This is a genomic window from Luteimonas salinilitoris (assembly GCF_041300785.1).
GTDB lineage: Bacteria > Pseudomonadota > Gammaproteobacteria > Xanthomonadales > Xanthomonadaceae > Luteimonas > Luteimonas salinilitoris.
This window is the reverse complement of record NZ_JBFWIB010000002.1, coordinates 1-115343: the sequence shown is the minus strand read 5'-3', so window position 1 is coordinate 115343 and position 115343 is coordinate 1. Positions and strand designations below refer to the sequence as shown.

General features: G+C 68.5%; 93 protein-coding genes, 1 tRNA gene and 1 pseudogene (1 of these 95 running past the window's edge). 39 read left to right on the top strand and 56 right to left on the bottom strand.

From position 1 onward, the window contains the following. Positions 1-488, bottom strand: partial view of a peptide-N4-asparagine amidase gene (locus AB5T46_RS03865; RefSeq protein WP_370562545.1) — the start only. The gene continues 1168 nt to the left of window position 1, outside the view; 488 of the gene's 1656 nt are visible here — the first part of the coding sequence; its start codon is at positions 486-488; its stop codon lies off the left edge, out of view. 473 nt (positions 489-961) lie between these two features. Between AB5T46_RS03865 and AB5T46_RS03860 the strand changes: the two genes are divergently transcribed. Continuing rightward, positions 962-2311, top strand: a complete 1350-nt coding sequence (locus AB5T46_RS03860) for a dihydrolipoyl dehydrogenase family protein (RefSeq protein WP_370562544.1) — start codon at positions 962-964, stop codon at positions 2309-2311. A 107-nt stretch (positions 2312-2418) separates the two neighbouring features. On the opposite strand, the gene AB5T46_RS03855 is transcribed toward AB5T46_RS03860, so the two are convergent. The 3 genes from AB5T46_RS03855 to AB5T46_RS03845 form a co-directional block, all read right to left on the bottom strand. Further along, complete coding sequence (locus AB5T46_RS03855; RefSeq protein ID WP_370562543.1) at positions 2419-3399, bottom strand: DJ-1/PfpI family protein; 981 nt, start codon at positions 3397-3399, stop codon at positions 2419-2421. Between the two features lie 95 nt (positions 3400-3494). Next, positions 3495-4457, bottom strand: a complete 963-nt coding sequence (locus tag AB5T46_RS03850; RefSeq protein ID WP_370562542.1) for a GlxA family transcriptional regulator — start codon at positions 4455-4457, stop codon at positions 3495-3497. 120 nt (positions 4458-4577) lie between these two features. Beyond that, entirely contained in the window at positions 4578-5894 is a 1317-nt protein-coding gene (locus AB5T46_RS03845) for an alpha/beta hydrolase-fold protein (protein WP_370562541.1), read from the bottom strand. A gap of 20 nt (positions 5895-5914) precedes the next feature. Between AB5T46_RS03845 and AB5T46_RS03840 the strand changes: the two genes are divergently transcribed. Further along, positions 5915-6142, top strand: coding sequence for a hypothetical protein (locus AB5T46_RS03840; RefSeq protein ID WP_370562540.1), 228 nt, complete (start codon positions 5915-5917; stop codon positions 6140-6142). A 158-nt stretch (positions 6143-6300) separates the two neighbouring features. Here AB5T46_RS03840 and AB5T46_RS03835 read toward each other — a convergent pair whose 3' ends face one another. Further along, positions 6301-6732, bottom strand: a complete 432-nt coding sequence (locus tag AB5T46_RS03835; RefSeq protein WP_370562539.1) for an Lrp/AsnC family transcriptional regulator — start codon at positions 6730-6732, stop codon at positions 6301-6303. A 95-nt stretch (positions 6733-6827) separates the two neighbouring features. On the opposite strand from AB5T46_RS03835, the gene AB5T46_RS03830 reads away from it, so the two are divergent. Continuing rightward, positions 6828-7208 (top strand): antibiotic biosynthesis monooxygenase family protein, encoded by a 381-nt coding sequence (locus AB5T46_RS03830; RefSeq protein WP_370562538.1) that lies wholly within the window; start codon positions 6828-6830, stop codon positions 7206-7208. Next, positions 7205-7786: a cysteine hydrolase family protein gene (locus AB5T46_RS03825; protein WP_370562537.1), complete on the top strand. Its 582-nt coding sequence runs from the start codon at positions 7205-7207 to the stop codon at positions 7784-7786. Before AB5T46_RS03830 ends, AB5T46_RS03825 begins: the two co-directional genes overlap by 4 nt. A 36-nt stretch (positions 7787-7822) precedes the next feature. Here AB5T46_RS03825 and asnB read toward each other — a convergent pair whose 3' ends face one another. Next, positions 7823-9523, bottom strand: coding sequence for an asparagine synthase B (asnB, locus tag AB5T46_RS03820; RefSeq protein WP_370562536.1), 1701 nt, complete (start codon positions 9521-9523; stop codon positions 7823-7825). A 594-nt stretch (positions 9524-10117) separates the two neighbouring features. Between asnB and AB5T46_RS03815 the strand changes: the two genes are divergently transcribed. The 3 genes from AB5T46_RS03815 (at position 10118) to AB5T46_RS03805 (ending at position 11460) form a co-directional block, all read left to right on the top strand. Next, a complete protein-coding gene (locus AB5T46_RS03815; protein ID WP_370562535.1) occupies positions 10118-10711 on the top strand; it encodes a cysteine dioxygenase family protein in 594 nt (197 codons plus the stop codon). A gap of 158 nt (positions 10712-10869) precedes the next feature. Beyond that, on the top strand, positions 10870-11322 hold the full coding sequence (locus AB5T46_RS03810) for a DUF2214 family protein (protein ID WP_370562534.1): 453 nt from the start codon (positions 10870-10872) through the stop codon (positions 11320-11322). Positions 11323-11373: 51 nt separating this feature from the next. Further along, a tRNA-Leu gene (locus AB5T46_RS03805) sits at positions 11374-11460 on the top strand. 317 nt (positions 11461-11777) lie between these two features. Here AB5T46_RS03805 and AB5T46_RS03800 read toward each other — a convergent pair. The 11 genes from AB5T46_RS03800 to AB5T46_RS03750 all read right to left on the bottom strand — a co-directional run bounded on the left by AB5T46_RS03800 (position 11778) and on the right by AB5T46_RS03750 (position 27109). After that, entirely contained in the window at positions 11778-16052 is a 4275-nt protein-coding gene (locus tag AB5T46_RS03800; RefSeq protein ID WP_370562533.1) for an autotransporter domain-containing protein, read from the bottom strand. Between the two features lie 259 nt (positions 16053-16311). Continuing rightward, a complete protein-coding gene (gene yiaA / locus AB5T46_RS03795) occupies positions 16312-16773 on the bottom strand; it encodes an inner membrane protein YiaA (RefSeq protein ID WP_370562532.1) in 462 nt (153 codons plus the stop codon). Positions 16774-16880: 107 nt separating this feature from the next. Further along, positions 16881-18650, bottom strand: a complete 1770-nt coding sequence (locus tag AB5T46_RS03790; RefSeq protein ID WP_370562531.1) for a hypothetical protein — start codon at positions 18648-18650, stop codon at positions 16881-16883. Positions 18651-18723: 73 nt separating this feature from the next. Beyond that, on the bottom strand, positions 18724-18993 hold the full coding sequence (locus tag AB5T46_RS03785) for a hypothetical protein (protein ID WP_370562530.1): 270 nt from the start codon (positions 18991-18993) through the stop codon (positions 18724-18726). Between the two features lie 10 nt (positions 18994-19003). Further along, the gene (locus tag AB5T46_RS03780; protein WP_370562529.1) at positions 19004-20098 is read right to left on the bottom strand and encodes a T6SS immunity protein Tli4 family protein; all 1095 of its coding nucleotides are present in this window, start codon (positions 20096-20098) and stop codon (positions 19004-19006) included. After that, positions 20095-20244, bottom strand: coding sequence for a hypothetical protein (locus AB5T46_RS03775; protein ID WP_370562528.1), 150 nt, complete (start codon positions 20242-20244; stop codon positions 20095-20097). Before AB5T46_RS03775 ends, AB5T46_RS03780 begins: the two co-directional genes overlap by 4 nt. Positions 20245-20558: 314 nt before the next feature. Continuing rightward, complete coding sequence (locus AB5T46_RS03770; protein WP_370562527.1) at positions 20559-20828, bottom strand: hypothetical protein; 270 nt, start codon at positions 20826-20828, stop codon at positions 20559-20561. 31 nt (positions 20829-20859) lie between these two features. Then, a complete protein-coding gene (locus tag AB5T46_RS03765; protein ID WP_370562526.1) occupies positions 20860-21015 on the bottom strand; it encodes a hypothetical protein in 156 nt (51 codons plus the stop codon). Between the two features lie 416 nt (positions 21016-21431). Further along, positions 21432-22418: a T6SS immunity protein Tli4 family protein gene (locus AB5T46_RS03760; RefSeq protein ID WP_370562525.1), complete on the bottom strand. Its 987-nt coding sequence runs from the start codon at positions 22416-22418 to the stop codon at positions 21432-21434. A gap of 93 nt (positions 22419-22511) precedes the next feature. Further along, complete coding sequence (locus AB5T46_RS03755) at positions 22512-23996, bottom strand: lipase family alpha/beta hydrolase (RefSeq protein ID WP_370562524.1); 1485 nt, start codon at positions 23994-23996, stop codon at positions 22512-22514. A 116-nt stretch (positions 23997-24112) separates the two neighbouring features. Then, on the bottom strand, positions 24113-27109 hold the full coding sequence (locus AB5T46_RS03750) for a type VI secretion system Vgr family protein (protein WP_370562523.1): 2997 nt from the start codon (positions 27107-27109) through the stop codon (positions 24113-24115). A gap of 171 nt (positions 27110-27280) precedes the next feature. Here AB5T46_RS03750 and tssA (AB5T46_RS03745) point away from each other — a divergent pair, with 171 nt between their 5' ends. Further along, complete coding sequence (gene tssA, locus AB5T46_RS03745) at positions 27281-28336, top strand: type VI secretion system protein TssA (protein WP_370562522.1); 1056 nt, start codon at positions 27281-27283, stop codon at positions 28334-28336. 192 nt (positions 28337-28528) lie between these two features. Here tssA (AB5T46_RS03745) and AB5T46_RS03740 read toward each other — a convergent pair whose 3' ends face one another. The 6 genes from AB5T46_RS03740 to AB5T46_RS03715 all read right to left on the bottom strand — a co-directional run bounded on the left by AB5T46_RS03740 (position 28529) and on the right by AB5T46_RS03715 (position 36779). Then, complete coding sequence (locus AB5T46_RS03740) at positions 28529-29284, bottom strand: OmpA family protein (protein ID WP_459558935.1); 756 nt, start codon at positions 29282-29284, stop codon at positions 28529-28531. Positions 29285-29286: 2 nt separating this feature from the next. Further along, positions 29287-30270, bottom strand: a complete 984-nt coding sequence (gene tagF / locus AB5T46_RS03735; RefSeq protein ID WP_370562520.1) for a type VI secretion system-associated protein TagF — start codon at positions 30268-30270, stop codon at positions 29287-29289. Then, positions 30267-33995, bottom strand: coding sequence for a type VI secretion system membrane subunit TssM (tssM, locus tag AB5T46_RS03730; RefSeq protein ID WP_370562519.1), 3729 nt, complete (start codon positions 33993-33995; stop codon positions 30267-30269). Before tssM ends, tagF begins: the two co-directional genes overlap by 4 nt. A gap of 17 nt (positions 33996-34012) precedes the next feature. After that, positions 34013-35437: a hypothetical protein gene (locus AB5T46_RS03725; protein WP_370562518.1), complete on the bottom strand. Its 1425-nt coding sequence runs from the start codon at positions 35435-35437 to the stop codon at positions 34013-34015. Between the two features lie 116 nt (positions 35438-35553). Next, positions 35554-35814, bottom strand: a complete 261-nt coding sequence (locus AB5T46_RS03720) for a PAAR domain-containing protein (protein ID WP_370562517.1) — start codon at positions 35812-35814, stop codon at positions 35554-35556. Positions 35815-35915: 101 nt separating this feature from the next. Then, the gene (locus tag AB5T46_RS03715; protein WP_370562516.1) at positions 35916-36779 is read right to left on the bottom strand and encodes a M15 family metallopeptidase; all 864 of its coding nucleotides are present in this window, start codon (positions 36777-36779) and stop codon (positions 35916-35918) included. Positions 36780-36884: 105 nt separating this feature from the next. On the opposite strand from AB5T46_RS03715, the gene AB5T46_RS03710 reads away from it, so the two are divergent. Both AB5T46_RS03710 and AB5T46_RS03705 read left to right on the top strand, forming a co-directional pair. After that, the gene (locus tag AB5T46_RS03710; protein ID WP_370562514.1) at positions 36885-37745 is read left to right on the top strand and encodes a hypothetical protein; all 861 of its coding nucleotides are present in this window, start codon (positions 36885-36887) and stop codon (positions 37743-37745) included. 135 nt (positions 37746-37880) lie between these two features. Continuing rightward, the gene (locus AB5T46_RS03705) at positions 37881-38582 is read left to right on the top strand and encodes an esterase/lipase family protein (protein ID WP_370562513.1); all 702 of its coding nucleotides are present in this window, start codon (positions 37881-37883) and stop codon (positions 38580-38582) included. A gap of 31 nt (positions 38583-38613) precedes the next feature. Here AB5T46_RS03705 and AB5T46_RS03700 read toward each other — a convergent pair whose 3' ends face one another. Next, complete coding sequence (locus tag AB5T46_RS03700) at positions 38614-39420, bottom strand: spermine/spermidine synthase domain-containing protein (protein ID WP_370562512.1); 807 nt, start codon at positions 39418-39420, stop codon at positions 38614-38616. Between the two features lie 245 nt (positions 39421-39665). Here AB5T46_RS03700 and AB5T46_RS03695 point away from each other — a divergent pair, with 245 nt between their 5' ends. Continuing rightward, positions 39666-40742, top strand: coding sequence for a tetratricopeptide repeat protein (locus tag AB5T46_RS03695; RefSeq protein ID WP_370562511.1), 1077 nt, complete (start codon positions 39666-39668; stop codon positions 40740-40742). Continuing rightward, on the top strand, positions 40739-41011 hold the full coding sequence (locus AB5T46_RS03690) for an ATP-grasp domain-containing protein (protein WP_370563088.1): 273 nt from the start codon (positions 40739-40741) through the stop codon (positions 41009-41011). Before AB5T46_RS03695 ends, AB5T46_RS03690 begins: the two co-directional genes overlap by 4 nt. Before the next feature lie 35 nt (positions 41012-41046). On the opposite strand, the gene AB5T46_RS03685 is transcribed toward AB5T46_RS03690, so the two are convergent. The 4 genes from AB5T46_RS03685 to AB5T46_RS03670 form a co-directional block, all read right to left on the bottom strand. Further along, positions 41047-44007 (bottom strand): bifunctional diguanylate cyclase/phosphodiesterase, encoded by a 2961-nt coding sequence (locus AB5T46_RS03685; protein ID WP_370562510.1) that lies wholly within the window; start codon positions 44005-44007, stop codon positions 41047-41049. Between the two features lie 270 nt (positions 44008-44277). Further along, entirely contained in the window at positions 44278-45183 is a 906-nt protein-coding gene (locus tag AB5T46_RS03680) for a DUF4097 family beta strand repeat-containing protein (protein WP_370562509.1), read from the bottom strand. A 14-nt stretch (positions 45184-45197) separates the two neighbouring features. Further along, on the bottom strand, positions 45198-45743 hold the full coding sequence (locus AB5T46_RS03675) for a hypothetical protein (protein ID WP_370562508.1): 546 nt from the start codon (positions 45741-45743) through the stop codon (positions 45198-45200). Further along, positions 45740-46327, bottom strand: a complete 588-nt coding sequence (locus tag AB5T46_RS03670) for an RNA polymerase sigma factor (protein WP_370562507.1) — start codon at positions 46325-46327, stop codon at positions 45740-45742. The genes AB5T46_RS03675 and AB5T46_RS03670 overlap by 4 nt, the downstream gene beginning before the upstream one ends. 362 nt (positions 46328-46689) lie before the next feature. Between AB5T46_RS03670 and AB5T46_RS03665 the strand changes: the two genes are divergently transcribed. The 7 genes from AB5T46_RS03665 (at position 46690) to AB5T46_RS03635 (ending at position 55369) form a co-directional block, all read left to right on the top strand. Next, positions 46690-48786 (top strand): type VI secretion system Vgr family protein, encoded by a 2097-nt coding sequence (locus AB5T46_RS03665; RefSeq protein ID WP_370562506.1) that lies wholly within the window; start codon positions 46690-46692, stop codon positions 48784-48786. An 11-nt stretch (positions 48787-48797) separates the two neighbouring features. After that, complete coding sequence (locus tag AB5T46_RS03660; RefSeq protein ID WP_370562504.1) at positions 48798-49349, top strand: DUF4123 domain-containing protein; 552 nt, start codon at positions 48798-48800, stop codon at positions 49347-49349. Positions 49350-49396: 47 nt separating this feature from the next. After that, a complete protein-coding gene (locus tag AB5T46_RS03655) occupies positions 49397-50173 on the top strand; it encodes a hypothetical protein (protein WP_370562502.1) in 777 nt (258 codons plus the stop codon). A gap of 3 nt (positions 50174-50176) precedes the next feature. Further along, on the top strand, positions 50177-51838 hold the full coding sequence (locus AB5T46_RS03650) for a hypothetical protein (RefSeq protein WP_370562501.1): 1662 nt from the start codon (positions 50177-50179) through the stop codon (positions 51836-51838). A gap of 152 nt (positions 51839-51990) precedes the next feature. Further along, positions 51991-52881 (top strand): hypothetical protein, encoded by an 891-nt coding sequence (locus tag AB5T46_RS03645; protein ID WP_370562500.1) that lies wholly within the window; start codon positions 51991-51993, stop codon positions 52879-52881. A gap of 111 nt (positions 52882-52992) precedes the next feature. Beyond that, positions 52993-54375: an N-acetylmuramoyl-L-alanine amidase gene (locus AB5T46_RS03640; protein WP_370562499.1), complete on the top strand. Its 1383-nt coding sequence runs from the start codon at positions 52993-52995 to the stop codon at positions 54373-54375. Further along, a complete protein-coding gene (locus tag AB5T46_RS03635; protein ID WP_370562498.1) occupies positions 54353-55369 on the top strand; it encodes a hypothetical protein in 1017 nt (338 codons plus the stop codon). The genes AB5T46_RS03640 and AB5T46_RS03635 overlap by 23 nt, the downstream gene beginning before the upstream one ends. 353 nt (positions 55370-55722) lie before the next feature. Here the strand turns inward: AB5T46_RS03635 and AB5T46_RS03630 are convergent. After that, positions 55723-56007, bottom strand: a pseudogene (locus tag AB5T46_RS03630) (PAAR domain-containing protein); the annotation flags it as partial. A gap of 282 nt (positions 56008-56289) precedes the next feature. On the opposite strand from AB5T46_RS03630, the gene AB5T46_RS03625 reads away from it, so the two are divergent. The 3 genes from AB5T46_RS03625 to AB5T46_RS03615 all read left to right on the top strand — a co-directional run bounded on the left by AB5T46_RS03625 (position 56290) and on the right by AB5T46_RS03615 (position 60107). Next, positions 56290-57633, top strand: a complete 1344-nt coding sequence (locus tag AB5T46_RS03625) for a sensor histidine kinase (protein ID WP_370562497.1) — start codon at positions 56290-56292, stop codon at positions 57631-57633. A 143-nt stretch (positions 57634-57776) separates the two neighbouring features. Then, entirely contained in the window at positions 57777-58340 is a 564-nt protein-coding gene (locus tag AB5T46_RS03620; RefSeq protein ID WP_370562496.1) for an OmpA family protein, read from the top strand. 6 nt (positions 58341-58346) lie between these two features. Then, entirely contained in the window at positions 58347-60107 is a 1761-nt protein-coding gene (locus AB5T46_RS03615) for an MltA domain-containing protein (protein WP_370562495.1), read from the top strand. Positions 60108-60150: 43 nt separating this feature from the next. Here AB5T46_RS03615 and AB5T46_RS03610 read toward each other — a convergent pair whose 3' ends face one another. The 5 genes from AB5T46_RS03610 to AB5T46_RS03590 form a co-directional block, all read right to left on the bottom strand. Beyond that, positions 60151-60975 carry a glycosyltransferase family 2 protein gene (locus AB5T46_RS03610; protein WP_370562494.1) on the bottom strand — a complete coding sequence of 275 codons (825 nt, stop codon included), beginning with the start codon at positions 60973-60975 and terminating at the stop codon, positions 60151-60153. 29 nt (positions 60976-61004) lie between these two features. Then, positions 61005-65540, bottom strand: coding sequence for a beta strand repeat-containing protein (locus AB5T46_RS03605; RefSeq protein ID WP_370562493.1), 4536 nt, complete (start codon positions 65538-65540; stop codon positions 61005-61007). A gap of 12 nt (positions 65541-65552) precedes the next feature. After that, positions 65553-67196: a ShlB/FhaC/HecB family hemolysin secretion/activation protein gene (locus tag AB5T46_RS03600; RefSeq protein WP_370562492.1), complete on the bottom strand. Its 1644-nt coding sequence runs from the start codon at positions 67194-67196 to the stop codon at positions 65553-65555. Between the two features lies 1 nt (position 67197). Then, positions 67198-69384, bottom strand: a complete 2187-nt coding sequence (locus AB5T46_RS03595) for a CHAT domain-containing protein (protein WP_370562491.1) — start codon at positions 69382-69384, stop codon at positions 67198-67200. A 192-nt stretch (positions 69385-69576) separates the two neighbouring features. After that, positions 69577-70344 (bottom strand): DUF4123 domain-containing protein, encoded by a 768-nt coding sequence (locus AB5T46_RS03590; protein WP_370562490.1) that lies wholly within the window; start codon positions 70342-70344, stop codon positions 69577-69579. Positions 70345-70652: 308 nt separating this feature from the next. On the opposite strand from AB5T46_RS03590, the gene AB5T46_RS03585 reads away from it, so the two are divergent. Then, the gene (locus AB5T46_RS03585) at positions 70653-72563 is read left to right on the top strand and encodes an ATP-binding response regulator (RefSeq protein WP_370562489.1); all 1911 of its coding nucleotides are present in this window, start codon (positions 70653-70655) and stop codon (positions 72561-72563) included. 51 nt (positions 72564-72614) lie between these two features. Here the strand turns inward: AB5T46_RS03585 and tssE are convergent, their stop codons facing one another. From tssE to AB5T46_RS03530, 11 genes are all read right to left on the bottom strand, one after another. Further along, a complete protein-coding gene (gene tssE, locus AB5T46_RS03580; protein WP_370562488.1) occupies positions 72615-73055 on the bottom strand; it encodes a type VI secretion system baseplate subunit TssE in 441 nt (146 codons plus the stop codon). A 12-nt stretch (positions 73056-73067) separates the two neighbouring features. Next, positions 73068-73505 (bottom strand): peptidoglycan-binding domain-containing protein, encoded by a 438-nt coding sequence (locus AB5T46_RS03575; RefSeq protein WP_370562487.1) that lies wholly within the window; start codon positions 73503-73505, stop codon positions 73068-73070. Positions 73506-73533: 28 nt separating this feature from the next. Further along, positions 73534-74130 (bottom strand): hypothetical protein, encoded by a 597-nt coding sequence (locus tag AB5T46_RS03570; RefSeq protein ID WP_370562486.1) that lies wholly within the window; start codon positions 74128-74130, stop codon positions 73534-73536. A 79-nt stretch (positions 74131-74209) separates the two neighbouring features. Beyond that, on the bottom strand, positions 74210-74701 hold the full coding sequence (locus AB5T46_RS03565; RefSeq protein ID WP_370562485.1) for an Hcp family type VI secretion system effector: 492 nt from the start codon (positions 74699-74701) through the stop codon (positions 74210-74212). A gap of 73 nt (positions 74702-74774) precedes the next feature. Continuing rightward, complete coding sequence (gene tssC / locus AB5T46_RS03560) at positions 74775-76259, bottom strand: type VI secretion system contractile sheath large subunit (protein WP_370562484.1); 1485 nt, start codon at positions 76257-76259, stop codon at positions 74775-74777. 55 nt (positions 76260-76314) lie between these two features. Next, the gene (gene tssB / locus AB5T46_RS03555) at positions 76315-76824 is read right to left on the bottom strand and encodes a type VI secretion system contractile sheath small subunit (protein ID WP_370562483.1); all 510 of its coding nucleotides are present in this window, start codon (positions 76822-76824) and stop codon (positions 76315-76317) included. Between the two features lie 245 nt (positions 76825-77069). Beyond that, complete coding sequence (gene tssA / locus AB5T46_RS03550; RefSeq protein ID WP_370562482.1) at positions 77070-78149, bottom strand: type VI secretion system protein TssA; 1080 nt, start codon at positions 78147-78149, stop codon at positions 77070-77072. Between the two features lie 52 nt (positions 78150-78201). Next, a complete protein-coding gene (locus AB5T46_RS03545; protein WP_370562481.1) occupies positions 78202-81831 on the bottom strand; it encodes a type VI secretion system protein in 3630 nt (1209 codons plus the stop codon). Continuing rightward, the gene (locus tag AB5T46_RS03540; protein ID WP_370562480.1) at positions 81828-83171 is read right to left on the bottom strand and encodes a DotU family type IV/VI secretion system protein; all 1344 of its coding nucleotides are present in this window, start codon (positions 83169-83171) and stop codon (positions 81828-81830) included. Before AB5T46_RS03540 ends, AB5T46_RS03545 begins: the two co-directional genes overlap by 4 nt. A 10-nt stretch (positions 83172-83181) precedes the next feature. Beyond that, the gene (gene tssK / locus AB5T46_RS03535) at positions 83182-84591 is read right to left on the bottom strand and encodes a type VI secretion system baseplate subunit TssK (protein ID WP_370562479.1); all 1410 of its coding nucleotides are present in this window, start codon (positions 84589-84591) and stop codon (positions 83182-83184) included. 328 nt (positions 84592-84919) lie between these two features. Beyond that, positions 84920-85963 carry a TraB/GumN family protein gene (locus AB5T46_RS03530; protein ID WP_370562478.1) on the bottom strand — a complete coding sequence of 348 codons (1044 nt, stop codon included), beginning with the start codon at positions 85961-85963 and terminating at the stop codon, positions 84920-84922. A gap of 82 nt (positions 85964-86045) precedes the next feature. On the opposite strand from AB5T46_RS03530, the gene AB5T46_RS03525 reads away from it, so the two are divergent. From AB5T46_RS03525 to AB5T46_RS03490, 8 genes are all read left to right on the top strand, one after another. Then, positions 86046-86789, top strand: coding sequence for a response regulator (locus AB5T46_RS03525; protein ID WP_370562476.1), 744 nt, complete (start codon positions 86046-86048; stop codon positions 86787-86789). Positions 86790-87017: 228 nt separating this feature from the next. Then, positions 87018-88055, top strand: coding sequence for a phosphate/phosphite/phosphonate ABC transporter substrate-binding protein (gene phnD / locus AB5T46_RS03520; protein WP_370562475.1), 1038 nt, complete (start codon positions 87018-87020; stop codon positions 88053-88055). 424 nt (positions 88056-88479) lie between these two features. Further along, positions 88480-90315, top strand: coding sequence for a type VI secretion system baseplate subunit TssF (gene tssF, locus AB5T46_RS03515; protein ID WP_370562474.1), 1836 nt, complete (start codon positions 88480-88482; stop codon positions 90313-90315). Positions 90316-90317: 2 nt separating this feature from the next. Continuing rightward, positions 90318-91556 carry a type VI secretion system baseplate subunit TssG gene (gene tssG / locus AB5T46_RS03510; RefSeq protein WP_370562473.1) on the top strand — a complete coding sequence of 413 codons (1239 nt, stop codon included), beginning with the start codon at positions 90318-90320 and terminating at the stop codon, positions 91554-91556. Between the two features lie 189 nt (positions 91557-91745). Further along, positions 91746-94397, top strand: coding sequence for a type VI secretion system ATPase TssH (tssH, locus tag AB5T46_RS03505; protein WP_370562472.1), 2652 nt, complete (start codon positions 91746-91748; stop codon positions 94395-94397). Between the two features lie 576 nt (positions 94398-94973). After that, a complete protein-coding gene (locus AB5T46_RS03500) occupies positions 94974-95714 on the top strand; it encodes a creatininase family protein (RefSeq protein ID WP_370562471.1) in 741 nt (246 codons plus the stop codon). Positions 95715-95764: 50 nt separating this feature from the next. Then, positions 95765-96370 carry a Crp/Fnr family transcriptional regulator gene (locus tag AB5T46_RS03495; RefSeq protein WP_370562470.1) on the top strand — a complete coding sequence of 202 codons (606 nt, stop codon included), beginning with the start codon at positions 95765-95767 and terminating at the stop codon, positions 96368-96370. Between the two features lie 69 nt (positions 96371-96439). After that, the gene (locus AB5T46_RS03490) at positions 96440-97051 is read left to right on the top strand and encodes a dioxygenase family protein (RefSeq protein WP_370562469.1); all 612 of its coding nucleotides are present in this window, start codon (positions 96440-96442) and stop codon (positions 97049-97051) included. Positions 97052-97146: 95 nt separating this feature from the next. Here AB5T46_RS03490 and AB5T46_RS03485 read toward each other — a convergent pair whose 3' ends face one another. The 4 genes from AB5T46_RS03485 to AB5T46_RS03470 all read right to left on the bottom strand — a co-directional run bounded on the left by AB5T46_RS03485 (position 97147) and on the right by AB5T46_RS03470 (position 98782). Continuing rightward, positions 97147-97413 (bottom strand): DksA/TraR family C4-type zinc finger protein, encoded by a 267-nt coding sequence (locus AB5T46_RS03485; protein ID WP_370562468.1) that lies wholly within the window; start codon positions 97411-97413, stop codon positions 97147-97149. Between the two features lie 135 nt (positions 97414-97548). Next, complete coding sequence (locus tag AB5T46_RS03480; RefSeq protein ID WP_370562467.1) at positions 97549-97743, bottom strand: hypothetical protein; 195 nt, start codon at positions 97741-97743, stop codon at positions 97549-97551. A 17-nt stretch (positions 97744-97760) separates the two neighbouring features. After that, positions 97761-98105 (bottom strand): YkgJ family cysteine cluster protein, encoded by a 345-nt coding sequence (locus AB5T46_RS03475; protein WP_370562466.1) that lies wholly within the window; start codon positions 98103-98105, stop codon positions 97761-97763. Further along, positions 98102-98782: a class I SAM-dependent methyltransferase gene (locus AB5T46_RS03470; protein WP_370562465.1), complete on the bottom strand. Its 681-nt coding sequence runs from the start codon at positions 98780-98782 to the stop codon at positions 98102-98104. The genes AB5T46_RS03475 and AB5T46_RS03470 overlap by 4 nt, the downstream gene beginning before the upstream one ends. A 355-nt stretch (positions 98783-99137) precedes the next feature. On the opposite strand from AB5T46_RS03470, the gene AB5T46_RS03465 reads away from it, so the two are divergent. Together AB5T46_RS03465 and AB5T46_RS03460 are read left to right on the top strand one after the other, a co-directional pair. After that, on the top strand, positions 99138-99440 hold the full coding sequence (locus AB5T46_RS03465) for a DUF2388 domain-containing protein (RefSeq protein WP_370562464.1): 303 nt from the start codon (positions 99138-99140) through the stop codon (positions 99438-99440). Further along, positions 99437-101272, top strand: a complete 1836-nt coding sequence (locus tag AB5T46_RS03460; protein WP_370562463.1) for a DUF7844 domain-containing protein — start codon at positions 99437-99439, stop codon at positions 101270-101272. Before AB5T46_RS03465 ends, AB5T46_RS03460 begins: the two co-directional genes overlap by 4 nt. A 45-nt stretch (positions 101273-101317) precedes the next feature. On the opposite strand, the gene AB5T46_RS03455 is transcribed toward AB5T46_RS03460, so the two are convergent. Beyond that, complete coding sequence (locus AB5T46_RS03455) at positions 101318-101986, bottom strand: nitroreductase family protein (protein ID WP_370562462.1); 669 nt, start codon at positions 101984-101986, stop codon at positions 101318-101320. A 108-nt stretch (positions 101987-102094) separates the two neighbouring features. After that, the gene (locus tag AB5T46_RS03450) at positions 102095-102982 is read right to left on the bottom strand and encodes a pseudouridine synthase (RefSeq protein ID WP_370562461.1); all 888 of its coding nucleotides are present in this window, start codon (positions 102980-102982) and stop codon (positions 102095-102097) included. 337 nt (positions 102983-103319) lie between these two features. On the opposite strand from AB5T46_RS03450, the gene proB reads away from it, so the two are divergent. Further along, the gene (gene proB / locus AB5T46_RS03445) at positions 103320-104462 is read left to right on the top strand and encodes a glutamate 5-kinase (RefSeq protein ID WP_370562459.1); all 1143 of its coding nucleotides are present in this window, start codon (positions 103320-103322) and stop codon (positions 104460-104462) included. Between the two features lie 20 nt (positions 104463-104482). Further along, complete coding sequence (locus AB5T46_RS03440; protein WP_370562458.1) at positions 104483-105757, top strand: glutamate-5-semialdehyde dehydrogenase; 1275 nt, start codon at positions 104483-104485, stop codon at positions 105755-105757. Between the two features lie 21 nt (positions 105758-105778). On the opposite strand, the gene AB5T46_RS03435 is transcribed toward AB5T46_RS03440, so the two are convergent. Both AB5T46_RS03435 and AB5T46_RS03430 read right to left on the bottom strand, forming a co-directional pair. Next, complete coding sequence (locus AB5T46_RS03435) at positions 105779-106636, bottom strand: PA4780 family RIO1-like protein kinase (RefSeq protein WP_370562457.1); 858 nt, start codon at positions 106634-106636, stop codon at positions 105779-105781. A gap of 299 nt (positions 106637-106935) precedes the next feature. Next, positions 106936-107862: an alpha/beta hydrolase family protein gene (locus AB5T46_RS03430; protein ID WP_370562456.1), complete on the bottom strand. Its 927-nt coding sequence runs from the start codon at positions 107860-107862 to the stop codon at positions 106936-106938. A 188-nt stretch (positions 107863-108050) separates the two neighbouring features. Between AB5T46_RS03430 and AB5T46_RS03425 the strand changes: the two genes are divergently transcribed. The 3 genes from AB5T46_RS03425 (at position 108051) to AB5T46_RS03415 (ending at position 109751) form a co-directional block, all read left to right on the top strand. Next, positions 108051-108710 (top strand): glutathione S-transferase family protein, encoded by a 660-nt coding sequence (locus AB5T46_RS03425; RefSeq protein ID WP_370562455.1) that lies wholly within the window; start codon positions 108051-108053, stop codon positions 108708-108710. A 30-nt stretch (positions 108711-108740) separates the two neighbouring features. Continuing rightward, positions 108741-109451 (top strand): DUF899 family protein, encoded by a 711-nt coding sequence (locus AB5T46_RS03420; RefSeq protein ID WP_370562454.1) that lies wholly within the window; start codon positions 108741-108743, stop codon positions 109449-109451. 147 nt (positions 109452-109598) lie between these two features. Continuing rightward, a complete protein-coding gene (locus tag AB5T46_RS03415) occupies positions 109599-109751 on the top strand; it encodes a hypothetical protein (protein ID WP_370562453.1) in 153 nt (50 codons plus the stop codon). Positions 109752-109810: 59 nt separating this feature from the next. Here AB5T46_RS03415 and AB5T46_RS03410 read toward each other — a convergent pair whose 3' ends face one another. Continuing rightward, on the bottom strand, positions 109811-110263 hold the full coding sequence (locus AB5T46_RS03410) for an anthrone oxygenase family protein (protein ID WP_370562452.1): 453 nt from the start codon (positions 110261-110263) through the stop codon (positions 109811-109813). 272 nt (positions 110264-110535) lie between these two features. Here AB5T46_RS03410 and AB5T46_RS03405 point away from each other — a divergent pair, with 272 nt between their 5' ends. Beyond that, positions 110536-113682, top strand: coding sequence for a diguanylate cyclase (locus AB5T46_RS03405; protein ID WP_370562451.1), 3147 nt, complete (start codon positions 110536-110538; stop codon positions 113680-113682). 193 nt (positions 113683-113875) lie between these two features. Here AB5T46_RS03405 and AB5T46_RS03400 read toward each other — a convergent pair whose 3' ends face one another. Together AB5T46_RS03400 and AB5T46_RS03395 are read right to left on the bottom strand one after the other, a co-directional pair. Then, positions 113876-114592: an SOS response-associated peptidase gene (locus AB5T46_RS03400; protein WP_370562450.1), complete on the bottom strand. Its 717-nt coding sequence runs from the start codon at positions 114590-114592 to the stop codon at positions 113876-113878. A gap of 125 nt (positions 114593-114717) precedes the next feature. Further along, positions 114718-115065, bottom strand: coding sequence for a cupin domain-containing protein (locus tag AB5T46_RS03395; protein WP_370562449.1), 348 nt, complete (start codon positions 115063-115065; stop codon positions 114718-114720). Positions 115066-115343: the final 278 nt, after the last annotated feature.

The following is a 115343-nucleotide window of genomic DNA, read 5'->3' as shown; positions in this document are numbered from 1 at the left end:
CGCGGGTGCGCCATCACGTCCAGGTAGGCGCGCTCGACATTGCGCGGGAGCGTGAACGACGTGTCGATACGCTCGTCCGGCGTGCGCACATCCTGCCAGCCAGCCGTGGTGAGCGGATAGACCGCGTCGGGCACGCGGCGCGCGCGATTTTCGGCATTGGCCGGGTAGAACAGCAGCGTCGCGGATGCGTAGTAAGGCGAGTTGAACCTCGGGAGGTAGCGCGGCGATCCCTTGATCTCCAGCACGCCGGTGCCCGCCGCGCGCAGGATCGCGCTGTAGTCGGTGACGTCGCGCTCGACGCGCCAATGGGTCGGCACGTCATTGTCCTGGCCGCCGCCGCTGTAGAGCGGCACGCCATCGATGGAAATGTACGCGAACGTGATGCCGTCGAGATAGCTATGAGGATCGGCGTTGTAGAACGCCACCTTCAGGATCACCTTGGCCCAGGGGCCGGAGCAGCCCACCGGCGGCACATAAGGAAACGACATTTCTTCACCGAACCAGGGACGACCGGTGCTGTCCAATTCGATGTCCCGGAACAACTCGAGCACGCACGGCGTGCCCGAGGGCCGCGGAACCTTCGGCCCTGCGAGCACGGTGTCTCGCGAGCCGATGGGCGGGTTCGCGTTCGCGGCTGCCGAAGGGCCGCTATCGGCGGCGTGGACGCCTAGCGCGATCGTTGCCAGCAACCCAATTGTCGCGAGACTGCGCTGCGCATGCGACGTGATCTTCATGATCTGCCCCTCGGCCATGCTGCGCGGTGCACCCTAGCAGCACGCACGTGTAGGACTGGATCACCTTGCCGAATAGGCGAAGACGCGGACGCGATCTTTGCGAGTCCACGCTCGCCTGCGCACCGAGGCGGCAACGCGGAGCCAGAATCGGCCCACGCCGATCACTGCGCCCTGCACAGCCACAGTGATAGCGTATCGCGGCATCCGGCTCGATCAGGGAGAAGAGGATGGCACAGCACTACAGGCTCGTCGTCATCGGCACGGGCACCGCCGCCAGGGTGGTCGCCACGCGCGTCCGGGCCGCCGGCTGGAGCGTTGCCGTCATCGACTTCCGCCCCTTCGGCGGCACCTGCACCCTGCGCGGGTGCGACCCCAAGAAAGTGCTGGTAGGCGGCGCCAGCGCGATCGACCACGTGCGGCGCATGCGCGACAAGGGCGTCACCGGGGACGTGGGGATCGACTGGCCGGGCCTCATGGCGTTCAAGCGCGGCTTTACCGACCCCGTTCCCGCCCAGCACGAGGCCCATTACGCCGACAAGGACATCGATGTCTTTCGCGGGAAGGCCAGGTTCACCGGCCCGAACACGATCGATGTCGATGGCGAAACGCTCGAGGCCGGGCACATCCTGATCGCGGCAGGCGCCGAGGCCCGCAAGCTGGGCATTCCGGGCGAGGAGTACCTGGTCACCAACGAAGGCTTCCTCGAGCTCGACGACCTGCCCGGACGGATCGTGCTCGTGGGTGGCGGCTACATCGCCGCCGAGTTCTCCCATCTCGCTGCACGGGCCGGCTCCGGGGTCACGATCCTGCAGCACGGCGAAAGGATCCTCACCCGCTTCGAGCCCGAACTCGTCGACTGGCTGATGGAGAAGTTCGGGGAACTCGGCATCGAGGTCCGCACCGGGATGACGGTCGAGGCGGTCGAGAAAACCGCAACCGGGTTTCGCGTCAGCGCATCGGGGGCGGCAGGCAAGGCGACGTTCGACGCCAATCTGGTGGTCCATGCCGCGGGCCGCACGCCGGCGCTCGAAGCGCTCGACCTGGAAACCGCCGGGGTGAAGCACGACAGGGGACGGCTCGAGCTGAACGAGCATCTGCAGAGCGTCTCCAACCCCGCGGTCTATGCCGCCGGCGACTCCGCCCGGGTGGGACCGCCACTGACGCCGGTATCCGGCCACGACGCCAAGGTGGTGGCCGCGAACCTGTTGCAGGGCAATCACGCCAGGCCCGACTACACGGGCGTGCCCAGCGTGGCGTTCACGGTTCCGCCCATTGCCGCGGTCGGATTGACCGAGGCCGAGGCCGGGCGGCAGGGGCTCGCGTTCCGGGTCAACCGCCGGAACGCCTCCGGTTGGTTCACCTCGAGGCAGGCCGCCGAACCGGTGTACGGCCACAAGGTGCTGATCGAAGAGGACAGCGGACGCGTGCTCGGCGCGCACCTCGTCGGCCCGCATGCCGATGAGGTGATCAACGTATTCGCGCTCGCCATTCGCCACGGGATCACCGCAAGCCAACTGGCGGCGACGATGTTTGCCTACCCGACGGGCGCATCGGACATCGCGTACATGGTCGAATGACGGCTCGACGGGTCGCCGCCGGCGCCGACCATCTTGCGGCTGGCGTCCATGCGCATGGCCACGTCCAGGAACTCGCGGTTCAGGAACGGGCAGCACGATGGATCGGATCAATCTTCCTCTGCGTGCACGCGCAGTTCCAGCTGATAGTCCTGCGCGCTGGTTCCCGGCGTCGTCTCCAGCAAGAGCGCCACGCGACGCCCTTCCTGGTGACTGGTCCAGCGATTCGCACGAGGCTCTCGCGACCAATCTGGCGCGCGATCCATTCCCGCGGCGATGCGCTGCAGCAGGTCGTCGGCCGGCGTGGCGGAGGTGACATCGAAGCGCATGCGCCACTGCTGCTCGTCGCCGACGGAGATGTCCTTGTGCATGACGAGGTCCTCGGGCCAGTCGACCGCCGCTTCCAGCGACCGGGGCACATAGCGGTCGACCATGCGCGAGCGGACGAAGCCTCCGTCCGGTTTCCAGTCGTACTCGAGGTGCATGGCAACGGACCGCGCCCGCTCCGTCCCTTGCGCCCGGGCGACGATGTGCAGCGCCGCATCCAGCCCCGATGACAGGCCGGCCGAGGTGACGATGCGGCCGCTGTCGGCCCAGCGGACATCCTTGATCACGTCGACCGACGGATAGCGGCTGGCGAACTCGTCGATGCGCGGGGTGAACGTAGTGGCCTCGAGGCCGTCGAGCAGGCCTGCTCCGGCCAGGACGAAGGCGCCGGTGCAGACGGAAAGGACATGTCGGCTGCTGGGCGCGCGCGCGCGGATGAATGAAAGCACCTGCGGATCGCGTTCCGCCTCGTGGACATCGCCGCCGGGGACCAGCAGTACGTCGAAGGGCGGGGCGTCGGCGAAACCGGCATCCGGCGTCACCGTCAGCCCCATCGCCGTGGTGACGGGATTGCCGTCGTGGGAGAGGGTCACCACACCAAAGCCGGCGGCGCCGAAGACCTCGTAGGGCCCGGCGAAGTCGATGATCTGCACGCCATCGAACAGGACGATGCCCACGCGCACTTCCGGCTGCGTATGCGGCGCATGCGCGGCCAGCGCAGGACAGGACAATAGGCCAAGCAGGACGTACGTGAGTTTGATCATTACCTGGCGCATATGCATTCCCCCCGGGTCAGGCGGGAAAAGGTAGCCGAGACCAGCGCACGGATGCGGACATCGGGCGCGCCGATCAGGACATCTCACGCCGCGCCGAAGCGAGCCCGGTAGTCGCTGGGAGAGACGCCCAGCCGGCGTGCGAACGCTCGCCGCATGGCCTCGGCGGAGCCAAAACCGCATTCGGTGGCGATTCGCCGGATATCCTTGCGGGAGCTTTCCAGCAGCGGCTTGGCCGCCTCGATGCGCAGCTGCTCCACGTACTTCTGCGGCGTCGCGGAGAACACGGCGCTGAACCTGCGGGTGAACTGCCGCGGGCTCATGTGCAGGCGCTGGGCCAGTTGCTCCACATCCAGGCGCAGGCGCAGGTTTTCGCGGATCCACGCCTCCAGCTGGGCGAACTGGTCGCGCAGGTCCAATGCCTGCAGCTGATCGCTGAACTGGCTTTGTCCTCCGGACCGCTTGCTCGCCATGACCATCCGCTTGGCCACCTTCAGCGCCAGGGCCTGGCCATGGTCCGCGGCGACCATGGCCAAGGCCAGGTCCATGCCTGCGGTGATCCCGGCCGAGGTCCAGATACCTCCATCGCGGGTGTAGATGGCGTCCGCCTGCACCCGCACCCGGGGATAGCGCTGGCGGAGTTCATGTACGTCGCTCCAGTGCGTCGTCGCCTGGCGATCGTCGAGGACGCCGGCCTCGGCCAGCAACAGGGCGCCGCTGCAGACCGAGGCGACCCTCCGCACCTGCCCCGCCGCCGCTCGCAACCACTGCACCAGCTTGCGATCGGACCGTACGATGTCCAGCGAATCGCCCATGCCTCCGCACACCAGCAGGGTATCGGTGCCTTTCGGCATGTCGGCATACGCGGTGTCGGGCAGCAGGCGCAGGCCCGATGCCAGGACCGCCGGCTGAGTGTCCACGGACAGGAGATGCAAGCGATAGAGCGGCTCAATGCCGGGCGCGTCTTCCTGCGCCTGGCGGCTTGCCAGGGCGAAAACCTCGAGCGGGCCGCTGATGTCCAGCGATTGCGCGCCCGCATAGACCAGCATGCAGATGGTGCGGGGGGGAGGAATGTGCATGGCGGCGCCAGTCACTTGAATAGAGGGCACAAGGCGCGAGGTTTCGCTCGGGCGCGCCGACCTTATCCTTGAGGCTCTTCGTGCATCAGATCACTTCACCGCCGCCGCGAGTTTCGCTTTCATGCTCTCGTTGTCCGGCGCGAGCTCGACGGCCTTTGCATAGCTCGCGATTGCGACAGCCCGATCGCCCTTGCGGAGATAGGCGTCGCCGAGATCGCTGTGCGCCCGCGCATTGGTTGGGAAATTGCTGACGTTGATTCGAGAGGTTTCGATTGCGTCGTCGATCATTCCCTGGCGCAGGAAGCTGCCGGCCCAGCCACTGACCAGGCCGAACGGCGGCTGGACGTCGTATCCCAGGCGATCGGACAGAGCGGCATAGTGGCTCCTGATCGACGCTGCCGAGCGATTTTCCTCCGGGACGTTCCACTGCGGATAGAGAAAGCGGAGCCCATCGTAGTACGCCTTTGCAGCAACGCTTCCATGGGTCTCGTTCGAGTAGAACATGTGCGCCCACTGGAAGCTTGGGGACGTTTTCGCCTCGAGAGCGTCGAGAAAGCTCTTCATGTACATCGAAAAGTGCCCCGTCTCGGGAGAGTCCGCGATGAACAGGAATTCCTTGTCCGGCCCCGATGTGGGCAGGTGCTGGGCCGCCGATCGCAGGTAAGCACCTTTGTCCCACCAGAGCGAGGGACTGACGGCCAGGTAGGCGTTGAACATGTCGGGATGCGCGGTGAGCGCATGGATCGTTGCCAGCCCACCGACAGAATGGCCGGCGATGATCTTGAACGGGGCGGTCCGATATTTCCGTTCGACGAAGGGCATGACCTCCTCCTTGACGAACCGCAGGAACTTCTCGGCGCCGCCGCTGGGCCGCAACCAAGAGTCCGGATCGGCGTCGAGGTTGCCGTGATTGTCGTACAGCGAGTGGGTCGGGGTCAGATCCCTGATGCGTTGCCCACCGCCGTCGATGCCGACGACCAGCATCGCGGGAAGCTGTTCGTTGTACGAAGACAGGTATTTGACCGTGCCAGCGACCATCGGCATGTCGTTCTCTTCAAGCAGGTAGAGAACGGGATACGCCGGAAGCACATTTCCGCCGACATGGTCGGGATTGTAGATGAAGATCCGGCGATCCTCGTCGAGGACGTTCGAATGAATCACGAACACGTCCGCGACGATATAGGGTGACGGTTCGCCGCTCTCCGCATGTGCGGCCGAGCTACCGAAGACCCAAAGCAACGCGACGCAGAACAAGCAGCCGTATCTCATCAGAACCTCCTTTATCGATGGGGCAGTCGAGTGATCTCCGGCACGCAGGGCGACGGATTGCGAGGGGCGCCCGATTTTCGCCCAACGCGGCCGTTTGACATCGAGTCTCGCCTTGTCGCCATAGGGCAGCACCATCATGCCAGCATCGCCGCCGGCCGATGGCCGCGGGCGAGCAGATGGGACTCGCGCTGCGGCAGAACGAAATCCACTTCTATGCCGTGGGCCTGGTAAACGGAGAGCGCGGAACGGCGGTTGCCCTGTATCGGCGTGCCGGGAAAGCGGATGCGCCTGCCGGCGATCTGCTGGCCAGCATCGACCTTCCGGATTCCGAGCGGCCCGTCTCGCTCCGTTTCCGAATGGTGCGGCTCCGCCTCGACGTTTTCTAGTCGTCGGACGCAGGCGACCGGCAGCCGCTGACGACCGGACTGGATGCCAGCCTGCTCAGCCCGGATACCGTCGGGGAATTCGCCGGCGCGACATTCGGCCCCTACGCGTATCGGCCCTGAACGGAGACGACGTCCCGGGCCGCTGCGAACGCCGATGCTCAGCGCCGATCGAGCACGGTGCGCAGCACCGGTACCGTGGTCACGTCGTCCACGCCCTTGAAGGCCGCGATGCGTTCGCGCAGGTCGGACAGCTCGCCGGAGCCGGCGGCCTCGACCAGCACCATCAGATCGGTTTCGCCGGCCACGCTCTGGCACAGGCGCACCTGCGGCAGCGACTGCAGCAGCGGCATCACGTCGTCGCAACTGAAGCCCTCGGCATGGCGCAGCAGCAGCCAGGCCTGCAGCGGATCGCCCTTGCCCAGGCGCAGCGTGTACTGGGCGATCACGCCGGAGCGCTCCAGCCGCTGGATCCGCTCCTGCACCGCGCTGCGCGACAGACCGACGGCCTTGGCCAGCGCCACCGTCGGCAGGCGCGCGTTGTCCTGCAGCAGCGCGATCAGCCTGCGGTCGGTCGCATCGGGGGTCTTCATCGGCGGGCGGCGGGCGGCGGAACCGGCATTGTGCCGGGTTGAGACCGGCGGGGGCGAGCGGCACAGTGCGGTCCTCTCCACTGCCGCTTCCCGCCATGTCGCACGACCCCGGTTTCGCCCGCCTGCCCGCGCCGCCGTACTACGCAGTGATCTTCTCGTCCCAACGCAACGGCCTTGATCCCGCCGGCTACGACGCCGCCGCGGCGCGGCTGTTCGATCTGGTACAGGAGCAGCCCGGCTTCCTCGGCGCCGAGTCCGCCCGGGATGCCGGAGGCTTCGGCATCACCGTGGCTTACTTCACCGACGAGGCCGCGATCGCCGCCTGGCGCGAGCATGCCGAGCACCGCGCCGTGCGCGAGTACGGCCGCGAGCACTGGTATGCGCAGTACCAGTTGCGCATCGCCCGGGTCGAGCGTGCCTATGGCGGGCGTCCGGCCGGTGCGGCGCCTGTCGCGACCGTGGAGGAAGACGCATGAACCTCGATGCGCGAACGGCGCTGATCCCGATCGATGTCCAGCTCGGCTTCGACGATCCGCCGTGGCCGCGCCGCAACAATCCTGCGATGGAGGCCAACGGCCTGCGCCTGCTCGCAGCCTGGCGCGAGCGCAGTCTGCCGTTGATCCACGTGCGCCACGATTCGGTCCAGCCCGGTTCGTCGCTGGCGCCGGGCCACCCCGGCAACGGCTTCCGCGCGGGCTTCGCGCCGCAGCCGGCCGAGGCGCTGGTGACCAAATCGGTCAACGCCGCCTTCATCGGCACCGATCTCGACCTGCGCCTGCGCCGTCTCGGGATCGAATGCATCGTGCTGTTCGGCATCAGCACCGACATGTGCGTGTCGACCACCGCACGGGTCGGCGCCAACCTCGGCTACCGCGTGACCGTGGTCGGCGATGCCTGCTGCTGCTTCGACCTGGCCGATGGCGTCGGCGGCACGATCGCGGCCGATGACGTCCAGCGCGCGCATCTGGCGACGCTGCGCGCCGAATTCGCCGAGGTCATCGATACCGAGGCGGTCATCGCCGCATTGCCGCACAGCGCGAGCAGCGTCGCGTAGTATTTTGGCAAGCCAACGAGCCGGCGGCGAGACGGTTCAGTAGGCGGTGGCGTGCACCCCCGCCACCGCTCGCCCCGACGGGTCGGCCGCATCGGCGAACGCCGCGTCCCAGGCGATCGCCGCCGGCGACGAGCAGGCGATCGACTTGCCGCCGGGCACGCTCTGCGCGGCGGCGGGCGTGGGGAAGCACTGTTCGAACAGGCTGCGGTAGTGGTACGCCTCCTTGGTCTGCGGCGGGTTGACGGGAAAGCGGCGCGCGGCGGCGGCGAGCGCGCGGTCACTCACCTGGCTTTCGGCGTGGGCCTTGAGTCCGTCGATCCAGCCGTAGCCGACGCCGTCGCTGAACTGCTCCTTCTGCCGCCACAGGATCGACTCGGGCAGGTAGCCCTCGAACGCCTCGCGCAGCACCGCCTTCTCGATGCGGCGGCCGTCGCCGCCGGCGCCGACCATCTTGCGGCTGGCGTCCATGCGCATGGCCACGTCGAGGAACTCGCGGTCCAGGAACGGCACGCGCGGCTCCACGCCCCAGGCCATCATCGACTTGTTGGCGCGCAGGCAGTCGTAGTTGTGCAGCGCGTCCAGCTTGCGCACCAGTTCCTCGTGGAACTGGCGCGCGTCGGGCGCCTTGTGGAAGTACAGATAGCCGCCGAAGATCTCGTCGCTGCCCTCGCCCGAGAGCACCATCTTCACGCCCATGGCCTTGATGCGCCGCGCCAGCAGGTACATCGGCGTGGAGGCGCGGATGGTGGTGACGTCGTAGCTTTCGATGTGGCGGATCACCTCGGGCAGCGCGTCCAGGCCTTCGTCGAAGCTGTACTCGAAACCGTGGTGCACGGTGCCGATGGCCTCGGCGGCGATCTCGGCGGCGGCCAGGTCCGGCGAGCCCTGCAGGCCGATGGCGAACGAGTGCAGGCGCGGCCACCAGGCCTCGCTGCGGTCGTCGTCCTCCACGCGCCGGCGCGCGTAGCGCGCGGCGACCGCGGCGACCAGCGAGGAGTCCAGTCCGCCGGAAAGCAGCACGCCGTAGGGCACGTCGCTCATCAGCTGGCGGTGCACGGCACGCTCGAACGCCTCGCGCAGTTCGTCCGGCGAGACCGCCACGCCTTCCACGGCGTCGTAGTCGCGCCAGCCCGGGGCGTAGTAGCGCACCAGCGCATCGGCAGCACTGTCGTAGTAGTGGCCGGGCGGAAACTGGGCCACGTCGGCGCAGCTGTCGGCCAGCGACTTCATCTCCGAGGCCACGCGCAGCCGGCCTTCGCGGTCGTGGCCCCAGTACAGCGGGCACACGCCGATCGGGTCGCGTGCGATCAGCGCCCTACCCCGCGCGCGGTCCCACAGGGCGAAGGCGAAGATGCCGTTGAGGCGCTCGAGGAAACCGGCCGGATCGTCCCCGGCCGAGGCGCTCTCGCGGTAGAGGGCGCTGATCACCTCGCAGTCGGAACCGGTCTGGAAGTCCCAGGGCGTCCGCAGCGCCGCCTGCAGTTCGGCGTGGTTGTAGATCTCGCCGTTGACCGCGAGCACCAGCTGGCCGTCGGCCGAGCGGATCGGCTGCGCACCGCCGGCCGGATCGACGATCGCCAGGCGTTCGTGGACCAGGATGGCGCCGTCGTCGAGGTGCACCCCGCTCCAGTCGGGGCCGCGGTGGCGCTGGCGCTGCGACAGTTCCAGCGCCTGCCGGCGCAGCGCGGCGGCATCGTCGCCGGCCTGCAGGCCGAAGATTCCGAGGATCGAGCACATGGGGTTTTTCTCCGTGTCGTGGTTCGGGAACGCGATCCGCGTCCGGGCGAGGACGCGGGCCGGATGCACCACGCAAAAAACCCGCGCGGTGCGCGGGTTTCGGATATCAGGACTTGCCGCTTCTGCTGCCTATGCCTGTTCGCCGACCCGCCTTTCGGGCGCACGATTATTCGAACGCGGATTGTTCGCGTTGCGCAGGTCGCGGGCGATGGCGGTCGGGAGCGGCATGGAACCGAAGCTAACCCGAGACCGGACTGCGTGCAAGCGGCCGATCCCGGAGGGGGCCTGCCATCTCCCGTAGGAGCGCGCCATGCGCGCGAAACCGACATCGCCGGCCCGGCCCGCACGGCTTCGGCACGGCAACGTGTCCGAAGCAATCCCCCCGTCACACGGTGCGGGCTTCGCGCGCATGGCGCGCTCCTACGGCGGGGCGGCGGCCGGAGGAGCGTGGGCGTGGGCCCACGATCGGGAGAAGAGCCACAAAAAAGGGCCGTTTCACGGGCGGCGGATGCCAGACCGCCCGGTATCCGGCGGAATTCCACCGCGATATGGCGGGCTTGGGCAGCGCCGGCGCATCGGGATTAGAATGCCCGCATGACAGGTTCCGCCCAGCCCGACGTGCTCTTCGACGGCCATGACAAGTTCATCGCCGCGGTGGACGCCGCCGTGGCCAGCGGCGACGAGCACGCCATCACCGCCGCGCTGCGCAACACCCTGTGCGAGATGATCCGCGATCCCGAGGTGCGCCTGCCCGGCTGCGTGTACGAGCCGATCGCCGACCACTACGCCCGCCGCGAGATCTATCGCAGCCCCGGGCACGGCTACAGCATCGTCGCCATGACCTGGGGCCCGGGCCAGGGCACCCCGGTGCACGACCATTGCGGGCTGTGGTGCGTGGAAGGCGTCTGGGACGGCGAACTGGAGATCACCCAGTTCGAGCTCCTGGAGCGGGACGGCGACCGCTTCCGTTTCCGCGCCGCAGGCGGCCTGCAGGCCGGTGCCGGCAGTGCCGGTAGCCTGATCCCGCCGCACGAATACCACACCATCGGCAACGTCAGCGGACGCAGCGTCGCGGTGTCGGTGCACATCTACAAGGCGCCGATGGACCACTGCGCCAAGTTCGTGCACGAGCAGGGCGAGTGGTACCGGCGCACCGAATCCTGCCTGAGCGTCGACCGCGCCGCCTGAGGGCACGTTTCCCGGCCTTCCGCTCGCGGGCTGCAGTGGGCGAACCCTTGCGGAACCGGACGAATCGCCCGGCTGCGCGCCAGAAGTGCCTTCCGACACCTGCCGCTTGCCCGAGCGCCTGTCTAGACTGAAGCACAGGCTTCCACGGTCCCGCCGCCATGCTCCTAGATCTCTTCCTCGCCGCCGCCCATCACCTGCTGATCTTCGGCCTGGTCGCCATGCTGGTCTTGGAATCGGCCATCCTGCGCGGCGCCATCGACGCTGCGGCCGTCCGCCGCCTCGCCGGCATCGACGCCGGCTACGGCATGAGCGCGGTGCTGCTGCTGATCGTCGGCGGGCTGCGCCTGCTCTACGGGATCAAGGGCTGGCAGTATTACCTGCACAACCCCTGGTTCCACGCCAAGTTCGGCGCCTTCCTGCTGGTCGCCGCGCTGTCCGTGGTCCCGACTCTGCGCTTCCTGCGCTGGCGCAAGGCGTTGCGGGCCGATCCCGGCTTCCTCCCCGCCGCGGCGGAGTTGGCCCGGATGCGCGGCTTCGTTCGCCTGCAGCTGGCGCTGATCGCGGCGATCTTCGTCCTCGCCGCCGCCATGGCCCGTTATGGCGGATTCTGAAGCCGGACCGGGTCAACCGGCGCGCCGGCCTCGGCTATACTCTGCGCCCGCGCCGAAGTGGCGGAATCGGTAGACGCAGCGGACTCAAAATCCGCCGCCGTAAAAAGCGTGTGGGTTCGAGTCCCACCTTCGGCACCAGAACGCATGCAGGCCCAACCGGCCCGGAATCAGGACGCCGCCAGGGCCGGCTCGCCCGGCGCCTTGTCCGGCGTGCGCGTGCGCAGCAGCAACCCGCCTGCGATGCCCGCCACCGCGGCGAAGCACGCACCCGCCAGGAAGGCGGTGCCAATGCGCGCCTCACAGGAATATCGTCGCTCAACGCCTGCTCGACTGCCGGGTGCGCCTTGCCGGCCAGGGCGAATCGGGTCGCGATGCCCGGCGCCTGCCACGCAGGGCCTGTCCGTACGGATCGGCGGGGCGCACTTGCACGCCCCGCCTCCCGCGGTCCGCTGCCATCAGGGTTGCAGCGGCAGGCCGGTCTGCGGGTCGATCGCGCGGAAGGGATCGATCCCGGGCGTGACGTATCCCGCACCACCGTGCGTCGCCATGGACGCACCCGATGCCTGCCCGTAGGAGACCCGCAGGCCGAAGCTGCTGGCGGAGCCGATCCCCGAGGATTGTTCGCGCCGCAGTAGGAACGACAGGTTCCATCCCGAGTCCAGGTCGACGTCCAATCCGGCGCCGAGGGCCAGGGTGTCGTCGTTGTAGCTGCGCATGCCCAGCAGGTAATCCTGCGTCACCGGCTGCACCACGTAGTTCAACCGCGCATCGCCGCGGTTCTCCAGCGCCTGCCTGTACTCGAGCGACCAGTACGGGCGCAGCGACACCGTGGTCGCCTTGAGCTGGTAGCTGCCCTCCACGCCCAGCGCCAGCGTGCTGTTGTCGATGGTCTGCCGGCCGTAGGAGAGATCGTAGATGCCCAGTCCGCTTTCGCGGTAGGCGTCGAGCGTGGTGTGGCTCGCGTCGTAGCGTCCGTACCCGGCCAGGCGGCTGCGTTCACCGGCGTGTTCGTAGCCGACGGTCAGGCCGCCGAACAGCTGGTCGCCCTCGCGCCCTGCCTGCGCGGTGACATCGGCCAGTTCGCTCCAACGCCACAGATCGAAGTCCAGCCGCCCCAGTCCCAGCTGGCCGTCGACGAACAGCGGACCATCGCCCCGCCACAGGCCGTACAGCGCCATGCTGCGCTGTCGCGCGTCCTGCTGCGAGGGCGAATCATCGAAGTCGGTGTCGTTCCAGCCCAGGCCGCCGGCGACGCCCAGGACCAGGTTCCGGCCGAACAGACGGTCCACGCCAAGGGTGACGCCATTGCTGCGGAAGTCGAAACCGCTGGACCCGCTGCGGTGATCGCGCTCGCCCAGCGAGATCGTGCCGGCCACCCACAGGCCCCAGCCATGCGCCAGGGCCGGCATGGCGCCGGCCAGCCGTTCCGCACCGAGCGACAATCCCGGACCGCTGCCCGCGCTCGCGCTGAACGTCAGGTTGTTGGCCGACGGATTGCCGCGCCCGTCGCGCAGCTGGCGCAGGCGATCGCGGATGTTGTCCTGCTGGGCGTTGGCGAAGCGCACGCTGGCGTCCACCTGCGCCTGCAGGCCGCCCACCACTTCCGGGTCGAGTGTCGGATCCGGGCGCGTCGCCACGGTCAGCGTCAGGCTCACCGTGGCCGCGGTGTAGTTGCCCGCCGCCGCCTGCGTGGCCACCAGTGTCGTCGTACCGGTGCCGACGATGGTCACCGTGGACCCGCTCACCGTCGCCACCCCCGCGTTGCTGCTCGCGATGCTGAAGGCGCCGGTGCTGTCGCTGTCGGGGTCGGGCAGGTCGAAGGCGGGCTCGCCGAGGATCTTCTGCAGGTCCTCGATCCAGGTCAGCGTCGGGGTGGCCGCGGCGATCGCCACCTCGACCATGGCCTGCGGCGCCGCGGCGTAGTCGTCGTTGCCGGCCTGGTCGGCGGTGAGCGCGCAGGCCCCCGCCGACAGCATCGTCACCGTGGCGCCCTCGATGGTGCAGACCCCGGGCGAAGTGCTGGCGAAGACCACCGGGTTGCCGGAATCGCCGCCGGTGGCCGAGACCGTGAACGTGCCGCCCGCCGCGTAGGTCGGCGCGTCCGGATTGGCGACGAACTGCGAAATCGCCTGCGCGGCCTTGCCGATCGCGATGGACTGGGTCACGGTCGCGGCGGCCGCGTAGTCGTCGTTGCCCGCCTGGTCGGCGGCGATGGTGCAGGTGCCCGCCGATTGCATCGTCACCGTGGTGCCGCTGATGGTGCACACGCCGGCGGTCTGCGTCCGGTAGCTCACCGGCAGCCCGCTGCTGGCGGTCGCCACCGGGTCCAATGCGAACGTGCCGCCGGCGACGAACGTCCGCGCCGTCTGCGCGCCGAAGGTGATCGCCTGGCTGCCGGCGCCGATGACGACATCCAGCCTCGCCTGTAGCGCCGCACTGTAGTTGCCGTTGCCGGCCTGGTCGGCGGTCACCGTGCAGGTGCCGGCCGACTGCATCATCACCGTGCTGCCGCTGACGGTGCAGACGGTCGGCGTCGCGGTACCGAACAGCACCGGGTTGCCCGACGCGCCGCCGGTCGCCGACACCGTGAACGTGCCGTCGGGCACGAACGCCGGCGCCGCCGGATCGGCGGCGAACGCGGTGATCGCCTGCGCCGCCTGGCCGATCGCGATGTCCTGCGTCACCGTCGGCGCAGCCGCGTAGTCGTCGTTGCCCGCCTGGTCGGCGGCGATGGTGCAGGTGTCGGCCGACTGCATCGTCACCGTGGTGCCGCTGATCGTGCAGACGTCGGCGGTCCGGGTGCCGTAGCTCACCGGCAAACCGCTGCTGGCCGTCGCCACCGGGTCCAGCGCGAACGTGCCACCCGGCACAAATGCCTGCGGCGCCTGCGCGCCGAAGGTGATCGCCTGGCTGCCGGCGCCGATGGCGACATCCAGCCTCGCCTGTGGCGCCGCACTGTAGTCGTCGTTGCCGGCCTGGTCGGCGGTCACCGTGCAGGTGCCGGCCGACTGCATCGTCACCGTGCTGCCGCTGACGGTGCAGACGGTCGGCGTCGCGGTACCGAACAGCACCGGGTTGCCCGACGCGCCGCCGGTCGCCGACACCGTGAACGTGCCGTCGGGCACGAACGCCGGCGCCGCCGGATCGGCGGCGAACGCGGTGATCGCCTGCGCCGCCTGGCCGATCGCGATGTCCTGCGTCACCGTCGGCGCAGCCGCGTAGTCGTCGTTGCCCGCCTGGTCGGCGGCGATGGTGCAGGTGCCGGCCGACTGCATCGTCACCGTGGTGCCGCTGATCGTGCAGACGTCGGCGGTCCGGGTGCCGTAGCTCACCGGCAAACCGCTGCTGGCCGTCGCCACCGGGTCCAGCGCGAACGTGCCGCCCGGTGCGAACACCTGCGCCGCCTGCGCGCCGAAGGTGATGGTCTGCTCGCCTGTCCCCACCAGCACGCCGCTCGTGTTGCCCACGGCGTTGAGCGCGGGGGTGGTGTCGTTCCCCGTCGCATCGCGCAAGGTCCCGCCGTTGGCGACGATGGTCGTGCCCAGCATCACACCGTCGTAGTCGCGGTCGCCGGCCTGCACGATGTAGCTGAAGGCAAGCGCATCGGTGCCGGAGCCCGACACATAGCTCACCTGCCTCGACGTGGAACCCACCGTCAGTTCCAGGTACGGGGTGCCACCGGCGGTGTCGACGATGACCGCCTCGCTCAGGTGAACGGTGAAGTCGAGTGCGTCACCCGCGAGATAGCGGCCGTCGGCCGGCACGCTCACCGACGTGACCACCGGGTCGATCCGGTCGACGGTATATGCCTCACCACCGGTGAAGCCGGCCGCGGGGTTGCCGGCGGCATCGATGATGCCGGTGCCGCTGCCGTTGAGGTCCAGGCGCAGGGTGCCATCGCCGCCGATGCCGTTGACGGTGACGGTATAGAGGATGGAATCGGTGGTCGCGACCGAAGCGACGGCGCCGGTCGCCGTTCCCGTGGCGGTCACCGAGAAGTCGGCGGCGTCGACGCCGGTGACGGCCTCGGAGAAGGACACGGCGTAGCGCACGCTGTCGGCGTTGGTGGGGGAGGCGTCGATGCGGTCGATCGCGGTCACCGCGGGCGGCTCGGTGTCGGTCGCCAGGACGGTGAACGCGTCGGGCAGCGTGGAGGCACCGGCCTCGGTGGTGACGGTCACGTCGTGGCTGCCGATGGCAAGACCGTCGGGCACGGTCGCGGTGATCGAGGGGCCGGTGTTGTTGGTGATGGTGGCCGCGACGCCGCCGATGGTGACTGCCACCTCGTCCGCCAAACCGTACAGCGCCTGCCCGCCCAGCGTCACGGTGGTACCCGCACCGCCGCTGCCGGGGGTCACGCTGGCCAGCACCGGCCGCGCGGATTCGCAGCTGATGGTGTAGTCGAACCCGCCTTCCTGGGAGTTGATGTAGATGGTGCCGCCACCGCCCCTGTAATAGTCCGAAGACGTCCCTTCGAACACGCCTGGCTCAAAGAAGGAAATGTGCAAGCCGCCGCCGGTGAACGTTCCCCTCGTTTGAGGTCCGGTGGGATTGGAGATCTCCACCGTGACCTTGTCGCCGGCATTGTTCGCCCACGAGTTGGGGCCGTTGATGTTGACGTTTTGGTTGGGCTCCACGCTACCGGTGCGCGGCGTGCCGTCGGGACTGTTGATCAGCTGGCAAAACGAGGACGCCGCCGCCTGCGGCGCCCAGCAGGCGAATCCCAGCAAGCCCAGGAGCAGTGCACAACGGAGCCGTCCGGCCAGATCTCGATACATCGCGTTCCCCTTCCCCAGTGGTCCCTTCACCATGGAGGCGACGCCGCCCCTGAGGCCGCGACGCCATCCGCGGTGCAGACGCAGGTGCCGGCGGCGATATCACCCTTTCCCGCGTCCTTTCCCGCGTCGCGCCTCTCCCCGAGTCAGGTGACGCGGAAGCCGGCAATGTAGCACTGATTCGCCCCCGGTGATCGTGCCTCGGGCGCTGCGTTTAGGCGTCCGCATCCGGCTCCCGGCGGCGGAACAGGCCGGCTGCCTGCCCCTGCGGATCGGCCCGCAGGCTGTCGCGGGTGTTCTTCTGCACCGCGATCGCCGCGAACAGGCTCAACGCGTATGACATTCCGTAGAAGCCCTTTTCGCTCAACGCCAACTCCGCGTTCCACAATCCGACGAACAGCAGCAGCAGCGCCGAGATCACCGCGAACCACGACAGGCCGTAGTAGATGTTGGTCACCGGAATGCCCTCCATCCGGTCGCGCACGCTCTTCTGCACCGACACTGCGGCGAACAGCCCGTACAGCAGCAGGGTGAAGTAGTAGCCCTTCTCGTTGAGCAGCATCTCGGCGTTCCACAGCCCGACCAAGTAGGCAGTCATGCCGAGACCAAGCGCGACCCAGGAGGCGCCGATGAAGGCGGGGGAAGGTTTGTTGGCAGTACCGGCCACTCCGTTCATCCGTGTATTCTCCATGCTGGAAAGTGCGAAACGCTCCGAACAACCGCCTCTTGGCGGCTGGCCGACCGGCAGCCTGCCAGGGCCTGTCAACGCAGACGGCACAGACCCTAGAACAGCCTCATCTTGAAATCACCGGGCGGGATCGACTTGACGATACCGTACTTGCCTTCCGGCAGCACCGCCTGCTGCAGATAGGCGATCACCTGCGCCCGCAAGCGCTCAAGTTCGGCTTCGCTCCGCTGCTCAGCCTCCGACGTCGACTGCAAGTCGCCGAAGTAGACCGCGATCCCGAGAAACAGGCCGGCGTCTTCGAGTCCGGCGATGTCGTCCTCGGTCAGGACGACGTCCATCGAAGCCCGGCCGCTGCCGCAACCCCTTGCCTCGACCCGGTATTCGCCCGGCTCGATCGTACCGTGTGCTAGCAACGCATCGATTGCCTGCCGCGTGCCGAGCCACGCCTCGCTGTCGATGTCCGGGCCTTCTTCGTCTCCCAGCAGGAAGAATGCAAAGCCGTCTTCGGCCGGCCTGACACAAACGTGTCTTGCCGACTCGATCTGGTCCTCGTCCAGCCACATCATTCCCTGCGGCAGCTCCGGCATCAATGCGTGATAGAGGGAGAGCGGATCGTACTTCTCCCCATCCACGTCCGCCGGCGAATCGGTCGCGATGAGGTAGTTGGCCTGCGAAAGCAGACGCCGGCTGAGCCGGGTTTCACCCCTGTGCCTGGCGGCCAGCGCTCCGAACGCATGGATGCGGGCGCGGTCGCGACTGTCGCGGGATTGGCCTCGGCCGAGCTCGGCGGAGTTGAACAGCCTGATCGCGGCTTCCGTGTGGCCGTCGGCAAGCAGACGCTCGCACAAACCCAGCACTTCGACACGCAGCGGGCCGATGCCTTCTTCCGGCAGTTGCGGCGCCAGTTCCGCCGCGAGTTCGACCCATGCGGTGACGAATCCCGCGGGCACCTGGCCGCCATTGCCGCCGTTGTCGCCGACGATGTCGAGCAGTGCGAGTATCGCGGCGAGCCGGTCGCGCTCGTCTTCCATCCGTCCAGCCTCCCGCGCAGCATGGTGGGCCTTGCGGACAACGTAGTCGTCGGCGACGCGCTCGAGCGTGTCCGCGTCGGCATCCAGTGCCAGCTGCACCATCCGATCGAGCAGCCAGCCGGTGGCGACGGTCCTCCCGCCGTCCGCTCCGCGCCGCTCGCGCAGGCGCAGAAGTTCCTGGTAAACCGCCAGCGCCTGCACCGCGTCGCCGGCCGCCAGGCTGCGGTTGAGGATGGCCGCCTCCTCGTGCCAATCCGCTGACTCGGGTTCCAGGTGAAGGAATTGCAGTTCCACCTGCATCTCCCGGGGCCTATGCACCTCCGCGGTGTCGCCGCGCGCATCGGTGATGCCGAGGAACGCGGCCCCGTCCTCGAATGCCAGCAGATAGCCGCGATGCGCAGAGGGCTCTCCGTTCGGATATGAGATCCGGCTCTGCGCCTTCGACGTTCCCTTGCCGATGATCGGACGCGCCGAGAAATCAGCCTCGTCGGCGGGCCGCTCCGTCCGCACCGTGGCCGTCCGGCCACCGGCATCGGTGTCTCCTTCGATGTCCAACACCGCCTCTCCATCGCGGTAGACCAGCAGGCGGTAGCGCTTTTCCGACCAGGGTTCCTGGGTGACGGGATCCGCGATCACCGGCCGCAGCACATGCGGCCCCGTACCGACGATCGCATCCGGCATCACCGGCTCCTGAGCGCAGGCCGCGCCGGCGATGAAACAGCCTGCCGCCAACAGTGCCAAGGCCGCTGCACGCCCCGATTTCGCATCGCCATCCAGCCGCTCCGCCCGCTTGACGCGCCCAAGGATTGCGATATCCCGCCACCGCCATTCCATGTCTTCATTCTCCTGCCCTCGTCGTATGACCTCACGACGGCGACATTTCCTTCGACGGCCTTCTTATCGACTTTCAAGCAGTCGCATTCTCGTATGCATTGCCATCTGACAGCGCTATCAGATAGCACATCAGCTGCAGCACGTTGTTGCCTTCGTAGCTTCCCTGATGGTCGTTCCCTTGCGTTCGGAACACGCCCCGCACCCCCGGCTTTTCTTTCGGTGCGCTCCCGGATTGATGAGAAACAGTGCCGTCGCCTGCCACATCGGGACCAGTGGACTGATAGCGCAAACGGCGTTCGACAGACTGATTGTTGTAACCCAGGCGCAACACCAGCTCTGTCACGCCCGTCACATCACGACTTCACCGCATTCGGCCTGGGCCGCACCGATTTCACGATCCGGTCCCACACGCCGACCGCTTCATCGTCCGTGAGCGATGAACCGACCTCCTCGATCTGGCCAGCACCCGGGGCTCGCGAGGGGCGCCCGTACGGCGGCAGCCCAGTGGTCGGCTGATTCGGAACAGCGCCTCCGGTCATGAGTTGTAGCTGCAGAACCGGGGAAGCCAACGCCGGGGACGCCGGGTAGGATTCGATACTGAAAGAGTGCTCGATTCGTCCATCACTTTCATGGCTTCCGAGCCACTCTTCCGCGGGCATTCCTGCAAACTCCGCCCGCTCTTTGCGCAAGGTCTTTGGGCTAAACCCCAGCCCGGAAAAGTTCGTCTCCACTCGCCGGATCAACCGCGGCTCGCTCACGTCCTGTTTGAAGGTGTTCAGTTCGACATCCAAGCTGACATCACGATGCGCGCGGCTTTCATCACGAAAACGGAACGCCGCCAGCTCATAGTCGTTGTTCGCATCGATCACGACGGGGCCAAGGCAGAATCCAGCGCCCGCGCTCTTCGGATCGGGGACAGCTTGCACACTGGCTGCAAGCTTCTTCAATCTATTCTCAACCGGCTCGATTACCCCATTGTAGGACTCCGCCTTCATGAAGACCTGCACCCCTGAAACGAGAAGATGGAGTTCATGGATATGGGAGCGGTTGGATATATCGCTTTTGTGATAGCGAATCAGGACTCCATTCTCACCAACACCCTCTTCCAGCAACAGCATAGAATCTTGCGTTTTTTCATTAATCTCTCCGGAAATTTCAGCGCGACGTTGCTTCATACTGCTCGCGAACTGCTCAGGCTCCACATCATCATTGACGACCTGAGCCTCGACCGTCTCGAAATCCGCATCATGCCCGAAATACAGCGTCACCGAACTACTTCGGTAATTCTGCCGAAAGGTTTCCGGCAAACCGATGAGATGTCTGCCGATGCATATCGTGCGCATGGATTTCGTCAATTCCGCCACCGTCTTCTGCTCCATCCCCATGGGTTTGCACCCGGCCAACGCAAGCGCGGCAGCTATCGCCGCACATAGCCATGTTCCCTTCACGTCATCACCTTCGCCTCGGCCGCGACCTTCTGAATCGAAAACAACGTCGCAAGCCGTGCCGTGTCGTTCTTGTAAGACGGCTCGTGCTCGAATCCTGCGAGCCTGAACTGCTGACGGATATGCGCTTGGTTCTTTGCTGTCAGCATGGGCGAGCGCCCCGAACTGGTTGGCACGGTCCCGTCGCCACCGCCGTCTTGCAACGCGCAAACCAAGTGCCAATGGATCCTTGGTTGCGGTGGATAAGGGCCGTTTCGCCGCTCAGGAGGGATCTGTTCCCGCACACCGGGAGCTGGTAGCCGGGCGCGGTGGCGCGCGGGTTGAGGCGCGCGCCGGTGCCGTCGGCCAGTACCGGGCGCCACGGACGTTCGCGGTCCAGCGCCTCGAAGCGGTTGGGCGTAGCCGACCGCCTCGGCGCGCGCCTGCGTGCTGCTTTTGGCTAGCCCGCGGGTTCGTGCGTCAGTCAGAACAAGGATGCCTGCTTGCACACGCGCTCCCGGTATCTCTCATGACGATAGCCGCGGGCCTGCATGCATGCCTGCTTGCTCCCGTGCGTACGCTCCTGCGCGCACTGCAGCAACGCCTCGTCCGCTGATACGGCCTGTGCCTGCGCGGTTTCCGGCACCCAGCGGCTGCGCGGCGTCTGGGTGGGTCCATGCATGCAGCAGCCGGAGAGCAGCGCGGCGAACACCAGCACGCAGCAGGAAACGATGTACTGGAGCGTCGGATTCATTCGTGCGATCCCTCCTTCGCGGCCACCGTTTTCAGTATGCGCCGGGTCGCTGGCGCAACGACGCAAGCATACTGTCCCAGAGCGCGAACAGCGCTTCGCCATCCGGCGATGCCGCCCCGGGTTCGTGCTTATCGCCGACGTCGATCCCGAGCTCGGCGTTCCACAGCCCGACCAGGTAGGCAGTCATGCTGAGACCAAGCGCAACGCAGGAGGCACCGATGAAGGCGGGAGAAGGTGTGCCGCGACAGCAACTGGTTCCATGTGTGGAGAGCCTGGACTACGTTCCTCAAAAGTACGAGAAAGATTTACATTGACGCGTGCCGGTGTACTTTTCCTTGGCAAACCCCTTATCCCGCATACAATTATCGACGCGTAAATCCACACAGTCACATTCTTGTCGACACTGCAAGTGTGCTTGCGAAGGCAAAACGGTCGCGCCCCCTTCTACGCCGGGCACCCAGCGTTCATGGACCCCTCCGCCCGTAGACCCATACATACAGCAGCTCGACATAGGTAACACCAATAGAAGCGCCAAAGTCCGGCGGATACTGGTTTGGGCGCTAAGCCACTTCATGACTGACTCCAAGCACAATCAGCAATCCATCACATCGATCCTGGCCGCAGACGCAAACTCCCCATAAGCTCTTGCCACAGCACCTTCGCTTGCTCATCTGTCAGTGGTGAGGGCCCTGTTTCACCTGTCATCAGCTGTACTTCCATGAACGGATGACGTGCATCCCTGGGGATTCCTTCTGCGCCGAAGAAAAACTTTTGCATCCGAGTACCGTCCATGCCCTCACTTGGCGCACTGATGGCGATCTCATAGCCGTCTTGGCCGGCGTAGAGAACCTTCCCTCGCTGAAGCGTTTTCACCTGTGATGAGAAGCGCGCCAGCATTCCCAAGTCGCCCGAAATTCGACCTTCTAGTGATGGCTCCTCCGATGGCTGCATCAGCCCCGCCACATCCACGCTGAAGGTGACATTGGGGTGCTGTGAAAAATGAACAATCAAAGTGGCGTCACCGCCAACATCCTGTGGCCCGTCCTCCTGGAACACACCGTCGCCAACACAGAAACCTGGTTGCGTCGGGATTTCATTCGGCCGGAGCGGCGTATAGCGATCGACTGTTCGGGCGAGACTCTCTCGGATGGCAGAATATTTATCTGCACCGCCCCCCTGTACGGAGAACGCATACTTCGCACCTGCAAGTAGTCGCGTCAAAACAACTTCGATTGCGGCACTACCGTTGGCCACATGCCGCCCCACGACCGTCTGTTGCCTGGAAGGATCTACGTCGACCCCAACCAGTCGCGTCGCCGAGAATGTTGTTGTTGGATCGATACCAAAGCCTCGATCGAAATCATCATCGTCCGGATTTCGTTCAGTTTTTTGGCCTTCCAGGCTGGCCGCCTTCCGGCGCGCTTCAGTTTCGATTTCCTCAAAATCATCCGTTGACCCGAGCTTTTCGACAGTCACTGCGCGATAGCTACCTGTTGCTCGCACCGACGCATCCTTCGGCACATCCAGCAGAAAATGTCCAACGCACACTGTTCTGGCCTGCTCACCTGCCATCACGACCTCCGTGCTCATCATTGTGCTCAATGTGCACGCACCAATCAGCCCGAGCACTAGCGTTCGCAAGGGAACGCCATCGAACGCGTGTCTCATCGAACCCTCCAGTTCTCATGCCAGTCGCCCCAGCAGCTTACCAATTGCATACAAGGTACTTTGTTGCACGGCGTCATCCTCATAGGAAGATCCGTGCTTGATGCCTGTCAGCTTGAAGCTCTGCTTGACCGCCGCGCTTCCGCTTTCACCGGGACCGGCGCCCGACCATTTCGACACCGTCTCGTCGCCCGGTTCAGATGCCTTCGGTATCTTGAACTTCGGCCTTTCCGGCATATCGAGCGTGACCGGATCACTCTTGCGCCCGTGAACCGCCGCTTCCCGCAACGCTTCTTCACCGAGCGTTACCTGATCCGCTGTCTCCCATCCGAGCGTCTGGTATGTCTTGATCTCTTCATCCGCTCCATAGTGGATATAGGAAGGATCGAAATACCAATCTCCAAGTTCGTCATGAAAATTCTTCGTCTCTCTAAGGTTGTCGCGGTAGACATTGCTCCAAGGGTCAAGAGGAACTTCGGCCTTTCCATGAATTTTGGCTGGATCGATCAGTTCTTTGTCGACTAACCGGTACCACTTGTTTTCCTGGTTATAGATTTCCGTGTACGGATTGGCAGCCGGAAGTCTCATCATGACGCCATCGTCCGGCCCCGTACCCTTGTCCTTGGCACGCAACCAACCCTTCGGGTAGTTCTTGTTCGGCAACAACTCCAACGCCCCCGGCGCATTCGCAAACACCGCTGTGATCTGCGCCGCGTTGGATCCCAGCACGAGTCCTGTCGGGAAATCGTAGCCTGTGCGCACATGGTGATAGGCCGCCGGCGCGCCCAGTGCCGGCATCACTCCGTGGACGATGCCCAGCACCTTGTTCGTGATCTCCGCGTCTTCTTCCAGGCCATAGGCCTCATGTAACGCCGCGCGCGAGACCAACCCGCCCATCGAGTGCGTCACCAGAATGACCTTCTCACACCGATATCGAGTCCGCTTGCCCTCGCCGCCGTTTTGCCAGTGCTCGATGATCTCGTTGATCTTTCCGACTAGGTACTTGCCAGATTCGCCGTTGCTCTGGAGCCAGTTGTAGCCCACGCAATGAACCGGACAGAACACCGTGCCCGCCGTCTCCGAATCTGTGCTGGTCAGCAGATCAACTGCCTTCTCAGGTGCCCAGGCATCAAGAATGTCCGCCTTGTCCTCCATCGATTCCCACGGAGAGGTGGACTCATCCTTGTTGAGGGTGTCGTCCAACCACGGGATGAACTTGCCGTAACCGAACTTGGCCGCCGTTCCCCAACCGCGCTTCTTGGCCGTGTCCCCGTCCGGTACCGTGGCCGACTCGCCGAAGAAGGCGCCCCCATCGTCGACTTCCGTCGTCTTCGGGTTGAGCTTGCGCTGGCGCGTGGCCGACCCCCGGAAAACCCATTGCCATGCGAGGCGGAAGATCGAATTCGGAGTCCAGACCGCCTCTCCCGTCTCTTTGTTTCGCAGGTTGCTGCCCATGATGCCGGGCACGAAGACGATCGGCACCGCCTCGTCCTTGACCTCCATTTCGACGCGCTGCGTGTCCGCAGCGGGAGTGAGTTGTATCGTTGAATAGGCGACACCACTTGCGTCGTAGTGCTTCGAGAGTCTGATGTTATTCCCATTCCCTTGATTGCCCCCACTCACGATGCAGCCCCTCCGTTGGTCTTGACCGGCCCGAGCAATCGGAATGCCGCCTGCTCCAGGCCCAACCCCTTCTGCACGGGCGTCCAGCCTTCGCCATCCGTGACGCCACGGATAACGGCACCATCCGCACGTACGAGTTCGTATTCGTAGTTCTTAACGGGTTCACCGTTGCGCTTCACCAGCTGCAGGCGCTGATCGAACTTCGTCTCCGGCCAGCTGTTCATTTCCCGACTGAGCTGCGCCGGCCCGAGGAAGCTCTTCTTGCCCGCATGCACCTTGATCGTGCCCGGGCAGGCGATGACGATGTTGCCGTCCTCGATGGTCAGGCTGGCGCCGCCGGCGGTGGCCAGGTGCAGGGTCTTGCCGGCGGCCATTTCCAGTTCTGCGTTGGCGCTGACCAGCTTCAGCTGTTCCTTTGCCTGCAGCTTGACCTGGTCGTTCTGGGCCTGGAGGTCCAGTTCGCCCTCGCCGGCGACCAGACTCAGGCTCGTCTCCTCGGCCTGCCCCTCGGTCGCCGCGGCGAGCACGCCGATCGCCTGGCCGGTGTGCAGGCGCAGGTTGCCGGCGACGGCGAGGTGGCTGGCCTGGCCGCTGGCCAGGGTGAGGGTCTCGCCGACCGCCCAGGTCAGGCTCTGCCCCGCGACCAGGCCGATACCGGCCGGTGCGGCGAGCCCGAGCAGGGCGTCGCCGGTGTGGGGAACGCGGCCTTCCGCGGCATCGGGCTTGCGCGCGGCGGCTTCGCCGCGCGCGGCGTCGAACTGCTCACCGGGCACGGTGGTCCTGGCGCTGGTCAGCAGCGCCTGCAGCGGAGCCTGGTCGGGCACCAGGCGCGAGGCGCTGGCAGCATGCGCGCCCTCGTGGTCGGCGAGCTTCACCGTCTGATGCGTGGCCGCGGCACCGGAGAACGTCTCGCCCAGGGTCCGCAGTTGCGTGAGCAGCGCGTTCGGGCCGACGGCATCGCCGGCCGGCGTGTCGCCGGACTTGGCGTAGGCGCTCAGCCACAGGCCGGATTCGGCGCGCACGACGCCCCAGGCGTCGGTGCGCAGTTCGAAGCCTTCGCCGCGGAAGCTGCCGCGGTAATTGTCGGCCTGGTGGATCAGGTGGCCGAGGTTGAGCTGGCTGACGGCCTGGGTGGTCGCCAGCTGCAGACGCAGCTGGCCGTCGCTGTCGTCGAACACCAGCCGGTTGTGGCCGTCGCCGCCCCACTCCTTCGATTGCACACCCCACAGGGCGGTGGCGTTGCGGTGGGCGTCGTCGCCCGCGCCCAGGCCGTGCCACGGTGGCGCGTGGCCGCCGGCGAGATTGGCCTGGGCGCTGGGGCTGTGGTCGGCGGCCTGCGCGTAGGCGCTGGCGTCCGATTCGGCGGCGCGGCCGCCGGGCGTGGGCGCCACGCCGCCCTCGCCCTGGCCGTTGTACAGCGTCCCCATCACCACCGGCCGGTCGATGTCGCCTTCCAGGAAGGCCACCAGCACTTCCTGCCCGATCCGCGGCAGGAACTGGCTGCCGACACCGGGGCCGGCGTAGCGCTGGGCCACGCGCAGCCAGCAGGAGCTCGCCGTTGTGCCCGGCGCCGCGTCGGCGCCCATCCAGTGGAACTTCACCCGGATCCGCCCGAGCTTGTCGCAGTACAGCTCCTGTGCGCCGGAGGCGGTCGCCTGCCCGTCCGCGCCGACCACGAGCGCGGTCTGGTAGCCGGGCGCGGTGGGGCGCGGGTTGAGGCGGGCGCCGGTGCCGTCGTCGAGCACGGGGCGCCACGGGCGTTCGCGATCGACCGCCTCGAAGCGGTTGGCATAGCCGACCGCCTCGGCGCGCTGCTGCATGCTGCGCTCGGCAAGCCGGTCGTCCTCGTTTTGCGGCCAGGCCGGCGCGGGACCGAGCTGCGCGGCCACGGTCTCGCGCAGGTCGAGCGGCAGGTTGTTGATGCCGGCGTGGTGGACGCAGGTGAGCAGGATCTCCGCGGGGGGCGCCTCCCCCTGCACGGGGGCCTGGGTGAGCCGGAACCAGGTGCCGGCGCGGAACGTGCGCGCGGTGCCCTGCCCGAACCAGGCATCGCGCCGCGCTTCGCGCGCCTGCGCCATCAGCCTGGCGGTGCGTTCGGCCTCGCCGGCATTGGCGAAAGCATAGGCGCCGGACGGGTCGTAGGCCTCCAGCGGCGCCTCGCGTTCTGCGCCGGACTGCAATGGCAGCTGCGCGCTGCTGGCCTGCCGGGTCTTGTAGTCGTCGCCGAGCACGGTCAGGCGGTCGGCACCGATGCGGCGGCGTTGGCCGAACGCCTGGATGCTGTCGTGCGCCTCGGTGGCGTCGCTGCGGTGGAAGCGGATGCCGCCGTCCTGCTCGGAGCCGGCATCCTGTGGCTGCGCGGCGCTCTCGGCGAACAGCACCAGCCGGTGTCCGCAGGATGCATCCTCGCTCTCCTCCAGGCGCCAGCCCAGGCCCTCCTCGGCCAGCAGCCGGCCGATGAAATCGAAATCGCTTTCGCGATACTGCACGCAGTAGCTGCGCGGTCGTGCCTGGGCGAGGAACGGGCCGACATCGTCGCCCAGCTGCCACGATGCCAGCGGCGCGTAGCCGGCGAAGACCGTCTCCACGATCTCCGTCACGCTGCGTTCCTGGAACACACGGCTGTGCCGGCCCTGGGTCAGCAGCCAGGTCCACGGCACCAGGCACAGGCGGTAGCGGGCCAGGCCGCCGTCGGTGCCGACGCAGGCCGCCTCGCGCACCAGACCGGTGCGCACGGCTTCACCACCGTGGGCCAGGCGGGTCAGCAGCCGGGCGGGTTTGCCGAGCCAGGCGTCGAGCGGCAGGTCGGCATCGGGCGAGAGCACGTCGACCCACCACTCGAAACCTTGCGACAGCGCCTCGCGGCCGCGCCAGCGCTCCACCAGCAATCCGGCGGGCGCGTCGGGCAGTTCCAGGCGATAGAGACGGGTCGCATCGTCGATGCGAGCGAGCGAGGCCAGTGCATCCCGCACACGATCCAATGAGTGCATCATGAGAACTCCGTGGCTTGACGGGACCCCTGCGGATCGCGCGCTTGTCGCACGGCGCGGACGCAGAGGCCGACTTCCTGTCCCGCAAGTTAGCAAAATTCGCGGACCGACAGTATAGGGAAACTCCGACAACTCTGTAGAATCGGCCCCACAACCCATCAACCGAGCACCGCCATGCTGGAATTGGAAGACCTGCTGGCCCCGATCTCCGACGATAGCCCCACCGGCGAAGATCTCTCCTTCTCGTCCGAGTTCGACGCGATCCAGGACGCCCGACGCGCCGACGACCCCACCCTGGACCAGGGCGAATGGGTCACCGACATCAAGTACGCCGACTGGACCGCGGCCGCGCGGATGTGCGAGGCCCTGTTGCGGCAGCGGACCAAGGACCTGCGCCTGGGCGCGTGGTTCGCCGAGGCCGGCGCCCAGGTCCACGGCTTCGCCGGACTGGCGACCGGTTTCCGGCTGGTCGCGCGCCTGTGCGACCGCTACTGGGACGAGGTGCACCCTCTGGCGATCGACGGCGACTACGAGGAGCGCATCGGCAATCTCAGCTGGCTGCTGACCAACACGCTGCAATGGCTGCGCACGCTGCCGATCACGCAGGCGCCGCAGGGCCGCTTCGGGCTCGGCGATTTCGAGGCCGCGCACGCCCGCAGCGGCAGCGGCGAGGCCGCGGGCGCGGACGGCCAGCCGGACCTGGAGCTGATGGAAGCGGCGCGGCGCGACACGCCGCACGAGTTCTATCGGCCGTTGATCGAATCGGTCGCCGATTGCGCGGCTGCGCTGCAGGAGCTGCAGCTTTCGGTGGACGCGCGCCTGGGTGCCGACGGCCCCAGCTTCACGCCGGTACGCGACCAGCTGGAGCATCTGCAGAAGACGGTGCTGCGCTTCGCCCGCGACGCCGGCGTGCTGCTGGACGGCGATGCCGCCGACATCGGCGAGGACGGCACCAGCGATATCGGGCACGGGAGCGAGGCGGCGGTTGCGGGCCACGGCGGTCCGATCTCGTCGCGCCGGCAGGCGCTGGCACAGCTGCGCCAGGTGGCGGAATTCTTCCGCCGCACCGAACCGCACAGCCCGGTCGCCTACCTCGCCGACAAGGCCGCGCGCTGGGGCGAAATGCCGCTGCACGTCTGGCTCAAGCGGGTGATCAAGGACGACAGCACGCTGTCGCAGGTGGAGGAGTTGCTGGATGTCGACAGCAGCCAGGAGTCGTTCGGGTCCTGAAAAGCGCACCGCGCCAGGCAGTCCTGTCCGCCGCAGTGAGAATTGGGCCGTCGCCACGGGTTTCGTCAATGAATAGCCCGAGCTTCAAGCCTTGATGTTTTAACCCATTGCGAAGCACCCGGCTGTTCATTTGCACCGCCCATGGCGACGGGTCTGATCCCACCGCAGCGGAAACGGCTGCCTGGCGCGCCCTCAGAGCACGCGGAACTGGATGCGGCGGTTGCGGGCGCGGCCGTCCTCGGTGGCGTTGTCGGCGATGGGCTCGTCCGGGCCGCGGCCGAGCACGTCGAGGTTCCCGGGCGGAATGCCCTGCCCGACCAGGTAGCCGCGCACCGCCTCGGCGCGCGCCTGGCTGAGGGCGAGATTGCCCTGGCGCTGGCCGACGTCGTCGGTATGGCCGATGATCTGCACCCGCGCGTCGCCGATTTCCCGCAGTTTTTCCGCCATCTCGTCGAGGATGTAGCGGCCGAGGTCGGTGAGGCGGGCGCTGCCGCTTTCGAACTCGATGATGCGGTCGCCCAGGGTGGCATCGAGCAGGCCCTGGCCGGAACCGCCGGTGCCCAGGCTGTTGGTGACGGTATAGGTGCTGTTGCTGGCCAGGCTGAGCTCGCTGGCGACCTGCTGGCGCTGCGCCTCGTTGACCACCTCGCCGGTGATGCGGACGCTCTGGCCGTTGACCTCCAGCTTGCCCGCCGACACCCGCTGCAGCCCCGGCGTGAGCATGTTGGCCACGTAGCTGCCCCAGTTGGGCGGGGTCGGGATCGACTCCACCTGGATCCGGTCGACCACGCGCTCGTCGCCGTACAGCGTGCGCAGCTTGTCGAGGATCTGCGCCTTGGTCGCCTGGTCCGGGACCACGCCCTCGGCCACCACCGGCTCCGCGGCCGGCTGCGCCTGCGCTGCGACCGATGCCAGCAGCAGCGTGAAGAGAAGGATGACGCGACGCATGTTCATGCTCCCAGGAAGGTTTCGCCGAAGATCCGGCGCGCGGCTTTCAGCGACAGGTCATGGCGGTCGACGTAGCTGGCCAGCTTGTTGAGGCCGTAGTCGGTCGGCAGGTGTTCGTCCACCCATTCCGCGTCGTGGATGCGGATCAGGTGCTCGCCCGCCGCCTGCGGATCGAGCACCGCACGCAGTGTCTGGTGGTCGGCGCCGTTGAAGCCGACGATCATCCGCGGCGCGTCCTCGTCGCGCACCAGCACCGCCAGCTCGAAGTCGCCGCGGGCGATGAAGCCGGCGATGACGTCGAGCCAGAATGCGCCGACCAGCGGCCGGTACAGCGGATCGCGCGGCAGCGGCAGTTCCAGGCCCTTGTCGATCGTCACCCCGCTGCCCGACAGCACCGGTTGCAGCAGCAGCCCGAGTGCCGGCAGCATGCGCCGCAGCACGACATCGTCGTGGCCGGAGTCGCGCAACAGCCGCTCCAGCGAGCCGATCGTCTGCAATTCGAGGAAATCGCCGAAGGACGCCGCGTATGCGCCCGGGTCGGTGCTGAGGTCGTAGCGCGTCTCGGCCAGCTGCTGCAGCGGGATCGCCGCCTCCTCGGCATCGACGGCGCTGCGCGCCTGGCGCGCCAGTCCGCTCCAGACGCGGGTCAGCGCCAGCGGGCTGCGGGCGATGAAGCCGAGCGGGTTTCCGACTTCGACCCGGACCGCCGACAGCAGCGGGAAGCGCCGCTGCGAGGCATCGCGGCTGGGCAGGAAGTGCCCGCATACCACCAGCTTGCTGCGCGAGCCCATGAACGCGTAGTGCACGTCGGGCGCACCGTCGTACAGCCGCTTCCAGTCGGGGTTCTGGCTCAGCAGCTCGATGCTGCTGCCGGCCCAGCGGTCCAGCAGCCCCATCAGCTGATGGTTGTCCGCGGTGCGCACGAAATCCCCGCGCGAGGGCACCTTGCCGAAGTAACTGACCGCCGCCGAGACCGTGTGCGTCATGCGCCCTCCTCCCTGTCTTCCGACTCCATTCCGTCCGCCAGTGGCGCGGCCGCCGGTGCGCCGCCGGCGACCGTGGCCGGCAGTTGCAGCCCACGCTGCCAGTCGCCGCCGTTGCTGCCGGCACCCGGGCGCCGGGTGATCTTCATCACCATCGACACCGAGACGCCGTCCCGTACCCAGGTCAGGGTGCTGCTGTCGGAGCGATGCTCGGCGGTCGCGAGCTCCATCATCCGCGCCAGGCCGTTGCCGCCGGGCGCATTGACCAGTTCCACCGTGCGCCCGTCGCTGGTGACTGCGCTCAACTTGACGCCGGGAATCCCGCCCGGGTTCGGCCACTGGAAGGTCTGCCAGGCCGGCGGGGTGTTGCGGTAGCGCAGCGTCTGTCCATCGATGTCGAGGGTGAACTCGACCGCGCCGGTGGCCGGCTGCGGCTGGATCTCGAAGATCGTCGTGTCCTGTCCGGCGGCCCCGCCGGCCGAACCGCTGACCCAGTCGCCGTAGCCGCTGACCAGTTCCGGCAGCAGGGTGATGCCGAGACCGGCCCAGCGCCGTGCCTCCAGCAGGTTGCCGCGCTGGATCACCAGCACGCCGAGCGCCTCCTTGTTGAACGCGGCGATCGCGCCGGACGCGCCGAAGATGGCGGCGACGTCGGTCGGTGCGGCATCGACGTCGGCCGCCGGATCGAACGGGAACTGGCGGCCGATGCGCGTCTGGAAGGGTTCGTACACCTGCGCCGCCCACACCCGGTTGATCTCGGCCTCGGTCGGCGGCACCAGCGCCGCGAAGGTCTCGGTCAACGGGCGCAGCAGCAGCGGCCGCAGCGCCTTGCGCTGCGATTCGTCCAGGCCGGTGAGCATCTGCTCGTCGACCAGGGTGAGCGCGGCGTTGAGCTCGGAGCCTTCGTTGCTCAGGGTGTCCTGCATCAGCCGGCGCGCGCCGGGGCCGGGCTCGCCCTCGGTGCGGATCGCGTTGAGCCGCGTGCGCAGCTTGCCGAGCGTCTGGAAATAGTCGTCGATCAGCGCGCTGCCGTCGCGCTTGGCGACCAGCCGCGCGAAGCCCTCGAACGCCTTGCCGATCGGCCCCATCGGCGCCTGCGTCGGGCGCCCGGTGTCGGGATTGATCTGGACCGGCACCGACGACGGCGTGCGCCGCAGGATCACGCGCTGGAACCATGCCACGAAGCCGCCCTTCGCCTTGTCCTGGAGCGCGTTGACGGCCGACGGGTTGTCCCAGATGGTCTGTTCGTTGATCGCCTCGAGCAGCGCACGCAACGGCGACTGCTGCGGGTCGCCGATGCTGTTCATGCGCGTGACCGTGTCGTCGAAACTGCCGAAGCGGGCGACGCTCACGCCCTGCAGGAACTTCTGCCATTCCTGTGCGTATTCCTGCTTGTAGAGCATCGCCAGTTCGCGCGCGATGTGCTCCGGGCTGCCCGCCAGCGACAGGTCGCTCTGCTCGGTGGTATCGAGCACCCAGTCGGTGGTGCTGAGCTCGGTGTTCGCCGCCTCGTCGACCGCGCCCTTGACGTAGTCCTCCCACGCCCGGCGCGAGAACGCCCCGGAAATCGCGTAGCTGCCGGTGATGGTGTCGTTGTTGCGCTCGTCGCCGACCAGGCTGTTGACGGTGACCGTGGGAAAGCGCGTCGCCGCGCGCGCCTTGATCTGCGCGAACACGCGGTTGATCGCCGGCTCCCCGCGCGTGGCCTGGGTCAGCGCCGCGCGGCTGTCGGAGATCAGCGACACCTTGGTCTCGACCTGCGGCCAGCGCGGATCTTCGGCGCGCGCCACGTAGAAGCTCATCAGCTTCTCGGCCGCGCGCGCCATGTCCTCGCGCGACATCTGGCCGCGGTTGCCGTCGAGCCAGCCGCGCCAGAAACGGGTCAACTGGTGCGCCAGGTGCGCCTGCTCCACGCGTCCGCGGTTGCCCAGCATCAGGTAGGTCTTGAGCGCGTTGTAGGCGTCGTTGGTGTCGGTCGGCGAAGCTTCCTGGTACAGCCGCTCCTGCGCTTGCTCGTCCTGGCTGGCGCTCTCGGTGAGCTGCCCGCCCCGCGCCACCACCTCGGCGAGGAAGGCCTCGATGCGGGCGTTGGTCGGCGCCAGCATCACCTGGCGCATGCCGTCGAAATACTCCTGCAGCAGCTTGGCCTCGATGCGATCGCCCTGGTACAGGCCCAGGTGGGTGGTGATGCTGCGCTGCTGCCGATAGCGGGCGAGCTGCTCGAGGCGATCCTGCAGCAGCAGCAATGCATCGATGCGCGATTTGAGGTCGACGCGATCCTCCTGCAGCCGCACCGCCTGCTCCAGGTCCTTGCCGGCATTGGCCACCAGCTGCCGGTTGCTGGTGTACGACCAGGTCCACAGCCCCAGCACCAGCGCCAACGCCGCCACCGCGCCCAGGAACACCGCGTAGCGCAGCCGTGTCTGGTGCGGGCTCGAGTACTGCTGCACCAGCTGCCGGTCGGCGAACACGACCTTGCGGAACAGGTCCTTGAGGAAGTGCGCGGTGTGCCCGGACGGCTCGCCGGCCTCGGCCTGCGCACGCGGCCGCAGCGCGAACTCGCGACCGACGCGCTCGGAGGCGTAGTGCACCGAATGCCCTTCCTGCAGCGCGCTGGTGAAATAGAAGCCTCGGAACACGGGCTTGTACTGGTACGGATTGTCCTCGAACAGCGTGGCGACGAAGGTACGCAGCGCCGGCTTGATGCCGACGAACTCCAGCGGCAGCGTCAACAGCCCGGGCGAGACCTCGCGCCCGCGCTGCATCGCCATCTGCGACAGGCTCATCTCCTTCAGGCCTTCGGCCAGCTCGTCGAAGTAGGTGTCGAAGCTGCCGAGCGCATCGTTGTCCGACTTCGGATCGAATGGCAGCGTCGCGCCCCACACGTTCTCGCGTTCCGACGGGTCGAGCCCATGGAAGAATTCGGTGAAGCCGGCGATCAGGTCGGCCTTGGTGAACACCACGTAGACCGGCGCGAACACCTCCAGCCGCTCGGTGATCTCCTGGACCCGTTGGCGCAGGTTCTTGGCCAGCTCGATCGCGAACTCCGGCTTGCTGCCGGACAGCTCGGCGATGCTGGCGGCGATGATGATGCCGTTGACCGGCGCGCGCGGACGGTGCTTCTTCAGCAGATCGAGGAAGGTCAGCCATTCCAGGCGGTCCTCGACGCTGACCGAGTAGCGACCGGCGGTGTCGAGCACAATGCCTTCGGTGGTGAAGTACCAGTCGCAGTTGCGGGTGCCGCCGATGCCCTGGATGACGTTGCTGCGGTTGTCCTCGAACGGGAACTTGAGCCCGGAGTTGAGGATCGCGGAACTCTTGCCGGCCGCCGGATTGCCGATGATCACGTACCAGGGCAGTTCGTAGAGCGCGGCCTTGCCCTTGAGCACGCCGATGCGCGAGGACTTGATCGCCTTGACCGCCTCGAGCATGCGCTCGCGCAGCGCCTCGGTATCGGCGCGGGCGGCGGGCTGGGCGTTGGCGACGGCTCGCTCGGTTTCGCCCTCGACCATCTCGTCGAGCCCCTTGGCGGCGCGGCGCGCGCGGATCCTGCGCACGATCCACACCAGCAGCCACACCAGCAGCGCGACGACGAGCAAGACCAGCGCCCACACGCCGACCTGCTTCAGGCCGTCGGCGCCGAAATACATCAGTGCCGCGGCGGAGGCGATGCCGATCACGGCGAGAACGCGATAGTCGGTGAGGTAGTACCTGAGTCTGTAGAACATCGGGCGGGTCGATCCGGTTAGGCGGCGAGATCCGGCGGCTCGCCGGCATTGTCTGGAGATGAGGCGGACGCGGGAGCCATCGGCGCGAACGCCACGGCCGCGCGCTCGCACTCGGCGGCGACGGCGAGCGCCAGCACCGGTTGCTGCGATACCCGCACCTGCGCCGCGGCCAGCACCAGCAGCGCCAGCGGCGCGACGTGGCCGATGTCGCCGCAGGCCACGCCGAGCGCGCCGCACTGTGTGGCGGTATCGAGTTCGGGACAGGCCGAGGCGGCCGCGGCGCTCGCCTCGACGGCGCGACTGGGACGCTGGTCGGCGTCACTCACCACCATCGCGACGGCATCGGGCTCGATCGCGGCATGCTGCAGCGCGCGCGTGATCAGTTCCGCTGTGGCGCGGGCGGCGGCACGCGGCGGCGGCGTGGACTGCAGCGCGGCCAACCGCACGCGGTGCATCGCCACGGCGGCTTCGGAAGACATCGGTTCGGGCGCGCCCGGCGGCCGCAACAGCACGCCCGCCGCGGCTTCGCCGGGCACCAGGCCCTCGGCGCGGCGGCTGTCCATCAGACGTCCGCTGGACATCAGCGCCTGCACGCCGCGCTCGCCGATCGCCGAGTCGCAGGCGAGCAGCAGCTGCCAGCTCTGCTCGTCTGCGGCCGTAGTGCCGAGCCGATCGAGCAGCCGCCACGTATCCTCCGGCCCCTGCATCGCGAGCAACTCGAGCGCGATGCGGCGGGCGTCAAGCCCCGCGGCCAGCGCCGCTTCCAGCAACCAGTCGCCGCAGGCCTGGCGCAGCGGCTGCGGCCAGGCGGACGGCAGCAGCACGCGGATGCGGACGGCCTCGCGCACGTCGTGCTGCTCGCGCCGGCGCAGTCCGGCGACGACGCGCTCCTCCGACGCCGGCAGGGGCGGCAGCTGCAGCGCCACCTCGTCGAACAATTCCTCGGCCACCGGCTGCAGCAGCGCCAACGCCCGCAACCGCTCCTCCTCCGGGGCACGGCTGCCTTCCGCCGGGGACAGTCGCGCCATGGCATCGGCGACCGCCTCGGTATCCAGCCCGTCGACATGGGCGGCGAACACCGGCAGGCCGTCACGGTCGCGGAAGCGCGGGTGCAGCCCCGGACGTGGCGGTGCCTGCAACGCCGCCAGCACCGCACCGGGGGCATCGCCGCAGGGCAGGCGCAGTGCGCCGGCCAGGCAGTCGAGCGGCGGATGCACCTGCCCGGCATCGGTCTCGAGCGCGTCGTCGTCCGCCACGGTATCGGTTGCTTCGGGTTGGCGGCGGTGCGCTGCGCGCTTGCGGCGAATCAGCCACAGCCCCGCCAGCAGGCCCAGCGGCAGCACGCCGAGCACCAGCAGCATCTGGCCGCCGCCGGGCGCACCACCGCTGCTTCGCCAATACAGGATCGCGCACAGCCAGACCACGGCGAACACCACCGCCATGACCAGACCCGCACGCCAAATCCCCGACCACTTCACATCCTCACTCCCTGAGCCTGCCTGACGGCAGCGCCAATGCGCCCCGTTTCCGGGGTCATTCCCCGGATCGCTCCCCCGGATCACTCCGTCGTCGTGGTGACCTGCGTCGAGATCAGCGTCGCGCCGCAAGCGGTCTTGTCACCCTGGCGCGCCACCGGCTGGCCGTCGACGATCATCGTCGGATCGCCGGCAGCGATGGTGGTAGGTCCGTGCCGCTGGCACGTCACACGGTCGCCGATGCGGGCGACGGGCTTGCCCTGGATGTCGGTCGCGGTCGAACCGCTGACGACCGTTCCCCCGTGATCGATCTGATCGCCCACCACGATAATCGGACGCGACATATCGGTTCTGCTCCCTATTCGCTGCGCTCTGTCCCTGGGCCCCCGCGGGGCCGGCCCGCGCCGGGCCGAGCGGGAAAGATAGCAGGACTGGCGACCGTTTATCACCCGCCCTGCCGCTGTCGTGCCTGCCTGGCCCGGCGGCACTCCGCACCCATCTCCACGTGCACGTAGTCGCGCATGCGCCAGTTGCCGCCCCAGACCAGCCCGGCCTGTTGCGCCAGCTCGCCGTAAAGGAAATAGGCCTGCTTGGTCCACGCATCGCCCATGTCCCACTGCAGCTTGCCCGCGCGCATCGGGGCACTGTCCAGCGCCAGCCCGTACTGGTGGCAGCTCGACCAGGCGCCGGCATTGGTGGCGCGGCCGTCGCGCTTGAGCTCGGCCTGGCGCTCGGGGCTGCGGTAGCCTTCCACCAGCACCATCTCGATGCCGTATTGCGCGCGCATGACCCGGTAGATCGCCAGCACCCGCTGCTGCAGGTCGGGATTGATGCGGTCCCATTTTCTGTCGGCGGTCACGATTTCGGGCTTGATCCGCCGCACCTCGGCGGTGGTGAACACCGCCGGCGGCGGCGGCGGCGGCGGCACCAGGCGTTCGCCGCGCAGCAGCTCGGCGATCATCGTCCGCGACTCCGACAGGTCTTCCGCGCTGAATCCCTCCAGCACCACATGCTGCCGGAAGGCCAGGATCAGCAGCGGCGGCAGACACAGCAGGGCGATCGCGACAGCCAGCACCCAGCGATGCCGCAACAGCGCCGTGACCGTGTTCGCGCCCGCCTCGCGCACCGTCCGCCCGGTGCCGTCGACGCGCCCGGCCAGTCGCCGGCCATCCCGCGCGGCGCGGCCGCCCAGTGCGCGCACCACGTGCCGCAGTCCCGCGGCGATGCGTTCGCGCGCCTCGGGAAACGCCAGCAACCAGGTCGAAACGCAGACGACCAGGAAAACCAGCGTGATCCAGAGCACGATCACCGCCACGCCCCGGTAGGCGGCACACCCATTGACGGTCGACGGTCAGTCGCTAGAATGCCTGAAAGGACTGATTCCGGCCTGCGCCGGACAAGAGCGGGATTGCACTTGAATACTGGCGAATCGAATCGTCCGAGCCTGGTCGCAGGAACCGACCGCAGCCCAGCGGGCACACGGCCGCGCGCCAGCATCCTTGCCGACATGGAGAACCGCAAGCCGGAAAAGCCGGCGGTGGCCGCGCGGCGCAGGCCGCTGCTTTGGCTCCTCATGCTGGCCTGCGCCGTCCTTGTCATCCTTGCCTTCCTGCAGTTGTCCGCGCGCATGTTCGCACCGGGCGCGGAGGGTCGAGATACCCCGACCGGGCGCGAGACTTTCGGTCAAACCGCACCCGCGACGCAAGCACCGGCGATGGATCCCTCCGGCACCGTCGAACGCGGGGGGGCGATGATCGTCGACGATCCGGCCGCGGAAGAAACCCGCGCCGCGCTCGCCGCCATCGCTTCGGCCTCGGCCGAAAGCGACACCGCCCCCCCTGCCGCTGCGCCGGCAAACGCGTCGTCGGGCGCCGCCGGCACGCGTCGGCAGGCGCCGACCGCATCGCGCGCGCAGGCAAAGCGCGCATCGCGCACGGCGACGACACCGCAGCCTGCAACCGGCACCACCGACCTGATCTCCACCCTGCTGCGCATCATCAAGCAGGACGGTACGGCCAGTGCCCAGCAGCACGAGTCGATGGATGCACTGATCGCGCAGGTGCAGGCCGAGGACGACCGCACCCGCAGCCAGAACAGTGCTGCGCTCGCCTCACTCGGCGGCCCCGGGGACACGGGCGCACAACCCGCGCGCTCGCCGGTCGTACAGGAAAAACTGCGCGCCTGCCCCAAGGCCAATACCGTGGCCGGCATCGAGTGCCGCAGCCAGGTGTGCGCGCAGCATGCCGGCGAAGACGCCGCCTGTCCGCAGCAGTAGCGATGGCGCGGGCCGGCGCCACCCGGCTTCCCTTTCGTACAGGTCCTTTTCGCCACCGCCCGCGTTACGGTCGGCCAGCCGCGACCGGTTCCGGCATTCCGCCGGCCGGTGCCGCGGCAACGGGAGGGAACCACCATGTTCGCTACCACCACCATCCGGGCGGGCCTGGCTGCGCTGCTTGCGCTCGCCACGGCCCCGGCCTGGTCCGCCTGCCGCGATGCCGTCGTGCTGGTGCATGGCAATGCCGGCAGCCCCTCGCATTTCGACGCCACCCGCCAGGCACTGCTCGCGCGCGGTTACGGCGCCGCCGACATCCATCGCCCCGACTGGGGCAGCAAGACCTGCGCCGCCTGCAACGATCACGACGGCAGCGAGGAAACACCGGTACTCGATGCGATGATCGACGCGATCGCAGCATCATGTACCGGCCGCATCGACGTGATCGGCCACTCCATGGGCGCCACCCTGGCCGCGCACCAGATCGCCGAGCACGGCCTGCGTCCGTATGTCGACGCGTTCGTCGGCGTCGCGGGCGCGTTCCGTGGCCTGTGGTCCTGCGGCACCTATCCATTCAACGTCGCCACCAGCGCCTGCGGCACCTGGGGGCTGTCGGTGTCGAGCCCCTTCCTCGACGCGCTGTACGGCAGTCGCTTCGGCGACCGGGTGTACTCGATCAAGTCGTACTACGACGCGGTGGTCTGCTACGGCGCGATCTGCACGGTCGACGGCATCCACAGTTCGTCGATCTGGGGCGAGAACGCCAGCTACACCTACGCCTACGGTCATTTCGGCCTGCTGGGCTACACCGCGTCGCGGCAAGCCAACCTGATCGAATAGCGGCACCAGCAGCCATCGGTGCGCGCCGTCGTCATGGCGCCGCGCGTGCTTGGATGGCCTGCGCCACCCGTTCGAACACCGGCGCCAGCTGGCGCCGGGCTTCGGCCGGCAGCGGTTCCAATGCGTGCTGCGGGTCCGCGATCGCCGCCGCGGATTCGCCTGCCCAGGCGAAGGCGACGCGATTGCTCATCTTCGCCTCGCCGACCATCAGTGCGCGGTCGGCGCCGAACGCATGCCGCAGCGGCTCGAAGTGTCGTTCGGCGTCGGCGCAGAACAGATTGACCGCCACGACGCCGGCCGGCGCGAGCGCGCCGCGGCAATCGTCGTAGAACTGCTGGGTGGACAGCGCCGCCGGGATCCCGGTCTCGTCGTAGCCGTCCACCAGCAGCAGGTCGAAGCGGCCGCGCCGCGCGCGCAGGAAACGCGCGCCGTCGTCGAGCACCACCTGCAGCCGCCCATCGTCGTCGGGAATGCCGAACTCGCGCCGCAGCGCGATCACGTGCGGATTGTTCTCCACCACCTCGATCCGCGCCTGCGGCAGGTGGCGATGGCAGAACTTGACCTGCGAGCCGCCGCCGAGCCCGATCAGGCCGATCGCGCGCGGCCGCGGCTGCCACAACAGCGCACCCATCATGGTCCTGGTGTAGTCGATCAGCAGCACGTCCGGCTCGGCGCTGAGCATGCGACTCTGGGTCTGCCTGCGGGTGAACTGCAGTGAGGTGTAGCGCCCGTAGCGGTGCACGAACGGTTTGCGCAGGCGCCGGCCGGACGCATCGCGCGCCACCGGCCGGCTGAGGCGCGACAGCAGCGCGTCAAGCCAGGCGCGCCACCCGCTCATGTCGTTCTCCATCGCTACCCGGGGCCTGCCGATTGCACTGGCCGGCAAGACTAGCGCACGCCTCGGGCGCCGTCATCGCGGCCGGCGGCGCGGCCGCACCGACTCCCGTGAGGTGGCTGCGACAGGCAGGAAAAGGCGTTCCGACAGACGGTCGCCGCGATCGGCGATGGCTTGCGTTCCCCGGCAAAAAAAGGACTAGACTGCAGGCAGGTGACGTTCCTCGCCCGCAACGCGGAGGGTGTCCCATGCTGAACTGGATCCTCGCGGCGCTCCTGGTCCCATCGGTGGCCGCTCCTGATACCGGCGCTCCCGATACCTACCTGCCGGATCGCACCCAGGTCATGCGCGTACCGCCGGAACTTCGCGCGCAACTGCACGAACACGTCGTCAGTCGCAGCCGCTCCGAAGAGCACCGCCTTCGCCTGCTGGCCGAATTCGTCTTCGCCGAGGAAGGGCTAGCGCTCGAATACGAGAACGGCAACACCCGCACCGTCGAGCAGGCGTGGCGCAGCGGCAAGGTGAACTGCCTGTCGTTCTCGTTGCTGTTCACGGCGCTCGCGCGCGAGGCCGGCCTGGAGGCGTACGTGCAGGAAATCGACAAGGTGCTGGCCTGGTACCAGGAGGAAGGCATCGTCTACAACTCCAGCCACGTCAACGTCGGCGTGCGCACCGGCAGCCAGCGCAGCACCGTCGACGTCAGCGGCGGCGCGATCATTGCGCGCCACCGGCCGGTCGCGATCTCCGAAGATCGCGCCCTCGCGCACTTCTATGGCAACCGCGGCGCCGAACTGATGGCCGCCGGCGCGCTGGAGCCGGCCCGGATCCACATGGTGGCGGCGATCACGCTCGATCCCGACTACGCCACCAACTGGAGCAACTTCGGCGTGCTCCATCTGCGCGGCGGCGACATCGCCGCCGCCGAGCGCGCCTACATCCGGGCGCTGGAGCTCGACCCTATGCACGCCGCGGCGCTGTTCAACATCGTGGGGCTGTATCGCCGCAACGGGGATGCCAAGCGCACGGCCGAGTTCCAGGCGCGACTGGAGAAGGCGCAGCTTGCAGATCCGTTCCATCAGTTCCTGCTGGCGAACGAATACGAAAGCCGCGGCGACTACGCGCGCGCGGTCGATCATTACCGTCGCGCCATCCGCTTGCACGACAAGGAGCACCGGTTCCACTTCGGCCTCGCCCGTACGTACCTGCTGATGGGGGAGAAACGCCGCGCGAGCCGCTCGCTGTCCCGCGCCCGCGCCCTGAGCGACGACGAGGATCGCGCCCGTTACCAGGCCAAGCTGGACCGGCTCAGCCGCGGCGCGAGATAGACGGCTGCGGATCGCCAGGAAATGCGCTGCACCTGGCCGAAATCGTCGCGCCCAAGCTGATCCGCGACGGCATGTACCTGGCCGGGCTGGACATCGTCGGCGACAAGATGATGGAGATCAACGTCGACACGCCCGGCGGCATCAGCATTGCCGAGGATCTGACCGGCGTCGATTTCAGCGGCCACGTCGTCGCCGACCTGGAGCGCAAGGTGCGGCTGCGCGATCTCTACAACCGCACCCTGAGCAACGTCGCGCTGGCGATGATGTAGCGCGGGCGGCCCGGCGCATCGCGCCGTCGTGGCGCCTACGAAGGCAGCTCCGCGGGCCGGGCCAGCGCCATGAGCGTTTCGTCCAGCGGCTGCGGACGGTCGAACAGGTAGCCCTGCATCTGCTCGCAGCCGTGTTCGCGCAGCCACCGGTACTGGCCGGCACGCTCCACGCCCTCGGCGATGACCGTCAGGTCCACGGCATGCCCGAGCGCGATCAGCGCGCGGCAGATCGCCGCACTGCGTGCGTCGCGGTCGACGGATTCGACGAACATTCGGTCCAGCTTGAGCGTGTCGATCGGCAGGTCGCGCAGGTACGACATGCTGGAAAACCCGGTGCCGAAATCGTCCAACGCCACGCAGACGCCCTGCTGCTGCAGCCGGCGCAGCATGTCCGTGGCCCGTTCCGGGTGGTCGAGCAATGCGCTCTCGGTCAACTCGATATGCAGTGCGCCGCGCCGCAGACCGTGCTGGCTCGACAGGCGCTGGATTTCCCCGGCCAGGTCGCGCCCGTGGAACTGCGTGGCGGATACGTTGACGGCGATCGACAGATCGCTCCAACCGCGCTCGCGCAGGCACGCGGCCGCCCGTGCCGCCTCCTGCAGCACCCAGTGCCCCAGCGTGACGATCAGGCCTGAGCGCTCGCACAACGGAACGAACTCCAGCGGCGAGATATAGCCGCCGTCCGGCTGCGGCCAGCGCAACAGGCACTCCAGCGCCACCGGCGCGGCATCGGCGGTGCATCGGATCGGCTGGAAATGCACCTGGAACTCCTCCCGCTCGATCGCACGGCGGACCTGCGCCATCAGCGCGAGTCGCCGGCTCACGCCCTCTTCCATCGCCACCGTGTAGCGCGCCACCTCGATCCCGCCGCGTTCGACCAGATGCGCAGCCAGGGCCGCGCGATCGATCACCTTGCCCGCGGACTGCCCGTCGGCCGGATGGCGCGCGACTCCGATCCGCGCCTCCAGATAATGGATCGTGTCGTGGCTGTGCACCGGCTCGGCGAGGCCGGCGGTCAGCGCCGACAATACGCCCTCGCGCTGGGTGCGGTCGAGGATCGCGAGCACGAAGGTCTCCGATGGCAAATGCGCCACCAGCCCGCAGCGCCGCGCGATCCAGTCGATGCGCTCGGCGACGGTACGCGCGATGGCCGCACCCACGTCGCTGCCAAGCGTCGCGCCGATCATGTCGAGCCCGTGCAGGTCCACGCAGACGATGTCGTAGCCGCCGGTCTCGCCGTCGAGCCGCTCGGCCAGCGCCGTCACCGTCAGCAGCCCGGTGGCGTCGTCGTGGCTGGCGCGGAATGCGAGCTCGCGCTCGTACGCCATGCGCCGGCTGACGTCCTCGGCCAGCACCAGGCGCGCCGGCCGGCCGCGGAACTCGATCGCCGCGCCGTGCACCTGCACCTCGATCAGCGTGCCGTCGCGCTTGCAGTGAACCCAGACGCGCGTGTCGGCGTAGTCCGCGCGCTCTTCAACCAGGTCCCGCCTGACCGCATCCGCGGCATCGGCCGGACGCATGTCGAGGATGCCCATCGAGAGGAACTCCTCGCGCGAGTAGCCGTAGTGGCGCACCGCGGCCTCGTTGACCTCGAGGAAGCACAACGTTTCGGTATCGAACACCCAGAACGGCAGCGGGTTGCGCTCGAACATCAGCCGGAACTGGCGCTCCGCGTCGGCGACCTTCTGCTGCGCCTGCTTGCGTTCGGTGATGTCGACCACGGTGCCGCCCATCTTCGATACGCCGTCGCGATCGACGACCGTCGCACCGCGGACCGCGATCCAGCGCACCTGGCCGTCGGGCCGCAGGATCCGGTACTCGATGGTGAAGTTCTCGCCTGTCTTCCACGCCGATGCGACGGTTGCCGCCAGACGTTCGCGATCCTCCGGATGCACCGCGGCGTAGAACGCCTCGCGGCTCGCCGAACTGCTTCCATCCGGCATGCCGAAGATATCGCTGACCTGGGTCGACCATTCGATCCGGTCGCTTCCCTCGGCGCTCTCCCAGACACCGGTCCTGCCGAGCCGCTGGGCCGTGCGCAGGCGCTCGGCGCCCTGCCGCAATTCGTGCAACAGCGCCGATCGCGTCGACTCGGTGCGCCGCAGATTGCCCAGCAGATACCAGAAGCCGAGCCAGTAGGCGGCATACAGCACCAGCGCCCAGCCTGCGAACCATCGCCAGGGCGCCAACACTTCGTCCTGCGAGATGCCCACGCTGACCACCGTCGGATAGCTGCCGGAGACATGGCGCGAGAGGATGATGCGCCTGTGGTCGTCGAGCGGGCTTCTCGTGCGCAAGGTCTCGCCACGGGCAGGAATCCGCGACACGTCGAGCCCGCGGTCGTATTCGCCGACGAAGCGCTGCGGATCCGGACTGCGCGCCAGGATGCGGCCATCGCGATCCGTCACCACGGCGATGCCCCGGCGTCCGGTGTCGAGATCCGATACCACTTCCTGCAATGCCTCGCTGCGCAGCCGCGCCAGGATCCAGTGCCGGTCCGTCATCGGCAGCGCCATCGGCAGCAACCAGCGGCCCTCGCGACGCTGCATCGGCCCGACGCGCAGCGCGCTGTTCCTGCCGGTCGGCGCCTGCCCGATCCATGCAGGAAATGCCGGATCGCCCCGTCCTCGGGTGATCGCCCCGCCGTCACGGTCGACCAGCACGATATCCTCCAGCTCCTCATGCCGATGCAATACATCGGCAATCGCCTCCAAGAGCAGGTCCGGCGCCTGTTCCGGCACGCTCGCGAACAGCCGTTCGCCGTCGCCGGCGATGCCGAGCATGGCGCGCTCGAGATTACGGAATCGGTACTTCAGCAAGCGCTCGATCCCGGTGACCACCGCCCGGCTCTGGTGCTCCGCCGCCCGCAGCCGCATCGCACGATCGTGCAGCACGAGATAGATCAGCGCCGCCGTCAGCACCGTACCCAGCAGCAGGCCGGAGAGCCCGATCATTCGCGTCGAGTAATGCCTGCCGTTGGCGAGGCTCGGTTCCACTCCCTCTCCCGGAACAGGCGCACGGCCCAAGCGCGAAGCTAGCAGCGACGCCGCGCGCCCACAACTCGCCGGCACCGGATGTCGAATCCGCGCGTGACGTTCGCCCTTCTGTGAGGCAGCTCCCGCCTTCGCGCGCAGGTCATGCCGTGCGCAAGGATCTTCCGGGTCGCGGCATTCGCCGTGGCGACGGCGCCCAATGCCACCACGCCCGCTGGCGCATCGGTGCCGGCACCGCGTACGGGCCGGGAGCCGGTGCGCGGGCGGCCCTCGTCAGCGTCCGCCGATGTCCACCCGGACGCTGCCGGAGTGCGACTTGATCGATACGTCGCCGTCGCCGCCGCCCAGGCGCGTATCGAGATTGCGGCCCGGCCCGTAGCGCTGGCGCTGGACCTCCCCCGCGTCGGACTCGATGCCGCCGCTGAAGCTGGACACGCGCAACTGCGCCGAGGCGTCGGCCGGCAGCTGCAGGCCGATGCGACCGCTGACCGATTCCAGCACGATGCGCCCACCCGGTGCCAGGGCGCCGGCCCGGACCGTCATGCCACCCGAGACCGATTCGCCGCGCAGCTGTTCGATCTTCGCCGCCGTCAGGGCGATCGGGCCCGACACCGATTCCACGCGCACGTCGCCGCTGACGCCACCGTCCACTTCGATGCGGCCGCTGACGGTGCCGGCCTCAAGGCGCGGGGTGGCGATGCGCGCCCGGATCGCGCCGCTCACGCTGCCCAGGTCGGCTTCGCCGGCGCGCCCGGCCACGTTCACGCCGCCGCTGACGGACTTCGCCTGCAGCCGGCGCAGGTCGACTTCGGTGATGTCGACATCCGCGCTGACCGCGCTCGCCTGCAGTTCCGCGCCCCTGGGCACGCGCAGCTCCAGTTGTGCGCCGCGCCCGCCGCGCGAGTTGCGCGGATAGATGACCTCCACCCGCACGCGATTGCGGCTGGCGTCCACTTCCAGCCGCTGGCCCTCGCCGAGCGAACCGGTGACCGTCACCTCGTCGCGGTCCCAGCCGCTGACCCGGATGCTGCCGGCGACGTTCTCCACTTCTACCCGGCCGCCGGAGGCCAACGGATGCCGTTCGTCGATCGAGGCCTGCGCCAGTACCGCGGGAACAGGCGCCAACAGCGCCAGCAGCAGTGCTGTGGCGGCGGCCAGGCGGGGAATTCGGATACGCATGGGTGTACTCCTTGTCAGGACAGCAGGGCGGCCGCGCCCAAGGCGGCCTGCCGGGTGAGGTGTAGCCGCTGCGCGTAGGTGCGCTGCAGCTGGTCGAGCAGGAAACCGGACCCCGGCGCCTCGTGGATGGCGGCGAGGATGGCGGCGGCACTGCGGTCGAGTTCCGCCAGTGCCGGCTGCAGTTCCTCCGGAACCCGCTCCACCGGCACCTCCGCCAGCGCCGCGCGGTACTCGCCGGTCAGGCGCTCGGCCTGCCGTTCGGTCACGGTCACGGTCACGGTCGCGATCGCGGGGCCGGTGGGCGCGGGGCCCGGAACCCGCAACACCCCCAGCGCCAGCAACAGCGCGACCGACGCCGCCGCGGCGAAACCGGCGACCGCCCGCCAAGGCCGGCGCGTGCGCGGCCCGCGGCCGGCATGCAGCGCCGGCCCCCGCCCTTCGCGTCCGATCTGTTCGGCCACCCGCGCCCAGGCCCGCGCGGGCGGCACCATCTGCCGCGGCAGGGCGCGCAGGCGCCGGGTCAGCTCGTCGTGGTCGTGATTGTCGTCGTGGTCGTTCATGCCGTTTCTCCGAGCCGCTCGCGCAACAGTCCGCGGGCACGATGCAGTTGTGCCTTGGAGCTGCCGACGGCCATGCCGAGTTCCTCGGCGATCTCGTGGTGCTTCCAGCCTTCGATGTCGTGCAGCACCAGCACCGCACGGGCGCGCGGCGGCAGCGTCGCCACCGCGCGCTCCAGGTCCAGGCCGGTCCCGGTGCAGCGCTGCTCGCCCTCGACCGCCGCCAGCGCATCGAGGCCGTCGTCGCCGGCATCGAGATCGTCCCTGCCGCTGCGCGCACGCAGTTCCATCAGCGCGGTATTGACTGCGAGCCGCTGCAGCCAGGTGCCCAGCGCGCTCTCGAACCGGAATCCCGGCAGCGAGCGCCAGGCCTTGAGAAAGGTGTCCTGCAGCACGTCCTCGGCGCGCGCCGCATGGCGGCCGCAGATGCGCCAGACCACCGCATACAGCCGCGGCGCGTGGCGCCGGTAGATGGACGCATAGGCCTGCACGTCGCCGGCGATCGCCGCGCGCACCAGCGCCTCGTCGTCCGGGGCGGTCTCGATCTCGGGATCGGAGGCTGGCGTGGGCATGGCGATGCTGAGCATATCCACTTGGACGCGGCGCGCCGCGAAAAGGTTTAAACCGCCATCGCGCGAGGCAGGTGTCACCGGCCCGTGCAACCCTTTCGCCGCCCTCCGCGGCATCGGGACGCCGCCCGCCGGTCGCGCAGCGGCGCCGGCAGACACAGAGGCGTGGCGGTGCAATCCGGCTAGGCCTGGACGTGCGGATGCCCCCGGACGCCGTGCAGGTCTGCTCCCCCAACCAATGACGCAGATGCCATCGGGAGGCGGCAATCGGACCGATACATAGACCGCATGGGCTATGCCATTCCGCGAATGGGAACGCGGATGCGTCCCGCGCACGATATCGAGCGACGCGACTTCAGCGCACCGTCCCGACCTCAGCGATGCCGCTTTCCACCGAACACCGCATGTTCGTCCTCAACACGCCGCTCGGCGAGGACGTGCTGCTGATCCACGAGATGGAAGGCAGCGAGACGCTGTCCAGGCCCTACGCATTCAAGTTCAAACTGGTCTCCGAGCGCCCAGACATCCGGCCGGACGAGCTGATCGGCAAACGCGCGACGCTGCGGGTGGAGACCTGGGACGGCGGCCGCTTCTGGGCCGGCATCGTCTCCCGCTTCCTCCACACCGGCAGGGTGCGCGCGCCCGAGGGCGCGGAGGGCGAGCTGTTCGGCTACGAATGCGACCTGCTGCCCTGGCTGTGGCAGCTGCTGCAGCATGAGGACTCGCGCATCTTCCAGGATCAGACGATCCCCGAGATCGTCGAGGCGATCTTCGCCGACTTCGGCTTTACCGATTACGGGCTGCAGCTCTCCGGAGAGCATCCGCCCCAGACCTACTGCGTGCAGTACCGGGAGACCAATTACGACTTCATCTCCCGCCTGCTCGAACGCGCCGGCATCTACTACTTCTTCCGCCACGAGCCCGAGGCCGAGCAGCTGATCCTCACCGACAACCGCGACCACAACCCGCAGCTGGACCCGGACGTCATTCCCTTCCACGACGAGGCGATGGCCGAAGACTACGACAGCGTCACCCGGCTGATGCGGCGCGAACAGACTCACACCGGCCGCTTCGTGCTGCGCGACTACGACTTCGAACGCCCCGGCCCCGGCACCGAGCTCGAGGTCACCATCGATACGGTGGTGCATCTGCCGGACATCGACAATCACGAACGCTTCGTGCACCCCGGTGGCTACGTCGAGCGCGAGCGCGGAGAGGCGCTGGCGCGGGTGATGATGGAGGCCGAGGAAGCCGGTCACGAAACGCTGGACGGCGAGAGCCGCGTGCGCATTCTCACCGCAGGCCACAAGTTCACCCTGACGGACCATGTGGACGACACGTTCAACACCGAGTACCTGCTGACCTCGGTGCAGCACAGCGGCACGAACAACCTCGGTCTTGGCCGCCCAAGCGGCTACAAGAACAGCTTCTCGTGTATCCCGCACGCTGTGCAGTACCGCGCACCGCTGACCACGCCCCGGGCACGCGTGCATGGACCGCAGACTGCCGCGGTGGTCGGCCCTGCCGGCGAGGAGATCCACACCGACAAGTACGGGCGGGTCAAGGTCAAGTTCCGTTGGGACCGCACCCAGGAGGCCAACGACAAGAGCTCGTGCTGGCTGCGCGTGGCACAGATGTGGGCCGGCAAGCAGTGGGGCACGATGTTCATCCCGCGCATGGGCATGGAGGTGCTGGTCGATTTCCTGGAAGGCGACCCGGACCAGCCGATCGTGGTCGGCTGCCTGTACAACGGCGAGAACATGCCGCCCTATCCGCTGCCGGCCGAGGCCACCAAGTCCACGTTCAAGACCTATTCCTCCAAGGGCGGCGGCGGCTTCAACGAGCTGCGCTTCGAGGACAAGAAAGGCAGCGAGCAACTCTTTGTCCATGCCGAGCGCAACCAGGACAACCGCGTAAAGAACGATTCGCTGGAGTGGATCGGAAAAAACCGCCACCTGATCGTCGACGGCGATCAGTTGGAGAAGGTCGGGGGCGACAAGCACCTCACCATCAAGGGCGACCAGAACGAGAAGGTGGAAGGAACTGTCTCACTGAACGCAGGCGTGGACCTTCAGCAAAAGGTCGGCATCAAGCACGCGCTCGATGCCGGGATGGAGATCCATCTCAAGGCAGGCGTCAATCTGGTTCTTGAATCCGGGGCGAGCCTCACTCTGAAGGTCGGCGGCAACTTCATCAACCTGAATCCGGCCGGCGTGTTCATCCAGGGAACGATGGTAATGCTCAACGCTGGCGGTAGCGCAGGCAGCGGCGCCGGATGCTCGCCCACCGCCCCCAAAGCGCCCGCCGAAGCCGACAAGGCCAAACCGGGCGAAGTCATGGAATCCCGTTCTGCCGGTTCAAGACCAAGTGCCCTTGGCCCCCAGGCGGCGACGCTCACGGAAGCTGCCAAGAGCGGCGTTCCCTTCTGCGAAAAGTGCGAAGCCGCCAAAAAGGCGCGCGAAGCCGAGCAAGCCTGAGCCCGACACCGATGACCGACACTCGCCCGGAAACGATGATCGACGCGCTTTGGGCCGCCCCCCGAGGCGACGATGGCCGGCTGTACGCGGTGCTGGACGGCGCCCGGAATGCCGGAATCCATCCCGCCGTCCTCGAATCGCAATGCGAGTTCGAATGCCTCTACACCGGCGAACTCGCGCCCGACCTGAGACAGGCCGCGCCCTACCTGGTGAAGCTCGAGCGGGACCTGCCCTTCACCGACATGCTGATCCGAAAAGGCTGGGGCGACAGCTGGGGCATCTTCCTGCGCTCGCCCGCCGCATTCCGGGATCTGCGACGCCACCTGCGCAAGTTCCTGATGGTCTACGACCCGGACCTGAAACCGATGTACTTCCGCTACTACGACCCGCGCGTGCTGCGGATTTTCCTGCCGACCTGCGACAAGGCCCAGCTGGCGGAATTCTTCGGGCCGGTCCAATGCTATCTCGGCGAAGACGAGGCACCGGACAACCACGTCCTGCTGCGCTTCTCCAACGACGCGGGCACGCTCCGGCGCGAGACGTTCCCGATCTCCCCCGCATGAGCGGATGCCGAAGGAATACTGCGATGCTCACCATGCGGAAATCACAGATGGAAGCGATCGAGAAGGCCGCGATCCGCGCCTTCGAAAACCGCACGCTCGCTCACCTGCAGGAATACTTTCCCGGCCACTGCAACCTGCTGGGCGAGGAGCAGATGCGCCGCGTCATCCAGTTCGGCTGGGACAAGGCCAGGCACTACGAAATGACCGCAGAATGCTGCGTGCGCACCTACATCGAGTTCATGTGCCTGCTGGGCGGCCGCTTCGACACCAACCCCCTGATGCCCTGGGCCGCCGAGATCCTCAACGACAAGGTCTCCGGCGACCAGGTCGCACGCGGCGACCGTCTCTATGACCGTGCACACGAGTACATCCGTCACCTGGTGCCGGACTACCGCGACCCCGAAGGCACCCCCGTTACCGCCCGCTTCGTCAACGACTTGCAACAGCTGCGGACCACGCCTGACACGCCCGTTCCGCCCAACGCGCTCCCCACTTTCGCAGACGACGTTAAGGCGAAGTTGCGGCGCGTATTCCCTGCCAAGTTCACCTATGCCGGCGAAGCCGCAATTGCCGCCCTCATCGCCACCGGCATCGGCGAAGCGGCCCGCCACCGCATCCGCGGCGAGCGCGGACTGACCCTGTTCATCACCCTGATGTTCGTCTTGGGAGTTGGCTTTGACGACGACCCATTATTGCCCTGGGCATCGAAGATCCTCAACGACGAGAAGATCAGCACCGAAAAGAAGCGCGTCGACAAGCTACAGATCAGGGCGATCGGAATGCTGCGGCAGTGGTGGAAGGTCCCGCATGAGGCAGGAGTTTGAGCCATGTGCTGGGGCGCCAAGACACCCGCACCGAGCCAAAGCGGCGCAGGAAGCTGCCCGCCTGGGACGACCGCGCCCTGCCCTTGTGCCAACCTGGAACTCACGGCACGAATCATCGAAATCAAGGGATTGCACAAACCCGGCGTCGATGACCGGCCGACCAGGCCGTCCGGAACAACGAAAAACTCCGGCTACGAGGCCGGCTACACCAGTGGCGACGACAAGGGAAGAATATTCACAAACCGGGCGCTAGACGGCGCCTGGCGGAAGGACCAGCAGTACATCGAACTGACTGTGGAACTGGATGTCGCCCCATCGTCATGCCCTATTCCAGCCGACACCAAGATCAAATGGACGATTGAGGATCCCGATGACCCAACCAATGAACCCGCAAATGTGCACGCCGATGCAGGACGATTGATCGACCCGAACGATTACAGCGGCATAACCAAATCCGGTGCCAACAACAACGACAACAATCCGCGAGGAAAGGCGACAGCCACGGCGCGCCTTGAAGAAGTGGACCCGCTATATGCGCTCTCCGGCGATGAGACGCTGGTCGACCCCGCCACTCGGCGCAGCAAAGTGAGATTCCACGTCAGCGACAATGCCGGGGACAACTATCGCATCAAGGCCGAGGGGGCGCATCCCAGCGCCAGCGTGTCGAATGCCGCCCAAACCGGTGTAATGACGGTGTGGGACCGGGTTGAAATCGAGTATGTGAAGATGAATTCGGCGAACGAGCTGCCCGTCGACCAGATCGCCAGACACTACGATATGGCCTGCGTGCAAGTGGACGTATCGGAAAGGCGGGTCGTGACCGGTCCATCGGACATGGCCGCGATGGGATCCAACGACGGCCTCGCCTTTGCGGCATGCGAGGACTATTGCACCAGCGTTTCAGGTGAGTTCACGCACGAAGGACAAGGCGGCTGGTTCTTCATGGTTGCAGCCAACCGGTTCGTTCCCGCCAGGACGGCGACCATTCTGTACGAAGGCAATGCCGAAGCCCGCGGCGACCGCGTGCGCCTCCCTATCGGCACCACGCTCGCGGGCGCACCTAAAGTTGTACGCGTATTCAATGCCGCGAGGATCGCCGGCATGTCCCCACCCAAGCCGAACGATTTCGGAATCCATATCAAGTTCAGCGTGTCAGCGAGGTCCGGGCGAGACGTGATCATCAACCCGCATGATTTCCACGAGGTGGACGACCCGGACAACTCATTCCTGGACGCGAATCTTTCGCACTATGGTTTCCCGGCGGGTGCCACCATCCCGATACAAGTGCTCGGCGCCGGGGACGATGCGCTGGTGACCGCCGGCATCAGTCCGGGTGGGGCCAGCGTCGGAGGCAAACACTACTTTGGCGGAAGACTGATGGTATTCACCCAGAACCTGACCGGATCCAGCGTGCTGGTGACGCTGTGCCATGAGCTGTGCCATGCGTTCGACAATGCACACAAGTGCGGAAACTGGGACTGGGAGAGCAAGGCCGGCCGGACCTCCTGCTGCATGAACTACTGGTTTCAGTTCGTCCTTAACGACGCGTCTCCGAGGGCCCCCATCGCCTGGACGCAAAACAAGCAGTCGGCAAACATGTGCGGCCCGCACATCATCAGCATCAGGGACTACCACCTGGAGGACAACCCGGGCCTCGGGTGGTGATCATCGTAAAGCAACATGCCATGAAATTCACATGCCAATCGGTCACCGCATTCCAGAAGCCATGGTATTTCGCAGTCATCTGCCTGGCCGCACTGTCCTGCAGCAACGTGACTGGACGCAACACTACGAACGCAATGGCAGGAGCATCTCTCATGAACCAAACCGCAGAATCCCATGACCTCTCGATATCCGTAGCATCGGAACCCAGATACGTACTGGGCTACCCCATACTCGTCGCGATCACGCTGCGCAACGACAGCGCCGACACAGACTATCTGAACATCGCCGACCTTGGCCTTGTCAATCCGATCGACTCTCTCGCCGTGAACATTGTTCCCTCCAACGGCGGCCCGGCGCGTCGACTCGGCCCCTCTTTCACCTTCCGCGATCAGGATCTCTTCCGCACGACGCTGATGTCCAAGCAGTCCCGCAGAATGCTCGTTGACCTGTCCCAGTTTGGGCAGTCACTGGACAAGGGAAAGTATCAGGTCCGGTTCTCGGTTTACATCAGTGCCGGGGCTTTCGCATCGTCGCCTCCCGTGGAAATGGAGTTTATCGAACCTTCATCGAAGGAAGGCATCGAAGCCGCACGACTGAGACGGCTCGGGTTGCGAGCCAATGCAGAAGATTATGGTTCCTGGCAGCCTTTTCTCACCAACAACTGGGAATCGATCTCGGCATCTGAAGAGATTGGCGAACCGACGCGTCGGCAGCTCTCGCTCCATCTGTTCCTGCACAGGGCTGCCTACGGACAGGAAAGCATTGCCAACCTTTCGATGGATGGGCTGGGCAAACTTCAAGGATCCGTGCTCTCCCCTGAGGCCGCGTGCCTGGAGTATGAATTGCTGGCGGCGCGCCTGCCCAAGCCGGAACTTGCATCCAGGCGCGCGGAGGTACTGCAGAAATGGCCGGAGCTGGAGACCAGATTAGACAAGATTGACGCGGGGGAAGGCCTTCTGACCACCCTCAGACGAGGCTACGGCGCTGAAAAGCGAACCGCTCCTCCACCGGATAAACGCCCCTACCGGAACACCACTCCTTGATGAGTTATCGCAGCCATGTGCTGGAGCAGCAAGACACCCAAACCAAGCGAAAGCGAAACCGGGAATTGCCCGCCCGGGAGCACGGCGCCGTGTCCATTGCAGTGTCCGCCGATGGAGATCGAAATCAACAACACGTCGACCTCAGATGACGATTGGGTGATGCAATGTACGCACGATCCGCGGCATACCTTGACCTGTCGGATTCGAACGACAGGCAGCCCGGCGAACGACGTAGCCACGGTGCTGACCAACCCCGACGGTCGCCTCCGATTCCCTGGCGCGAGCGATGCCAGCACGACCGTGACCGTTCCCAGCGACGGGTCCTGGCTGGAATTCCAGATATCAGGCAACACCGGTAGCGCCACCGTTGGAGATGCCGTTATCGAAGCGCATTGCCAGGATGCCGCGGGGGCGGTACTGGCGAGCAAAGGCGTCACGGTGGTTGCGGTTGAGCGCGAAGGGCTGTTCGATCCCGAAGCTGCGATCGTTGAATTGCCCGACGTCAATAACATGAACCTGCTGCCGATTGCTGACCGGGTGGCTCATCGGACGATCAAGTTCAAGTTCGTGCCCACTGCCTTTACCCGGAACAAATCTGTGGAATGGAGTTTTTCGCCCAGCGGGATACAGGGAGGCGTCCTGACCGACGGTGTGCAGCGCGGAGTATTGCCCGCAGGACACAACACGCACATCGAAGCCGAGCCTGGGTTCAATTTCGATGCCGCCACCCATCGGAGTACGATCAACGCCAACGGTACGGCTGCGGTCAGAATCAACATGCCGTCGGTCGCATTCAACAAGGGGCGCCTGGGCGTGCGCATGGTCGACCGCCCTGACTGTGTCACCGAGGTAGACTTCGAGGTTCAGGCCGTCGTTGTCATCGACCCGGGGCATGGCGGTAACGCTGTGGTGGGCGGATCGAGCCCGAACAACGCGACGAGCTTCAGCGGCGTTCTCGAGAAGGACATGACGCTCGATTTTTCGAGACTGGTCCGGGATGCATTGAATGCGGACCCGCACAATATCGAGGTCCACATGACTCGAAACGCCGATGTCAATTTGGGTATTGCGGCACGAGCCAACGTCGCCAGGGACAATTCTGCGGATGTCCTGCTGAGCATCCATATGAACGCATTCAACGGAGTGGCTCATGGAACCACCATTTTTGTCCGCACAAACGGCGTCGACCAGCTAAATCATGCAGACGACGCGGCATTTGCCACTAGGGTTGTTGACGCCGTTCTCGCTGTCAACCCAGTAAGCGATCGGGCGCAGAATCTGAACGACTTCACTCGGGGTCCGCTGCGCGACTCGGCCCTTGGAAATAACGCCGCCCACCACAAAACGCGCGCCTGCCTGCTGGAGGTCGATTTCATCGACGTGCAAAGGGTCGATGAGAACCTCAATACCGGGCCGGACGCGACCGCCAACCGCCAAGCGATATGCAACGCCATTGCCGGAGCCATCATCGATGACCTGCTCAATCAGCCGTAAGCCGTGCCACAGATTGACGGACTTGCTCGGCATCGTGTTGTCAGTACTGGCCCTGACGACGAATACGAGCCGGGCAGCCGAGTCGACGGCACCCGGCAATATCGACTCTCGACTGGTTGCCCGGGTGCCGCTCGAGCCGGAGTCTCGCCCGCAATGGGCGCGTTTCTCCCCGGAGAATCCGCGACACATCCTCGTTGGGATCGACAATCGCGGGGTGCTTGTGTCCTTGCCGGAAGGTACGACGCGCCATATCGCCGGGGAACTGTCCCCGGTCGGCTGGCTCGGGCAGACCGTGGTCGCGCGCGATCAAAGCGGCCGCTTCCGGTTGTTGGACACGAACGATCTGATCCCGACCACGCGCGTTGCTGCAGGCTCGCTGTCGCTCCCCTGGACATTCGGCAAGGATCATCGCATTCGGTTCGATGTCGCGCTGCCGGGAGCCGCCATCAGCACGATTCCGTTACGCATCCCGGGAGCCGGGACGGATGAGCGCGCCCTGATCGCATACGAGGATCGTGGCCCCGCTGTCGTTGCGCCTGACGACAATGCCAGCACTGTCGTCGACGCAGCCGGCGGCGTTCTCTTTCGGGGTGACAAGAAGATCTATGGAGTCTCGCTCAGCCCGGACGCCTACAAGCTCCTTGTGTATTACGGCAACACCGAACATGTCCTGTTTAATCGGCTAACCAAGCACACCACAAGACTGCCTCCCATCATCCACGCCTGGACCTGGCTGCCGGACAGCAGCACCCTCATCGGCGAAATCAGCCTGAGTGGCGAACCTGCCCACGAGGAGGTGGATTCCACGGATCTCTATATCTACGATCTGGCGGGAGCCAAACTTGATCAGGTCGGACTGCCGTCGTTCGTTCGCGGTGCCGCACTCAAGATTCTCGACGTTTCGGTGGAAGGGCATATCCTCGTCGAGGCCGAGAGAGTGACCCCTGAACCTGCGTACCTTGGATTAATGGTTCTCGAACTCCTATGGCAATGAGATGGCGAACCGGTGACCTTCCGGTCCTCCACAAAGGCGCGCCGAAAGCGGCCGACGCCGCCAGCGGCCATGATTCGAGAGTTTGTTCTGACCTTTGTGGGAGGGACTCGTAGCGCGGAGCCCTTCGTCAAGCTCAGGACGGGCTTGCTTTGCTGTTCCCGGCTCCTGAGCCTGCAAGCCGAGCTCGGCTCTACGCGCCCTCCCACAGGGCATGCTGCATCGCCCTAGCCGTTCTCCGCTCGGAACTTCTCCAGGTCCTCCGGCGAATTCCCCGCCTGCATGAACGCGACCTCTTCGGGGCTGAGATCGTCGGGCGGCGGTGGCGGCGGCGGCGGCGCGGGCGGCGCGGGCCCGCCGATCAGGACGGTCGGGCATCCGGCGACGATCACGCCGCCATGCGCGGTGAGATCGCTGATCCGTGCGGCCGGCATGCCGCCGATCAGCACCGTGGCGGAGCCGGTGACGATCACGTCGGGCCCACCGGCGCAGGTCGCCGGATCGCCCACGCGCGCCGCTGGCAATCCGCCGATCAGCACCGTTGGCGCGCAGGGCGGCAGGATCGGCCCGCCGATGTGCGGCACCACGCCCGACCACATCGGGCAGACATGCATGTCGGTGAGCCTTGCCGCAGGCAGCATCTCCGTCTCCTTGCCGAACGTCGCCGGCGGCGCGAAGCCGCCTTCGCGACGGGAACGACCCGGATTCTCCTCGCCGGTGCGCGCGCTGGCGATATGCAATTCGCCATAGCCGCCGGCCTCCGAAGCCCCTTGCGCCTAGCGCGCACGGGCTATCGAAGCGCCTGGGCGCTTGGCGTACAGATGCACCCAGGATCGTCACGAACACCGGATCGCAGAGATACGGGGAGGCCCGATGACCCATTTCCGACCATCGATGGATCGCGCAAGGACGCCGCGCCATGCATGCCCACGCGCGCGCGCCTGAACCTGCGCCGGCGGCTGCAGCGCATGTCGCGCGTGCACCTGTGGGCGATGGCCGGCGGCCTCGTACTGGCGGCGCTGCTGCTCAGCGCCGTTCGCGTATCCGTGCTGGAGCGCGATGGCGGGGAACGCGTTCCTGCGTCCAGCGCAGCCACGGCGGCCGCAGCAACGTCCGCCCGCGCGCACGCCGGCCAGGACGCAGGCATGCAGGTGCAGGCCGGCGCCCTGCCCGCCGCGCAGGCGCGCGCGCGGACGCCGCTGCCGGCAACGGACACTGCAGCGACCGCGCAGCAGCGGCGCGACTTCTGGCTGCAAAGCATGCTCGCGGCGCTGGCGCTGCTGCTGCTGTGCGGCCTCTACGACGCGTCGCGCCGCCCGCGCGGCGGTCGCTCCGGTCCCTCCGGCGCGCCGCCCGGCGACACGCTTGCGGCACCGTTGCCGCAAGCGATCGCCGGAGCGCCGCGCCAGTCCGACGTGCTGGTACTGGCCGGCAGCCGCATGCGGCAACCCCTGCACGCCCTGAGCCTGTTCGCCGGCAGCCTCGACCGCGATGCCTTGCCGGCACAGCGCCGGGCCCTGCAGGGCCTGGAGGCGAGCGTGCGGGAGATCGCCGACGTGATCGACGAAGTGGAGCAGATCTCGCGCCTGCTGCGCCACGAGGTCCCGGTCACGCCGGCCGTCCTGCCGGTCGGCGAGGTCTTCGACCGGTTGCGGCCGGCGGTCGCGCGTACGGCGCGTGATCACGGCGTCGACGTGCGCTGGCATGCGAGCGGATTGCAGGTGCATGGCGATCCCGCGCTGGTCCGTACGCTGCTGCACGCGCTGGTCGGGCATGCCGTCCGCAACGCACGGCATCGCGTGCTGGTCGCGGCACGGCCGGCGGCGGGGCGCGTCCGCATGCAGGTCCGCGACGACGGCGACGCCCTCGGCCTTGTCGGCGCCGCTTCGCCGCTGGAAGCGCTGCTGCAGCGCGCGCAAAACGGGGACGACCGCGATGCCGGCCTGGAGCTGGCCATCGGCGCCGGCATCGTCGACCTGCTGGGCCTCGAGATCCGGGCACGCTCGGCGCAGGGGCACGGCAATACGGTGACGGTCGATTTCCCGCGCGCATGCGGAACCGCCGCGACACGGCCCGACGACGCCACGGTGCTCTCACTGGCGTTGCTGGAGTCCGAGGCGCGGCAGGGGCGCAGGACGCAGTCGCGGCTGCCCGCGCCGCCTAAGACGGCTCGCGAGGACGGTACGTCACCAGGGCCCGGAAACGCCGGACTCGCACCGGAGCGCACCGCCCCCGCTCCGGGAGGCGAAAGTACGCGCAGGTCCTGAACCGCCGGATCCGCACCTCCCGGCCGACACGCTGATCGGCATAGAACATGCGGCGTATCGAATTCCCGGCAAGCTGCGGCCACACTTTCCCCGTGCGAAGCCGGGCCCAGCACGGGCACGGCCGCAGTGACCGGAGACCGGAAATGAACCGCAAGCCTGTATCCGTGCGCGCCGTGTTGGCGGTCGCGTTGCTCGCGCTGGCGGCCACCGCCACGGCGCAGACCCACTATGGCGAGCAACAGCCCTCGGTGGACGACATCATCAAGGATCTCGGCGCCGCCGGCGCGCAGGACACGCCGGTGCCCGGCACGCGCGCATTGCGCCCCGGCGCCGCGGTGTCCGCGACCAGCGCGGCGCAGCCGCCGGCAACGGCGTCGATCTCGATGCAGATCCATTTCGCCTTCAACTCCGACGCCATCTCGCCCAGTTCGCAGACGACGATGAACAATCTGGCGCTGGCGATGAAATCGCCGGAGCTGACCACGCGCCGTTTCGCGATCGTCGGCCACACCGACGGGGTGGGTTCGGCCGAATACAACCAGCGCCTGTCGGAACGCCGCGCCGCATCGGTCCAGCGCTACCTGATCGACAACGGCGTGCCCGCCGATCGTTTGCAGACCAGCGGCCGCGGCAAGAGCCAGCTGCTCAACAGCGCCGATCCCAACGCCGCCGAGAACCGCCGTGTCGAAGTGCAGGCCAGCGGCTGATCCGCGATGCGCACGACACCGGCGCAAGACACCATGGACAGTCCCGCATCCGTCTCCAGCCAGTCAGGCGCAGGGCGCGCCGCTCGCCTTCGGATCGCCCTGATCGCCGCCCTGTGGCCGCTGCTGGCGGCGCCGGCGTCGGCGCAGGACGGCGGCGCCGACCTGGGCCGCCCGTTCGCCACCCGTCACGCGGTCTTCGAACCGATCGGTTTCGGCGACCTGCCCGGCTGGAACCAGGACACGCTGCACGAAGGCGCCGACGGCATGCGCCAGAGCTGTGCGGCCCTGCGCCGCAAGCAGGGCTGGAGCACGGCGTGCGCCGAGTTCGAGGCCGTGGACGCCGGCAGCGACACCGCACTGCGCGGCTTTTTCCAGCGCCACTTCCACGCCTATCGCATCCTGTCGCCGGCGCGCCGAGCCGACGGCCTGCTCACCGGCTATTTCGAACCACTGCTGGAGGGCCGGCGCGATCGCGACGACGTCTTCCGCTATCCGGTCTACGGCCTGCCCGCCGATCTGCTGCTGTTCGACGCGAGCGCGCGTGCCGGAGGGACCCGGCAGTGGCTGCGCGTGCAGGGCAATCGCCTGCTCCCCGCCTCCGCCGGCGGCGCCAGCGCGCGCGAATACACGCTCGCGCTCGACGACATCACGCCGGGCATCCGCGACAAGCGCCTGCGCGTGCGCATCGACGGCGACCACGTGCGTCCCTACTGGTCGCGCCAGGACATCGAGCTCCGGGCGCTCGACGCGCCGGTACTGGCCTGGGTGAGCGCGCCGGACCGGCTGTATTCGATGCAGGTGCAGGGCTCGGGCAAGATCCGCCTCGAGGACGGCAGCCTGATCCGCGTTTCCTACGCCGAACAGAACGGCCACCCGTTCCTGCCCAACATCACCCGCGGCAGCGACGCGCGCATGGTGCTGCGCGCGATCAAGACCCGCGGCCTGAGCGCCGGCGGCAGCAGCGACGTGCGGTCCGATCCGGCCATTTCCGCGTCCGTCAACGATGAAGTGTCGCGGCTGATCGCGCTGTTCCAGGGCAAGGGCGGCAGCACGCCACCCCCATCGCCCGCTTCGCGCCCCGCGCCAACCCCGTCATCGCCGCCCAAGGCTGCTGCCGCGACGGGGATCTCCGGCAACGATGCGGAAGTCGCGGCGATCATCGCCGCGCTGATGGGCGGGGGCAGCGCGTCGGTGCCGGCGCCCAACCCGGCTCCGGAACCGGCGCCCGCTTCGGCGACGCCCCCCACTGCTGCCGCGACCTCCACACCGCCATCGCCCGCCGGACAAGCCTTTGCCGGTAGCGGCGGCGTTCCCGCCGCGCTGACCAATATTCCGGATCCGAGCTACGTCTTCTTCCGCAGCAGTGGGGACGGCCCGCAGGGCCCGGTCGGCGCGTTGGGCGTGCCCTTGACCGCAGGGCGCTCGCTGGCCGTGGATCCGCGCTCCACCCCGCTCGGCTCGCCGGTCTTCATCTCCACCACGGACCCGGCCGGCAACGGTCCCATGCGGCGGCTGATGTTCGCCCAGGACACCGGCGGCGCCATCCGCGGCAGCGTCCGCGGCGACCTGTTCTGGGGTTTCGGCGATACCGCCGGACGGCTGGCGCTGGCAACCAACGAGGTCGCGCAGATGTGGTTGCTGCTGCCGAAGACACAAGTTGTCACCGCCGCGCAGGGAACCGGTGGTCCCGCGCTGCGCTCCCTGCGCTCCCGCGCATCGCTGCCCGACTGCGTCATCGCCGATCCCGACCTCTGCGTCGAGGACTGACACCGCTGACAATTCCTGAGGTAACGCAGCAGCCTCGGCGGCGTCATGAATGCGGCGAGCCATGGCTCCAACCCTCGGCCTCCGCCAGACTGCCGCTGTGGACATGCGCGCCGACGTGGCTGAGCCGCATCCAGGGACACAGCCAGATGCGTCCGCCGGCCTTGCGGATGCGCTGGCAGAACGCGTAGTCCTCGGAAAGATAGCACCCGGTGTCCGGATCGAATCCGCACTCGAAGTACAGCATCATCGGTTGCGCCGCCGCCGCCGTTCCGTTCCCGCCCGGGCCGGGACGCAGGCGGTACTCGGGGTAATGCCGGTCGAACAGCGCGAAGGTGTCGCGCCGGATCATCATGAAGCCGGTGCCGGCCTCGCGCACTTCCAGCGGACGATCTGCCGGCACCTCGTGTCGTTCACCGCCGTCGAGCGGATTGAATGCGAACGTCAGGCCCGTCTCCTGCAGCACTTCCGGCGACGCGTCCGGCCGTGCCCGCGCATGCGCGAGAACCTGCTGCCAGGCGATGTCCTTCTTCGGGTAGGCGGCGGCGATCACGTCGTAGGCCGAGTCCTCGCCCGCCAGCGCCAGCAGGGAGATGACGTCGCCGGGGTCGAAGCCGATGTCGTCGTCGATGAACATGAGATGGGTGCTGTCCGAACGCAGGAATTCGTCGACCATCCGCGCACGGGCGCGAGTGATCAGCGCGTCGTTCATCAGGAAACAGGTCTGCAGCGCCACGTCGTTCTCTGCGCACCAGCGGCTCAGCTCGCACATGGCCATGACGTAGTGGCCGCTGGCCTGGCCGCCGTACATGGGGGTGGCGACGAACAGCCGGCGCCGGCGCAGGACGTCGGCGGCGATGTCGATGTGCACTGTGCCGACTCCCGATGTGCGGCCGCGGCTCAGAAGTCGCCGCAGCCGTTCCTGCGTTCGCTCGACACGCAGCTGGTCAGGTTCGGGCGCGAACGCACCCGCGCCCACTCCCGTCCGAGCTGGTCGCCCTCCTGGTCCTGGCGCGTGCCGTCGAGCGGGCCGGTCACCGGGCACATCGGCAGCATGCCGATGTTGCGGTCGTAGACGTAGCTGTCCGTCGGCAGCCGGATCAGGTCGACGCTGGTCGGCGTCACCGGCGTGAAATCGACGCGCAACGCGGTGAGGTTGGCCGCGGCCTGCACGAACGCGTAGTTGCCCGCGTCCAGCCCGACGCCGGTGATCGCGTACTGCCCGGGGGGCGATCCGGGATCGGCGCCCGTCACGAATGCCAGGGTGCCGATGGTGGCGTCCGCCAGCGTGTCGCCGTTGCGGAAGCCGGTCACCGTGCCGGTGAGCACGCCATTGGGCTGACCGAAGAAGCGCGTGAACGGGTCGGCCACGTAGGTGAGCGTCGCTCTCAGGATCTCGAACGCGGTGGCGTTGGCGGGATCGGACACGAAGCTGTAGTTCAGCGAGGCGACGCCCGTGGGATCGATGGCATAGGTGCCCGCGTCCGAGCCCTGCGCGGCGTCGGTGGTCCACACCAGCGTGCCGATCAGGTCGGCGATACCCTGGTCGTTGCGGAAGCCGCTGACCGAACCGGTCAGCACGCCGTTGGGATCACCGTAGACGCGGCTGTAAGGATCCGCGGTGAACAGCAGCGGCGCCGGAGTGATCGCCAGCACGCCCGGATCGAGCGGGATCGCGTAGCCGACCGGCGAGCTGAAGCTGCCGCCGATCGCGTACTCGCCGACATCGCTGAGGACGGTGGCGGACGTGTCCGGCGCGCCGGCGATCGCAATGCCTGCCTGGTCGCCCAGGATCAGGCCGGAAACGTCGAACGCGAAGGCGGGATTGTTCAGTCCGTACTCGCGCGCGGCATCGCCGATGACGATCGTCGCCGTCGGCTGCTGCCGGTAGATGAAATGGTTGTCGGCCGTCGGCACAGCGACGCCGCAGGGGCCACCGAAACTGCAGTTGTAGAGATTCGGCAGCGAACCGGAACCGGCCAGCCCGCCGCGCTGCTCGCCGGTCCAGGTGTCAGCCCACACGCGCCAGCGGTCGCTCGCCGTAATGGTCGCACCGGCGATGTTCTGCAACCGGCCGGCGGTCACCAGGTCGATGACGTTGCCGCTGACGTCCGCGCCCAGCGTGAGGTCGCCAGCGTTGTTGCGGACGAACACCGCCTCACCGCTGTCGATGCCGGATTCGGCGAGTCCGGTGGCGGCCGACCCGACCGCATCGAACCCCCACGCCGTCACATCGCCAATGGCCAGCGCGTTGACGTCGACATAGCCGAAGTCGCCCGCCGCGCCGCCGGCCAGGGTATTGCCCGACACATCGTTCTGCCCCGCGGTCAGGTCGACGCCGCCGCCGGTCGAGCGCGCCAGCAGGCTTTGCGCGGTGATGCCCGCCGCCGCCGTCTGCACGATGTTGCCGCCGCTGACCAGCGCGAGCGTCCCGCTGCCCAGGTTCACCGCCGCGTTCAGCGCGATGCCGCCGGCACCGCCGGCGTTCTGCAGGGTCACGTTGCCGGTGCGCGCCAGCGCCTCGGCGATGGAGATCGCGCCGGCATGCCCGGCATGGCCGATCACCAGGTCTGGTGTGGCGATATTTGCCAGCGATGCCATCGACACGAACTCGCCCGTCCCGCCGCCGATCTGCAGCGCCGCGGTGTTGCGGTCGGTCGCAGCACCCGTCGCGTTCACTTCACCTGCGCGCAGATCGACAACCCCGCTCGTGCCGGCGCTGCCGTTGACGAGCAGCGCGGTGGTGCTGCCGTCGTTGCCCGCGCGCAGGACGATGTTGCCGGCCCCGGCGTCGACGCTCGCCGCGACAGGCGCGTTGGGGCCCACGCCGGACACGAAGACGCCCGCACCCGAGCCCTCCGACGATCCGCTGAGCAGGATATCGCCGCCAGCGCTGGCGACGACCGTGCCCGCCCCCAGGAGAAGCCCCTCGTTGAGGATCGGATTGCCGCTGTCGTCCGTTCCGTCTTCTCCGCCGCGCCCGCTCAGCACGATGTCGCCGCCATCGCTCAGGATGCCGTGCCCGAATGCGAAGACGCCGCTGCCGTCGCCGACGGCGCCGTCTTCCATGCCGCCGATCCCGACCACGCCGACGGCGCCACTGCCGCTGGACAGCACGCCGCCGCCCGACAGCGCCACGCCGGTGCCGGCGTTGTCCAGCACCGCACCGAAGATGTCGATATCGCCGTCCGTGGAAAGGATCTCGCCACCGGTGACGGACACGCCCGCCGCATCGCCGCCGAACGTTCCCGCGGTGCGGCCAATAATCGCGATATCGCCGGTCGAGCCGCGGAGGTTGCTGCCGCTCAGCAGCACGCCGATGTCGATCCCGCTTTCGCCGCGGCTGTTGCCTTCGATCGTGACCGCGCCGCCGGCATTGGCGGCGTCCTGCGCGATGCGGGTATCCAGCGTACTGCCGGCGATCGACACGCCGGTACCGCCGCTGTCCAGCGCCTGCAGCGTCAGCGTGCCGCCCTCGGTGTTGATCGTGGCGCCGCTGATGGCGACGCCGGTGTCCTGGGTGATCAGGCTGGTGGCGCTCATGTCGCCGCCGCCGCTGTCGAGCGTGGTGTCTTCGACTTCGATGCCATAGGTTGTGCTGTTGCGGCTGATCAGGTCGATCGCACCGCCGTTGGTCTGCACCGTGCCCTGATACAACCCGACGCTGGACAGCGCGTCGATGCTCAGGTCAAGCGGACCGGCGCTGCTCAGGATGCTCCACGGACCGTTCGGATCGCCGTCCGCGCCGATGCCGGCGAGCACTTGGCCGCCGGCGGCGGTCAGCGACAGCGCAACCGGTTGCGTGCCGGTATTGGCGATGGCCACGCCCGGCGCAACGTTGATCTGCGCCGTGCCGGTGGCGGGCGCCGGCACGGTGATGTCGACATTCGTGCCAGCGCGGAGCGCGCCGCCGATCGAATCGTCGGACACCAGGCTGACACCGCCAGGCGGGCCGAATTCGCTCGCTCCGGCGACGATGGCCAGTCCGCGGCCGGATTGAATCTCCCATGCCCCTGCGCCGCCGGGGCCTCCGGCGGCCACCTCGATCCCGCGCAGATCGAGGATGTCCGCGGACGCGGTGCGGACCAGGCCACCGGGGCCGGAGCCACCGGCCTGCGCGCTGAGCAGCGTCCCCGACGAGACTTGCAGCACGGTCCCCGCATCGATCTCGATCGTGCCGCCGCTGCCGGCGGCGAGGGCATCGCTGCGGATCTCGACGGCGGTCGTGACATCGTCTCCGCTGTCACCCGTCACAGACGTGCTGCCGGCGCTGGCGATGGTAATGGTGCCGCCGCCGGAATGACCCGAGGCGTCGATGCTGATGCAGCTGCTTCCCTCAACGTCACAGCCCGTACCGTCGTCGTCGCTGAGCGCCAACCCGAAGATGGCCACATCTTGACCCTCGATCTCGATCGTGCCGCCCTGCTGTCCGGTCGCCGTGCCGGTGGCGTCAAGCGTGCCGCCGACGTCGACGACGCCGTTGGGACCGCTGAGCACGATGCGGCCCTCGCGGTTCTCGAGCGTGCGCGCGCGGATCTGGCCCTGGTTGAGGATGATGAATTCACCGGATGTGTGCGTATTGTTGGATACCAGCCGCACCTGGCCGCCGTCCGCCTTGATCACGCCCGTACCGGTATTGCCGACCGTGGCGAAGACCGCGTCGGGGTCGCCGTTCAGCACGACCTGGGTCAGGCCGTCGCCGAAGAAGTCGAGCGTGACCTGCCGGCCCTGCGCCATGATCACCGAGCCCAGTTCGGCGGTGAGCGCGCCGCCGTTGGTGATGTCCTGGTTGCCGAGCAGTGCCAGCGTGCCGCCCGGCGCCGCCGTCAGCGACGCCGCGGGCGTGGTCTGCCCGGTGGTCGGATCGGTTTCCGGACCGGCCACCGTGATGTCGCCGAAGGGGGATTCGTCGGCCTGACCAAAGCCGAAGCTGCCGCTGATCACGCCCGCATTGAAGTCCACGTCGCTGATCGACAGCGTGGAGGCGACCAGACCGCCGACGTTGACCTGCGCACCGGCGCCGAACAGCACGCCGCTGGGATTGACGATGAAGACGCGGCCGTTGTCCGCGTTGAGCGCGCCCCGGATCTCGGATTGGGCGATGCCGTCGACGTTGCCGATCACCCGGTTGAGCGTCACTCCGCCGGCCACGGCATGATTGAAGGTCATCGTCGCCTCGCTGCCGATCGAGAAGCTCTCCCAGTTGATGATGGCACCGGACCCCGGCTGGGCGATGGTCATCGTGTTGCCGGTGGTCTGGATATCGCCGATGGTGATGCCGGACAAGCCACTGGGATCTGTCGGCAGCGTGTTGGGCGCCACTTGCGTATACGCAAGCGGCGGCGCCAGCGCGATGGCGAGTGCAAGGGGCAGTGGATGGCGGGCCAGCCGTCTGCGGCTGCGGCGGTAGGATTCGGATCTGGTATGCGGGCGCATGAGGATCTCCGCTCAGAAGCTTTTCTGGAACTGCACGTACAGCCGCGGATCGCGTGGATCGGCGAGCGCCGCACGGGTGTCGCGCCAGGCGAGCGTCGCGTTGAGGCCGTAGTCGCCGGGTTTGGCCCAGCTCAGGCCGAGACCGTAGCCGCGCAGGCTGACGCCGTTGCTGCCGGGATCGAGGGGATGGCGGTCGTGGTCGAAGGCGCCGTGCGCGGCGTCGTAGAACACGTAGGGCGTGAGGCGCTCAGTGGCCGCGTAGCGCAACTCGAGGTTGGCGATATAACCTTCATCCACCAGCGCCTCGTTGGTGGAATAGGCGCGGACCGCGCGCGGTCCGCCCAGCGAGAGCTGTTCGGAAGGATCGAGATTCCTGTTCGTGCGCTGCGCGCCCGCGCCGAGGAACAGGCTCAGCTTCGGGGCGAGGTACTGCAGCCGCGTGGCCTGCACGACGAGCTTGGTGAAATGGCCCTCGGTCCTGCGGCCCAGCGGCGACTGGTCGAAGAACTCGCTGAGCGGGTCGCGGATGTCCAGCTCGCCGCGGTACAGCACGCCGTTGACGCTGCTGTAGCCGCCGCCGAACAGCTGATCGCGGTGCTCGAACGCCCAACCCAGGCTGGCGCCGCGCACCCGCTTCTCGGCTTCGAAGCCGAGCGCCTCGAATTCGTCGGTGAGGTCCTTGCGGTCGAGCGCGCCGCGCAGGAACAGGTTGGTGGCACGCTGGCGGATCAGGGGATAGGTCGCCGAGACGTCGACGATGTCGGCGGCGCCGGTCGCCTCCAGCGCCCTGAAGTCGCCGCCCAGTTCGTATTGCACGCGCGCGATGCCGGCGCCGACGCGCAGGCCGTCATGGCCGACCGGCGTCTCATAGGCCAGACGCCCGAACGCGGTGTTGATCCCCTCGGCGACCAGCAGGCGCAGGTCCAGGTTGTCGCCGCGCCCGGCGGGACTGGCCCAGCGCAGGGTGCCGCCGACGCGGATCCGTCCGGACTCGGGCGTGCCGTGGTTGTCGGCCTCCAGCGCGACCGCCAGCCGCTCGCCCCTGGCCACGCGCACGGCCAGGTCGGTGCTGCCGGCGGCCGCACCGGGTTGGATCACGGACTGCGGGCGGATGCCCGGCAGGTCGGACAGCAGCAGCATCACGCGCTCGTAGCGCGGGCCGTTGAGCGCCTGGCCCGGCTGCAGCGGCGCCAGCATTTTCTGCACGCGCTCGGCGGAGATCGGCGCGTCTTCGGCGATATCGATGTCGACGTTGCCGAGCGTACCCTCGACCACGCTGATGCTGACGCGCCCGCCCTGCACTTCCTGCACCGGCACCATCGCCTGCGCCAGGAAATAGCCGCGCTCGCGGTACAGCGCCGTCACGCGCCGGGCGATCTCCTCCAGGTCCGGCAGGGTCACGTCGCGGCCGATCCTGTCGGCCGCCAGCGCCTGCAGTTCGGCGTCGGCAATGCCGGTGTTGCCGACGAACTCCACTGCGACGAGCCGGAAGCCCGCCTGCGGCGCGGGCTGCATTTCCGGCTCGGGCAACGTTTGCGGCAGCGTCTGCGGCGTGGTTTCGGTTTCGGCCCGTACATCGCAACCGAGAGCGATCAGTACGGCGCAGGTCAGCAGGCGCACGCGCCGCACCGGCCTCGGAGGATGCACCCGCGTCATCTCACTGCTCCACCGTCAGACGCCAGTTGCCGATCAGGTTGAACGAGGCCCAGTAGAACGGGTGCGCAGTGTCGGGATCGCTCAGCACGGCCAGTTGCCCCGCCTGCATGGCCCGCTGCAGGTCGGCGCCACCGCGCAGGTCGCGGTACAGGGTCGTCATCAGCCGTTCGGTGTCGCGATCGGGCACCGGCCACAGCGAGGCGACCAGCGCCGAGGTGCCGGCCGACAGGAACGAGCGGGTGAAGCCCAGCACTTCGTCGCCGTCGGCAACGCGGCCCAGGCCTGTCTCGCACGCCGACAGCGTCACCAGCGAGACGTCGCCCAAATCCAAGTCCAGCACCTCGCGCGCTTCCAGGAAGTTCTGCCTGCCGTCCTCGTCGGCGAGCAGGATCTGCGAATGCAGCGGATCGACGACGTCGGCGCGCGCATGCGCGGCGACATGGACGATCCGTGACTTCGGTGCGTCGGCGACGAAACGCGTCTCGGTCGCGTCGGCCTGAAAATAGACCTGGGAACCGGGAAACAGCGCCGCCAGGGTCTCGACCTCGCGCTCCGAACCCGGGAGCGGATCGGCGACCGTGGGGCTGACCAGCGGATTGCCGAATGCGAGCAGCCGCGGCGCCGTGCGCGGCGCGCGCTCGGCCAGGCGCGCGGCGATGCTGACCGAGGGCGCGGTCGTGATCGGATGCCGCTCGATCAGGTAACGCCCGTCCACGCGCAGCGCCTGGAACGGCAGGTAGTGCAGCGGACCGTGCGGGACCACGATCAAGCGCTGTCCTTCCTGCAGCCCGAACGGCGCGATCAGCAGCGCCGCGATGCTGTCGCCGGCGCTCACCGCCGCCGGGTGCAGGCCGATGATCGCTCCGCGATAGGCATCGACCAGGCGCTCCAAGTCGGCGCGCGGCAGCGCGATCCTGTGTTCGCTGACGCCCCCGGGCGAGATCACCCAGGCCAGCAGGACATCCTCCAGCGAGTGGTAGGCGATCACCCGCTCGTCGGGGCGCAGCTGGCGGCGCAGGGTCGCGACGTCGATCGCCGCGGCGGTGGCGTCCTCGGGCGTACGGCCGCGGTCGGCGACCGCATCCAGCAGCGCGCGGGCGCGGCTGCGTTCGCTGACGTCGAAGGCGCGTTCGGCATCGCCGGTCTCCGAATACAGCCGGATGGCGCGGTCGAATACGGCCTGCAGATCGGAGAACAGACCCATCCGAAACTCTTCGCTGCGAAAGCGCGCGCGCACGCGATCGAACGCAGCCAGCGCACGCTCCAGCGACTGCGCCGCCGCCTGCGGCCGCCCGAGCGCCTGTTCGCTCTTGGACATGCCGTCCAGCGCCCACAGCGTGTAGAAACCCTCGTCGTCCGCGACCTGCTTGCCGACCAGGCCCTGGAACAGCGTCAGCGCCTCGGCCGGGTTGTTCTCGGCCAGCAGCAGCCGGCCGCGGGTGCGATCGAGTTCGGCGCGTTGCACGGCGTCGTCGGGGACGGCGATCGCGTCGAGCTCGCTGCGTGCACCCGCCACGTCGCCGGCGAGGATCCGTGCGTTCACCAGCGAGGCCTGCACCAGCGGACGGTAGCGGTCCGAACTGCTCGTCAGCGCCGTCTCGTAGGCGGCGATCGCCTCCGGATAGCGCCCCCGGCGGGCGTGCACATCGCCGAGGACCTTGTATGCCGGCCCCTGCACCTGCTGCGGGTCGTCGGCGCGCTTGCCGAGGGCGAGATGGGCGAAGCCTTCCGCGCGATCGAGCTGGCCGGCATAGTCGAAGGCGATGGCCAGGTCGCGATAGACCTTGGCCAGCAGGTCCTCGTTGCCGGTCTGCAGGGCGACATGCAGCGCCTTGCTGGCCGCCTGCACGCTGCGCCGGAACTCGCCGCGCTCGGCCAGCGCCACCGCCTGGCTGCAGTACGCATAGCCGTCCAGCTTCACCGCCTCGGCTTGGTACAGGACGGCGCCGTCCGCGGCCAGCGACAGTGCGGTATCGGCGTCCTCCATGCGGGCGAGCGCGCCCATCACGGCGCGCAGGTCCGGATGGATCTCGTCGCCGGCGATCGGCGCGGCGGCATCCTGCGCATGCACGAGCGGCGTGGCGAGCGCCAGCAGCAACGCGCCCGCGAGGATCGGGACGAGGGTCGGTGCGATCGCCGCGCATATCGCGCTGCGACACCGGTACCGATGCGGACGCGCGTCTGGCATGCCTGGGCTCCATGGCGACAGGGGGACGTTGTCGCAGCCGTGCAGCCGTGACGAACGTTGCGAGTCTAGGAACCATCGCCGGCAGCGCCTATCCGCGAGAGGAGATAGTGCTTTCGGCTTAGCGCCGGGCCGGCCGTCGTGGGACCACGCCTTGTCGCAGGACGTTCACACCACCTGCGCCGCAATACGCCGTCAGGCCAGGTTTGCCGTCCGCGGCGCGTCGGATGCATGCGCTTTCGAAGGGCTGCGTGCCGGCACGGGAAGCAGACGGCCTTGCGCGCATTCGCCACGGCGGAATTCGACGAGACTGTCGGGCGTGGCACCTTCGACGTACAGCCTCCCCAATGGAGCCAGGAAGGCGTTGCGCCGTTCCGGAACCATCGCCGGCAGCGTCGTGAGCAGCGCGCACGGATCGTAGAAGCGGAATGACCGGTTACCCCCGCCGGGCCTGGGGATGCGCAGCCAGGCACGCAGATGCTCGCGCAGCGGCCAGCCGTCGCTGCCGGCCGGCGGACACAGCGCAATGCCGCCGTGCCGGTCCCAGCACGTTCGCAGCACAGCGGTGACCTGCGCCGCTTCGCGGTGCAGGCGCACGAGGTAGGGGGCGCATTCGGTCAGCACCGGATCCAGGCCTTCCGACAGCAGGCACCAGTACTCGGCACCGGCCAGACGCAACTGTCGCGGCAGGTCAGGTGTCCGGCAGCCGTCGAGCACGGCGTAGGCTTCGTCGGCGCCGGCGAACAGACACGCCTGCAGCAGTTCGCCGGCTGGCATCGCGTTCACTGTCGCCCACCCCTTCCGGAGGAAAGGCGGGCGGAAGCGTATCCGGTTCGTTTGTCTGACTGCCATGTCATCGCAAGCATTCCGTGGCGGCACCTCGGTCCTAGCTGCCTGGCCATGGCGGTGGCCGAGCCCGTGCCGGGCCCGCGCTATGGCATATCCAACGAGATCGCGCATCATGCCGGGATTCTCACAATCCTGAATCCGTCGGCCAACTGGCCTTCGGACAGGATCCCCCATCGACTTGGAACGGATATTCGCATCGCTACCGGACATCCCGGCCCCGCGCCGGCCACCTCCACTCGAAACCGGGACGCACGCGCACTGCCACGCGCTCAGGTGCGACCGGAAACCTCATCGCGGCCATTGCGACGGTTTTCAAAGCCGATCGACTGAAGCCGCACCGGAATCCGGCGCTTCAAACTGCGTTATCCGCGTTCATCCGTGTCTAGAATGCCTCACTCACGGTCGAGAAATCGCTCCAGGTCATGAGCACCGATGTCCAGCCTGTCCCGGCATCACGGCGTCCGCGCGAACTGTCGCTCGTCGCCAGGCTGAGTCTGCTCGCAATCCTGCCGGCAACCCTGATCGCGGTGCTGCTGGCGGTGCTGCTGAACCACAACCACCGCCGCGAAATCGAGCACGTCGCCTCGGCCACCGCCGAGGCGGTCGCCGGGAACCTCGCCGCCGCCGCCGCCATCGCCATGACCAACGACGATCGCGCGGCACTGGCGCAGATCGCCGAACCGCTGGCGGACAACGAGGACCTGGTGCGCGTACAGTTCCTGTCCCGCGACGGCGAGATCCTCGCCGAAGCGACCGGCCCGGCGGCGCAGTCGCAGCCGCGCTTCGTCGAGGTCGCGAGCCCGGTGACGGCGGCAACGCCGGACGCCGCGTCGCCCGGACAGGTGCGGGTCCAGTTCGGACTCGGCCGCATTGACGACATCCGGCGCAGGCAGACGCAGGCGACCGCACTGCTGCTGGCCGCCTGCCTGGCGGCGGCCGGCGTGGCCGGATGGCGCGCGGCCAGGCGCGTGAGCGCGCCGGTGCTGGAACTGGCCGATGCCGTGGATCGGCTGGGCCGCGGCGCGCGCGGCGTCAGCGTGCCTATCACCCGCGGCGGCGAGATCGGACATCTGCAGCACGGCTTCAACGCCGCCTCGGTGGCGCTGACCGAGGCCTGGGACGAACTGGAGGCCCGCATCGTCGCCGCTACCGACGAACTGGCGCGCAAGAACGCCAAACTGGAAGCGGCCAGCCATGCACGTGCGCGCTTCCTCGCCGCGGCCAGTCACGACCTGCGCCAGCCGCTGTACGCGCTGACGCTGTTCTCATCGGCATTGAAGGCGGGCGAAACCGATCCGGCGCGACTCACCCGCGCCAGCCACATCCAGGAGTGCGTGACCACGCTCGACGGCCTGTTTTCCGAGCTGCTCGACCTCTCGCGCCTGGAAAGCGGCACGATGCAGCCCTCACCCAGCGACTTCCCGCTAGACCCATTGCTCGAGGAGGTGAACCGCACGTTCCGCATGATCGCCGAGAAGCGCGAGCTGCGCCTGGTCCTGCGCAAGACCGACGCCTGGGTACACACCGACCGCACCATGCTGGCGCGCATCGTCAACAACCTGGTGAGCAACGCCCTGCGCTACACCGAACGAGGCGGCGTGCTGGTGGGTGCACGCGCCGCCGGCGCCGGGCACGTCCGCGTCGAGGTCTGGGACACCGGACCCGGCATCGCGGCCGAACACCAGGCGCGCGTGTTCGAGGAATTCTTCCAGGTAGAGACGGAGCGACCGGACCGCGAGCACCGGGAGCACGGCATGGGGCTCGGCCTGGCGACGGCACATCGCCTCGCACACCTGCTCGGCAGCGAACTCGAGTTGCGCTCTCGACTGCGGCTGGGCAGCGTGTTCAGCGTGACCGTCTCGCGTGCGCACGCGGAAGCGCGCGCGCGCGCGGGCGATGTGCCGACCGAAGCGCCGCTGGACGCGAGCGGACTGCGCGTGCTGGTGATCGACGACGAGCCGGCGATCCTGGAAGGGATGCGGGTGCTGATGCACAGCTGGGATTGCGACATGCGTGCGGCCGAGGACGCCGAACAGGCGCTGGCCGCGGTGCGCGACTGGGGACCGCCCGACATCGTGCTGTCCGACCTCAAACTCGCCCGCGGCCGCACCGGACTGGATGCGCTGCGCAGGCTCGAGGCGCACTACGGCGTGGCCGAGGGAGCGTCGCCGCCGTTCGCACGCCTGCTAATCACCGGCGAGACCAAGGGCGAACGTCTGCAAGAGGCAAACGCTGCGCGCATCCCGGTGCTGCACAAGCCGGTACCGCCGGAGCGGCTGCGCGAGGCGATGATCGCGGCGATCCTCACCCTAGGCGGCGCACGCGCGGCCTGATCGTCCGTCCATCCCCTCCCTCGCAGGGCGATGTGGTGCGGTCATCGGCGATCAGTTCACCTGGTAAACCTGGGTGCTCAGCTGCAGTACCGCGTCGAACTGCACCTTCTCGCGGTCCGGCCCCAGCTCCATCAAGGCATCGACCCGGAAGCGCAGTGCGCGCTCGGTCGGCCGCGGCGGCTCCAGGGCCACCCGCACCCGCGACAACCGCGCCTCGTGCAGCGCGATCGCCTGCTCCAGCGAGCGGCGGATGCGATCGCGGTCGTGCGGATTGAGCAGGCTGTAGGAGGAGAAATCCAGGATGCCGTAGGTCAGCGAGGACTTGCGGCATTCCTCGAAAGCATCCGGAATCATGCGCGCACCCTCGGAGCGGGTGTTCAGCAGGTTCTCCAAATCCCGCGAGATGAGCTTGCGCACTTCGCCGATCGAGATCGACCGACCGGAATCCTCCGGGATCGGCGCATCCGTCAAGCGATCGATCAAACCCCGCACGTCAGGATCCCATCAGGACTGGACGCGGCGAAATCCCGGAAACCCGGCCGCCGGAGTCGCGGTGGTTGCGCAGCGCGAGGTCGTAGCCACCGCCATCGGCTGCCTGATGGTTCGCTCGTCCGGCCCTGCGACCGGTAGCCTTTCATCCATCCGCGCCAGCGTGTTCTTTCCGGCGCGCCCGTCCCACTGGCCGTACTCCTTCGCAAACGCGTGCTTCTGGAAAGCGAGCACCGTCGCGTGGGTCTCCGGTCCGAAGATGCCGTCGGGTTCGCCGGCAGGATGCGCAAGGAAGGACTTCGGCATCGGGTAGCCCAGTTCGACCAATGCGCGCTGGATGCGACCGACCGCGTCCGGATCGTCGTGTGGCGGGCCCTTCTTTACCGAAGGGCCGCCCGCTGCGGCCTGGTCGAGCCGCGCCGATCCTGCCAGGGTGGCTGATTTCAGCGCCATGCCGCTTTCTCCGTAGTGCTGCCGCCGTTCATTGAATCAGACCTGCAGTTCTGAGGCTTTCCCGCAGCCGCATGCCGGTGGTGCGCGCGCCGATGACCGCCGTCTTCCACTTGGCCTGTTCGGCCTTGAATCCGGTGGGGTCGTGCTTGGTCTTGTGGTCGTAGGCGTCCTGCAGCGCCTGGGCCCTGGCTTCGCTGTTGCGCTCCATGGCCTGCGTGATGTCGTCGATGCCGTCTGCGGACGAGTCGTACTCCTTGGCCGCGATCGCGGCGAAATCCCTGGCGTAGTCGCGCGCAGACAGCGCACCGATCAAGTAGTGGATCTGCTCGTGACCGAGCAATGCGTCGCGCCTTGCCTCCGACCAGTCGTCGAAGACGAAGCTGGCCACCCACATCTCCGGCTCGTCGAGCCGGACGGTCGTGGTCGGCTCCTGGGCCAGTTTGTAGACCGTCGGCTTGCTGCCCTTGACCGCCTTGACCTTCAGGTTGGTCGGGGTCGCCGTCCAGCCGACGGCGGTCTGGGCGGCGATCACGATCTGGCCCGCGGACGGAGCGGCCATCTTCTTGCGCTTGAAGTCGTCCCACCTCAAGACGCGATTCAAGGCATTGGCGGGTGCCAAGCGCATGCGTCGATACTCCCGTTCGATCCGCGGAGCAGGAGCGCGCCGGCCGTGCGGCACGTCCCGCCCGGAACCCGACCCGAAATCAGCTCGCCTTGTTGAGTGCCCGGTCGTAGCCGGCGGGTATTGCGCCTTCCAGGCTGCCATCCTCCTTCTGCGGCTTGTACTCGTACTTGATCCTGGTGAAGTTCAGCGTGAACGAGTCCATCGGGATCGAACTGGCGCCACCGGTGCCGCCGGTCTGGTAGCTGCTCACCATGAAATCCTCCACGGTGATGGTCATGTACTCGACTTGCCCGCCCTTGCCGCCGGCCTTGCGGCAGTGAAGCACCGCCTTCTTGACGTGATCGCCGGCGAAAGAGGCCTTCATCAGCAGCGGCGTGGACTTGTCGGCCTGCTTGTTGAATTGCAGGTCAGAGACCTCCGCCTTGCCGGTGCCGCCGCCACCGCCGCGACCGGTACCGCCCATGTTGGTCGTAGTGAAGCCCCAGCTGTCGATCTCGATGCAGTCCTTGAACTTCTCGTCGAGGGACTCACCCTTGATTCCGTCGATTTCCAGCAAGTAATCGGATGCCACGGTCGTGTCTCCTTAGGATTTCAGTGCCCGCACATCGACGCGCGGGCTTCTGCGAGGGATTCGCATGGACAACTCAACGCGCCGACTTCGGCAGCTCGGCGACCAGTCTCAGGGAAACGCTCAGCTCGTCGAGCTGATAGTGCGGGCGCAGGAAAGCCACGGACTTGTATGCGCCCGGCTTGCCCGGAATCTCGGCGACCTCGATGCGCGCCTCGCGCAGCGGGCGCTGCGCCTTGGCCTCCTGCGAGGCATTGTCGTCGAGCAACACGTACTGCGAGATCCAGTTGCCGAGGAACAGTTCGACGCTGGACCTGGAGGCGAAGCTGCCGAGCTTGTCGCGCATCATCGCCTTGAGGTAATGCGCGACGCGGCTGACGGCGAAGATGTACTGCAGCTGCGCCGAAAGCCGCGCGTTCGCGTTGGCGGCGTCGGTGTTGTATTCCTTCGGCTTCTGCACCGACTGGGTGGAGAAGAACGCCGCGTAGTCGGTGTTCTTGCAGTGCACCAGCGGGACCAGTCCGAGGTCGGCCAGTTCCTTTTCGCGCCGGTCGGTGATGGCGATCTCGGTCGGGCACTTGAGCGCGACCTCGCCGTCGTCGGTGCCGAAGGTATGCGTCGGCAGGCCTTCGACCAGGCCGCCGCCCTCGACGCCGCGGATCGCGGCGGTCCAGCCGTACTTGGCGAAGGCGTCGGTGATCTTGCTGCCGAGCGCGTAGGCGGCGTTCATCCACAGGTAGCGCTCGTGCTCCTTGCCGGTGACCGTCTCCATGTAGTTGAACGCCTCCACCGGCGCGGTCTCCGGCCCGTAAGGCAGGCGGCCGAGCACGTGCGGCATCGTCAGGCCCACGTAGCGCGAGTCCTCGGACGCGCGGAAGCTCTTCCACTTGGCGTACTCGACGGTGTCGAAGATCTTGGCCAGGTCGCGCGGACCGGACAGCTCGGTGAAGCTCTCGAAACCCAGCAGTTCCGGCGACGCCGCCGACAGGAACGGCGCGTGCGCCGCGGCGGCGACGTGCGAGATCTCCTCGACCAGGTACATGTCCTCCGGGAGGCGGCCGAACTCGTAGTCGCCGATCAGGGTGGCGAACGGGGCGCCGCCGAAGGTGCCGTATTCTTCCTCGTAGATCTTCTTGAACAGCGTCGACTGGTCGAAGTCGGAGGCGTTCTTGAAGTCCCTGACCAGTTCCTTCTTGGCGCAGTTGAACACCTTGATCTTGAGCGTGGTACTGGTCTCGCTGTTGTCGACCATGTACTTCAGGCCGCGCCAGCTGCCCTCCATGCGCTGGAAGTCGGGCAGGTGCATGATCGCGGAGAGCTGGTCGGACAGCAGCCGGTCGAGTTCCGCGATGCGCGCGTCGAGCGCGGTGATCGCGTCCTTGGACACCACCAGGGCGCCCTCGGTGACCTGGTTGACCAGTTCCGCGATCAGGTCGCGGGCGCGCGTGCGCTCCGAGTCCGTCTTGGCGATCTTGGTCTGGGTCAGGATCTGTTCGAGCAGTCCGCCTTCGGCGGCTTCTGCGGTGGCGACTGGCGCCGCCTGGGTCTCGGTCTTGGCCATGATGGACTCGCTTGCTTCGCGGACGGGACGGCGGCCCTCGCCGGGCCGCCGCGGATTACTCCGGCTTCGGGCCGACTTCCTTGCTGAGCTGGGTGATCTTGTCGGTGTTCTGCAGGACCTCGTTCAGCAGATCCTCGAACTTGTCGTTTCCGGCGGCCTTGTTGCGCAGGTCGGCGAGCTTCTGGCGCGCTTCGAGCAACTTGCGCAGCGGCTCGACCTGCTTGACCACCCGCTCCGGCTCGAAGTCGGCCAGGCTGCCGAAGGTGATGTCGACGGCGAGCTTGGAACCGTCGTTCGCGAGCTTGTTGTCCACCTGCCCCGCCACGCGCGGCTTCATGCCCTTGAGCACGTCGTCGAAGTTGTCCTTGTCGATGTTGACGAACTTGCGGTCCTTCAGCTTCGGCAGCGGCTCGTCGCTCTTGCCGGTGAAGTCGCCGAGCACGCCGGCGACGAAGGGCAGCTCCTTCTTCTCGATGGCGTCGCCCACCTCGACGTCGTAGGTGAGCTGCACGCGCGGGGCGCGGACGCGATCGAGCTTGTGCTGGGTGCTTTCCTTCTTGGCCATGACGTCTTCTCGCTATGCATGCGGTGGATCGTGATGAGGACGATCGCGGCGCACGGGACGGCGATCGGCGTACGCGGAAGTCTAGGAAAGCGTCGTCGCCGCCGAAATCCGCCGGACGGCCGATCGAAGGCATATGCCGTTCGGCCGGCGCGGCCGGCCTAGAAACGAGTGAAGAGGAGTGAGAAACGAGTAAGAGCGCCTGAATCCGGATGGCGCCTCGCCTCTCTCTCGTTTCTCACTCCTATTCACTCGTTCCTCGCTCTTAGCCCGACGCGCGCGCGGATCGCCGCCAGCACGCTTTCGTCGCGCACCACGTCGGCGAGGAAGTCCGCGAGCGGCATGTCCGCCCAGTACACCGCCTGCTCCAGCAGCGACGACACCGGGCTGTGCGGCTCGGTACGCTTGAAGTAGTCCGCGATCTCGCCCAGCGCGCGCAGCGCTGCCTGCTTCGACGCCTTGCCGTCGCCGCCCAGGCTCAGCGCCACCGCGCCGCCGCCGGCAACGATCTCGCCGGCGCCCGCTTCCGGCGCCTCGACCTCCTCTCCGGTGGCCGCCGGATCCAGCAAGCCCCTGGCCTTGGCTGCACGCTGCAGCACCTGCTGGATCCGTTTGAGCGTCTCCTCGATCTCGGCCAGGCTCGGCGACGCGCGTCCGAACTTCGCGTCCGCGACGACCTTCAGGTGCACGAATGCGGTCTGCGCCGCCGCCGCCGCGACGACCCGCCCGCGCAGTTCGTCGTCGGCGACCGCCTGCAGGCAGGCATCGAAGGCCTCGCCGGTCATCTTGCCTTCGTCCAGCGCGGCCTGGTAGGCCTCCGCGTTCTGCCGTGCCAGGTTGTCGACCTCGCGCGAGGCCTGCCAGTCGATCAGCGCGACCGGTGCCGCGACATCGGTGTTGAGCGGCATCTGCCGCAGCGCACCGGCGATGTTGCCGTTGAGCCAGGCCAGCCTGCCCGCACGCTCCTCCAGGTCCTCGCCTTCCGCATTGGGATGCAGGCCGTCCCAGTACCGCTCGATCAGGCCGGCGATCACCGCGAACCCGTCGCGCGTACCGTCCAGCCCATGGCGGGCGATCAGCGCCTCCGCCAACCAGCCCGCGGCCTGCAGGTCCTTGCTGACGCCGGTCAGCACCTGGGTCGACAGTTCCAGGGCGAGCCGCCAGTCGGCCACCTTGAGCTCGGTCTGCCATTCGCCTTGCGAGAGCGTGGCGTCATCGGCGCGGCGCGCCTCGCGGATACGGTCGAACAGGTCAGAGAAACTCGCATCCTCGCCGCACGGGGAATCGTCGCTGATCGGGGCGAGCAGTGCATTGACGTCGATGGCCATGGCAGGACTCCGTTGCGTTGGATCGGGCCGATACCGGTCCGATCGCGGTGTATCAATCGAGAATGGATTCAGGCACCGCCAGCGGCGCGGCACCCCGCGCCGCCAGGAAGCGTTTCATCTCCTCGCTTGGCTCGATGCGCAGATGCACGCGGGCCTGGCGGAAACCCGCCGCCTGCAGGCGCGGATGCAGCTCTTCCCATTGCGAGGGGCTGTAGGAATCGCGGAAGTCGCTGATGCTGAACACGTGCGCGCCGGGCCCGAACTCGTCGAACAGGCGCACGAAACCGTCGGCGCCGCGATACAGGAGGGTCAGACGGAAACCGGCTTCGGTCGCCGGCGCGTCGTCTGCGGCGACCGGCGCCTGGCTTGCGGCCGAAGCGTCCTCCGCTACCGCCGCTTCCGGCTCGGCGTCCACCTGCCCCGCAAGCCGATCGGCGGCGGCAGGCGGCAGGCTGATGCGGATACGGGCCTCGGAGCATGCGGTCGGCGACCAGCGGACCTGCGCCTGCGCATCGGTCAGCGATTCGCCCTTGCTGGTGATGCTGAAACTCTCCCCGGCACAGATCACTTCGAACGTCGTGCCCTGCGGCCCCTCCAGCAGCGTGCCCAGATGCGAAGGCGCGTCCAGGGTGAAGATGCCGGCCGGAAACGGCGCATCGCTCGCAGGCGCGGCGCGGCCGCCGGAAAGCAGCGCGCGGTAGTCGGCGGACAACGGCATCGCGACGCCGCCCACGCTGACCGGTGCGCGCTCGGCGTCGGTGATGAAGGGCTTCAGCCAGTCGCCGACGAAGGCTTCGAGCCTGCCTTGCGGGCCCAGCAGCGCCGACGCCTGCCGCTCCGGCGGCAGCGCCGCCAGCGGCTTCACCACCGTCTCGCGCCAGCGTTGCTGCACGTACTCGCCGGCGCGGCGCACCGTGAGCCGCAGCAGCAGGCGTGCCGGTCCCTGCGCGACCGACCAGGCGGCGAGGTCCTCGGCGCCGAACTGCTCGGCATAGGCCTCGGCCGGCTTGTCCACCGCCGCCAGCAGTTCGGCGTATTCGCTGGCGGGCGGCTTGTCGGCAATGCCGCGGCTGGCGAACAGATCCGCAACGATGCGGTACACGTCCTGCGCCCCACCGTCGGCCTGCAGGCGCAGGTAGCCGCGCGCGAACAGCGGCGCCTGCGGCGCCAGCACGTCGATCTCGGTGTCGCGCAGCGCGGTCAGCCACACCGGCGGCGTGATCGAGGTGCCGCCGAACCTGAAGCTGTCGCCGATGAAGCGGCCAAGCGGCCGCCACGACGACAGCCAGGCGGACTTCATCTGCGCCCAGGTCTCGCGCCATCGCAGTCCGAGCGGGCGCTTGAGCGGCAGCGCGTACAGCTGCTGCCCGGCGGCGCGAAAATACGCCGCATAGGGATTGTCGGTGCCGGCCGCACGCGCGACCAACTCTGCCTCGTGTCCCTTCCACAGCGCGATGCCCTCGCCGAAGCGCGCCTGCAACCGTGCCCATTCGTCGAAGTACTCGCGGAAATAGGCGTCGCGGAAGCTCTCCACGCGCTCGGGCTGGACCCCCGCCTCGTCGCGGGCGGTGTCCAGGAACGGCGCGATCGCCCCGTTCCAGGTGTCGTAGGTGAAAGCGCGCGAGACCGTGGGCAGGCTGTCGGCATCCACGCCGACCACGCGATCGTCCGGCAGCCAGAAGTCGCCCAGCGACAACCCCGCCGCGCGCGCGTCGGCCCAGGCGCGCACCTGCGCCGTGTCCAGCGTCTGCGCTTCCATGAGTCGCCGCAGTTGCGCCTGTAGCCGCTCACGCTCGCCGTTCAGGACCTTTTTTTTTTGCCAGCGCAGATAGCCGAGATAGGCGCCGAACAGGGCGGCGGCGTTGTCGCGGTCCCGCCGCGTATCGTTGTCCGGCGTGACGAAGGGCGCGAACAGCCGCGAGCGTGCGTCGAAGGCGACGTTGTTCGGCAACTCGTCCTTCAGGCAGGGCTCGCTGGTGCCGCGGCAGGCATCGAGCAGGCGCAGCCGCTGGGCGATCGCCAGCGCGTGCTCGAAGCCGGCCCGGCCGCGATCCAGGTCCTCGGCCAGCATCTGGTCGTAAGGCGCCAGGATGAGGTTGGAGAAGTCCTCGGTGACGCGCTGTTTCAGCGTTTCGATGTCGCGGTCGGCGCGGCGGATGCCGAAGCCGAGCAGCGTGCCTTCGGCGGCCGATTCCAGCTGTTCGATGGTACGGCCGCAGCTCGCCACCCACTCGATGCGGGCGCTGCCCAGGCGCCCTTCGACATCGCGGCAGGCGCTGCGCGTGCTGGCCAGCAGCTGGGTATCGTCCTGCCGCGCGGCCGACAGCCCGTAGGCGAGGTAGCCGCTGAAACCCAGCAGCGCCGCCACGCCCAGGGCCGCCACCGCCAGGCGCCCGGCGCTGCCGCGCAGGCTCGGCGCCGCCAGCGGCTGGTCGGCCGGCAGGAAGCGGGTGAACAGGTCGGCGACGAAGGCGCCGCCGGGATGCGCCGCGTCGGCGCCGCCGACGAAGTACAGCCCGCGCCAGGGCGGCGTGCGCTGGAAGGTGTTGTCCTCCAGCAGCAGCGTGACGAACAGCGACAGGCCCGAGGCGCAGCCGCGCAGCGCTTCGACGAACTCGAACGCATCGTGGCGCGTCGCCGCCGTCGCCTGCGCGCGCAGCGCCGTCATGCGCAGGGCGTGCAGGCGATCGAGGATGGGCGTCAGGATCTGGTCGAGGCGCCCGCTGGTGGCGGAGCTGACCGCCTCGTTCTCGGGCAGCCGGTGACCGAGCGCCTGGGCGAACGCCTCGGCCGGCAGGGTGTCCCGCACGGTCTGGTAACCGCGCAGGCGCTCCAGCCCGCTGACCGCGATGTAGACCGGCATGCGCACCTGCAGGTGCTCCATCGCCTCGTCGACCAGGCGCCGCAGCCGCGTCGCGGTGCTCTTCAGGGCGTCGGCCGGACCGAGCAGGGTCTGCACCGACACCGTCAGCACGATCCCGTTGAGCGGCAGCTTCTCGCGCTCGGCGGCAAGCTGCATCAGCGCCTGGTACCACAGTCCGCGCTCCAGCCGTGCCGCGGCGTCGCACACCACCCGTGGATGCATCTGCACGGCGATCAGCGACTTGAAGAACCACCAGCGCCAGATCTCGGCACCGTCCCCGGTCGGCGGCGAAAACGGCGAGACCTCGGCACCGGCGCGCAGCAGTCCCTCCACGTCCGCCTCGGCGTCGCCCAGGAACAGCATCCACGGCACCCGGTATAGTGGGTCGCGGCCTTTCTCCATCTCCGGCGAGCGCGCGATGGTGCGCTTGGCCTCGGCGATCGCCTGCGCCATGCGCGCCAGCGGTTCGCGCTCGTCCTCCGGATTGCCCGGCCCGAGATCGCCGATGCGCTTGCGGGTGCGCCCCTGCAGGGTGAAGCGACGCTGCCCGGCAATGAACCACCACAGCACCGCCAGCGCCACCGCGCACAGGCCCAGCAGCTGCCAGAACCGCGCCGGCAGCGACGGCACGATGACGATCGCGGCGATCACCAGCGCGACCAGCAGCACCAGCACGAGCAGCGCGACCACGATGCGCCGCAGCCATGGTTTCTTCGCCCCCTCGGCAACCGGCCGGTACAGGCTGCGTACCTGCGAGAACAGGCTGCCCGCCCACGAAACCAGCCTCTGCAGCGGATAGAGCGGATTCGGCAGTCTCATGGCGCCGGCTCCGTCTGCATGAACAGGAACTCAGCGGCCAATTCGGGGTTGTCGCGATTGGCCTCGAGCAATTGCCCGAGCCGTGGCAGGTAGTCCTTGGCCGATTCGACCTCGACCGCGGGATCTCCCTGGAACAACGGCGTGGGCGACGCGATCACGGTGATCAGCTCCTGCCCGAACGGCGGACCCACGGTCCAGAATCGCTGATCGGTCGCGCCGACGTTGAATTGTTCGCCGGCCCGGATCACGCGCCCGCTTCCGGATTCATGCGGATTGGGGTAGATGTGCGCGACATCGCCCCCTACCGTGTAGTAGTCCACGTACAGATAGCCGTCGTAGGTCGCCTGCATCAGCTTGACGATCACCCGTTCGTTCTCCAGGAAACGATCGGAATGGCCGCTGGTCGGGGTCACCGACAAGCCATAGCGCAGATCCCCGTTGCGCTCGCGGTACGGCTTGAGCATCTGCACCACCTCGCAATGCGGCCAGATGCGCAGCTGCAGGTCGAACCGTGGCGAAGTCACGCCATCCACCGCGGACACCCGCTGCCTGACCGCGGCGACATCGTCCGCGCGCGAGACGAAGCCCTCGACCCTGGTCGCGCCCTTTTCGCCGACCGTGGCGACGAGGTCCGAACAGGGAAAGCCGGCCAGCTGCCTGTCCACCAGCGCCTGCACGCTCGGTCCGGTCTCCTTCGGCGCGGCGATCAGCAGGTAGGCAAGGTAGGCCAGCGGGACCAGCAACGCGGCGATCACGCCGGTCTTCAGCAGCAGCCGATCCCACTGCTTGGGATAGCGCGGCCCCCCCGGCGCGTCGCCGGCGTAGGGCTGCGGGGTGATCCGCTCCTCGCGCAGGGTGTGGATCGGCGCCGGCGCCACCGGCAGCTGTCGCGCGTGCAGTTCCTTGAGCTTGCCCAGCTCGCCGCCGTCGCCGGTCTCGTAGTAGTACTGGCCGACGAATCCGAGCAGCAGCGCATGGTAATAGACCTCGCGCACCTCGTCGTGTTCGGCTCTCAGCGCCGACAGGTGCGAGAAGAACTCGTTGCCGGCGTTGTTGGTGTTGTACAGCGCGACCTGCAGCGGCGTGGCGTTGCCGGTGAGATAGGCCGGGTTGCGCGCCATGATCTCGTCGATCCAGGCCACCACCGCGAAGGTCGCATCGTCCACGTGTTCGGCACGCTTGCCGTCGGCCAGCGCCGCGGCCTTGGCGCGGTCGATCAGGGTGCGCACGGCCGCCAGCACGTTCGCCGGCGGATCGCCGGCCGCGTTTGCCGAGACCTTCTCGTCCAGCGCCAGGCCGAACGAGAACACCGGCGCGAAATGGTGGAGGAGCCGTGCCATGCCTGCCCGCCTATTCCTCCGCACCGACCGGGTACAACTTGATCACCGTGGCGTCCGGCGGCAGGTCGCAGAACACCGAGATATTGCGGGCGTTCTTGATCATCTGCCAGAACGGATGCGCGGTATCGACCAGGAAGTAGGTCGTGTTCGGCGTCTTCTGCGGCAGTTCCTCCGGCGGCACCGGCAGCAGGTCGATCTTCAGGCCGAACAGCGCGGCCGACAGCAGCCGTGGCATCTCGTCCTGCGATGCGATCTTGCCGGTGCGCGACAGGCGGGTGAACAGGTCCTGGCCGCGCAGCTCGGACTCGAAGGCGAGATAGAAGCGCGTCTTGTCCGATTCGAACAGGCTGGCCGGCAGGTCGGCCTTGTAGAAACGGCCGTCATAGGCGAGGGTGACGCCGACCTCGGCGCCGACCGTCAGCGCCTTGATCAGCACTTCGGCGCGCTCGAAGGCGATGCGGAAGCAGCGGCGCAGGTCGTCGTGATCGTACTCGGGCAACTCGGTCTCGTTCGGATTCGAAGCCAGGCCGCCGAAGTAGCCGATGTCCTCGGAGAACACCGAGAACTCGGCAATCAGCGTGCGCAGCTGCTGGTACAGCGCATAGGCGGGCACCGTGCCCATGCGCACGTGTTCCTGGAAGCCCGGGATGTGGCGTGCGAAGGTCTGCATCATCACCACGCGCATCACCTCCTGCGCGCTGGTGGACGCCGCTCGAATGCCGCGCTGACGCTTGCTCGAGGCGAAGTCCTGCCCGCGCGAGACCAGCAGGTCGCGCAACGCGCGCGTCCAGCGCGCCAGGTTGTGCGAGGCCTGCAGCGCCAGCAGCGGCGGAACGTAGTCGTTGGACAGGCGGAACTTGCCCGGCCCGGCCGGCAGGATCTCGGCGAACTTGTAGGCCTCGCACGAGCGCACCAGCACCTCGGCATTCTCGTCTAGCGAGGTGACGATCATCGGCTGGTACAGCAGGAAGTCGACATCCGCCGCCGGCGCCTGCGGATCGAACGGATCTTCCAGGCTGTCGCTGGCCAGCAGGTGTCGCTCGCTCAGCCGGCCCGAGGGGCCGAGGCCGTGCACGACGCGCTCGCGGTTGAGCACCAGCCATAGCGCGATCGGCTCGTTGTCGCGCGGCGCCAGGTCCTGCAGCGCACGCTGCGGCAGCTGCGTGTTGCCTGCGGGCCTGTCCGAGCCGCCGGACAGGCGCTCGCCGTCGCGGGTGAACAGCACCAGCTTCTCGATGTCGACCATGCCGCTGCCGAGCGCGTCCTCGCGCAGCTGCAGCACCTCGAAACCCCAGGGGAAGGGCGTGACGCGGCGCTGTACGCCCTGCCGCAACGCCTGATGCCAGGCGTCCTGGGCCTGCAGGTGCTGCGGGCTGAGGAAGGCGCCCTGACCCCAAAAAACCTGACGATCACCGATCATCGCGCGCTCCAGGTGAAGTCGCTGCAGACCGAAGCGATTCCCGCTCGGCACCGACTCCCCTTCCCCGCTTGCGGGGGGGCGAGGCGAGGCGCTTGCGAGCCACTGGCGCGGCTCGCCGAGCGCCCATCGGCTGCGCCGACGGGCCGGTAAGGATGGGATGGGGGCCGCGGCCGCCGCGTCCTGCTTTTTCTGGCGAAGCTGCGGAGGCCACGGTCGCGGCTCGCCCCCACCCAGCTTGCCCCACTTCGCAAGGGAGGAGTGCTTGCGCCGAGCGGGAATCGCTCCGCCGCCGCACAGGCGATGTGTTGCGATGTCTGCTTCGTGCCAGTCATAGTTCTTGGGCCTCGATCCGATAGCCGGCACGCGCCAGCGCAACCAGCAGTCCGTGTTCGCCGACGAGATGGATCGCACCGACGGCGAGATAGCAACCGCCGCCCTCGAGCAGCTCCAGAAGCGCGGGCAGCCAGCGCGCGTTGCGCTCTTCGATCAGGCAGCGGCGCGCGCGCATTTCGATCGCCTTGCCTTGCGCGCCCAGACCGACCATCCGGTCGACGTCGGCAAGCCAGGCGCCGAGATTCCGCTCGCGGTAATGCTTGAGCGCGCGCTCGGACATCTCGCGGACGATCCACGGCGCCTTCAACCGCTCATCCAGCACCAGCGCCTGCGCCTCGGTGGGTACGCAGTCGAGCGCGCGCAGCTGGTCCTCCGGCGTTTCCAGGTGCACCACCCGCAGGCCGCGCGCTTCGGCCAGACGTTGCAGGCGCACGTCCAGGGTCTGCTCGCCCACCTGTTCGCCGCGCGCCTCCAGCAGAGCCAGCACCATCCACGGCTTCATCCGTTCCAGCGTCGGGGCCGGGATCTGCGGCAACAGCGAACGTGCCATCGTGAAGCTGTCGATGCTGATCAACGCCGACAACGGCCGCTCCGGCGGCAGCCATCGATAACGATCGAGCAGCGCGTCGGAGACCGGCACCGGATCGGTTTCGTTGACCAGCGACGTCGCCGGCGACAGGGCGGCCGCCAGCGATTCCTGGGATAGACCCAACTCCTCGTCGCTGCCGAAATGAATGGTGCCGAACAAATAGCTGGGCGCGGGTGTGGACGACGACTGCAGTACGTCCGATCCGGCAATGACGGCCATCTCCTCGGCCGCGGGCGCGACGACACGGAACAGGATGCCGCGCGGTGACGCGTCCACCCCTGATCGTTCCGGGGCCGGCGCCATGATCTCCGGCTGCCGGGCGTGCGGCGGCGGATCGCCGGTACCCGCCCATACCGCCGGCGAGGCCGCGATCGGCACGACGGACGCAAGCGCGCGCAGACAGCAGGCGCACGCGAGCAACACGGATCGTGACCAGGACGACGGCAGCATCATCGCGACCGGGAGAAGACGGACACCGCATCTTTCGCGAGCGCGGCGGCGGCGGCCATACCACGTTGGAGCTAGACCGTTCGTGCAGCATCCGCTATTGCCCGGGCGGCACACGCGGACTATCGTCGCCATGCGTTCCGTCGAGAGGTTCCACATGAAAGTCCTGATCGCCGACGATCACCGGCTGATCGTCGAGGGCGTCAAGACCAAGCTGTCCGAACTGGGACCGGACGTCGAATTCGTCGTGGCCATGGATATCGCCGAGTTGGATGCCGTCGTATGCCGGCCCGACGGTACGCCGGACCTGGCGATCATCGACATCGCCATGCCAGGCGCACAAGGTCATGACCATATCGCCCAGATCCGCCGTACCGCGCCGAACGTGCCTGTGATCGTCCTCTCGGGTTCGGAGGACACCGAATTGATCCGCACGCTGCTGGATCTCGGCGTGCAGGGGTTCATCCCCAAGGCATATTCTCCCGACGTGATGCTGTCGGCGGTACGACTGGTGCTCTCGGGCGGCGTCTACGTGCCGCCGATGCTGCTGGCAGGCGTGCAGGCGCGCGGCTGGACGCCACCGCCGTCGGCGAGCGTCCGCGCACCGGCATCGGAGCCTTCGCTGGACGGCCTGCGCCAGATCCTCACCGAGCGTCAGATCGACGTCATGCGCCTGCTGTCGCAGGGCAAGCCCAACAAGCTGATCGCGCGCGACCTCGGGATCAGCGAGGGCACGGTGAAGATCCACCTGGCCGCGATCTTCCGCGCGCTCAACGTGCGTAACCGCGTCGAGGCCGTCGTCGCTTCGCGCCTCCTCGTCGAATCCTGAACATCTCCGGGATTTCCCGCACCTTGCGCTACGGGACCCGTGTTTGGTTCTCCGAGGCCGACAGGCCTCCGGCGACACATCTGCTTCGATTGAACCAAGAACCAGGAATGCAGGGAATCCACAAGGGCGGGGCCGCGTCACTGCGTCACAAATCGGCGCCACCGAGGTGACCCGAGGCGCACCTGCGGTGCTATAACCAACCCCCGGCGCGTCTCTCCCCCGTCCGCCATGTCCCTGGTCCGCCCTGCCCCCACCCTTGCACGCGCGGTGCGCGCGCTGGCGCTGCTGCTCGCGCTGCAGTGCAGCATCGCCGTTCCGCCTGCGCACGCGGCGGACGCCGACGCCCCGCTGCCGCTGCGCTTCGGCATCCTGCCCACCGGCGGCCCGGCCGAATCGCGGCAGGACTGGCAGCCCTTCCTCGACGACCTGGCCAAGGCCCTGGGCCGCCCGGTGGAGGGCGTATCGGTCAGCACCTACGAGGGCATGTATCGCGCGGTGGCCGACCGCCGGGTCGATGTCGCCTTCCTGTCCGGCAAACTGGCGCTGGATGCCGTGCTCAAGGACGACATGCAGGTCGCCGTGCAGCTCGAACGCATCGACGGCTCGCCCGGCTACCGTGCGGTGCTGATCTCGCGCCGCGGCGGGCCGGTCCACAACCTGCAGGAGGTGTTCGCCCATCCCGGCCGCTGGACCTATGCACGCGGCGAGGCGCTGTCCGTCTCCGGCTATCTGGTGCCGGAGGCGCAACTGTTCGCGCGGCGCGGCGTGAACTCCGAACTGCACTTCAAGACCGTGCACATCGACAACCACCAGAACAACGCGCTTGCGGTCGCCAACGGCGAGATCGACATCGCCAGCAACAACAGCGCCGATCTCGAGCGGTTCGCCGTGCGCTTCCCGCAGCAGTTCGCCCAACTTCGCGTGCTGTGGAGGTCCGATCTGATCCCGCATGCGGCGTTGGTCACCGCGCGCGAGCTTCCGGACGTGGTCAAGACGGCTATCCGCCGCTTCCTGCTCGACTACGGCCGCGGACCCCAGGCCGAACGCCAGCGCCGCAACCTGCTCAAGATCCACGAGCTGTCCGGCTTCGTCGCCGCGGACGACCGGGCGCTGCTGCCGTTCGCCGAAATCGAGTACGCGCTGGAGCTGCAGCAGGCCGAATCGGCGCGCTGGGTCGACGCGGACGCCAAGCGCGCCCGCCTGGAACGCCTGCGTACCCGCTACGAACGCATCAAGGCGCAGCTGACACGCAGCGCGGCCGACTGAGGACGGTCAATGACGGCCCCTCGGCAAGCCGCAGCCTCTTGATCGCAATCCAGCCACCAGCCACGGGGCAGCTGCAGGTGCGATCTGAAAGGCGTTCTTGGCCACGGATCAGCGCGGATGAACGCGGATGAAAGCACTCTCCCAAAGAAGATCTAAATGGACTTCAGTTGGTCCGCTCTTCAGGCCTCTTCCTGTATTCATTGGCTTTTTGACTTTATCCGCGTTCATCCGCGCTGATCCGTGGCAAAGGCGCTTTCACTCCCGATCGAGAAACCACTCGATGTGATCGAGAAACAGCAGCGCAGTGCGGTGATCGGCCCGGCGCTGCCGTAAGGCATAGCCCGTTCGGCGAATGGCCCGGACGGCGCGGCGATCCTAGCCTGAGTGCCCGATCCGCCCGCGGGGGAGATCGCGCGCACCCGCCATGCTCGACGAACTGTTGCCCTACTACGAGAACGAGCTGACCTACCTGCGCAGGCTGTCCAGGGAGTTCGCCGGGCGCTATCCCAAGATCGCCTCGCGCCTGATGCTCGAGGGCGAGGTCTGCGAGGATCCGCATGTCGAGCGGATGATCGAATCGTTCGCCTTCCTCACCGCACGCATCCACAAGAAACTTGACGATGAGTTTCCGCAGGTCACCGAGGCGCTGCTGTCGGTGCTGTATCCGCATTTCCTGCGGCCGGTGCCCTCGATGTCGATCGCCGAACTGCGGCCGACCGCCGGCGCTGAACTGACCGAGGCGCAACGCATCCCACGCGGGACCACGCTGCTGACCCGGCCGGTGCAGGGCGTGCCGGTTCGCTATCGCACCGCCTATCCGGTCGAAATCTGGCCGCTGCGCATCGCCGACGCCAGGCTGGAATCCGCGGAGCGCTCGGCGTTTGCGCTGCATGGCGCCGGCAGCGTGGCGACGCTGCGGATCCGCCTGGAAGCAGGCGGGCAGACCCCGCTATCGCAGTTGGATGTGCGCCGGCTGCGCTTCTACCTGGACGGCGAGAGCCCGCTGGTGCATGCGCTGTACGAGATCCTGCTCAACTCCACCAGCCAGATCGCGCTGCGCGCGCCTGAAGGCGCGCCGCGGGTCGAGCCCGTCAGGCTGCCCGCCGGCGCGCTTCGCGCGGTCGGTTTCGGCGAGGACGAGGGCCTGCTCGACTATGACGCGCGCTCCTTCCTCGGCTACCGGCTGATCCAGGAATACTTCGTGCTGCCGGAGAAGTTCCTGTTCCTCGAGTTGGACGGGCTGGACTTCTCGCGCTTTGCCAAGGGCGCCGAACTCGTGTTCGAGATCCGGAATTTCGGCCGCCCGGAACGGCTGCCGCGCCTGGAGCAGGCCGTGTCGGCCGACACCTTCCGCCTGAACTGCACGCCGATCGTCAACCTGTTCAAGCAGCAGGCCGAGCCGATCCGCCTGACCCAGGAGCGCCACGAATACCCGGTGATCCCGGACGTGCGCCGCCCGCTGGCGCTGGAGGTGTACTCGGTGGACTCGGTGCGCAAGTTCAGCCGCACCACCGAGCGGGCCGACCTAAGCGACTTCGCGCCGTTCTACTCGATCCGCCACGGCCTGCACGACGAAGGCGACGGCTGCCACTGGTACGTGCAGCGACAACCCTCCGCGCGGCGCAACGACGAGGGCACCGAACTGTCGATCGCCCTGGTCGACCGCGACATGAACCCGAAGGTCCCGGCGGTGGAGACACTGTCGCTGTCGCTCACCTGCACCAACCGCGACCTGCCCTCGCAGCTGCCCTTCGGCGGCGACGAGAGCCTGCTGCAGGTCGAGCACGGCGGCGTGATCGCACAGGCACGGCTGCTGAAGAAGCCGACCGCGACCTGGCGCGCGCCGATGCGCATGGCCAACCAGTGGCGGCTGATCTCGCACCTGGCGCTGAACCACCTGTCGATCGTCGACGGCGGCCGCGAAGCGCTGCTGGAGATCCTGAGCCTGTACAACTACGCCGACTCGGCCAGCCTGCGCAAACAGATCGCCGGCATCGTCGAGGTCGGCGGCCGACCATCGGTCACGCGCATCGGCCGCGCGCCGCGGCAGGTTTTCGTGCGCGGCACCGACATCGAACTGATGTTCGACGAGAACCAGTACGTGGGCGGTGGCGTGTATCTGCTGGCGCGCGTGCTGGACGTGTTCTTCGGACTGTACTGCACTGCCAATTCCTACACCCGCCTGAGCGTGCGCTCGCAACAGCGCGAGGGCGTGCTGGCCGGCTTCACGCCGCGCGCCGGTGCGATGCCGTTGGTGTGAACATGAGCGAAGGCAGCGCAATCGAGACCGCCGTGGCACCAGGCACAGCGCCCGGTGTCGAGCCGCCGACGGCGCCGATCGAGCGGCTGCGCGCGGATCCGCAGGCGTTCGGATTCTTCCAGGCGGTACGCCTGATCTACGGCGCGCACGGATTCGATGCGCGTGGCACCGCCGCGCGGCCGGGGCCCCTGCGCTTCGTCACGCCGGCGTCGTTGAACTTCCCGCCGGCCGAGCTGGACACGCTCGAGGACGACGGCAGCGGCGGGTGGCGCATGGGCGTGCGCTTCTTCGGCCTGACCGGGCCCTCCGGCGTGCTGCCGCGGCACTACACGGAATGGTTGATCGCGCTGCGACACGGGCGCGACCGCGCCGCGCAGGAATTCCTGGACCTGTTCAACCATCGGCTGATCACGCTGTTCTGGCGCGCCTGGGCCAAGTACCGGCCGGACATCGGCTGCGAGTTCGGCTTTCGCAACTCGCCGCTGCGCTACATCCACCATCTGGTCGGGCTCGGCACGCCGGCGCTGCAGGCACGACTGCAGCCGACAGCAGGCATGCGCGGCCGCCGGCACCGCGTCCGGATGCCTGCGGCCACAGAGCCCGCCCCGGAGCGGATGCGGGGGCCGGACGAGGGAGAGAGACCGCCCTGTCCCGAGACGCCGTCCACGGGCTGCGCGACCGAACGGCCTCTTCCCGGCGCGGCGGTCGCCTACTTCGCCGGGCTGATCTCGCAGCGCCCGCACGGCGCCGGCGCGCTGTCGCAGGTGGTCGGCGACGTGGTCGGCGCGCCGGTCGCGGTCGACGGCTGCCTGGGCACCTGGCAGCGCGTGCCGGCGGCCGATCGCACACGGCTGGCACGAGACAGCGCAAGGCTGGGCGACGGCTGCCTGCTCGGCAGCCGCTATTGGGACCGCCAGACCACGCTACGGCTGCGCATCGGCCCGCTGGATCGTGCCCGCTTCCGCGGTCTGCTGCCGCGAGGCGATCCCGGATCGAGCGCGGGGCCGGCGCTGCTCCCGGACGTGGTGGAGCTGGCGCGCTTCCTCACCGGGCTGGCGCTGGACCTGCACATCAAGCTGGCACTGCGCGCCGGGGACGTATTGCCCCTGGCAATCGGCGATCGCGGGCCGGACCGCCCACAGCTCGGCTGGAACACCTGGCTGCCCGGGCGCCGCAGCGCGCGGCCGGCCGACGAATGCGAATTCCATTTCTCGGCCATGGGAGGCCAGTCATGGCGCTGAGATCTTCACGCATTGCTGAACGACTTCAGGCGCGACCAAAAACTGTTCTGGACGCGGATCTACACGGATGAACGCGGATCAAGATCAAAAAGTTCTTATCCGTGTCTATCCGCGTAAATCCGTGTCAAAGGAGTCTTTTCCGCGGCTGAAGCCGCTCCAATACCTTGGTCTGCTGAACGGAGAGCCGTCATGGCGCTGAACCTGCGATCCCTGGTGGGACGCCTCAACACCACCTGCCGCGGTGCGGTCGAGGGCGCGGCCGGCCTGTGCCTGTCGCGCACGCACTACGACGTCGAGATCGAGCATCTGCTGCTCAAGCTGCTGGAGGTCGACAACAGCGACGTGCAGCGCATCCTACGCCAGTTCGAGATCGCGCCGGAGCGCGTCGAGCGCGCGCTGACGCAGGTGCTCGACGGCCTGAAGTCGGGCAACCAGCGCACTCCGGCGCTGTCGGCACACATTCCGCTACTGCTCGAGCGCGCCTGGGGCTGGGCTTCGATCGAGTTCGGCGAATCCAGGATGCGCAGCGGCCATCTGCTGGTCGCGCTGCTGGCCGACGCCGAGCTGCGGCGCCTGCTGGGCAACGTCGCGACGACGCTGGAACCGATCAACCTGGAAACGCTGCTGCAGAACTTCCACGCCATCATCGCGGCCTCCGTCGAGGCGCGCGACGCGCGTGCGATCGGCGACACGGCCACCGCACCCGCCATGGGCGATGCGCCATCCGGCGCCGATGGCCGCCCCAGCGCCACGCCGAACCTCGATCAGTACTGCCAGAACCTCACCCAGCGGGCGCGCGAGGGCGGGCTCGATCCGGTGCTCGGCCGCGATGCCGAGATCCGGCTGATGATCGACGTGCTGACCCGGCGCCGGCAGAACAATCCCATCCTCACCGGCGAGGCCGGCGTCGGCAAGACCGCGGTGGTCGAGGGCCTGGCCGCGCGCATCGCCGCGAACGACGTGCCGCCGTCGCTGCAGGGCGTGGAGCTGCTGTCGCTGGATCTGGGCCTCCTGCAGGCAGGCGCGAGCGTCAAGGGGGAGTTCGAGAACCGCCTCAAGGGCGTGATCGAGGAGGTGAAATCCAGCCCCAAGCCGATCGTGATGTTCATCGACGAAGCGCACACGCTGATCGGCGCCGGCGGCGCGGCCGGCCAGAACGACGCCGCCAACCTGCTGAAACCGGCGCTGGCGCGCGGCGAGATGCGCACGATCGCGGCGACCACCTGGAGCGAGTACAAGAAGTACTTCGAGAAGGATCCGGCGCTCACCCGCCGTTTCCAGGTCGTCAAGGTGGACGAACCCGAGGACGACAAGGCGGTGGCGATGCTGCGCGGCGTTGCGCGGGCGATGGCCGCGCACCATCGCGTGCGCATCCTCGACGAGGCGGTGCGCGACGCGGTCAAGCTGTCCTCGCGCTACATCGCCGGCCGCCAGCTGCCGGACAAGGCGGTCAGCGTGCTCGACACGGCCTGCGCCAGGATCGCGATCGGCCAGAGCTCGACGCCGGCCGCCGTCGAGGACACGCGCCGGCGCCTGGAGGAACTCGCCACCGAACGTGCGCAGCTCGAACGCGAGGCGGCGGGCGGCGGCGATCACGCCGCGCGCCTGGTCGAGATCGCGAGCGAAGAAACCGCGCTGCAGCAGCGGCAGTCGGAGCTCGACACGCGTTGGCAGGGCGAGAAGGATCTGGTCGCGAAGATCCATGCCAGGCTTGACGCGGTCGAAGCGCTGGTGACCGATGCGCCCGAGCGCGCTGCCGCCATCGCCGAGCTGGAAGCACTGCGCGCCGAGCTGCGCAGCCTGCAGGGCGAGGCGCCGATGGTATTGCCGGTCGTCGACGGCACCGCAGTTGCGCAGATCATCGCCGGCTGGACCGGCATCCCGGTCGGGCGCATGGTCGCCGACGAGATCCAGACCATACTGAACCTGCGCGAACACCTCGAGCAGCGCGTGATCGGCCAGGGCCACGCGCTCGAAGCCATCGCCCAGCGCGTGCGCACCTCGCGCGCGAACCTCGAAGACCCGAACAAGCCCAAGGGCGTGTTCCTGCTGGTCGGCACTTCCGGCGTCGGCAAGACCGAGACGGCGATCGCGCTCGCCGAGATGCTGTACGGCGGCGAGCGCAGCATGATCACCATCAACATGAGCGAGTATCAGGAGGCGCACACCGTCTCCAGCCTCAAGGGCTCGCCGCCGGGCTATGTCGGCTACGGCGAGGGCGGCGTGCTGACCGAGGCGGTGCGGCGGCGGCCCTACTCGGTGGTGTTGCTGGACGAGATCGAGAAGGCGCACCCCGACGTGCTGGAACTGTTCTTCCAGGTCTTCGACAAGGGCCGCATGGAGGATGGCGAGGGCCGCGAGATCGATTTCCGCAATACCGTGATCATCCTGACCTCGAACGCCGGCACCGAGCTGATCATGCGCGCCTGTCAGGACGGCGAGACGCTGCCGTCGGTGGAGCAGCTCAACGAGTTGCTGAAGCCCGAGCTCAACCGCGTGTTCAAGCCCGCCTTTCTCGGCCGCACCACGGTGATCCCGTTCTTTCCGCTGCGCGACGACAACATGCGCAAGATCGTGCGCCTGAAGCTCGGCAAGATCGCCAGGCGCATCCAGGCCAACCACGGTGCGCACTTCGACTACGACGACAGCCTGGTGGACGCGGTGGCGACGCGTTGCACCGAGGTCGATTCAGGCGCCCGCAACATCGACCACATCCTCACCGGCACCCTGCTGCCGGAGATCGCTGCCGAAGTGCTGGCGCGGATGGGCGACGGCGGCCGCATCGTCCGCATCCGCGCCGGAATCGGCGATGACGGTCGCTTCGCCTATGCCGTGGAGTGAACGCTCGTCGTTTCGTCATCGGCCCGTGCAACCCTTTCGCCGCCCTCCGCATCCAATGGGAGGTGGGCGGCATCGGGACGCCGCCACGCCGGTCGCGCAACCGCGCGCCGGCAGACGCAGCGAGGCGTGGCGATGCAATCGGGACTGGGCGCGATCGTATTGTTGAGCGCGGGGTGGTGCCTCTCGCACCTGTCCGGCTGGGCGCTGGACGTACGAACGCTCCCGGACACCGTGCAGATCTGCGCGCGGCACCGCAGCGCGGCGACGCCGGGGATCTGTCTCGACCAATGGCACCGGGTCGCGCGGGAAGTGCGGCGAATGCTCCCTGGCGATGGCCGGTAGTCTTCTTCGCACCCGACACCAAGCCGAACCGCGAAGCAGCTAGCGCGTCCGTCGCGGACCCATTGCGCGCAGCAGGCGGCGCGCGCCTTCGACGTTGACCCTTGCCGTACGGCGGCTTGCGTCGAATGCCCGTGATCCGCGACCACAAGGGTCCAGCACACCCCGGCCCGTCCGACGGCCACAACACGGTCGTGCGCCGATATGCTGGGCCTCCCTTCCCCGACAGCCGATCCCATGCGACTGCAGCTCTGCACCTGGCCCGAGATCGAGACCTACCTGGCGCGTTCGACCGGCATCATCGTGCCGATCGGCTCCACCGAGCAGCACGGCCCCAACGGCCTGATCGGCACCGATGCGATCTGCCCGGAAGTGATCGCGTACGCCGTGGGCGAACGGACCGAAACGCTGGTGGCGCCGACGCTGAGCATCGGCATGGCCCAGCACCACCTGGCATTTCCGGGCTCGCTCTCGCTGCGCCCGGCCACGTTGATCGCGGTGGTCCGCGACGTGGTGCAGTCGCTGGCCGTGCACGGTTTTCGTCACGTGTACTTCTTCAACGGCCATGGCGGCAACGTCGCCACGGTGCAGGCGGCCTTCGCCGAGATCCACGCCGACAGCAGCTTCGGCGGCGAGGCCTCGCCGCTGCGCCTGAAGCTGGCCAACTGGTACATGGGCCGCCGCGTGCAGCGGCTCTCGCGCGAACTGTTCGCCGACAGCGAGGGCCACCACGCCACGCCGTCGGAGATCTCGCTGACCTGGCACGCCTATCCCGAGCAGGCCCGGCCGATGACGCTGACGCCACGGATCGCGCCGACCGCGGCCTTCGGCGACGCGCGGGACTATCGCAGGCGATTCCCCGACGGCCGCATCGGCTCGGATCCGTCATTGGCCAGCATCGAGGCCGGCACCCGGCTGTTCGAGGCCAGCGTCGAGGACACGATCGAGGACTACCGGGCGTTCCTGGAGCAGGATTGACTGCGGATCCAATCTGCCGCCACATTGCAGTGGCAGATAGGGCCTGACGGATGACTGCCGGAACCGATGACTTCGCAGCGCTCGCCTCGGTGCTGGGCGGGATCGCCACGCTGCCGGGTCAGGAACTGGAACACCTGCGCCGGCATGCGGAAGTCAGAACGTTCCACGCCGGGCAGGCTTTGCTCGACATCGGCGAAACGCCGACCCGCTGCTGGTTCCTTGCGTCCGGCTTTCTCAGGTTCTTCTACATCACCGAGTCGGGACGCGAGTACAACAAGGCGTTCTCGCGGCCGGGCGAGATCGTGGTACCGCTCTCGGCCATGCTGGCCGGCACCACGAACGCGTTCGTCATCGCCGCCATCACCGACGTGCGAACGCTGGCGTTTCCGGTGTCGCTCGTGCCGACGCTGTATCTGCGCCATCCGGCCTGGGAACGCATCGGGCGCGTGCTCGCCGAGCAGATGGCCATGCGCAAGGAGACGCGCGAGCGCGAACTGCTGCTCGATTCCGCGCTGACCCGTTTTCGGCGCTTCGCCGAACGCTATCCGGAGCTGGTCGACTGGATTCCGCAGCGCCAGATCGCCTCCTACATCGGCGTCACCGAGCAGGCACTTTCGCGGCTGTTGCGCGAATGGCGCGGGCAACGCACATCTTGATCGATGTTAATGCGGTGCGGCGGCAGCGGCCGTATACCTGCAGGCACATACCCCTGCGAGATCGTTCCCATGAAACGGCGCACGCTCCTTTTTCTGTCCGGCTACGCGACATTGCTGTTTCTGAGCGCGCCAGGCCGCGCCGGCAGCGATCCGCTTCCGGCATGCGAGTGGTGCGGCGCAGCCGATGCGCCGGATGATCCCGGCTCCACCGCCACCCTGGCCGGACCGGACGAACCGGGCGAGCGACTGCTGCTGCATGGCGTCGTCCACGCGGCCGACGGCCGGACCCCTGTGCCGGGCGTGCTGCTGTATGCGTATCACACCGACGCCACCGGCAGCTATCCGCGGCGCGGGGATGAAACCGGAAACGGGCGCCGCCACGGTCATCTGCGTGGCTGGGTCGTCAGCGACGTCGATGGTCGTTACCGCATCCGGACCATTCGACCCGCGGCCTATCCTTCGCGAAGCGAACCCGCACACATCCACATGACGGCCACCGAGCCCGGCCGCGCCGAGTATTGGCTCGACGACGTGCTGTTCGAAGGCGACCCGCTCATCACCCGGGACATCCTGTCGCGACGGAGCGGCCGCGGCGGACCGGCGATCGTCAGGCCGGAACGCACCGGCGACGGCACCCTGGTCGTTCGCCGCGATGTGATCCTCGCCGCACCGGACGACTGACATGGCGCCGCCGGCATGCTGCGGCGGCCATCGGATACGGATCGTTGAGATGCGCGCTGCAGGGGCAGAGCGTCCCTCCCGGCGTTACGGCGATCTCAGCGCAGCTGGCTGTCCTTGCTGCCGCGCCGGTTGCAGCTGCCGGCGCCGCCGTCGTCACGGTCCTGCGCCTCCTGGCAGGACACGCACAGGCGGACGCCGGGCACGGCCTTGCGCCGCGCCTCCGGGATCGGCGCGTCGCATTCCTCGCAGTGGGTCAGTCCGGGGCCTCGTCGCAATCGGCTGCGGGCGCGTTCGATCCCGTCCTTCACCGTCGCGTCGATCTGGTCCTGTACGGCGCCGTCGCCGGCCCAGCCGGTTGCCATGTCCGCCTCCGGAAACTGTCTGTCAGAGCCTCCCGAGCATAGGCGGCCGGCGCTGAACGCAAAGCAGACACGGTGCAGCTCGCGTGTCGACCGGGCCGCACGTACATCGGCGCGATCGGCGCCTGTCGAGGCGCGCTAGCTCCCGGAGCCGTCGATTTTCGTCAGCGTGCGGGTGACGCCGAGCACCTCGACCCGCCCCCCGGACTTGCGGAAGGCGGCCAGGTCGGCGGAGATGCGCTCGCTGGTCAGGCGCTTGTCGGAGCCGGCCTCGTTGCGGCCCTGCCTTGCGCGGGTCGGCCTGGGTGCGGGCGTGGATGGTTTGGATGGCATGGTGTCGTGCTCCAAGGTCAGTACATGGTCAGCGGAATGCCGCGCCGCAGTTGGTCGTGATGGGTCTCGCGGACGTGGCGGCAGTAGGGACTGCCCATCGCGAACTTCCGGCACACCGACGGGCGCTGGTCGTAGATCGAGCAGCACATGCGCAGCGGATCGACGGCGACGCACCAGCCCTCCTCGTCGCGCGCCATCACGTGCAGCCCGCGCTCGGTATGGTCGGTGAGATGGGCGGGCACGTCGTCCTCGGGCATCAGCACCACGGTAAGCCGGCAACAGATCGCGTCGCAACGCCCGCAGGAAACGCTGGCATCGACGCCCTCGTCGTCCGCGTCGCGGAGATCGACTTCGGCCTTCACCGCAGCAATCCGGCGCCGGCCGCCGCACCGCGGCGATAGTACAGCAGGCGCCCGCGGAACGGCGGCAGCTCGCCCTCGTTCATCGGACTGCGCTGCTCGTGCAGCACGTAGCCCTGCGCCTGCAACGCCCGCGTGAACGGGCCGTTGTTGCCGCGCCCGGGGTCGATGATCATCACCTCGGCCGTCGGCTGCGCATGCCGCAGCAGCAATGCCGACAGCGCCCCGGCGTGACCGCGCTCGTACAGCACGTCGCTGCCGATGACCAGGTCGAAGCGGCCGAGCGACGCGTTCTCCACGTCCCAGCGCAGGGTCCGGTACGGGACCGCGGGCATGCCGTTGAGCGCGGCGTTGTAGGCCAGGAACACCTCGGCCAGCGGATGATGGTCGCTGGCGACGACGTCCGCCCCGCGCTGCCGCAGGACCAGGCTGGCCAGCCCGATGCCGCAACCGATCTCGAGGATGCGCTTGCCGGCGACGTCGAACGTGGCCATGGTTTCGGCGAGCAGCCGGCCTGCGGGCCAGACATGGCCGAACAGGCTCCACTGCGCCGAGGAAATGCCGGCACGCTCCGCCAGCTGGTCCGGATCCGCGAACTGCTGCACGTCGACCAGCGAACGGATGCGATAATCGCGACCGCCGATGTCGAGCGTACGGATGTGGGTGTCGTAACCAGGCACGGAGGCTCCCGAGAGGCCGGATCCCGCAACGGGACGTTGGCGCGAGGCAGGGAGCGAAACGGCGGCAGGAGCGGCCGTTCGAAACGCGCAGAACCACGTGCAGACCCTGCATCTTACGCCCGGGCGGCGGATTTCACCCGGTTTTTGCCGCGCCCCATGGGATTCCCTTCAGGAAACGCGCCGCAGTCGTCCCGACGCGGCGCCGTGCCGGCCGCCGTTCGCGCCCCTCGGAACCGCATGAAATCCGCCCGGGGCGACCGAATGGCGTCGATTCAGCCGGCACAGCGTGCATGCGGGTAGTCTTGCCGGGCCGCCCGCAGGGCGGCGCTTTCCTGTCCATTCCGCGGAACTCCAGATGATTCGACCGATCCTGATCTGCGCCCTGCTGGCGCTCTCCTCCGCTCCGGCTCTGGCCGGCAGCTTTGCCGGCACCTCGGCCGGCGCCTCCTCCGCCGGTTCGTCGGCCTCGTCCGACAGCACCTCCGGCGACGACAAGGTGGTGCTGCAGGCGCGCGACGACGCTGCCAGCTTCGTCGCCAGCGACGGGCAGATCCGTGGCGCGCAGCTGGAAGCGGCGCTGCGCCAGCTGCGCGAGCGGCGACCGGACGCGCGCCGGGTCAACGACATGCAGCTGGCACGAGCGATCCTGGCGTTGTGATCCGCCGGCTGCGGCGACCCTGGTCGCCGTGGTGGCCGGCGCTGTGCCTGCTCGCCTGCACCGCTCCGGCGCAGGCGCTGTCGCTGCAGATCGAGGACGCGGCACTGCGCCCCGCGCAGGCCGCAGCCACGCGGCAACTCCTGGACACCACGGTCGAGCGCCTGCCGCCAGCCTGGGCGGCCGCGCTGGACCGCCGCGTCGCGGTCGAATGGCGCGACGACCTGCCGGCGCAGGTGCACGGCCGCGCCAAGGGCCGGCGGATGCTGCTCGACCGCGCCCTGCTGGACGACTGGATGGCGCGGCCGGCGGATGCTGACAGCGACGATCCGGCCACCCGCGCGGCGCAGGCCGCCGTGCTCCACGAACTGGCGCATTTCTACGACCGCAGCCCGCATGGCGGGCTATCGCGCGATCCGCGCCTGCTGGACCTGGCCGGCTGGCAGGTCAGCCCGCTGCGACTGGGGCTGCGCGTCGGGCACAACGCTTTCAGCGACCGCAGCCCGGACCGTTACGAACTGACCAGCCCGGCCGAGTTCGTGGCGGTGAACCTGGAGCATTTCCTGCTGGATCCGGACTACGGCTGCCGCCGACCGGCGCTGTACCGGTATTTCGCCGCGCATTTCGGCACGTCGCCGCCGCAGGCCGACTGCGCCCCGGACCTGGTCTACCTGCAGGCCGGCAGCGATGCGCCACAGCCGCTGCTGCGGATCGATCCTGCACGCGTCTACGCGGTGGACTACCTGCTCGCCGAGGGCAACGAGCGCCTCATGAGCCGCTGGGGCCACAGCATGCTGCGGCTGGTGATCTGCGCGCCGGAGCGGCCGCGCGGGCCCGATTGCCGCCTGGACCTCGACCATCACCGCGTGCTGTCGTTCCGCGCCTTCGTCGACGACGTGCAGGTCTCCAGCTGGCGCGGCCTGACCGGATCGTACCCGTCACGCCTGTTCGTACTGCCGCTGGCCCAGGTGATCGACGAATACACCAAGGTGGAACTGCGCGGCCTGCAGTCGATCCCGCTGCGACTGCAGGACGCGGAGATCGCCGCGCTGCTGGAACGCGCCGCGCGCCTGCATTGGAGCTACGACGGCCGCTACTACTTCCTCGGCAACAACTGCGCGGTGGAGACCTTCAAGCTGCTGCACGACGGCGTGCCGCGGCTGGCCGGCGAGCGCCTGGCCAGCATCACCCCGACGGCGCTGCTGCGCCGGCTGCGGCGCGCCGGCATCGCCGATACCGATGTGCTCGAGGATCGCGACGAGGCGCGCCGTCTCGGCTACTACTTCGAACCGCTGAGCGCGCGCTACCAGGCGATGTTCGAGGTCGCGCGGCAGGCGCTCGACCTGCCGCAGGCACGGGTGCAGGACTGGCTGGATCTGGCGCCGGCCGAGCGCACGCCGGTGCTGCGGCGCGCCGACCTGCGCGCGAGCGCCGCGCTGCTGCTGCTGGAACAGGCGGCGCTGCGGCGACAGGAACTGCTGGCGCGCGACGAACTCAAGCGGCGTCTGCTCGGCGGCGATGCGCAGGACCCCGAAGCGCTCGCGGCGGTGCGGGATTTCCTGGGCCTGCAGGCGCTCCTCAGCCGTCCGGCGACGCTGCTGCCGGATACCGGCTACGGCCTGCCGCAGCAGGACGAGCGCGATGCACTGGCGCGGCTGAGCGAACGCCACGCCGCGCAGTGGCGGCAGCAGGGCGAACGCCTGCGCACCGAGGCGCGTCGCTGGCTACCGCCCCAGCGCAGCGCGGCGCTGGAAACGACCGAGGGCAACGTCGACCTGCTGGCCGGACGGTTGCGCGAGCTGCATCGCGACGAAGGCGGATTCCGGCTGCGTTGACGGCGTGACGGTGGCGCTGTCCGATCGCAACATCGGCACTAGGGCCTACAGGAACGTGGCGATGCGCTCCAGCGGCAGGCGCTGCAGATCGGGCACGCGGCAGTCGGGCGCCGGGTGCCCCACCACCAGCAACAGGTACGGCATCTCGTTGCGCGGGCGGCCGAGAACCTCGTTGAGGAAGCCCATCGGACTGGGCGTGTGGGTGAGCGTCGCCAGTCCCGCGTGATGCAGGGCGGCGATCAGCATGCCGGTGGCGATGCCGACGGACTCATGCGGGTAATAGCGCTTGTGCCGTCCGCCCGCGTCGTCGACGCCGAAGCGCTCGTAGAACACTCCGATCAGCCATGGCGCGGTCTCGAGGAAAGGCTTCTGCGCATGCGTGCCCAGCGGCGCCAGCGCCTGCAGCCATTCCGCCGGCGCGCGATGACCGTAGAACTCGCGCTCCTCGGCCTCGGCCCCTTCGCGGATGCGGCGTTTCAGGGCCGCGTCCTGCACCGCCACGAACCGCCACGGCTGCTGGTTGGCGCCGCTGGGCGCGGTGCCGGCCGCGCGCAGGCAGTGTTCGATCAGCGCGCGCGGCACCGGCGTGGGCGCGTAGTCGCGCACGGTCCGGCGCCGCGCCAGCTGGTCGGCGAATGCGGCGGCGCGGGCGACGCGCGCCTGGTCGGTGAGCGCCGGCAGCGACGGCAGGGGAATGGTCTCGGGCTCGGTCATATCGTCACGACGTCGGCGTCTGTCGATGCTGTTGTACTACCTTGCACGGCGAGAATCGACCGGATCGCGAAGCCGTCGCGAGTCCGGTATCGCACACCGGGCGTCACTTCAGGCCAGCGTGAACCCGCTCTCGAAGCGCCGCATCCGTCCGTCCAGCGGATCCGTGAACGTCAGCGACCTGGCCAGCAGCTGCAATGGCCGGGCGAAGTCATCCAGCAACGGTTCGCGCAGGACCGGATACAGCGGATCGTTGAGGATCGGCGCGCCCAGCGCCGCCATGTGCACGCGCAGCTGGTGCTTGCGACCGGTCACCGGCTCCAGCGCATAGCGCCAGTGCGGCTCGTCGCGCCCGATCACGTCGATGCGGCTCTCGCTGTTGTCGTCGCCGTCGCCTTCGCGCATGCGGAAGAACGGCTCGCCGCGCCGCAGGCGGCTGCGGCGCACATGCGGGAACCGCAGCTGCGGCAGCGGTCGCGCAAGCGCCTCGTAGCCCTTGCGAATGGCGCGCTCGCGGAACAGCGCCTGGTAGCGGGTCCGCGTGGCCGGATCGGCCGAGAACAGCACCAGGCCCGCGGTCGCGCGGTCGATGCGATGCAAGGGCACCAGGTCGGGATTGCCGAGGCGGCGGATCAAGCGCGCGAGCAACGTCTCCTCGACGAATCCGCCGGCCGGCACCACCGGCAGGAAATGCGGCTTGTCGGCGACGACCAGGTGCGCGCCGACGTGCAGCACGGTTTCCTCGAACGGAATGCGCGGCTCGTCGCGCACTTCGCGGTAGTAGTGGATCTCGGCACCCACGCGGTACGGCGCATCGGGCGCGAGCGGCGCGCCGCCCGCATCGAGGACACGGCCGCGCGCGAAGCGCTCGCGCCAGCAGTCGCGCGAGATCGCCGGAAAGCGCGCGCACAGGCCGTCGAGCACGGTGGGCCACGGGCCGGGTGGCAGCTGCAGGTGGCTGGCGCGGACACCGGCGATGGCGGGAGGCGTCGATGACATCGCGTGGAGTATGACGAAGCGGGCCCCGGATACGGCCGATGACGGATCCGTCGCGGCACCGGCATGCGCCCGTTGTCGCCGGTCGAATCGCCCGCGATTCACCGTGCCGGCTTGGGTTCGAACGTCATCGATGTTAAGGTGTGCAGCCATTGAACCTGGTTTTCCGGCGTTGCATGCAACGTTCCGATGTCCGGGTTCGTGTATCGGGCTCTTCGTGAGCCGACAGCGCTGCTGATCCTTGATCGCCTGTCCACCGCCCGGCTGCATCCAAGCCGGCCCCGGGGACGCATGTCGTGCGGCGCTCCATTCCATATTCCCTCGGAGAACCTCGCAGACGATGACATTCCCATTTCCGGAACAACCGTTGCCTACGTGGCGGCGCGCGGTACTCAAGGTCGGCAGCAGCCTGCTGACGGACGGCAAGGGCCGACTCGGCAAGCGCAACGCAGCCGCGCTGGCCGGCCTGGTCTCCCGCTTTCGCGACCAGGGTCGCGAAGTGCTGCTGGTCTCCTCGGGCGCGGTTGCCGCCGGACGCGGCCTGATGGCCGGCAAACGCAACGGGCTGGTCCAGCGGCAGGCGCTGGCCGCGCTGGGACAGACGCCGATGCTGTCGCTGTGGCAGGGCCTGGTCGAACAGCCGGTGGCGCAGGTGCTGCTGAGCCATGACGACCTGCGCAACCGTCGCCGCTACCTCAATGCCCAGGCGACGCTGCGGGAACTGCTGCGGATCGGCGCGCTGCCGATCGTCAACGAGAACGACACCGTCGCGGTCGACGAGCTCAAGCTCGGCGACAACGACAACCTCGCCGCCGTGGTCGCGACCCTGGTCGACGCCGACATGCTGCTGATCGCCACCGATACCGGCGGCCTGTACACCGGCCACCCCACGCGCGATCCCGATGCGCGTCCGGTGCCCCGGGTCAAGGAGATCACCCCCGGGATCATGCGCATGGCGCAGGGCGGCGCCGGCACGCTCGGCACCGGCGGCATGTCCACCAAGCTGGAGGCGGCGAGCAAGGCCGCGGCCGCGGACATCGGTACTGCACTGTTCTGTGGCCATGACGAGGTCGCGATCTCGGCGCTGACCCACGATCGCCTGCGCGGCACCTTCATTCCTCCCCACGGCGACCGCCTGGTCGCGCGCAAGATGTGGCTGCGGCACACTCCGCCCAGCGGCGGCGTGGTCCGGATCGATGACGGCGCCGCCGAGGCGCTGGCCGAACGCGGCGCCTCGCTGCTGCCCGGCGGCGTGGTTTCGGTGGAAGGCGACTTCAACTGCTCGGCGATGGTCGACGTGACTTGCGCCCAGGGGCGCAAGCGCCTCGCACGCGGCCTGGTGCAGTACCAGTCGGCCGACCTGCAGCGCATCGCCGGCCGTCACAGCCGCGAGATCGAGGCCGTGCTGGGGTTCCATAATGGCCACTCGGTGATCCGCCGCGAGGACATGGTCCTGCTGGGCGCCGCCGCGGCGGTGCACTGATTCCTGCTGGAGACAGATCGATGACCGGATACGTCCGCAACCTGGCCGAGCGCGCCCGCGCCGCGGCCCTGGCCATTGCCGGCCTCGAGCCCGCGCAGCGCGCGGCGCTGCTGGGCTCCATGGCCGACGCCGTGGCCGAAGGCCGCGACGACATCCTGGCGGCCAATACCGCCGACATGGAACGCGCGCGCGCCGCCGGCACCACCGGCGCGATGCTCGACCGCCTGCAGCTGGACGCCGGCCGCGTCGACGCGATCGTCGCCGCGATCCGCGAGGTCGCCGCCCTGCCCGACCCGGTCGGCCAGGTCACCCGTAGCGAAGTGCACCCCAACGGCCTGTTGATCGAGAAGGTCCGCATTCCGCTGGGCCTGATCGCGATGATCTACGAGGCGCGTCCGAACGTGACCGCCGACGCCGCCGCGCTGTGCCTGCGCGCCGGCAACGCGGTGCTGCTGCGCGGCGGTTCGGAGGCACGCGACAGCAACATCGCGATCGCCGCCTGCCTGCACCGCGCGCTGCGTGCGCATGGCCTGCCGGCCGAGGCCGTCGCCCTGGTCGAGGACACCGCGCGCGAGCACGTGCTGGAACTGCTGCAGCTCAGCGACCTGATCGACCTGGCGATCCCGCGCGGCGGCGAACGGCTGATCCGCTTCGTCGCCGAGAACGCACGGGTACCGGTGATCAAGCATTACAAGGGCGTCTGTCACCTGTACGTGGACCGCGCCGCCGATCCGGCGCTGGCGCTGCAGCTGGCGATCGACGGCAAGCTGTCGCGGCCGGGCGTCTGCAACGCGCTGGAGACGCTGCTGGTCCACGCCGGGATCGCCGACGCCTGGCTGCCCGATGCGCTGTCGCAGCTGAAGGCGCGCGGCGCCGAGATCCGCGGCTGCGACCGCACCCGCGCGCTGTTCCCGGACGCCGCGCCGGCGACCGAGGAAGACTACGCCGCCGAGTTCCTGTCACCGATACTCGCGGTGCGCGTGGTCGATTCGATCGACGAGGCCATCGCCCACATCCAGCGCCATGGTTCCGACCATACCGAGGTGATCGCCAGCGCCGATCCGGCGGCGGCCGACCGCTTCGTGCGCGAGATCCGCAGCTCGGCGGTGATGGTCAACGCCTCCTCGCGCTTCAACGACGGCGGCAGCCTGGGCCTGGGCGCGGAGATCGGCATTTCCACCACCCGCCTGCACGCCTACGGCCCGATGGGGCTGGAGTCGCTGACGATCGAGCGCTACGTCGTGCGCGGCGAGGGCCAGGTGCGGCATCCGGAATCGATCGTCGACGCCAGCTAGCTGGCGTCGTCTACGCCGCCGTCAATCGCTTTCGGCGGCCTCCTCGCGACCTTGCTGGCGGATGATCGCCTCCTGCCGCGCGTCCTCGATCGAGAACAGCACCGCGCGGGTATCGGCGGTGTGCTCGTCGAACACGAAGGCACCGGTCAGCGCGGCGTCCGGGCGCAGCTCGCCCTGCTCGAACAGCGCCCACATCTCCTCGCCGTAGTACGTGTCGTGCAGCTCCGGGGCGTGGCGCCCCAGGCTTTCGCGCAGGTTGTGGACGTCGCGCAGCAGCATCTCGCGCGCGGCATTGTTGCCGGCTGCGCTGACCGTCTGCGGGAAATCGATGATCACCGGCCCGTCCGGCGCCACCAGCACGTTGTACTCGGACAGGTCGCCGTGGATCAGGCCCAGGCACAGCATGCGCACCACGTCGCCGATCAGCGTCGCGTGGAACGCGCGCGCCTGGTCCGCGGTCAGGTCGGCCTCGACCAGCCGCGGGGCGCTGTGGCCGTCGGCATCGGTGACCAGGTCCATCATCAGCACACCGTGGAAGAAGCCGTGCGGCTGCGGCACGCGCACGCCGGCATCGGCCAGCTGGTACAACACCTCGGCCTCGGTGTTCTTCCATGCGGTCTCCTGCTCGCGCCTGCCGAACTTCGTCGCCTTCGCCATCGCCCGCGCCTGGCGGCTGCCGCGCACCTTGCGGCCTTCCTGGTACTGCGCGCGCGCCTGGAAGCTGCGCTGCGCCATGTCCTTGTAGACCTTCGCGCAGCGCACCTCGTCGCCGCAGCGCACCACGTACACCGACGCTTCCTTGCCGCTCTTGAGCGGCCGCAGCACCTCGTCGATCAGACCATCGTCGATCATCGGCTGCAGGCCGTGGGGGATCTTCATCGAGTGCGGTACACCGGTGCGGAAGGGCGGCCATTGTCGTCGGAAACAGGCATCGGAGCGACCAAGTGCCTGAACCACCCCCCTGTCGAAGACCCCGGCGCGTTTCTGAACGCCATTGCAGGCGCCGGTCGCAGCACGCGGGCGATCGACGGCCGCGGGCTCCCCGTCGCGACTGCCGTCGCTCCCACGGAAAGCACGCCTGCCCTCCACTGCCCTTGCGGGAGTGGCGACGGCATGCCGTCGCCGGCCAATCGCGACGCTCGACCCCGTTCCGCAGCTCCCGGCAGATCGTCGCTGCCTCAGGCCCCGTCCTGCACGTCCGCCGCATCCAGAAATCGGTTGAACCAGTCTACGACCGATGCACGCAGCCCGGCGACGGTGTCGGCATCGGTCACGTTGTGGGGCATGCCCTCGACCAGCTCCAGGTGCAGGCGCTGCCCGGCATGCGCGCCGTATCGCGGCGCCAGCGCCTGCTGCAGCGCCAGCGCGGGTTCCGGCGTCAACATCGCGTCCGCGGTGCCCTGCACGATGCGCAGCGCCGGAGGCGGATCGCCGGCGGCGATCGCATCGGCCCGCTTCACCGCGTCCGACCGCTGCGCCAGCGCGCGCGCCCGGTCGTTCCACGGATAGGATTTCCCGGTCGTCCGCTCGTAGGCCGCGACCGAGGTGCCGAGCCCGGTCGATGCGTTCAGGACCACGGCGCCGGCGACCGGCACATCGCGTTCGGCCAATGCGAACAGTACCGCCGCACCGCCGGCCGAGAACCCGAACAGGCCGATGCGATCGTCCGGCCGCATGCAGCCGATCCGCTGCAATGCGCCGAGCACCGCAGGCAGCTCCTCCGCAGCCGCCATCACCACCGGCTCGAAGACCTCGGATGCCAGGTCTTCCGCCTGCCGCCGCGCCAGTTCGCCCGGCGCAGGCGCCCGGGCACCGAACAGCGGCAGTCCCAGATACACCTTGAGCGCCGCCACGTCGTCGAGCGGCAGCATCTCCATCAGCGCCCGCTCGCTGGCGGGCGGGCCGAAGCCGTGCCACAGCAGCACCGGTGGCCCGGTGATCGTCGGCGGCACACGCAACAGCGCCGGCACGCCGGCCAGACGAGTTTCGAGCGTGACGACGGCGTCGCGCGTACCGCCCGCAGGACAGGCGAAGGCCTCGCCGTGAGAAACGCCCGGCACCAGCAGGCTGGCCAGTGCCAGCCCCAGCGCAGAAAACATCGACATCGGAACCTCCTGAACAGGGCAACCGACAACGGCGTAGCGAGACGGGCAGGCGCACGGCCGACATCCGCCAACCCTACCCGACGATCCGGCGACGCGCACGCGGAAACGAGGCAGGATCGCCGATGTCGATCGCGCAACCTCTCGTTCGTCGTGAAGGGAACACGTTCCCTTCCCCACATGAGACCGACATGCCGCCGAAACTCTACGCCCACCCGTTCTCGTCCTACTGCCAGAAGGCGCTCATCGCGCTCTACGAGAACGACACGCCCTTCGAGTGGCGCCTGCTCGAAGGGCCGGACAGCCCGGCGACGCGGGAGTTGGCGGCACTGTGGCCGATGCAGCGCTTTCCCGTCCTCGTCGACGCCGGCCGCACGGTGGTCGAGGCCAGCATCATCATCGAGCACCTGGCGCTGCACCACCCCGGGCCGGTGCGGCTGATTCCCGGGGATCCGCAGGCCGCGCTCGAGGTCCGCATGCTCGACCGCTTCTTCGACAACTACGTCTCGACGCCGCAGCAGAAGATCGTGTTCGATCGCATCCGCCCGGAAACGGACCATGACCCGTACGGGGTTGCGCAGGCGCGCACGATGCTCGATACCGCGTATGCGTGGCTGGACCAGACCCTCGCCGGACGCGAATGGGCTGCGGGCGACGCTTTCAGCCTGGCCGACTGCGCCGCGGCACCCGCCCTGTTCTACGCCGACTGGTCGCACCCGATCGGCGATGCGTTCCCCAACGTGACGGCCTATCTCCGGCGGCTGCTGGCGCGCCCGTCGTTCGCACGCGCGGTCGACGAGGCGCGCCCGTATCGCCCGCTGTTCCCGCTGGGCGCGCTCGACCGCGATTGACCATGACCCGACTCGATGAGGAGACAACCGATGACACCGGATCAGACATTGACGGCCGCCGCGGAACTGGTGAACAGGAACCATCTCCGCTTCCCGAACGAAAGCGACGAGTACCGGCGCGCCCGCGACGGACTGCTGGCCGAGGAGATCGAACTGCGCCGTCATATCGAGCGGGTGGCCGAGCAGCGCCGCGCGCTGCCGCCCGGCGGCCAGGTCACGGCGCACTACCGCTTCGAGGGCGAACAGGGACCGGTCGACTTCGCCGGCCTGTTCGGCGACAAGCAGACGCTGGTGGTGTACAGCTACATGTTCGGCCCGCAACGCGAGCGGCCGTGCCCGATGTGCACCTCGCTGCTGAGCGCCTGGGACGGCGAGGCCGCCGACATCGAGCAGCGCGTCGCGCTGGCGGTGGTCGCCCGCTCGCCGATCGAGCGCCTGCGCGCATTCAAGGCGGAGCGCGGCTGGCGCAACCTCAGGCTCTACTCGGATCTCGACGACGCCTACAGCCGCGACTACCACGCGGTGAGCGAGGACGACGGCGACGACGCGGCGCTCAACGTGTTCACGCGCCGCGACGGGACGATCCGGCACTTCTGGAGCGGCGAGATGGGATTCGAGACCGCCGATCCGGGCCAGGACCCGCGCGGCGCGCCCGACCTGATGCCGATCTGGACGGTCCTCGACACCACGCCGGAAGGGCGCGGCAGCGACTGGTATCCGAAGCTCGAATACCGCGGGTGACCGCGGCCGCGCGCGCCGCCGCTGCCCGCTGGAGGGCGCGGCGGACGTGCCCGTACACGCGTCTCGCCTCCGACGCAACCCCGCCTTTCGCAACCCTTTTTCGCGATGCTGGCTACACTGGGATACCCCTCCCTGGAGATTACGCCCATGGCCAAGCCCAACTATTCCTTCGAAAAGCGACAGCGCGAAATCGCCAAGCAGAAGCAGAAGGAAGAAAAGCGCGCGAAGAAGCAGGCCGCGAAAAGCGCCGAGCCGTCCAGCTCCGACGCCACCCGCAACCCGCCCGCCGGCAGCGAATAAGCGCTCCGGCGCGCCGTTTCACGGGGTCCGGCCTCACGATCTCAGCCGTCTTCGCCGGCTCATGGCCTCACGACATGGAGGCACAGCAGCACGAACGCGGCGAACGCCAATGCGGCGCGTGCCGCGTGGGCATACTCCCAGCGATCGCGGAATGCGCGCCATGACCGGTCGATGCCGGAATCGCGGGGCGCCTTTCCGAGCCCGAAGAAACCGGCGCTGACCCGCGGCAGCGAACGATCGGCCAGCCAGAACTTGTTGACCGGATGAACCGCCAGCCAATAGACGATCTGCATGCCCAGCACCAGCACCAGGCTGGCGAGCACCAGCAGGAGATCGACGCCGTCGGTCCGCACCAACCATGTCAGCACGGCAAGTGCCAGGATCGCCAGCGGCTCGCTGGCGCCGCCGATGGTGAAGCCGGGATGGTAGATCGGCTGCGTCGCAAGATAGGCGGTCTTGTCCAGCCGCAATTTTCCCGGCAACTCGGCCGCGTGCGCCAGGGCGAATGCCATGGCGCAAGCAACCAGAACCAGGCACAACAGTTGCACGCCCGCCATCCACATGCAGTCGCTCCGGTCGCCGCGATCGGCGCACGCTAGGGCAAGCGCCGTTACCGTCGCGTCAACCGTCCGGCAGCGGTGCGTTGTCCGCCCCGCACGCCGGCCACGATTCGCGCCTGATCGATCCGGAGGTCCCGGAAAAGCGGCTATCCTGTCGCCGATTCCGATCGAACCGGAGCCGGACACGGCACCGACGACCGGCCGGCACGGGGGCGGCCATTCCGATGCGCAATTGCATCCGTTCCATCCGCGGAGCGCGCCTTCGCGCGATCGCCGCCTGGCTGCTCTGGCTGCCCTTGGCCGCGGCCGGCGCGCAGGACGTCGCACTGGCGGACGCGGCGACGATGCGACTGAGCCTGGAAGGCTACGGACCCGACCAGGGGCTGTCCCAGTCCACCGTCAATGCCCTGGAGGTCGATGACCGCGGCTTTCTGTGGCTCGCCACCCAGGAGGGATTGAACCGGTTCGACGGCCACCGCTTCCGCGTCCATCGGCGCGGGCGGACCGGAGACGACGGGCTCGCGAGCGGCAGCATCGACGCACTCGCGTTCGAGACCGGCCGGCAACGCCTGTGGCTGGGCACCAACGACGCCGGGCTCGAAGTGGTGCATCTGCCGGACTGGCGACGCACGCGGCTCGGGCCGGCCGACGGACTGTCGCACAGCCAGGTCGGGCAGATCCTGCTGGATCCGGCCGGCGGGGCCTGGGTCGGCACCGGTGCCGGCATCGACCATGTCGATGCCGACCTCCGCCGTGTGCGCCGGCTCGGCGCGACCGCCGCGGTGGTGCGGCTGGTGGCGGGCAACGACCGGCGCTCGGCCCTCGTGCTCGACCGCAACTGCCGGCTATGGCGAGCGACCCGCGAAGGGCTGCAGCCGCTGGCGGAACCGCCCGCGGGCGCCGAGGTCTGCGTCGGCCTGCAACACGGCCCGGAAGGCGCCTGGGTGGCCAGCGAACGCGGCGGCCTGCACCTGCTCGATGCGGTCGACGGTCGGCTCCTGCGCCACCTGCCGATGTCGGAACTGGGCGCCGGCCCGGAGCGCATCAGCGCGTTGCTGCGGCTGTCCGACGGGCGCGTGCTGGTCGGTTTTGGCGACGGCAACCTGAGGCAGCTGCCGGCGGACGGCGCGTCCCCGCGCTCGTTGCCGCTCGACCGCGCACTGCAGAGTGCGATCGTCAGCCTTCACGAGGACGGTTCCGGCTCGCTGTGGATCGGCACCTATACGTCGGGTTTGTACCAGATGCGGCCGCTATCGGCGGCGATCCGGCAGGGCGCCCCAGGAGTCTCCTCCGGCCCGGCCACCTGGCCCAGCCGCAGCATGCGCGCGATCTGGCGCGACGGGACGCATCTGCTGGCCGGCACCGACGCCGGCCTGATGCAACGCCACGGCGCCGGCCCGTGGCAACCGGTGCCGGCGTTCGCCGGACGCTCGGTGCGCGTGATCCGGCCGGCGCGCGGCGGCGGCTGGTGGATCGGCACGCACGCCGGACTGTGGCACTGGCGCGGCGGCGATCGGGCGCAACGGATCGTCGGCCTGCCGGACGCGCGGATCGAGGACCTGTGGCCGGCGGATGGCGGCCTGTGGGTCGCCACCCGCGGCGGCCTCGCCCGGATCGAAGGCGGACGCGTGGTCGACGACCCCCGGCTGGCACCGCTGTCCGGCGTGCTGCTGACCTGCCTGCTGCGCGACGACGACGGCACCCTGTGGATCGGCAGCAACGCCGATGGCCTGTGGCGCCTGGACGACGACGGCGTGCCGCAACGATTCCGGCCGGCCGGGGGCGAGCTGCATGAGTCGATCTGGTCGCTGCATGCCGGCAGCGGCGCGCTGTGGGCCGGCAGCTTCTCCGGCGGCCTGTACCGCATCGAGCCCGCCGGCGGCCACGCACGCGCCTACACCGACAACGACGGACTGGCCAACAACGTGGTCTACCGCATTCTCGAGGACGGCGACCGGCGCCTGTGGCTGAGCACCAACCACGGCTTGAGCGTGCTCGATCCGGCCACCGGGATCATCCAGAACCTCGGGCCGCGAGACGGCCTGCAGAACCAGGAATTCAACAGCGGCTCGGCGTTCCGCGCGGCCGACGGCCTGCTGTACTTCGGCGGCACCCGCGGTCTGGACGTGATCGATCCACGCGGCCTGCCGGTCCGCAGCGCGCCGGCGCGGCCGGTGCTGACCGCGCTGCGCATCATGTCGCAGGAGCAGCCGAACGGCGATACCGCGCCACGCGAGACCGACCTCGTCTATGCCGACGGCATTACCCTGGGACATCGGGACATCGTGTTCTCGATCGCGATGACCGCGATCGACTTCACCGCGCCGGACGCGGCGCGGCTGCGCTACCGGGTGGAGGGCCTGCACCAGGAGTGGATTCATCCGAACGCGGCGCATGCCGAGTTCTCCGCCAGCCACCTGCCGCCCGGACGCTACACCCTGCACGTGCAGGCGGCCGGGCGTGACGGCCAGTTCGGCCCGTCGCGCAGCCTGGCGGTCCGGATGACGCCGCCGTGGTGGCGGCATCCCCTCGCCTATTTCGGCTACGGCCTGCTGACGCTGCTGCTGCTGGCCGGGCTCGCGACCCGCGTCGGCGCGGCCATGCGCCGCGAGGGCCGCCGGGTCGAACTGCTCAACCAGACCGTCGCCGAGCGCACTGCGCAGCTGCAGGAGGCCAACCAGCGGCTGCGCCACACCAACGAGCAGCTCGACGTCGCCACCCGGCGCGATCCGCTGACCCGAATCTCCAACCGCCGCGACCTGCAGGACTGGCTCGGCCGCGAAGCCGCCGCCCTGCGCGTCCGGCTCGAACGCTCCAGCGACGGCCATGAGCGCCTGGTGTTCTTCATGATCGACATCGACGATTTCAAACAGGTCAACGACCTCCATGGCCATCAGGCCGGCGACGAGGTGCTGGTCCATTTCGCCGACCGCCTGCGCCTGCTGTGCCGCGACGACGACCTGCTGGTGCGCTGGGGCGGCGAGGAGTTCCTGCTGATCAGCCGCTTCACCCACATCGACGATGCGATGGTCCTGGCCGAGCGCATCCGCGGGACGATCGCCAGGCAGCCGATCCGTGCGCGCCCGGGCGTGATGCTGGAGCTGACCTGCTCCATCGGCTTCGCGCCGTGGCCGTTCTCGCTCGACTGGCCCGCGCTCGGCGACTGGGAGGCCAGCGTGGCGCTGGCCGACCGCTGCCTGTACAGCGCCAAGCGCGGCGGCAAGGACGCCTGGGTCGGCCTGGCGCCGGGACGCGCGCCCGGACAGGCGGCCATCCAGGCACTGCTGGCCGGCGCCAGTCCGGACGATGTCGGCGAGGACGGGGGACGGGTGTTGCATTCGGGCAACGTCACGCCGCGCTTCGAGCGGTAAGCATGCCGGCGAAGCCGCCGTAGGAGCGCCCCACGGGCGCGATACCGCGGGTATCCGGCTGCAGGCGCTTCAACCCCCGGGGTGGGCTTGCTCCACAAAGGCACTCGAGTCCACTCGAGTCGGCTTTCGTCCCGCAATTCCGACACCCGCGGTATCGCGCCCATGGGGCGCTCCTACGAACAAGCTGTCGCGGCTATTCCTCTTCGTCGTCGAACGCGTCATCGAAACCCACGTTCGCGATCGCGTCCTCCAGCGGGTCGACCGGTTCGAGCAGCGTGTAGTCGTCGACGTCGCGGCGTGCGATCGCACGCGATACCGGGTAGGCCTCCAGCGCAGGTTGCGCCATCCGCGAGAGGAACGGCATCGGCAGCCGCGGTCCCGCGATCCATTCGGCCGCCTCGGCCGCGGGCAGGAACACCGGGCCATCCGGCACCAGCGGCGGCGGAATCGCGGCGTTCGCATGCGTGAGCACGGCGAACGAATACACCTCCGGCTCGCCCTTCTCCCAATGGTCCCACAGCCCGGCCGCGAACAGCGCCGCGCCGTCCCGCGCCTGGATGAAGTACGGTTGCGCCGGCGCCGCGGAGCGGTCCCATTTGTAGTAGCCGTTCATCGGCACCACGCAGCGCCGGGTTTCCCACGGACGCCGGAAGATGCGGCTCTTCGGCGCGCGCTCGAGCCGCGCGGTGACCGTCGTGTACTTCGTCTCCGGCAGCGCCGCCCAGCGTGGGATCAGGCCCCAGTCGAACTCCTCCACGCGCAGGCCGTCGCCGCGGTCGAAGATCACGGCGGCCGGCTTGCGCACCGCGATGTTGTAGCGCTCCGGCATGTCAGCCAACGCCGCCGAAACATCCGGTGGCAGCTCGCCGGGCAGGCCGCCCGGCACGAACGTCTGCACGAATCTACGCATGCGCGCGCGCCCTGCGTGGCCGACCGATGGCCGATCGTACCGGCCTCGGCCCTCCAGTACGCCCTCCCTGCTCCTGGCATGCAGGTTCCGCGCCGGCGTTTCCCGCGCCGCAACCTGCCATCGCGCTATCCGCGCTTGCGACCCGCCGGCAGCGGCTCCCCGCCCTCGTCGTAGGCCGGCGGCGCATAGAAGTTCAGGGTCTTGAGAGGCGTGCGACCGGTATTGCGGATCTCGTGCCGCTCGCCGCGCTCGATCACCAGCAGGCTGCCGGCGCCCAGCCGCTGATGGACCCCATCGACGATCGCCAGCCCGGTGCCAGACACCACGTACAACCACTGGTCCGCGCCCTGATGGTAATTGTCCGGGCCGCCTTCGCTGTCGCCGGGCCGGACGACCATTTCCGCCGCCTGCACATCGCGTACGTCGAAAGCCACCCGGAACCCGCTGTCGAAGCGGAAGCGCTCGTGCTTCATCCCGACTCCTGGGGCTCCTGGCGTTACACCTCGAAGATCGCGCGCCCGGCGTTAAAGGCGGGAGACGGCGACGTGAACGGACTTCCGGCGCGGCACACCCGCATCCTCCACATCGCCGAACCGATAGTCGGGTGGCCTTTCCGCGGAACCCGCCATGGCCGACGACGGCGATGATCACGCGCTGCAGCTCGAGCGGGAAGTCGCGGCCGCAAATCGGCACCTGTGGGAGTGGGGGGGGGGGGGGGAGGGCCCCCCCCCCATTTGTTGTCCTCTGCTGG

Coding starts and splice junctions, on each gene's coding strand:
- AB5T46_RS03860 (WP_370562544.1), top strand. CDS start 962: ATGGCACAGCACTACAGGCTCGTCGTCATCGGCACGGGCACCGCCGCC.
- AB5T46_RS03855 (WP_370562543.1), bottom strand. CDS start 3,399: ATGATCAAACTCACGTACGTCCTGCTTGGCCTATTGTCCTGTCCTGCG.
- AB5T46_RS03850 (WP_370562542.1), bottom strand. CDS start 4,457: ATGCTGGTCTATGCGGGCGCGCAATCGCTGGACATCAGCGGCCCGCTC.
- AB5T46_RS03845 (WP_370562541.1), bottom strand. CDS start 5,894: ATGATGGTGCTGCCCTATGGCGACAAGGCGAGACTCGATGTCAAACGG.
- AB5T46_RS03840 (WP_370562540.1), top strand. CDS start 5,915: ATGGCCGCGGGCGAGCAGATGGGACTCGCGCTGCGGCAGAACGAAATC.
- AB5T46_RS03835 (WP_370562539.1), bottom strand. CDS start 6,732: ATGAAGACCCCCGATGCGACCGACCGCAGGCTGATCGCGCTGCTGCAG.
- AB5T46_RS03830 (WP_370562538.1), top strand. CDS start 6,828: ATGTCGCACGACCCCGGTTTCGCCCGCCTGCCCGCGCCGCCGTACTAC.
- AB5T46_RS03825 (WP_370562537.1), top strand. CDS start 7,205: ATGAACCTCGATGCGCGAACGGCGCTGATCCCGATCGATGTCCAGCTC.
- asnB (WP_370562536.1), bottom strand. CDS start 9,523: ATGTGCTCGATCCTCGGAATCTTCGGCCTGCAGGCCGGCGACGATGCC.
- AB5T46_RS03815 (WP_370562535.1), top strand. CDS start 10,118: ATGACAGGTTCCGCCCAGCCCGACGTGCTCTTCGACGGCCATGACAAG.
- AB5T46_RS03810 (WP_370562534.1), top strand. CDS start 10,870: ATGCTCCTAGATCTCTTCCTCGCCGCCGCCCATCACCTGCTGATCTTC.
- yiaA (WP_370562532.1), bottom strand. CDS start 16,773: ATGAACGGAGTGGCCGGTACTGCCAACAAACCTTCCCCCGCCTTCATC.
- AB5T46_RS03790 (WP_370562531.1), bottom strand. CDS start 18,650: ATGGAATGGCGGTGGCGGGATATCGCAATCCTTGGGCGCGTCAAGCGG.
- AB5T46_RS03775 (WP_370562528.1), bottom strand. CDS start 20,244: ATGCTGACAGCAAAGAACCAAGCGCATATCCGTCAGCAGTTCAGGCTC.
- AB5T46_RS03770 (WP_370562527.1), bottom strand. CDS start 20,828: ATGAATCCGACGCTCCAGTACATCGTTTCCTGCTGCGTGCTGGTGTTC.
- AB5T46_RS03765 (WP_370562526.1), bottom strand. CDS start 21,015: ATGACTGCCTACCTGGTCGGGCTGTGGAACGCCGAGCTCGGGATCGAC.
- AB5T46_RS03760 (WP_370562525.1), bottom strand. CDS start 22,418: ATGAGCACGGAGGTCGTGATGGCAGGTGAGCAGGCCAGAACAGTGTGC.
- AB5T46_RS03755 (WP_370562524.1), bottom strand. CDS start 23,996: ATGGAGGTCAAGGACGAGGCGGTGCCGATCGTCTTCGTGCCCGGCATC.
- AB5T46_RS03750 (WP_370562523.1), bottom strand. CDS start 27,109: ATGATGCACTCATTGGATCGTGTGCGGGATGCACTGGCCTCGCTCGCT.
- tssA (WP_370562522.1), top strand. CDS start 27,281: ATGCTGGAATTGGAAGACCTGCTGGCCCCGATCTCCGACGATAGCCCC.
- AB5T46_RS03740 (WP_459558935.1), bottom strand. CDS start 29,284: ATGCGTCGCGTCATCCTTCTCTTCACGCTGCTGCTGGCATCGGTCGCA.
- tagF (WP_370562520.1), bottom strand. CDS start 30,270: ATGACGCACACGGTCTCGGCGGCGGTCAGTTACTTCGGCAAGGTGCCC.
- tssM (WP_370562519.1), bottom strand. CDS start 33,995: ATGTTCTACAGACTCAGGTACTACCTCACCGACTATCGCGTTCTCGCC.
- AB5T46_RS03725 (WP_370562518.1), bottom strand. CDS start 35,437: ATGGCGGTGGTGTTCGCCGTGGTCTGGCTGTGCGCGATCCTGTATTGG.
- AB5T46_RS03720 (WP_370562517.1), bottom strand. CDS start 35,814: ATGTCGCGTCCGATTATCGTGGTGGGCGATCAGATCGATCACGGGGGA.
- AB5T46_RS03705 (WP_370562513.1), top strand. CDS start 37,881: ATGTTCGCTACCACCACCATCCGGGCGGGCCTGGCTGCGCTGCTTGCG.
- AB5T46_RS03700 (WP_370562512.1), bottom strand. CDS start 39,420: ATGAGCGGGTGGCGCGCCTGGCTTGACGCGCTGCTGTCGCGCCTCAGC.
- AB5T46_RS03695 (WP_370562511.1), top strand. CDS start 39,666: ATGCTGAACTGGATCCTCGCGGCGCTCCTGGTCCCATCGGTGGCCGCT.
- AB5T46_RS03680 (WP_370562509.1), bottom strand. CDS start 45,183: ATGCGTATCCGAATTCCCCGCCTGGCCGCCGCCACAGCACTGCTGCTG.
- AB5T46_RS03675 (WP_370562508.1), bottom strand. CDS start 45,743: ATGAACGACCACGACGACAATCACGACCACGACGAGCTGACCCGGCGC.
- AB5T46_RS03670 (WP_370562507.1), bottom strand. CDS start 46,327: ATGCTCAGCATCGCCATGCCCACGCCAGCCTCCGATCCCGAGATCGAG.
- AB5T46_RS03665 (WP_370562506.1), top strand. CDS start 46,690: ATGCCGCTTTCCACCGAACACCGCATGTTCGTCCTCAACACGCCGCTC.
- AB5T46_RS03660 (WP_370562504.1), top strand. CDS start 48,798: ATGACCGACACTCGCCCGGAAACGATGATCGACGCGCTTTGGGCCGCC.
- AB5T46_RS03655 (WP_370562502.1), top strand. CDS start 49,397: ATGGAAGCGATCGAGAAGGCCGCGATCCGCGCCTTCGAAAACCGCACG.
- AB5T46_RS03650 (WP_370562501.1), top strand. CDS start 50,177: ATGTGCTGGGGCGCCAAGACACCCGCACCGAGCCAAAGCGGCGCAGGA.
- AB5T46_RS03645 (WP_370562500.1), top strand. CDS start 51,991: ATGAACCAAACCGCAGAATCCCATGACCTCTCGATATCCGTAGCATCG.
- AB5T46_RS03640 (WP_370562499.1), top strand. CDS start 52,993: ATGGAGATCGAAATCAACAACACGTCGACCTCAGATGACGATTGGGTG.
- AB5T46_RS03635 (WP_370562498.1), top strand. CDS start 54,353: ATGACCTGCTCAATCAGCCGTAAGCCGTGCCACAGATTGACGGACTTG.
- AB5T46_RS03625 (WP_370562497.1), top strand. CDS start 56,290: ATGCCCACGCGCGCGCGCCTGAACCTGCGCCGGCGGCTGCAGCGCATG.
- AB5T46_RS03620 (WP_370562496.1), top strand. CDS start 57,777: ATGAACCGCAAGCCTGTATCCGTGCGCGCCGTGTTGGCGGTCGCGTTG.
- AB5T46_RS03615 (WP_370562495.1), top strand. CDS start 58,347: ATGCGCACGACACCGGCGCAAGACACCATGGACAGTCCCGCATCCGTC.
- AB5T46_RS03605 (WP_370562493.1), bottom strand. CDS start 65,540: ATGCGCCCGCATACCAGATCCGAATCCTACCGCCGCAGCCGCAGACGG.
- AB5T46_RS03600 (WP_370562492.1), bottom strand. CDS start 67,196: ATGACGCGGGTGCATCCTCCGAGGCCGGTGCGGCGCGTGCGCCTGCTG.
- AB5T46_RS03595 (WP_370562491.1), bottom strand. CDS start 69,384: ATGCCAGACGCGCGTCCGCATCGGTACCGGTGTCGCAGCGCGATATGC.
- AB5T46_RS03590 (WP_370562490.1), bottom strand. CDS start 70,344: ATGATGCGCGATCTCGTTGGATATGCCATAGCGCGGGCCCGGCACGGG.
- AB5T46_RS03585 (WP_370562489.1), top strand. CDS start 70,653: ATGAGCACCGATGTCCAGCCTGTCCCGGCATCACGGCGTCCGCGCGAA.
- AB5T46_RS03575 (WP_370562487.1), bottom strand. CDS start 73,505: ATGGCGCTGAAATCAGCCACCCTGGCAGGATCGGCGCGGCTCGACCAG.
- AB5T46_RS03570 (WP_370562486.1), bottom strand. CDS start 74,130: ATGCGCTTGGCACCCGCCAATGCCTTGAATCGCGTCTTGAGGTGGGAC.
- tssC (WP_370562484.1), bottom strand. CDS start 76,259: ATGGCCAAGACCGAGACCCAGGCGGCGCCAGTCGCCACCGCAGAAGCC.
- tssB (WP_370562483.1), bottom strand. CDS start 76,824: ATGGCCAAGAAGGAAAGCACCCAGCACAAGCTCGATCGCGTCCGCGCC.
- tssA (WP_370562482.1), bottom strand. CDS start 78,149: ATGGCCATCGACGTCAATGCACTGCTCGCCCCGATCAGCGACGATTCC.
- AB5T46_RS03545 (WP_370562481.1), bottom strand. CDS start 81,831: ATGAGACTGCCGAATCCGCTCTATCCGCTGCAGAGGCTGGTTTCGTGG.
- AB5T46_RS03540 (WP_370562480.1), bottom strand. CDS start 83,171: ATGGCACGGCTCCTCCACCATTTCGCGCCGGTGTTCTCGTTCGGCCTG.
- tssK (WP_370562479.1), bottom strand. CDS start 84,591: ATGATCGGTGATCGTCAGGTTTTTTGGGGTCAGGGCGCCTTCCTCAGC.
- AB5T46_RS03530 (WP_370562478.1), bottom strand. CDS start 85,963: ATGCTGCCGTCGTCCTGGTCACGATCCGTGTTGCTCGCGTGCGCCTGC.
- phnD (WP_370562475.1), top strand. CDS start 87,018: ATGTCCCTGGTCCGCCCTGCCCCCACCCTTGCACGCGCGGTGCGCGCG.
- tssF (WP_370562474.1), top strand. CDS start 88,480: ATGCTCGACGAACTGTTGCCCTACTACGAGAACGAGCTGACCTACCTG.
- tssG (WP_370562473.1), top strand. CDS start 90,318: ATGAGCGAAGGCAGCGCAATCGAGACCGCCGTGGCACCAGGCACAGCG.
- tssH (WP_370562472.1), top strand. CDS start 91,746: ATGGCGCTGAACCTGCGATCCCTGGTGGGACGCCTCAACACCACCTGC.
- AB5T46_RS03500 (WP_370562471.1), top strand. CDS start 94,974: ATGCGACTGCAGCTCTGCACCTGGCCCGAGATCGAGACCTACCTGGCG.
- AB5T46_RS03495 (WP_370562470.1), top strand. CDS start 95,765: ATGACTGCCGGAACCGATGACTTCGCAGCGCTCGCCTCGGTGCTGGGC.
- AB5T46_RS03490 (WP_370562469.1), top strand. CDS start 96,440: ATGAAACGGCGCACGCTCCTTTTTCTGTCCGGCTACGCGACATTGCTG.
- AB5T46_RS03485 (WP_370562468.1), bottom strand. CDS start 97,413: ATGGCAACCGGCTGGGCCGGCGACGGCGCCGTACAGGACCAGATCGAC.
- AB5T46_RS03480 (WP_370562467.1), bottom strand. CDS start 97,743: ATGCCATCCAAACCATCCACGCCCGCACCCAGGCCGACCCGCGCAAGG.
- AB5T46_RS03465 (WP_370562464.1), top strand. CDS start 99,138: ATGATTCGACCGATCCTGATCTGCGCCCTGCTGGCGCTCTCCTCCGCT.
- AB5T46_RS03455 (WP_370562462.1), bottom strand. CDS start 101,986: ATGACCGAGCCCGAGACCATTCCCCTGCCGTCGCTGCCGGCGCTCACC.
- AB5T46_RS03450 (WP_370562461.1), bottom strand. CDS start 102,982: ATGTCATCGACGCCTCCCGCCATCGCCGGTGTCCGCGCCAGCCACCTG.
- proB (WP_370562459.1), top strand. CDS start 103,320: ATGACATTCCCATTTCCGGAACAACCGTTGCCTACGTGGCGGCGCGCG.
- AB5T46_RS03440 (WP_370562458.1), top strand. CDS start 104,483: ATGACCGGATACGTCCGCAACCTGGCCGAGCGCGCCCGCGCCGCGGCC.
- AB5T46_RS03435 (WP_370562457.1), bottom strand. CDS start 106,636: ATGAAGATCCCCCACGGCCTGCAGCCGATGATCGACGATGGTCTGATC.
- AB5T46_RS03430 (WP_370562456.1), bottom strand. CDS start 107,862: ATGTCGATGTTTTCTGCGCTGGGGCTGGCACTGGCCAGCCTGCTGGTG.
- AB5T46_RS03425 (WP_370562455.1), top strand. CDS start 108,051: ATGCCGCCGAAACTCTACGCCCACCCGTTCTCGTCCTACTGCCAGAAG.
- AB5T46_RS03420 (WP_370562454.1), top strand. CDS start 108,741: ATGACACCGGATCAGACATTGACGGCCGCCGCGGAACTGGTGAACAGG.
- AB5T46_RS03415 (WP_370562453.1), top strand. CDS start 109,599: ATGGCCAAGCCCAACTATTCCTTCGAAAAGCGACAGCGCGAAATCGCC.
- AB5T46_RS03410 (WP_370562452.1), bottom strand. CDS start 110,263: ATGGCATTCGCCCTGGCGCACGCGGCCGAGTTGCCGGGAAAATTGCGG.
- AB5T46_RS03405 (WP_370562451.1), top strand. CDS start 110,536: ATGCGCAATTGCATCCGTTCCATCCGCGGAGCGCGCCTTCGCGCGATC.
- AB5T46_RS03400 (WP_370562450.1), bottom strand. CDS start 114,592: ATGCGTAGATTCGTGCAGACGTTCGTGCCGGGCGGCCTGCCCGGCGAG.
- AB5T46_RS03395 (WP_370562449.1), bottom strand. CDS start 115,065: ATGAAGCACGAGCGCTTCCGCTTCGACAGCGGGTTCCGGGTGGCTTTC.